Below are 101,453 nucleotides of genomic sequence, written 5' to 3' on the forward strand. Positions count from 1 at the left end.
GTCTGTCCATGGCACGGTGGTACAACAAAGTGGAAGAAGCCGGATTTCACTCATTTAACGTCATAGCCGCTACCTTCCATGAGCATTATGATGAGATCCTGAACTTCTATAACAACCGATCTTCCAATGCCTTGGCAGAGTCCTTCAATGCAAAAGTCAAACTCTTCAGGGCTAACCTCAGAGGGGTTGCTGATAAGAAGTTCTTCTTATTCCGTATTGCAAAACTATATGCATATCCCCACTAAATTTCTACTGAGCCAGAAAAATCCCCTTAGCTTGAGGTAGGAAATTACCTTGCTAAGGGGGAATGGTCGCCTCTGACCGTAAAGTCCGGGCAGTACTGTTCGTGACGCGTTAGGGTCGCTTAGTAGTCAATAGGTTATAAATCGTATCAACCGCACCCTCGATACCCAACGAAGAGCTCCGGATGCAAAGGTCGTAGCCCGAAGGGTCGCCCCATGTCTGCTGGGTGTAATAATTATAATGGTTGGCTCGGAGTTGGTTGATGCGATGGATTTCATGCATGGCCTCTTCCGAAGAAAGATGTTGTTCAGCCGCAATGCGTTGGCAAGCAAAGGCTGCATCGGCCGAAATGAACAAATGGAAAGTCTGCGGGCGGTCTTTCAGAATCACATTCGCGCATCGCCCTACGATGACGCACGGCCCTTCGTCGGCAGCATGGCGGATGACGCGGCTTTGGGCCACAAACAAACGGTCGTCGGGCGAAAGACTCTCGTCGACCGGCATCAAGTTATCCATCCAAATATCTTTCCAGACGCGCTGGAAGGAGGTCAGACGCTGATCGTGTGCCTCCACATAACGGGTTGAGAGACCACTATTTCCCACGGTCAGGTTCACCAGTTCGCGGTCGTAGAACTTCCAACCCAAACGGGCGGCAAGCTTCTCTCCTATCTCGTGCCCACCGCTGCCAAACTCGCGGGCAATCGTCACCACCGTATATCCCGCTTCGTCCGCCTGTTTTACCGGCTGGTGCCGGTCGAGCCACGCACCCAGCCACGCCATGTGCGGCTGAATCTTCCCCACAAAGAATCCCACCAGCAAGGCGGATAGCAACGTTCCCTCGCGCACGCCCCGTATCTCGCCAAAAAGAAAAAGGGAAAACACCAGGCTAATCGCAATCAACGAACAATCGAACCCAATCTTTACCTTCCCGAAAGGTTTTTTCCAGAGCTTGGCCAAGACGAGCATAAGCCCCTCGCCTGCAATCAACATGACTTTAGGTGTGACCTCAAACACAATTCCCACTGCCAAGATAGCCGACCCAACAACGACATACAATATCCGCATCCAATAGGCCTCGGGCACCATCCATTCGGTGAGCCACACCGAGAAATCAATAAAAAAGCCAAACAGGAATCCCATCACCAACTGCATGTACTGCAATTTAGGAAACGACTTACGCAAGATAGCCACCTGAATCAGCACAAAGCAAACGTGCATCGCTATCGTAAATTGTCCTACTGTCGGGCGCAGACCCAGACTCAATACATAAGGCGGACAAGAAATAGGCGTAATGCCCAACTGGGCGTGAATACTCAACGCGATGCCAATCGACATCAAAAACAAACCGGCGATAAGCGTAGCATATCGCTCCATCAACTCTTGCATTTTCATCTTCTATTCCAAATTTCTTACCTGCAAAAATAAGAAAAAAGCAGCCGATTATGGTAGTTTTCCCAATACTTTGCACTATTTTTGTGTGACAAAAAGATTACATCGTATTTAATAGTTAGGAAGTATGTCGGATAGTATTGTAATTATACCTACTTATAACGAGAAAGAAAACATTGAAAACATCATTCGTGCTGTCTTCGGACTGGAAAAGGAGTTCCATATCCTGGTCATCGACGACGGCTCGCCCGATGGGACGGCTACAATCGTTAAGGCCCTGCAGAAAGAATTCCCCGAACGGCTCTTCCTTGTCGAACGAGCGGGTAAACAAGGATTGGGCACGGCCTATATCTGTGGCTTCAAATGGTGCATCGAGCATCAATATGATTATATTTTCGAGATGGATGCCGACTTCAGCCATAACCCCGAAGACCTCCCGCGCCTCTATGCCGCTTGCACGGAACAGGGCGGAGACGTAGCTGTCGGGTCGCGCTATTGCAATGGGGTAAATGTGGTGAACTGGCCGTTAGGACGGGTACTGATGTCCTATTTCGCCTCCGTCTATGTCCGCTTCGTGACCGGCATGGACATCCGCGACACGACGGCCGGCTTCGTCTGCTACCGACGCGAAGTGCTCGAGACTATCGGCATCGACCAAATCCATTTCAAAGGCTATGCATTCCAAATCGAAATGAAGTTCACGGCCTACAAGTGCGGGTTCAAGCTCGTAGAAGTACCCATTATCTTCATCAACCGCGTGCTGGGGACTTCGAAGATGAATTCCTCCATCTTTGGCGAAGCCCTCTTCGGTGTTCTGAAACTGAAATGGTGGAGCCTCTGGCGAAAGTATCCGCAGAAGGGACGGACGTTGAAAAGCTAAGGATTTTCTCCCTCGATACCCTTGGAAGTACTACCAAGGCACCCTTGGTAATGCTTCCAAGGCAGGCTTGGTAATACTACCAAGACACTCTTGGTAACGTTACCAAGACATCCTTGGTAGTACTATCGGGAGGGCGTAGGCAACGTTTCCCCTTTCTCTTCCCCGATGCATTGCTCGATAAGGTAGAGCGGACGACGTTTCACTTCCGTATAAATCTTCCCTACATATTCCCCGATAATGCCGACCGATGTAATCACCACCCCGCCGATAAACCATGTGGAAACCAAAAGGGAAGTCCAGCCCGGTATCGTATCTCCCTTCGCATACGAAATGATACCATAAATAATAGCTACCAACGTCACGAGAATCATCAACAACCCCACCAACACAATGTAGCGCAACGGACGGACCGAAAAGGAGGTAATACCATCGATAGCAAAACTCAGCATCTTCTTGAAAGGATATTTCGATTCGCCCGCCATTCGCTTCTGCCGGTCGTAATAAACCACAGCGGAAGGGAAACCCAACGAGCAGACCATACCCCGCAGGAAAAGGTTTCGCTCCGGGTATTGCATGAGGGCTTGCAACGTGCGACGGCTCATCAGGCGAAAGTCGGCATGGTTGTACACAATCTCGCCCCCCATCTCTTTCATGAGCTTATAGAAGGCCTGTGCCGTATGTTTCTTGAAGAAGGTATCGGTACATCGTTCCTGACGGACACCATACACGATATCGGTACCTTGGCGGTAATAATCAATCATCTGGGGAATGACCTCCACGTCGTCTTGCAAGTCGGCATCGATGCTGATGGCCACGTCGGCATGAGACGCGGCATATTCCAGTCCCGCCCAGAGCGCATGTTGGTGCCCTACGTTATGGGCCAATTTCAATCCGCGTACCGGAAAACCTTCCGAAGCAAAAGAGCAGATAAGCGTCCAAGTTCCGTCGCGACTTCCATCGTCTACATATAATATATGTCCCTCTTGGATACGCCCTTCCTTTTCCAGCCGCTGGAGGAGCGCAGAAAGACGGCGGTTCGTCTCGGGTAAGACCGCCTCTTCATTATAACACGGTACGACAATGAGCAAATGTGTATTCATTTCGTAATGCTTTGCTTATGGGTTTGCCGGAAGCGATACAAATGGACCACGCTATGGTCGTCGCAACTCCTCCGGTTCGAATTATAGATATCTTCCAATGCATAATCAGCGTATTGTTTCAAGAAAGGCTCGCGTTCGTGTTCGCCCATCAGAAGGTAACCCTCTTCAGGCAGGAAGGCTTGGAAAGGCACTATCCGGTCGCCCAGATAGAAGTTCACCGTAAAGGGATGCAACGGATTCCCTTCCGTATTCTCGCTCCGGTAGGAATAAATCCGCCCCTGGGGCACGAGGGTAGCAATCTCGCGAGCCATGGGTTTATCTGATTTGACATTGAGCACGGTAGGTTGATAGAATCCGTCCAATGTCAAATAAATAGACAATACCAACGCAAAGAGGGGTGAAAGCAACTCCCGTTTCTCTTTCACATGCAGGGCGGAATAGTAAATGGTCATCACGGAAAGAGCCAACAAAAGAAGAGGCACTACGCCCAGCGGCACGTATCGCAGCGCTTGGATATAAGCCCATGTCTCTTCCGGATGCCTTCCGCCTATCCATGCTTCTTGCACACCTCCCACACGGATAAAAAGGAAGAGCGCCAATAGAAGCAGGCTCGCCACACTCAGGATATAAACCGAAATCTTCAGTACCCGCGGGTATTGCCTCCGGAGATAAAGGAGGTACTCCGCGATAAAGTAGGCCACGAAGGGATACATCGGTAAAAGGTACACGCTTCGCTTGCTCTTCGGTATGCAATAAAAGACAAAGATGACTACGGCACAGGTAAGTGTATAAAGCCGCGTCTCGTCCATCGTGCGGATAGCCTGGGTGAGTCTCGCCCACAGCCCTTTAAACTGGAGTTCAGGCTTCTTATATTTCAAGAAAAAGAGGGAAACAACTAAAAAGAGCGTATAAGGCACAAAGCCAGCCACAAGCGTAACCAAGTTATAATAGGCCGGGTTCTCGTGCGAACCATACGTCATCTTGCCCATGAAACGAAGCACATTCTCTTCCACCACCAATGAGAGGAAACGTTCGCCTCCTTGCTGATAGGCCGCTATATACCAAAGCATCGGAAGGATACAAGCCGCCAACGCCACGCAAGCATACTTCCCTACGAGCGGAAGGAAACGATATCCCTTCATCCAACAAAAGAGGAAAGCCGCCCCACATGGCAGGACAATCCCGACAGGTCCTTTGGTCAATGCTGCGCCGCTCAAGCACAAGATGGCCAACCAGGGTACACCTCGCAACCTGCGTTCATACCATATATATAATAAGTATAGTGCCAATACCATGAAAGCCGCCAGCACCATGTCTACCCGGCAATTGACTCCCGCCCGATGCACCTCGAAGTTCGTGAGCGTCACCAGCGAAGCCACCATCGCTACCTCTGCTCCCCGCCTCCGCGCATAAAAGGCATAGCCCGCCAAGAGCATGACCATCAGCATCAAAGCCGACGGAAACCGCGCCGTATATTCCGTCACTTCGCCCACCACGCTCGAAGCCACCGCAATCATCCAATGGAACAAAGGCGGCTTATAAGCAATATCCACTCCATTATTCACCGGCAAAATCCAATTGCCATCCTTTAGCATCGAGAGCGCAACTACCGCCTCACGGGGTTCGCCTTTCGTATGGAACGACGTCTCGCCCATAAATAAAAACAATACCACAAAGCAAATGATTGCCAACCAAATCCCTTGTTTTTTCTTTTCGTCCATTGTCTATTCTTTCTTTTATGCCTATCAAAACTTCCCGACATGCCTATGGAAACTTCCGTTCTTGCCTATCATTTCTATAAATATCGACGATATTTGTACAAGTATCGGCGATATTTGTATATCTTTAGCCTGAAGATACAAAAATATCGACGATGCGCGAAGAATAGGTACCGAGCTCCAGAAGAATTTATCCCTGTCTTTCGGCTTTTTCCTCGGCATCTCCGGAACCTTTCCTGCCGGGTCAATCATGGATGCAAAAGTATAAAAATTAGTTCATACGGCAAACGGGAGGAGGAAACTGGAACAAATTCGTAGATTTATTTCGCCCTGAAAGGTCGAACTATCCGTATTTTTTGCTAATTTTGCCTACCATTTAAAAGAAAAATAAATTGGATGATAGAGCGAATATACATTCTTGAGACGGTAGACCCGGTGATATTCTACGGTGTGAACAACAGTAACATGCAATTGATTAAGACGTTGTTCCCGAAGCTTCGCATCGTCGCGCGTGGCAATGTAATGAAAGTCATCGGAGATGAAGAGGAGTCTGAACTGTTTTTAAAGAAGATTCGTGAAATAGAAAAGTATTGCGAAGAGTATAACACACTATCTGAAGAGGTTATCATCGATATCATTAAAGGCAAAGGCCCGGCGGTGGTAAAGCAGGAGAACCTGATTATCCATGGCATGAATGGCAAGCCCATCACCGCCCGCACCGAAAACCAGCAGAAGTTGGTCAAGGCATTCGACGAGAACGACCTGGTATTTGCCACCGGTCCGGCCGGTTCGGGAAAAACGTTCGTAGCCATTGCCCTTGCGGTAAAAGCGTTGAAGAATAAACAAGTACGGAAAATTATCCTGAGTCGTCCGGCCGTAGAAGCAGGCGAGAAGTTAGGATTCCTCCCGGGCGAGATGAAAGACAAGCTCGACCCTTACTTGCAACCGCTCTACGATGCCTTGCAAGATATGATTCCGGCCGTGAAATTGAAAGAATATATGGAGAATAATGTCATCCAAATAGCCCCTTTGGCCTTCATGCGTGGACGGACATTGAACGACGCGGTGATTATCCTTGACGAAGCGCAGAATACGACTACCCATCAAATCAAAATGTTCCTCACCCGGTTGGGCATGAACGCGAAGATGATCGTAACGGGCGACATGACGCAAATAGACCTTCCCGCTTCGACCATCTCTGGTTTGAAAGAAGCAATGAGCATTTTGAAAGAGGTAGATGGCATCGGACGTGTGGAATTCACCAAGAAAGATATCGTCCGACATAAGTTAGTGCAACGCATTGTGGAAGCATACGATAAGTTTGACCGGAAGCAACGCGCCACAAAGAAAGAATCAAATACTCAAATAAAAGAAGATAAATAAGATTATGAAAGCAGCATTAGTAAAGACAGATTTCCACTTTCCGGGTCAGGAGAGCGTTTATCATGGGAAAGTACGTGATGTGTATTCGATAAAGGATAACTTATTGGTCATGGTGGCTACCGACCGCATCTCGGCATTTGATGTCATTTTGCCGGAAGGTATTCCTTATAAAGGACAAATGTTAAACCAAATTGCCGCTAAATTCCTGGATGCCACGACAGATATCTGCCCGAATTGGAAACTGGCTTCGCCCGACCCGATGGTTACAGTAGGCGTACGATGCGAAGGTTTCCCAGTCGAAATGATTGTACGCGGTTATCTTTGCGGAAGCGCTTGGCGTGCTTATAAGAGTGGGGTACGTGAAATCTGTGGCGTGAAGCTTCCGGAAGGCATGCGCGAAAACGAACGCTTCCCCGAACCGATTATCACGCCTACGACAAAAGCCGAGATTGGCGAGCACGACCAGGATATCTCGAAAGAAGAAATCTTGGCTCGCGGATTAGCTACGCCTGAAGAATATGCCCTGTTAGAGAAATACACAATGGCACTCTTCAAGCGGGGTACGGAAATCGCTGAGAAACGTGGGTTGATTCTCGTAGATACCAAATATGAATTCGGTAAGCACAACGGGCAAATTTATCTGATGGACGAAATCCACACACCCGACTCTTCGCGTTATTTCTACCTCGAAGGTTACGAAGAACGATTTGCCAAAGGAGAACCCCAGAAACAACTCTCGAAAGAGTTTGTACGTGAATGGTTGATGGAAAACGGTTTCCAAGGAAAAGAAGGGCAACAAGTACCTGAAATGACTCCCGAAATCGTAGAAAATATCAGTAACCGCTATATCGAATTGTTCGAACACATCACGGGCGAATCGTTTGTTAAAGCAGATACCTCGCACATTGCCGAACGTATCGAGAAGAATGTAACTGAATACTTGAATACATTATAATTATTCTAATAAGAAGTAACGCATGGGTATAGGTTCAGAAAATGTACTCCCTTACAATCAGGAAGAGCATAAAGGCACACAAGTGAAACGTATGTTCGATGCCATCGCGGGAAAATACGATTTGCTGAACCATACGCTCTCATTTGGCTTCGACAAAGGATGGCGCAGGAAGGGAATTCGTTTCCTGCGCCCTTTTTCTCCGAAACAGCTATTAGACATAGCCACAGGAACGGGAGATTTGGCTTTGCAAATGCAACGTGAACTGGTTCCGGAGCATATCACAGGCGTAGATATATCGGAAGGTATGATGGAAGTAGGAAGAAACAAAGTACGTCAAGCCGGATTATCGGAATACATTACTTTCGAGTACCAGGATTGCATGAATTTAACGTATGAAGATAACCGTTTCGATGCTGTTACTGCAGCTTTTGGTGTACGAAACTTCGAGCATATCGAACAAGGACTGGCCGAGATGTATCGTGTAACGAAACCGGGTGGCCAAGTAATGATATTGGAGTTATCTACACCCGAACGTTTTCCCATGAAACAACTTTATGCGTTATACTCCCGTATCGTCATCCCAACTATCGGACGGTGGATATCTCGGGAAAAGGCTGCTTATAGCTATTTGCCCGCTTCTATACAAGTAGTTCCACAGGGTAAGGTGATGAGAGGATTACTCTCGAAGGTTGGTTATCGAGAGGTACAATCCCAGTCGCTTACCTTTGGAATATGTTCGTTGTACACAGGTATTAAATAAATCAGAGATTAAAGTATAAGTATTATGCAAAAATACGGTTTGATAGGCTATCCGTTAGGGCACTCGTTCTCTCGCAATTATTTCAACCAAAAGTTTGAATCGGAGAATATTGACGCCCAGTATTTGAACTTTGAAATTCCCTCGATCAAGGATTTTAAAGAGGTTTTGAAAGAGAATCCTGAACTGAATGGATTGAACGTCACGATCCCCTACAAAGAACAAGTTATACCCTATTTGGACGACCTTGATGAAGATGCACGACAGATAGGAGCCGTCAATGTTATCAAGTTCACCAAAGGATTATTCGGAAAGACCAAATTAATAGGATATAACTCAGATGTCATTGGTTTCAAGCAATCTATCGAACCGTTGCTTACCGAAACACACCGTAAAGCATTAGTGTTGGGCACAGGTGGAGCTTCTAAAGCGGTTGTATATGGATTGAAGCAATTGGGGATAGAATCCACATTGGTTTCCCGAACAAAGAAAAGTGGATGTTTTACGTATGCAGAACTTACTCCTGAAATCATGGCTGAATATACCGTCATTGTAAATACGACTCCATTAGGTATGTTTCCCCACGTAGACGCTTGTCCGGATATTCCGTATGCCTGCCTTACACCTTTCCATCTCCTTTACGATTTATTATACAACCCAGATACGACACTTTTCATGCGAAAAGGACAAGAGCATGGCGCAATTGTAAAAAATGGATTGGAGATGTTACTCCTTCAAGCTTTTGCTGCTTGGGGTATATGGCAAAACGCATAATCTCACGATAGAATGATAGACTTCATTACGTTGTGCGATTATGTGGGGACTTTCGCTTTTGCCATTAGCGGAATTCGCCTGGCATCAGCCAAAAAGTTCGATTGGTTTGGCGCTTACGTCGTAGGAATTGTGACAGCAGTCGGTGGTGGAACCATTCGCGACATTCTCTTAAATGCTACACCCTTCTGGATGACACAACCCTCTTATATGGTCATATCGGGATTAGCCCTTCTCTTTGTACTGGTATTTCGTAAGTATGTGATACGATTGAACAACACCTTTTTCATCTTTGACGCCGTAGGATTAGGTTTGTTTGCCATCGTAGGTATAGCCAAGTCCATTGAGTTTGGTTTTCCTTTTTGGGTAGCTATCGTTATGGGTACCATTACAGGTGCATTTGGTGGAATGATGCGAGATATTCTTATCAACGAGGAACCTCTCATTTTCCGAAAAGACATCTATGCATTGGCTTGCGTTTTCGGAGGGCTTGTATATTATGGATGCGACCGTATGGGGGTTCCCTTGTCGCTTACACAGTTCATTGCGGCTGTAGCTGTTTTTATGGCTCGTGTCTTGGCGGTTAAATACCATATCAGTCTCCCGGCTTTAAAAGGAGAAGAATAATTACGATTTTCTTTTTTCATTTTGTATATATACCTCTGGGCTGGATGCTATTGACGGGGAGTCAATAACTTTCCAGCCCTCCTTTTTCATCTTAACAAAGAAAACAAACGAAGCTCTTAAAGAGAGGGAAAAGTATCCCGCCGACAGAGAGTTTGCACAAAAAAAGAATCGCCTGGGAAACTCGTTTATTTCCCAAACGATTCTCGTTATAATTCAAACGGTTTCTCGTTTATTTCTTATACTTTTCTCCCAGCTTTTGGAGCATGTCCTTGGTCATAGTATCCAAATCATATTCCGGTTTCCAACCCCATTCTTCACGCGCGCAAGTATCATCGAGCGAATTAGGCCATGATTCCGCAATAGCTTGACGCAACGGGTCTACTTGATATTCCATTTCAAAATTAGGAACATATTTCTTAATATTATGGTAGATGATTTCCGGATCAAAGCTCATCGAAGCAATATTAAAGGAGTTTCGATGGACAAACTTCGAGGAATCTGCTTCCATGATTTCAATAGCTGCGCGGAGAGCATCAGGCATATACATCATATCCATAAATGTGCCTGCCGCAATCGGGCAAATGAACTTCTCGCCCTTAGCTGCTGAATAATAAATATCTACTGCATAATCGGTAGTACCGCCGCCCGGAGGTGTTACATAAGAAATCAAGCCCGGGAAACGAACCGAACGCGTATCAACACCGAAACGGATGAAATAATAATCGCTCAAAAGCTCACCCGATACTTTTGTCACGCCATACATGGTACGAGGATTGCGAATGGTATCTTGCGGAGTCTTGTCTTTCGGCGTGTTATTGCCAAATACACCGATAGAACTGGGGGTAAATACAGCGCAACCCATTTCACGAGCCACTTCCAAAACATTGAACAAGCCACCCATACCAATCTTCCACGCTAACTGAGGCTTCTTCTCTGCCACGGCAGAAAGCAAGGCAGCCAAGTTATAAATCGTATCGATACGGTACCGAGATACGGTTTCTGCTATTTGTTGTTCGTTGGTAATATCTACGATAGCAGAAGGACCTGATTCCAACAATGCGCCTTTCGGCTCTGCCCCCGGAATATATCCTGCCACTACATGGTCTCCGCCATAAATACCTCTCAACTTCATCGTTAACTCCGAACCAATCTGGCCCGTCGAACCAATAATCAATATATTCTTCATTCCTTTATTAGATTTTATGTGAGTTATATTTTCACTTCCGCAAAGGTACAAGAATAAAAAATAGATTTTGCATGATTTTCTTGATTTTTTTCATCCTTATCTCGAAAAAAAATAAGAACTTTGTTTCGCCGAAAAGAAGGGACTAAATGGATTCATCCACCGGTATCTTTTTATCGGTCTATAAAAATTTCATTTTTAAACTAATACAATATGTACGGAAAATTCAAAGATTTCTTGGCGGCTGAATTAGCTAACATCGAAGCCGCAGGTTTGTACAAAAACGAACGGATTATTACTACACCGCAGCGTGCGGACATCAAAGTAGGGGCAGGAGAAGATGTGCTGAACTTCTGCGCGAACAATTATCTGGGGCTGGCTGATAACCAACGTTTAATCGAGGCTGCTAAACAAGCGATGGATACGCACGGCTATGGCATGTCATCTGTTCGTTTCATTTGTGGCACACAAGATTTACACAAACAACTGGAAGCAGCCATTTCTGATTACTTCAAAACAGAAGACACCATTTTATATGCTGCTTGCTTCGATGCGAATGGCGGTTTGTTTGAACCCCTCTTTACAGATGAGGACGCTATTATTTCCGATTCATTGAACCATGCCTCCATCATCGATGGCGTACGCCTTTGCAAAGCGAAACGCTATCGTTATGCCAATGCTGACATGGCCGATTTGGAACGTTGCCTGCAGGAAGCACAAGCCCAACGCCATCGCATCATCGCAACCGATGGTGTATTCTCGATGGATGGGAATGTAGCACCTATGGATAAGATTTGCGAATTGGCTGAGAAGTATGATGCTTTGGTAATGGTAGATGAATCGCATTCTGCCGGTGTAGTGGGCCCGACGGGACATGGTGTGGCAGAACAATTCAATTGCTACGGACGCATTGATGTCTTCACGGGTACATTAGGAAAAGCTTTCGGCGGTGCGATGGGTGGATTCACGACGGGCCGGAAGGAAATTATCGATATGCTCCGTCAGCGTTCGCGTCCTTACTTGTTCTCCAACTCAGTTGCCCCTGCTATCGTAGGTGCCAGCCTGGAAATGTTCAAGATATTGAAAGAGAGCCATGCATTGCATGATAAATTAATGGACAATGTCACTTATTTCCGCGATAAGATGCTGGCTGCCGGGTTCGATATCAAACCGACGCAATCGGCTATTTGTGCGGTTATGCTTTACGATGCCAAACTTTCACAAGATTTCGCAGCTAAAATGCAAGAAGAAGGCATCTACGTCACGGGCTTCTATTATCCAGTAGTTCCCAAAGGACAAGCCCGTATCCGTGTCCAACTCTCGGCAGGTCATGAAAAAGCCCATTTGGACAAAGCCATCGCTGCTTTCATCAAAGTCGGGAAAGAACTGGGTGTATTGAAATAACCAGATACAAAACAAAAAGACACGGGGGCTGCACTATACGGCGCTCCGTGTCTTTATTTTTCTACCTAATCATCAAGGACTCACATTTCTATGCAATATAGCAATTATCATAGCCACTGCATCTTTTGCGATGGACGCAGTTTTCCTGAGAATTTCGTACAATTCGCCATCCGGCATCATTTCCGCGCCTACGGATTCTCCTCCCACTCCCCGCTCCCTTTTGAAACCAACTGGAATATGTCGAAGGACAACATGGACGAATATTTGAAAGAAATTCAAAGAATCAAAGAGAAATATGCCCACCAGTTGGAAATCTATGTCGGATTGGAAATCGATTACCTGGATGAAAGTTATAACGCATCATCGGCCTATTTCCAAGAACTCCCGCTGGATTATCGCATTTCGTCGATTCACTTCCTTCCGCTTCTTTATCCGTTGGCCGAGGCCAATATGATGTGTATCGACGGCTCTTTCCATGAATTCTCTGAGAAAGTCCGTTTATATTATGGGCAGGATATCCGCCGTTTGGTGAAGCATTATTTCCAATCTTCGTGTAAAATGGTGGAACGAGGCGGATTTGATATTGTCGGCCACATGGACAAAGTCTACATGAACGCCCAACATTACCCCGGATTCGACTTGAATGCTCCTTGGTATCAAAAGGCTTTCCTCGAATTTTTGGATTTGATTCAGGAAAAGAACCTCCTGATTGAAATCAACACCAAAAACTTCCGCAAGAAAAAAGAACTCTATCCTCACGTCGATTTTCTTTCTTTCTTAGTTGAACGGCATATCCCGGTTTTGGTAAATTCGGATTGCCATTATCCGGACTTGGTCAACGACGGACGCGCAGAGGCTTTCCAATTGCTGCGCGAGAAGGGGTTCCGCTCGACGTATGAATTAGTAAAAGGGAAATGGGAGGAAATCCCGCTTTAACGCCTGTTTCCTCCCTATTTTTCTGCTACATGTGTTCTACGTTGTATTTCTTGGCCAGCCCGCCTTCCGATGTTTCTTTGTAGAGGCTGGGCAAGTCATTACCGGTTTGCTGCATCACCTCTACGACTTGGTCGAAGCTGACACGGTGTCTTCCGTCGGAGAAGTTGGAGAAGGTATTCGCATCCAAGGCGCGCGCGGCGGCAAAGGCATTACGTTCGATGCAAGGAATTTGGACAAGTCCGCACACGGGGTCGCACGTCAGCCCCAAGTGGTGCTCCAATCCCATCTCGGCTGCATATTCGACTTGCGCTGCCGTCCCGCCGAACAGTTGGCTGGCTGCAGCAGCGGCCATCGCACAGGCCACGCCGACCTCGCCTTGGCAACCCACTTCCGCGCCCGAGACAGAGGCATTGGTACGCACCACGTTCCCGAACAATCCCGCCGTAGCCAACGCCCGCAGGATACGTGAGTCGCGAAACTCGCGTGTCTCCTTCAGGTGGTAAAGGACTGCCGGCATCACGCCGCATGAACCGCACGTCGGCGCCGTTACGATTTTCCCTCCGCACGCATTCTCTTCTGATACGGCCAGCGCGTAAGCATATACCATGCCGCGGCTCTTGATGCTGCTGCCATATCCACGCGCCCGGATCATATAATCGGATGCCTTCCGCCGGATACCCAATCCGCCGGGCAGGATGCCTTCCGACTCCAATCCGCGGCGCACGGCCTCTTGCATCACCTCCCAGACCTCGGCCAGGTAGTCCCAAATCTCTTTGCCTTCACATTGTTCCACATATTCCCAATAGGAATAGCCGGTGTCTTCGCACCACTTCAGGATATCGCGGATGTAGTGCATTTTATACACTTCGTTGGTGGTCTGTTCGTTGTACGTCTCGTTGGCCAGCGTACCGCCGCCGATGCTATAAATCGTCCACGAATCCAGCTTTTTCCCTTCCGTATCGAAGGCTTCGAACAGCATCCCGTTCGGGTGGAAAGGAAGGAAAACCTTCGGCTCCCAATGGATGGTGGTCGGCGCGACAGGACGGAGCACATTCAAAATCGCCTCGTCCGTCATGTGTCCTTTGCCCGTTGCCGCCAAACTGCCATAAAGCGTCACTTCAAAAGAGGCGGCCTCCGGATGTTTCTCTAAAAACATCTGCGCCGCGCGCATCGGCCCCATCGTATGACTGCTCGACGGACCATGTCCGATTCTGTAAATCTGTTTTATCGATTCCATTTTCTTTCTTTATGTTATAAATAGGTATAACCGTTCACGTTTTTATCTCTAAATGCCATTGCCGAGGCTTACCCGCTTGCGGGAAATCCTTTTGACGCGCCTCAATGACCTCACCCGCTTGCGGGTATCCCTTTTGACGCGCCTCAATGACCTCACCCGCTTGCGGGTATCCCTTTTGACGCACCTCAAAGACCTCACCCGCTTGCGGGAAATCCTTTTGACACGCCTCAAAGACCTCGCCCGCTTGCGGGAAACCCTTTTGACGCGCTTCAAAGACCTCGCCCGCTTGCGGGAAATCCTTTTGACGCGCCTCAAAGACCTCGCCCGCTTGCGGGAAACCCTTTTGACACGCTTCAAAGACCTCGCCCGCTTGCGGGTAAACTAAAAAACATACCCTCGTTGGGAAAGAAGGGCCTCCGTATCGTTCCAAAGCGACTTCATCTGCGGATGCGCCAAATATTTGGGAGCCAAATGGCGCTGGCGGGAGGAGGCGAACATCTGTCCGGTCGTTCCGTCGGGCAAATCGTCGACAAGGAGATGCACGGCCGTGGCCGCACCCTGTTTCGGTGTCCGGATAAAGGGACGGAAAAGGATATCGGTCAGCGGGTCGAACCACATGTGCATCGTGATGATGCCTGTCGAAACGATGCCCGGGTCGGCCGCATTCACGAGAATGCCCCGCTCGCGCACCCGGCTGGCCAACTCGCGGACGAACAGCCAGAGCGCCAACTTCGTATGGCTATAAATCGGGATGCGCCAGAAGGAACCCCGCCTGCCGCGCGTGAAGAACTCGGGCGTGATGCGGCCGATGGCATACGTGCACGAGACCATGCAAACCACGCGCGACCCCTTGCCCATGAGCGGGAGCAACCGGCGCGTGAGCAGGTAAGGCGCGACGTAATTGACCGCCACCGTGCGCTCCAGCCCATCTTCCGTCTGTTCGAAATGGGTACACATCGTGCCGGCATTGTTCATCAGCAACGCGATGGGCACGTTTTCTTGCAAAAGGGAAGCCGCAACGGCCTCCACGGATTTCATCCGCGAAAGGTCCACCTCGCGCACAGAAATCTCGCTACATTCCGTCTCGCGCACGGCCTGCTCCTTACGTTTCTCACCCGCCGCGGCATCGAGGCAGAGCATGACGACCTCATAACCCGCCAACGCAACCGCCTTGGTGATTTCAAACCCCATGCCGCCGTCGGCACCCGTGATGACCGCACGCCCTTTCATGACTGGGCCTCCTTTTCCAATCGTTCGATTTCCTTTTCCAACGAACGGGGCAACGGGCGACGGAGACGTTTATGGCACGCCATGTCGAGGGTATACATCCGGGCGATGCAATAGTTGCTATGCCCACAATCGCACCGGCAGGTCTCCGATTCGCGCATCCGGTTGACGAAGTCCGGCGTGTTGAGCAGGGCGCGTCCCATCTGTACGAAGGGGAAACCCAGGTTCAACACCTCGTCAATCTTCTCCCGCGAGACCAATCCACCCACATACACCAAGGGAATATCCTTCACCTCGTCGCGGAAACGCAAGGCATCCTCCAAGAAATAGGCCTCCTTGAACGGCACAGTCGGAATCATGTATTTCCCCGCCATGCGCACGCCCCATTTGAGCCACCAACAATCCATATAATGCGTCATCGTCTTGATAGGCATCTCGCCCCGCATGACGTACATCGGCGCCTTGCTCACAAACCCACCACTCAAGACCAACGCATGGGCGCCGTCTTCCTTCAGACGCTTTGCCACTTCGAGGCACTCGTCGATTTCCATACCGCCTTTGAATCCATCGCGCATGTTCATTTTCACAAGGACTGCCATATCATTCCCAGCCGCCTTCATGACTTCGTCCATGCACATGTCCATGAAGCGCATCCGGTTCTCCAACGAGCCGCCAAACTCATCCTTGCGGTGATTCGTGTAGGGCGAAAGGAATTGGCTAATCAAATAACCATGCCCCGCGTGGATTTCGACCGCATCAAAACCCGCCTCGCGCGCCAAACGGACAGATTTCCCGTAAGCTTTCGCCATTTCAGGCAACTCCTCGCGGCGCAAACCACGGACGAACGTAGGCGAGTAAAGATTGAAACCCGACGACGCGCCGACGGGCGTCTCTCCACATATCGCTTTATGTGACATATTCCCACAATGTCCCAATTGGATGCTCGCTGCCGCTCCCTCCTTATGGATGGCATTCGTGATAGTTAGCAAACCGGGGACAATCTCTGGCCGCATCCAAAGCTGGCGGTCGAAAGAAAGGCCGCTACGCGTCACAGCCGCATAGGCTATCGTAGTCATACCGACGCCCCCTGCGGCGACCGATTGATGATAATCCAAAAGTTGCTGTGAGGGCATATTCCCTGGACACATGCTCTCGAACGCCGCCGAGCGTATCGTCCGGTTGCGTATCGTAAGCGGACCAATCGTCCCGGGTGTAAATAGACAAGAATTCATATCAAAATATATAAGGTATTAAACATTTTCGTTTTCCTACGGCTTCCCGCCCGAACTCCTCTCGATATTTCCGACGAATGGCATAAGCTCGTGGCGCCAAATTGGCAAAAGTCCACCACACGAATACCCAAGCGGCAGGTGAGGCGGTCAAAAGGGCAAACCCTGTCCATTCAACCAGTTCCCCGAAGTAATTCCCCGACGTCACCCAACGATACATGCCTTTCTGCGGAAGATAATGCCGCGTATCGCCCGGCTTACGCAAATGACGGATTACATAATCGGAATGCCAATTGATACCCATTCCTACAAAGAAAAGCACCAACCCGACCCAATATGCCGGACGGTAGATGAACGCCTCATCATAAAAACCATCTGGAGCAAGATAAAACAACCATTCGCCCTGAATATAGCCATTCAGCAAATTAAATACAACTCCCATCAAGAGAATCGCCACCGGCATCCGGCTCTTTCCCTTCAGCAAGAGCGGAAAGACGAACGAACGTTGGAAATAATGCAACTCGAAAAGCAGAAAAAAAAGGAAAGGAAGCCCCTTCGCCCCTGTCCCACTCTGCCACCAAAGCGCCCACATCACAAAAAAAACGGGTGCTTCCATGCACACCCAGCCTATCTTGTTCGGTACCGATACGCCCCATTGCCTCGTACGGAACATGCCATATCCCGCCTTGATGAAGAAAAGCGCGACAAACACCACCAGCCCCAAGGCAGAAAAAGCGATTAATATCCAATTAAAAAATTCCAAACTCATACTTCTTCTTTAATAAGATTTCACACGAACAAAAGTAGGCAAAATATCCGCCGACTGATATGCCTGCAGGCTTCTATTAATATTATTTTAGATTTCGAGGAAATTCATACCTATAACTGCCCGGATTTACCGTTATATTCGGGCGGATTCAAGCTTGTGTTTCCCGGCATTTACGCCTATGTTTTTTTAAAAGCAAGTACAAATTCTATGCCGACGGATTGTTTTATTTACAAAATGCTATTACCTTTGCGAAGAGAAAACAAGAACAAACTTAAAAACAATAATAAAATGCACAATTGGTTTGAATGCAAAGTATCGTATGAGAAGATGATGGAAAATGGGATGCAAAAGAAAGTAACAGAACCATACCTCGTAGATGCCCTTTCCTTTACGGAGGCGGAAACGCGCATCATCGAGGAAATCCGTCCCTTCATCACAGGCGAATTCACGATTACAGATATCAAACGGGCCCGGATTTCGGAACTTTTCTTCAACGAAAACGGGGATCGCTATTATAAAATAAAGGTATATTTCATTACACTCGACGAGAAGAGCGGCGCGGAGAAGAAGACGGCCGCCATGATGCTCGCCCAAGCTTCCACACTGAAAGAGGCCATCAACGTGCTCGAAGAGGGCATGAAGGGAACGCTCTCGGATTATACCATCGCCTCCGTAGCGGAAACGATGCTGATGGATGTCTTCCCGTTTGATGCCGACCGCGTCCCTGCTGAACCGAAATCGGACGAAGAACGGATGGCCGAACTGAAGGCGAACGCATAAAGAAAAAAGACAAAGATGAACATAGCGCAACATATTCAGGAACTGAAAGCCTCGCTCCCCCAAGGAGTGACGCTCGTGGCCGTCTCGAAGTTTCATCCCGTAGAGGCGCTTCAAGAAGCATACGACGCAGGGCAACGCATCTTTGGCGAAAGCCGGGCACAAGAGCTGGTAGCCAAAGCGAAGGTGATGCCTGCCGATGTAGAATGGCATTTCATTGGTCCGCTCCAAAGCAATAAGGTGAAAGACATCGCTCCGTTCATCCACCTTATCCATAGTATCGATTCGCTCAAACTCTTGCAAGAGGTAGAAAAACAAGCGGCGAAGCAGGGACGTATCCTGCGTGTCTTGCTGGAGATTCACGTGGCAGAAGAGGAGACAAAGCATGGATTCTCTCCTGAAGAGTGCCGCGCGTTGGTGTCTCATTTGCCCGACCTGCCCCATGTCCGCATCTGTGGCCTCATGGGGATGGCGACATTGACCGACGACGAGGCGCAAATCGCGCGCGAATTCCATACCCTCCATGTGCTCTTCGAAGAACTGAAATCGACTGCCTTCCAGGGCATGGAGGATTTCACGGTGCTCTCAATGGGCATGAGCCATGATTACAAGCTTGCCATTCGCGAAGGGAGCAACATGATTCGGGTAGGAACTTACATCTTTGGTGAACGAGAATATTAAACGATTAAAAACACACAAATATGGCAAATCTAAAGACCCAATACGCGGGATTGACACTCCAATCCCCGATTATCGTCAGTAGTTCGGGGCTTACGATGCACCCCGAGCGTAACAAAGAGTTCGAAAAGGCTGGAGCGGGTGCCATTGTCCTCAAATCTTTGTTCGAAGAGCAAATCGAGATGCAGGGCGATACCATGCTCCAAGAGTCAGGTTATCCGGAAGCTGCCGATTACATCCGTGGCTATGTGAAAGCGAATCAGGTAGAGAACTACCTCAACCTCATTCGCCAAACCAAAGCGCTTTGCACGGTCCCCATCATCGCCAGCATCAACTGCTATCGCGCAGATACCTGGATTGAATTTGCAAAGCACCTCGAAGAGGCCGGTGCCGATGCGTTGGAACTGAACGTATTCGAACTGGATACAGACATCCATAGCAAGGGGGGCGAGATGCAGAAACTGTATGTCAATATCCTGAAGCAAGTCAAGAAGGAAATCTCCATCCCGGTGACGGTCAAGCTCGGCAAATATACCTCGAACTTGCCGGCCCTCGTGAACCAGCTTCATGCCAATGGGGCAGACGGCGTGGTGCTCTTCAACCGTTTCTATCGTCCGGATATTGATATCAACACCCTCCAGATCGTGTCGGGAAACGTGTTCAGCAATCATGGCGACTTGAGCGATACGCTTCGCTGGACGGCCATCGTCTCCGGGAAGCTCCCGAACGTCTCCATCTCGGCGTCGACCGGCGTGCATGATTGGGAAGATGTCATCAAATGCCTCTTGGCGGGTGCGTCGGCCGTACAGATGTGCAGTGCGCTCTATACGCATGGAGCGGAGCTTATCTCGCAAATACTCACCTGTATAGACGAATGGATGCATCAGGAGAACTTCAACGCGATCTCCGACTTCATCGGACGGTTGAACTATGCCAACATCCCGAACCCCACACTCTACGAACGTTCGCAGTTCATGAAATACTTCTCGAATAGGGATTGACATCTCCCTACGCTTGGAGGACTTAGATACCCTACCGTTGGTCGTCGCAATACCCAACGGTAGGGTATTTTTATGACCAACCGTAGGGTACTTCCATAACCTACGAGTAGGGTATGGTCATTAGTCACTGTGACTATTACCCATTAGTCACTGTGACTATTGATGACATACCTAATATAGATGCTTACCGGAAGGTAATATAGGTGTCGCCATCCCTCCAAGCAATTCATTACCCTTCCCCGCGTTACCCCTTCCCCATACCCTGCAGTGGCGGCCCGCTACCCCCTGCCTTGAGCCGTTCCCGCCCCCTACCGTGGGGCATTTCGTCTGTCTTTTTAGCTTTTTTGTCGATAATCTCTTTCAGGAATGGAAAAGGTTATGTATTATTGCGACCAAAAATTAAATAGGCATATGATGAAGATAAAACAGATACTCTCGTCCCTTCTCTTCGTGTGGCTGGCCGTGTCTTGCGCAGAAGAGACCCCCTATATCGACATGGACCAAACGGAACAGGCAGAAGTGACCCTCGGCTCGACGGAATCGTCGTCGGAAACCTTCACCTTCTCGACCAACCAAACCTGGAGCGCGAGCGACGATGCAGACTGGCTTACCGTCTCTCCTACTTCGGGAGGCGAAGGGAACAATACCCTGACCCTAACGGCCGAGAAAGAGAACCGAACGGGTAAGGCGCGCACGGCTACCCTTACCCTGACGACAGCCACGCTCGAACAGGAGATACAAATCACCCAAGAGGCCGGACGGTATATCCAACTGGAAGAGGACACCATCCGGGTAAGTAGAGAGGGGGGCGACATCCAAGTATACTTCACCACGGAAATGATTGAGGATGAATATGCTATTTACCGAACGGGGCGTTGGCTCACGCAAGAGGGGCAATCGACCCGCAGCACCTATACGGCTTATGTGCCGCTAACGGTACTTCCCAACACAGGAGAACAGAGCCGCATGGCGTATCTCATCTTTACCGCTGCAGGCGAAGGGGCAGATGGAGACCCGTTTGCAACGGCCGTCATCGTGCAAGAGGGATTGCTCTCCAGTTACGAATCGACGGACTATTCAGCCGATAAGACCGTACGCGTCTTGCAGGAAGCGACACGCGGTACAGGCATTCCGATTGTCCTCATGGGCGATGGCTTTATAGATACAGAGATTGCCGACGGGACATACGATGAGGTGATGGACCAAGCCTACGCGAACCTCTTCTCGGAAGAGCCCATTAGTTCGCTCCGCGATTACTTTGACGTCTATGCCGTAACGGCCGTTTCGCGAAACAGCGGTGTCGGGACATGGTACGATACGGTGTTCAGTACCTGGCTGGAAGGAGGCGGAAGCTCGCTGATTGAAGGCGACAATGAGGCCGTGAGAGAATATGTACAATGTGTGGAAGGCATTGATATAGACAACACGCTGGCCGTAGTCATCCCGAATACGACAGATTATGCCGGCACGACCTATTTCGGATATGGCACAATAGACAACATGACGGAATTTGCCATCGCTTATTGCCCTATTATCAACGGTATCAGCAGCGAACTCTTCCGCACGGTCCTTTGCCACGAAGCGATTGGACATGGGTTCGGGAAGTTGAACGACGAATATGCGTATGAAGGCACTATGCCCAGCAATGAAATAGAAGAGGCTCAAACCATGCAGACAATAGGATGGTACCAGAACGTGGACTTCACAGACGATACGAATACCGTGCTTTGGTCTGCCTTTCTCTCCGACTCGCGTTATGCCAACGAAGATGTAGGCATCTACGAAGGAGCCTGTACCTATTCCCACGGCGCTTACCGCCCTTCGGATGAGAGTATCATGAACAGCAATATCCTTGGATTCAACGCCCCTTCACGCCAAGCCCTTTACAATAAAGTAATGAAGTTGGGCGAAGGAAGAGAGGCTACATACGAAGAGTTCGTCTCCTTCGACAGTCCGGAGACACAGACAACAACCCGCGCTACCACGATATCAGCAGACTTCCGTCCGTTCCACGCGCCTCAGTTCGTGAACCGTCCGCTCAAACCCTAAACAAAGAAAGAAGTCAGGCAGGTTTTCGCCCGACGATAAGTACCTTTTCCCCGTCGCGGAGGGTAGTGGCAAAGAGATACAGGTCGCCGCCCTCCGCGATTTTTGTCCGCTTGCGTAACTCCTCGACCGAGAGCGGGAAGTTTCGGACCGCGATATGGGCACGGGGTATTTCACGATGCAATGTTTTCCCTATTTTAGACGAAAAAGGAACGACCTGCTCAACTTGGAAAGTACGGCCAGGGAAATCCTTCACCCGTTCCCCTGAAGTATAAAGATGGCTACTGACATGCAACTTTTCCACCCCCAGCCGCACGGCCACCATCTTGAACGCTCCGGCCTTGAGCAAAGCCGCATTAGGTTCATATAGATAAGTTCCTACCGCAGGAGCCAACCGCAGGGCCGCATTCCGTTCATCGGCTTGCGTAAAAGAAAAAAGCTCCTCCCCATTCGTCGAGAAATGCACGCAATGAAGGACAGGTTCCGCCTCTCCTTCCCGCCGCACGTCGAACAAGAGCTCTTTGCATTCGTTTCGAACTGCTACCACATGAATCGCCACCGTCCCAGGAAGCAAGGTCCGCGTCTGACTGATATCGGCCATGGGCGAAAGCTTTGCCAAGACACGCGGCGCCTTCTGCCATAACGCAGGGAGCAAGGCAGGCAAATCCGGCTCGCAATCACTTAACGCATAAACCCTCCGATTCCCGGAACCACGACGCGCCGGGTCTATATAGCACACATCTACTTCCGGAAGCTGGGCGAGGCATTGTGTGGCATCGGCATTCATTACCGTTATATTTCTGGCTCCCAACATGTGGAAGTTATGTCGCGCCGCCTCGCAATAGGCAGGGAAACGCTCCACATAAACCACCTGCTGCACTTTACGAGAGAAGAAGTAACTGTCGATGCCCAATCCTCCCGTCAGGTCGCATAGACGATCGTCTGCCGATACCAAACGTTGCTTATAGCGAGCTGTCTGCTCCGAGGAACATTGCTCGGCTGCAATCTTGGCGGGAAACCATAGCGCATCGTTCGCGTACCACGACGGAAGTTTGTCGCGTATCTGCCTCCGCGCCTCGATTTGCTCCACCAAGAAAGGGATGTCCAAATCCGGATGACGGTGCGCCCCCAGCAGGAGTTTCGCCACGTCGTCCGATTGATGTTCCTTTACATAAGCTCGTTCTTTCTCTCCCCAATGCATTCCCTTCAGCCTTTACTGGAAGAAATAACGTATCACGTCGTTCCCATTTGCGTAAAGCAACAAAGCAAGCAACAGAGCCATGCCCGCCATTTGTGCATATTCAAGGAACTTGTCGCTGGGCTTGCGGCGCGTCACCACTTCATACAGCAGGAACATGATGTGTCCACCATCCAAGGCTGGAATCGGAATGATATTCATGAAAGCCAAGATAACCGAAAGCCAAGCCGTACGCTCCCAGAAAAGCTCCCAATCCCATACCGAAGGGAAAAGGCTGCCAATCGCTCCAAAACCGCCCAAACTGCTCGCCCCCTCTTTCGTGAAGACGTACTTCATGTCGTTTACATAGCCTTTCAGCGTGTTGACACCTTTCGCAATACCGGCCGGGAACGATTCAAAAAAACCATACGTACGCGTCACCGTCTGATACATATCGTAAGGATTCACCAAGAGAATACCAATTTTCCCCAACGAATCGACCTGCATCGCCAACGTATCATGCACACCAGCACGTGAAATCCCCAAACGAATCTCCTGTCCACGGAATTTATGGAAAGCTATCTGCGCATCCACGGCAGTCGGTGTCGCCTCGTCGTTTACCGAAAGGATGCTATCGCCTGGCTGAAGACCGGCCCGTACAGCTGGCGCATCGGCTATCGGCAGCTCTTTCACTATCATCGGGTAGCGCATGCTGGCAAATCCTTTCTTGTCTCGCAAAAGGCGTTGCATCATATCTTCGGGTATCGGAATTACCACCTGCTCGTCTCCTCGGAGCACTGTCACAGTCTGCGCTTCTACAACGCTCCGGAGGCAATCTTCCCCAAAGCGTTCCAACGTAGTCGTATCCGCCTTCAAGAGGATGTCGCCGTCTTGGAAACCAATCTCGTGGAACGTCTCGCTGTAGTCCATACCCATTTTCATGTTCTTCAACGGCAAATAGGTATCGCCCCAATGGAAAAGAATCATTGAATAGATAAATAACGCCAACAGAAAATTAAACAGCACGCCGCCCACCATAATCAACAGCCGCTGCCCCGCCGGTTTCGAACGGAACTCATACGGCTTCGGGGGTTGCGCCATCGCCTCCCGGTCCATGCTTTCGTCTATCATGCCGGAAATTTTGCAATAACCGCCCAACGGCAGCCAACCCACGCCGTATTCCGTCTCGCTGTTCTTCGGTTTATAACGGAAAAGGGCAAACCACGGGTCAAAGAAAAGGTAAAACTTCTCCACACGCACTTTAAAGATGCGGGCGAAGATGAAATGGCCGAACTCATGTATAATCACCAATATGGAAAGGCTCAACAAGAGTTGGACCGCTTTAATCAAAAATGTTTCCATCTCAATTTGTTATCTGTTATTTTTAAAATAATTCCGCTGCCACGCGACGCGCCTCGGCATCGGTCTGTACATAATCTTCATACGAGGGTTGCGCCAGGAAGGTCGCCTTGGCCATCGTCCGTTCGATGACGTCGCTCATCTGGAGGAAGCCGATGCGGTCTTGCAAGAAAGCCGCCACTACCACCTCGTTCGCCGCGTTCAGGATGCAAGGCATGTTGCCTCCGCGACGCACCGCCTCAAACGCGAACGCCAAATTCCGGAAGCGCGTCGTGTCCGGCTCTTCGAAAGTCAGCGTAGCGTACTGCCGGAAATCCAAACGCGGTGCCGGACTCTTCATCCGCTGCGGATACGAGAAGGCATAAGCGATGGGCAGTTTCATGTCCGGAATGCCCAACTGCGCGATGACGGCACCATCCTCGAATTGCACCATCGAATGAATCACCGACTGCGGATGCACCACAATCTGAATCTGTTCCGGCGCGACGCCAAAGAGCCATTTGGCCTCTATCATCTCGAAACCCTTGTTCATCATCGAGGCGGAATCTATCGTAATCTTCGCACCCATGTGCCAGTTCGGATGCTTCAGGGCCTGCGCCTTCGTCACGTGCGCCAGTTCGTCGAGCGTCTTATGCAGGAAAGGGCCGCCCGATGCCGTGAGCAGCAACTTCTCCACCGCGTTCCCGTCCGCCCCGTTCAGGCATTGGAAAATGGCCGAATGCTCCGAATCAACCGGCAAAATCGGAACGCGGTGCTGCATCGCCAGCGACATAATCAGCTCGCCCGCCACCACCAGCGTCTCCTTGTTGGCCAGTGCGATGGCTTTCCCCGCCTTGATGGCGGCCATGGTCGGGCGAAGCCCCGCGTAACCCACCATTGCCGTCAGCACCATGTCGATAGGTGCCGCTTGGACCACCTGCGCAATCGCCTCCTCGCCAGCCCAGACTTTGATGGGCAAATCCTCCAGCGCCTCTTTCAGCTCCGGATATTTCCGTTCGTTGGCAATCACCACCACTTCAGGCATGAAACGCCGTGCCTGGTTTATCAATAAATCCACCTGGTTATTGGCCGTCAGCGCATACACCTCGAAGAGGTCGGGATGTTCTCCCACCACTTCCAACGCCTGCGTCCCTATCGAACCCGTGGAACCCAATATAGCCAATTGTCTTTTCATTTTTCTTACTCATTAATCCTCATGAAGCTGCTCCGACAGCCGGGGAACATGGAAAATTTTTTTCAGACTTCCCCTCGGCGTGGCGAACGTAGAAAATTTTTTTCCGACTTCCCCACGACGTGGCGAACGTAGAAAATCTTTTTCCGACTTCCCCACGGCGTGGCGGGCTTAGAAAAATTTTTTCCACGTTCCCAGCTCCCTTCTTCGCGCTTCATTTTTTAAAAAACAATAAAATCTTCCGGATTCACCGGTTTGCCGTTATACCATAATTCGAAATGGAGATGCGGCCCCGTCGAGAGCTTCCCCGTGTTGCCCGCCAAGGCTATCGCCTCGCCCGCCACCACCTGGTCTCCCGGTTTCTTTAACAACAACTCGTTGTGTTTGTAAACCGATACAAATCCGTTCTTATGTTGTATTTGAATAACATTCCCTTGGTTGGAATCGAAACCGGCATAAATCACGGTTCCGTCTAACGTCGCCACGACACTCTCTTTCGGCGCCGCAGCTACATCAATCCCAAAATGCTGTATATTCGCCTGAAAACGGGAAGATACCATCCCGTTCACCGGTTTATAAAAGAAAAGCCCCTCCACCGGGAGCGGATTTGGGTTGAGGACAGTCAGATTGTATTTCTCCTCCTCTTCAAAATCCTTCACGAAAGCCTGTTCCGCCTCGCTTCGGGGAATTTCGAAATCAGCATCCACACGCGCCAGCGAATCAATCTGCCGGATAGAATCCAGCCGAACTTCACCTGAAATGATTTCGGTGACATTCCGCAAATACAAATCCTGAATCTGTATCATCCGCTCTAACGAATCGGCGCGCATGGCGTTTTGCATAATCGACTTACGCACTTCTACGTCCAAATACCCAGGGAGATAATTGCGGATAGGCGTCATAATAATCACGAAAGCCGTAAAGGCGACCAGCGAGAAAGCAAAAACGGCCAGCATCAAGAAAACCGAAAGTTGCGACAAACGGACCGCCCATACCTCTTCAAGCGTGTTCTCGTTGATGAACGAAAGTTTGTATTTGAAACGTATCCGTTTCCAAAAGGATAACTTCGAATGGTTTCTTTTCGGCTTTTTCCACTTCATATCCGCACGCTTATAAATCCAATAGGCCTTCCGGAAGAGACATGTGCAATTCTTTTCGTGTCATATCGACATCTACCACAAAGGCATCGACGGCGGGTACCAATAGCTCCCGGCCGGCGTGGTCGACTTGAAGCAGCACATTCTCGGTCGAATCGTCTACATCCGTAATCTCGCCCAACGCTCCTGCAACTTTATCGATAACCCGGAAACCCATCAGCCCTTCCCAACTCATCCCCTCCTGCCAAACTTCTCCATCGAGTTTCGCCAAAGGATAATAAACTGGCCGGTTAACAAACGCACGAGCTGCGGCTTCCGAATCGACACCTTCCAATTTGAGAAGCATCGTCGTATCCGTTTTATACCGGAAATCTTCTACGAAAAAGGGAACCAAGATGCCCTCCATATCGCATACGATATAGCACGCTTCGTCCGCTTCCTCGAACACGTCCCGGTCTACTACGAAGGTAATCTCTCCTTTAATACCATGTAGTTTGGCAAAATGACCTATCCTTATGACCTCTTCTTGCCGAATCATACTGCTTCTTTCCTTACATTATATTATAATTATATGCGTGTAATACGAGCTCCGATTTGGTTCAAACGCTTGTCGATGTTTTGATAACCCCGGTCGATTTGGTCAATGTTATGAATCGTGCTGGTACCTTCCGCACTCATTGCTGCTATCAGGAGGGCAATACCCGCACGGATATCTGGAGACACCATATTCGAAGCTCGCAAATTGAAACGATGCCCCAATCCTATGACCGTCGCGCGGTGTGGGTCGCAAAGGATAATCTGCGCACCCATATCAATGAGCTTATCTACAAAGAAAAGGCGACTCTCAAACATTTTCTGATGAATTAGTACACTTCCGACTGCTTGCGTCGCCACGACAAGAAAGACACTCAGCAAATCGGGCGTCAAACCCGGCCAAGGCGCATCGGCAATCGTCATAATCGACCCGTCAATGAAGGTTTCTATCTCATACGATTCGTGTGTCGGGATATAAATATCGTCGCCCCGTTGCTCGACCGTAATACCCAACCGACGGAACGACTCCGGAATAATACCTAACATATTGTAGGCCGTTTCCTTAATCAAAAGCTCGGAAGCCGTCATCGCCGCCATGCCGATAAAGCTCCCCACCTCAATCATATCCGGGAGAATCGTATGCTCTGTCCCATGCAAAGCGGAAACGCCTTCGATGGTCAAGAGGTTCGACCCGACACCTGTGATGTGCGCCCCCATTCGGTTGAGCATCTTCGAGAGTTGCTGGAGATAAGGCTCGCACGCGGCATTGTAAATAGTCGTAGTTCCTTCCGCCAAGACGGAAGCCATCAGGATATTGGCCGTTCCCGTAATCGAGGCTTCATCCAAAAGCATATAAGTTCCCTTCAGCTTCTGAGCCTGCACTTCATAGACTTGTCGCGTCGCGTCATACGAGAAAGAGGCTCCCAACTTCTGAATCCCCACGAAGTGCGTATCCAACCGCCGGCGTCCGATTTTATCCCCGCCCGGTTTCGGAAGCAAAGCCTTTCCGAAGCGAGCTACCAAAGGACCGACAATCATGACCGAACCTCGAAGCGAAGTGCTCCGGCGAAGGAAATCTTCCGTCTGCAAATAATCCAAATTCACCTCGTCGGCTTGGAAGGAATAGGTATTCACGCCCAAACGTTCCACTTTTACCTGCATGTCGCGCAAAAGCTGGATAAGATTATTTACATCCAAAATATCGGGAATGTTGTGGATAACCACCTTTTCGGGCGTCAACAAAACGGCACAGATAACCTCCAACGCTTCGTTCTTGGCGCCCTGCGGCGTAATCTCGCCCGACAACCGGTGTCCTCCTTCTATGACAAACGAACTCATCTGTTTTTCTTCGAGTTATTATTGCGCTTATTACTATTGTTATTATTTAGACGCGCCAAGAGTTCGCGGCTCTCGGCCAACTTATATTCGCCTTCGTGCAAGACGATTTGCCCATGGGAAAACTCAGCCAAATCTTTAAATATCTTACGGTCGTCTACCGATTCCTTATTCCACGTAAGGAACGACTTCTTCATTTGCGTAGCCAACAGGTGAACTAACTGATTGCGTTCGGGACCTTCTGGATACTCGGTCGCCTTCTGCACCATCTGCTCCAACATCTTTCCATAATGACGATAACGGATGCGCGAATTGTTGTAGGCCATACGAGGCGGACGCGTATAAAGATTTTCTTTCCGTACCACTTCGTAAGGGTAATCAATATCCAACTTAAAGTCGGACATGATAGCCAAATGGTCCCACAAAATATGCTTAAAATCATTCACATCCCGCAAATGAGGAAACATATTTCCCATTACATTAATAATCGTATTCGCACAACGTTTGCGTTCTTCCCTGTCTTCAATGGTCAGGCAATAATCCACCATCCGCTGGATATTCCGGCCATATTCTGGCAATGCCAGTCTCTTTTCTTGCGTGTTATATTTCATTCTTTTTATTTGTTTGGCCGCAAATATACTGAATTTCTAAACAAAAAAACGCGATATGCCCCTTAAAAGAATCAAAACCCCGCGGGCAATGTTCATTTTCCCCCTTTAGAAACTTCGCCAGCTGCCTATCTATTTTTTGTTTTATGCCGAACAATTCTATAAATATCGTCGATATTTACACAAACATCGCCGATATTTGTATATCTTTAGCCTAAAGATATAGAAACGTCGACGATACGTGAAGAATAAGTACCGAAGAAAACAAGTTTTCCCCGGTACCTTTCCACTTTTTCCTCCCTATCAACGGAAAATATACGGGCGACGCTGGTCGAAGAAACGCGAGACTTCGCCAAATATAGCCTGTACCTCTTTTCGGAAAGAAACGACTTCGGGCGTAAAAACACGCAGGGCGTGCGGGATGACGGCAAGGTCGATACGGGCATCCGCCATGATAGGTTCGCCATCCAAGTGCATCCAACCCGGATTCTGCCGGATAATGGAAAGCGTAGTGGCTTTCATCGTTTTGATTTTACTATTCTTATCAATCTGTTTTGTAAATAATTGAATAGCGAGTTGCGGTATATCCTTGGGGAGAAAAGGCGAAAGAATCGTGATATCCATTTGCCCGTCCTGGATATTGGCATGCGGCGCGATATAGGCATTATTACCATATTGCGAAGCATTACCACACGCCACCAGGAAAGCCTTCTCTTGGATAGCCTCGCCATTAACCAACAAATCGTACACCTCTGGCTGGTAACTCAGGTATTCCTCGACCGTATTTTTTATATAAGTCAACGAACCACGCCGCTTCTCGCCCGCAAATTTTTGACTTACAGCCGCATCAAACCCCACTCCGCACGTACAAAAAAAGATATGCTCGTTAGCGCGGCAACAATCGATGGTTAATTCATGCCCACGTCGAATGACTTCAAACGCGCGCTTCACGTCCATCGGGATATGAAGTTCACGAGCCAATCCATTCCCTGAACCTTTGGGAATAATACCCAATACGGCATCGGTATGGACTAAAGCCCGCGCAATTTCATTAACCGTACCATCGCCACCCACGGCAATCACACACTTCGCACCATCCTCTATAGCCTTCGACGCTACTATATTAGCATGACCTGGATACTCCGTAAAGCGGATATTCAAATCATACCCAGCCTCTTTACATAATTGCTCAATCATCTTCGGAATCTTCCGTTTGGAACCGACTCCGGAAATCGGATTGATAATAGCTTGCACTTTCATTTCAACACTTACTTTTTCTGATTCCAGCCGACAAAAATAATGCTTTTAGCAAAACTTTTGTGCTTTTTGATTACACAAAGTAAAAAATATTACTACTTTTGCGGCGGGATTAATGACTAAAGGAGCAGATTAGGGTACTATTAATCTGAAACTTAAAAGTAAATTAAGTAGATAAATCAATTCTCTTCATTAAGAATATGAGACTTTTACAAGAGAAATTAGCAAAGTATGATGCCCCACAACAATACATGAAAGCGGGGATTTATCCGTATTTTCGCACGATAGAAAGTGACCAAGATACGGAAGTCATTATTAATGGTAGAAAAGTTTTGATGTTTGGTTCGAACGCTTATTTAGGCCTTACCAACCATCCTAAAGTGAAAGAAGCAGCCATTAACGCCATTAAAAAGTATGGAACAGGATGCGCCGGCTCTCGTTTCTTGAACGGGACGCTCGATTTGCATATCCAGTTAGAAAAGCGTTTGGCCGATTTCGTAGGCAAAGAAGATGCCATCGTGTATTCAACCGGTTTCCAAGTAAATCTGGGAGTAGTTTCTTGCATTACAGGCCGCGAAGATTATATCCTATGGGACGAACAAGACCATGCTTCCATTATCGAAGGCCATCGCCTCTCTTTCTCTACCAAACTGAAATATAAGCACAACGATATGGAATCGTTGGAAAAGCAACTCCAGAAATGCGAACCCGATAAAATCAAACTGATTGTTATGGATGGGGTATTCAGCATGGAAGGAGACATTGCCAAGCTGCCCGAAATCGTAGCCCTTGCCAAAAAATACAATGCCAGCATTATGGTAGACGAAGCACATGGTCTTGGCGTATTAGGTGACCATGGACGCGGAACATGTAACCATTTTGGAGTAACCGACGATGTAGACCTCATCATGGGTACCTTTAGTAAATCGTTAGCCTCTATCGGTGGTTTCATTGCTTCGGATAAAGATACTATTAATTATTTACGCCATAACTCCCGTTCATACATATTTAGTGCGAGCAATACACCAGCAGCTACCGCAGCAGCAGGAGCTGCACTCGACATTATGTTGAACGAACCTGAACGCATCGAACATTTATGGGAATTAACCCATTACGCATTGGATGGATTCCGCCACATGGGATGCGAAATCGGACATACAGAGACACCGATTATTCCGCTCTTCATCCGAGACAATAACCTGACATTCCTTATTGTAAAGGAATTATTCGATGCAGGTATCTTCGTTAATCCGGTAGTTGCGCCGGCAGTAGCACCCAACGACACATTGATTCGTTTTTCGTTGATGGCAACTCATACGAAAGAGCAACTCGACCGAGCCCTTGATACCATTCAAACCGTGTTCCGGAAACATCAATTGATTCCATAAAAATAAGAAACAAATAAGCGAAGAGTTGATACCCATCAGTTCTTCGCTTTTCCGATTAAAGGTGTAAAAGTGCTTGTTTTTGCGCCTTTTTTGTTCTATTTACCTTTCTCTATTTTTGTATCCCATCTTTTTTAACTACTTTTGCGCGCAAAATCAACTATAATGTGCAATCGTTATGCCGGTAACTGTTTCAAAAACGCGAGATATGTTGGTGGATGTGGCCAGACAACTCTTTGCCCGCAAAGGGTTAGATGAAACCACGATGAACGATATTGCACAAGCTTCTGGAAAAGGAAGACGAACGCTCTATACCTATTTTAAAAGCAAAAATGAGATTTATGCAGCTGTTGTAGAATCTGAATTAGACCGCTTACACAAAATGCTGGTCGATGTAGGAGAAAAAGATTTGCCAGCAGATGAGAAATTAATGACATTTATATATACCCGCCTGGATGCGGTTAAATCGTTAGTTTTTCGAAATGGGACATTACGCGCTACATTCTTCCGTGATATTTGGCGTGTGGAAAAAGTACGAAAAGAATTCGACTTGCGGGAAATTGAAATAATAAAAAACATATTGGATGATGGCGTGAAGAACGGAATCTTTGCCATGCCTGATACCGGCATTACCGCTTTAGTCCTCCATCATGCACTGAAAGGATTGGAAGTTCCTTATATTCGCGGATTAATGGGCGATACCATCAATCAGCGAATTAAACGAAGAGACAATGTAATGAATTTAATATTTAATGGTATTAGAATAAAAAGATAAAGCAAACACGAAAATAAGAGATGTATATAAATGCGACCGGTTATTATATACCCGAAGAGCGGGTAGATAACCAACATTTTTTGGAATTAAACGGTTTAACAAGTGAATGGATTGAACAACGTACAGGTATTCGTACACGTTCGAAAGCTAAACCGGAAGAAAATATCAATACGATGAGCTTAGAAGCGCTCCGAAATGCTTTACCTAAATTACCTTACGATATTACAGAGGTAGATTTAATTATTTCGGCATCGTATTCTCCGTATGATACGGTGGCAACGGCCGCACACAAAGCACAGTTCGAATATCAGATAACGAACGCCAAAGCGTTATATCTTTCGTCGGCATGTTCTTCTTTTTTAAATGCTTTAGAAGTAGCTGAAGGTTATTTTGCTATGGGAAAAGCTTCGAAAGCTTTAATCTTGGCAGCAGATAAAAATTCGGCATACGCCAACGAGACGAACCCCAAAGATGGACACCTATGGGGAGATGCAGCAGCCGCTTTCTTTATATCGAAAGAGAAAATGGCAGAAGGAGAACCTGAAATCATCGATATTTATACGCACGGACTGGGACATCTTCCTAAAGCACCTGAAGCGGTTCATTTGCGCCCGCGTGATGGAGGCATTCAGATGCCAGAAGGACGCGACGTGTTTATGCAAGCTTGTACTTACATGCCAAAAAATGTACTTTACTTGTTAGATAAGAACCATCTTTCGTTAGACGATTTAAGTTATTTCATCGGTCATCAAGCAAATATGCGTATCATGATGAACATCGCGAAACAACTTTCCTTGCCGGAAGACAAATTCTTACATAATATCGAGGAACTGGGAAATACAGGTTCTGTTAGCTCGGCTTTGGTTTTTGCGCAAAACATTGAACGATTCAAAACAGGCGATTTGATTGCAATTACAGTCTTCGGCGGTGGGTATTCTACCGGAGCTTGTTTGATAAAGTATTAATCTTAAAAGAGATAAAAAGATGAAATTATTGGAAGGTAAAGTCGCCCTCATCACAGGTGCGGCACGAGGCATCGGAAAAGCGGTTGCCTTGAAATTTGCTTCGGAAGGAGCTAACATTGCATTCACCGATTTAGTTATTGATGAAAATGGTCTTGCTACTCAACAGGAATTGGAAGCTTTAGGTGTAAAGGCGAAAGGATATGCTTCGAATGCGGCTAACTTTGAAGAAACACATAACGTAGTAGCAGAAATCGTCAAAGATTTCGGACGCATCGACGTGTTGGTCAACAACGCCGGCATCACCAAAGATGGTCTCATGATGCGCATGAGCGAAGGCCAATGGGATGCTGTGTTGAACGTTAATCTGAAATCAGCATTCAATTTCATCCACGCCTGCACTCCTATCATGATGAAACAGCGTGCCGGAAGCATTATCAATATGGCTTCTGTTGTAGGCGTACATGGCAACGCCGGACAATGTAACTATTCTGCGTCGAAAGCAGGTATGATTGGCTTGGCTAAATCCATTGCACAAGAATTGGGTTCACGCGGTATTCGTGCCAATGCGATTGCTCCGGGATTCATCATTACCGATATGACGGCTGCCCTGCCTGAAAACGTCCGCGAGGAATGGTGTAAGAAGATTCCGCTTCGCCGTGGCGGTACACCTGAAGATGTAGCCAACATCGCGTTGTTCTTGGCATCAGACCTTTCTGCTTACGTATCGGGACAAGTTATCCAAGTGGATGGCGGAATGAACATGTAATATCATGGAAGTGCTATATGAGGATAATCACCTCATCGCGGTTAATAAAACGTGTCGCGAAATTGTCCAAGGAGATAAAACAGGAGACGAACCTCTCTCTGAAACGCTCAAGAGATGGCTCAAAGAGAAATATGCCAAACCAGGAAATGTGTTCTTAGGTGTAGCGCATCGTTTGGACCGTCCCGTAAGCGGTGTGGTTCTTTTCGCGAAAACGAGCAAAGCGTTAGCTCGGTTAAATGAAATGTTCCGCAACGGAGGGGTTAAGAAAACGTATTGGGCAATCGTACACGAACGTCCGCCCCGCGAGGAGGATAAACTCACGCACTGGCTCGTCCGAAACGAGGCAAAAAACAAAAGTTTCGCATACGATTCGGAACGTCCAGGCGCTAAAAAAGCTATTTTGCATTATCGCGTAATAGCACGTTCCGATAATTATTATTTGTTGGAAATTGACCTCCAAACCGGACGACATCATCAGATTCGTTGCCAGTTGGCTAAGATAGGATGCCCCATTAAGGGCGATTTGAAATATGGCGCGCGGCGCTCGAATCCGGACGGAGGCATCAGCTTGCATGCCCGTAGCGCAGCGTTCATTCATCCGGTCTCCAAACAGCCGATAGAAATTGTCGCACCTGTTCCGGACGATAATTTGTGGCATGCGCTTTCAGCCCGTATGTAAGGTCATTCTGAAAGAAAATTTGTTGTACATTGTATTAGGTACGGATGGTAAAGATTCTCATCGAATCGCGCATCCGTACCATTTTTATGATGTAAAAGGACAAAATAGAAATTCCCTATGCCAAGAGGTATTGCTTGAAGCAATCGAAATCGTTGGGAAGGGCAATGCTTTGTTTCTCGCCTTGCATAAATGCCTGCAACTTGTCGGGGATAGGAATTTCACGGTCTAAAATGGCGTCGACGGTCTCTTTGAACTTGGCTGGATGTGCCGTCTCGAGGAACACGCCATGTTCCTTATCGGTCAACGAATCGCAGAGCGCCTGATAACCACAGGCTCCGTGCGGGTCGAGTACGTAACCCGTCTCGTCGAACGTGCGACGAATCGTGTCGGCAATCTCTTCATCCGTATAATGCGCTCCGGAAATATGCCGCGTGATTTCAGCATGGTCGTGCTGGTAAAGGTCGAGAATGCGGGCAAAATTACTCGGCGCGCCTACGTCCATTGCATTGGCTATCGTGCGGACCGAAGGACGAGGTTCATACTTTCCGCTCCGTAAGTACTCGAAGAAAACATCATTCCGGTTGTTCGCCGCAATAAAACGTTTAACGGGCAATCCCATTTCTGCTGCAAATAGACCCGCCGTCAGGTTTCCCAGATTGCCGCTCGGAACGCATACAACCCACTCGTCGGCGACACCTCGAGCTGCCATTTGCGCATAGGCATTAAAATAGTAGAAGGACTGCGGGAGGAAACGCGCCACGTTGATGGAATTGGCCGACGTGAGGCGGAGCTTGGCATTTAAGGTTTCGTCGAGAAAGGCCGCCTTCACGAGCGCCTGGCAATCGTCGAACGTGCCGTCTACTTCGAGCGCCGTAATGTTTTGTCCTAAGGTCGCAAACTGGCATTCTTGAATGGGACTCACCTTCCCTTTTGGATAAAGCACATGCACTTGGATGCCCTCCACACCCAGAAAACCATTTGCTACAGCGCTGCCCGTATCGCCCGATGTGGCTACAAGCACATGCACGGGTTCTGCACTATCACGTAGGAAATGACGCAGCAACCGCGCCATGAAACGTGCTCCTACGTCTTTGAACGCCAGCGTCGGACCATGGAACAGTTCGAGGCTGTAGCGATTCCTGTCGACAGGCACTACGGGTGTCTCGAACGAAAGGGTATCGCGCACGATATTTTCCAAGGTTTCCTTTTCGATGTCCTCTCCAAAGAACGCATCCGCTACGATACAAGCAATATCGGCAAACGGCATTCCCGGCATCTGGCGAATGACATCCGCCTCGATGCGACGGATATGTTCCGGCATATACAATCCCTTGTCGCCCGCTAATCCTTTGATGACGGCTTCGCGGAGGGAAGCCAGCGGAACTTGTTTATTCGTACTGTAATATTTCATCGCAGTAATTCTTTTATAAATTGATTCTTTTCTAAAAGCGGATAACGCCCGGCACGGACGGAAATTTCGTCGAAACGGGTTACCGCATCCGGCTCCATGCCTGGCTTATATATCAAGAAGGGGACTGGCTCGGCCGTATGCGTCCGAATCGCACAGGGCGTCGGATGGTCGGGTAGCACGGCTATCGCCACGGGTTCGTTCCACGTGCGGAGCGCCTCGACGACAGGCCCCACGATGCGGCTGTCGAGGTTCTCGATGGTGCGGACTTTCAGTTGGACATCTCCTTCGTGCCCTGCTTCATCGCTCGCCTCGACGTGCAAATAGACGAAATCGTCCGTTCGTAACGCCTCCAGCGCGGCAGCGGCTTTCCCTTCGTAGTTTGTGTCGTACAATCCGGTCGCACCCTCCACTTCGATGACTTTCAATCCCGCATAAACGCCGATGCCGCGAATGAGGTCGACAGCGGAAATCACCGAACCTCGCCCAATGCCATACAGCTCGTGCAGGGTTTGCATCGCCGGACGCTCGCCAGGCGACCAGGGCCAGATGCTATTGGCCATGTCTTTTCCTTCCCGCGCCCGTTTTTGGTTGACGGGATGCGCCGGCAGGATTTCCTGCGAACGAAGTATCAACTCATTCAGGAAGGCGGCTGTCTCTTCGGCTTCCGGCCGCTCGGCGCGCACCAGATAAGGCGCGAAGGGCTGGAGGGGAATGTCGTGCGGCGGCGTGCAAAGCAGATGCTTGTCTCCCCGCTTCAGCACCAACAGATGGCGATACGACACACCGGGATAGAACTTCACCCGGTCGGAACCGAGCCGTTCGTCGAGATACGCCATCAGTTCCTCGGCCTCGCCCGTCGTGATATGCCCCGCCGAATGGTTCTTCAGCAAATCCCCTTCCACGCAGACGAGGTTGCAACGCATCGCGATTTCGCCCGGCTGCAAATCTACGTTCATGCTCGCCGCCTCCAAGACGCCGCGCCCCTCGTAGACGGTCGGCAAGTCGTAGCCCAGGACGGACATGTTCGCCACCTCGCTTCCCGGATGAAATCCATCGGCTACGGTCTTCAGCCGCCCGGTGACGCCTGCCGCCGCCAGCCGGTCCATGTGGGGCGTGCGGGCGTATTGCAACGGCGTTTGGCCTCCCAGTTCGGCAATCGGCTCGTCCGCCATGCCATCTCCCAAAATGATTAAAGTCTTCATGATACTTTTCCTTTTATATAAAACAATGTTCAAATCTTTCTGCAAACGTGCCCACGACGTGGGGAAGAAATCAGAGCACTCTGCAAACGTGCCCACGACGTGGGGAAGAAATCAGAGCACTCTGCAAACGTGCCCACGACGTGGGGAAGAAATCGGAGCACTCTGCAAACGTGCCCACGACGTGGGGAAGAAATCGGAGCACTCTGCAAACGTGCCCACGACGTGGGGAAGAAATCGGAGCGCTCTGCAAGCATTCCTACCGGATATTCGCAATCGAAATGATGTCGGCAAAGACACCTGCTGCCGTCACATCGGCTCCTGCGCCGTATCCCTGGATAATCATGGGATATTCGTGGTAGCGTTCCGTCGATATCATGATGATATTGTTGCTGCCCTCCAGCTCGTAGAAGGGATGGTGGCTCGTGACCTCTTCCAACCCGACTTCGCACTTCCCGTTCTCCATGCGCGCCACGAAGCGCAACCGTTTGCCCTCGGCATCCAGCTGTTTGCGACGTGCTTCAAACGCGGCATCCATCTGCGGAATATCCCGCCAGAAATCCTCCAGCGAACCCTGGAAATAGGTATCGGGGACGAACAGGTTCTTCTCCACGTCGGTTTGTTCTACCCGATAGCCTGCTTCGCGCGTCAAGATAACCAGCTTACGCACGACGTCCTTGCCGCTCAGGTCAATGCGCGGGTCGGGCTCAGCGTATCCTGCCTCCATCGCCATCCGAATCGCTTGGCTGAAAGGCACCTCCGCGCTGATGGTATTGAAGATATAATTGAGCGTGCCCGAAAGGACAGCTTCGAGCTTGAGGATATGGTCTCCGCTATTGATGAGGTCGTTCATCGTATTGATAATCGGCAGCCCCGCGCCTACATTCGTCTCGAAAAGGAACTTGATGTCGCGATGGCGGGCCGTCTCTTTCAGTTGGATATAATTCTCGTAAGAAGAAGAAGCCGCCTCTTTGTTGGCCGCCACGACGGAGACGTTCCCGTTGAGCAACCGGCTATACAGCGCGGCGATATCGGGACTGGCCGTACAATCCACGAAGACGGAGTTGAAGATATTCATCGTCAGGATGGCGTCGCACAACGACTGGGGTGTGCTATCCTCCCCTTTCGTCATCAACTCTTCCCGATAGTTATCCAAGCAGATGCCATCGCGGTTGAAAATCGCCTTCTTCGAATTGGCAATGCCGACGATATTCAGCTTCAATCCATTCTGCTCGATGAGGTTGGGCTGCTGCAACCGAATCTGCTCCAAGAGATTCCCTCCTACCGTACCGATACCTACGACAAAAAGGTTCAGTACTTTGTATTCGGAAAGGAAAAACGAATCGTGGATGGAGTTCAACGCCTTGCGCAGGTATTTCAGCTTGATGACGAAGGAGATGTTCGTCTCGGAAGCTCCTTGCGCACAAGCTATCACGCTGATACCCGCACGCCCCAACGTACCGAAGAGCTTGCCTGCGATACCCGGCGTACGCTTCATGTGCTCGCCCACGATAGCCACGGTAGCCAAATCCTTCTCGGCTACGGTATCGTTCATATCGCCCTGCGCGCGTTCGGCTGCAAACTCCTCGTCGAGCACCTTCACGGCTAAGTCTGCATCCGCGTTCTTTACGGCGAAAGTGGTATTATTCTCGGAGCTGGCTTGCGATACCATGAAGACGCTGATGCCATTCTTCGCCAACGTCTTGAAGATACGGTAATTCACCCCAATGACACCCACCATACCCAAACCTTGCACGGTAATGAGGCACGTATCGTTGATGGAAGAGATACCCTTGATAAGCCCCTTCCCTACCGTTGCCTTCTCTTTGGCACGCGAAATGTAAGTACCTCGCGCACTGGGGTTGAACGTATTGCGAATGCGTATCGGAATGTTTTTATGGTAAACGGGATAAATCGTAGGCGGATAGATAACTTTCGCTCCGAAATTACAAAGCTCCATCGCCTCGGTAAAGCTCAGTCGGTCGATGACGTAAGCGGAATTAATCACGCGCGGGTCAGCCGTCATGAAGCCATCCACGTCTGTCCATATCTCGAGGATGGAAGCATCGAGCGCAGTCGCCAAGATAGATGCCGTATAATCCGAGCCACCACGCCCCAGGTTCGTTACCTCCCCATTGTCGCGGCTTGTCGAAATAAAGCCCGGTACCAACGAGACTTTGGGAAGCGGGTTGAACGTCTCGCGAATCAATCGGTTCGTTTGTTCGAAATCCACCACGTGTTTGTTGAACTGCTTCACCGTCTTGATGAATTTGCGCGAATCAAAAAGCTGCGCATCCCGAATCACATGCGAAACGATAAGCGACGAAAGACGTTCGCCATAGCTGACGATAGCGTCTGACGTCTTACATGACAAGTCGTTGATTAAGAATACCCCCCGAAGGATATTCCCCAACTCGTCGAGGAGGTTCATCGCCCGAATCTGTACGCTCCGACGTACTTCCGCATCGGGAATCACCCCTTCGATGACATCCAAATGACGCGAGACGATACCCGAAAATTCCTTCTCGTACGATACATCCCCTTGCGCCGCCAAGGCTGATGTCTGTAACAATTTGTCCGTAATGCCACCCAACGCTGAAACAACCACCACGACAGGCTCTTCCACCGCTTCTACTATCTTCTTTACACTTAAAATACTATCGATTGTGCCGACGGATGTCCCGCCAAACTTTAAAACTTTCATCTGTTTGATTTTCTATCTGTAGGTTATCTAACTAATATATATGTATCACGAAGCAGACACAACGCCCGTCTGCCAATGGAACAAAACGTTTGCACTTCCCCCCAAAAGGGGCATCAACGCCCAAGTGTAATATATGTTCAACGTTTGCATGGTCTTTCTTTTCTTTACATTCGTTTTCGGATGCAATATTACAAGATATTTTTAGAAAAAGCAAACTTTATTTTACGAAGATGCCTCTTTTCGCGCAAAAAGTGCCTATTTCAGAAGAAAAAATAGTTATAATCGCGCGGGATTCTCGTTAGAATCGCATCCGATTCTCGTTATATTTTGCCATAGGACAAAAATTTGCCGTCCGAAAATCCATACCTTTGCCCCGATAATCGAAAAACATAACACTTAATTCATCAAAAACACAGTTTTATCATGGGAAAAATTTCAGCAGCCGCATTTGCGGATACCAAGCCCCACTACGAGATTCTGGACGGATTGCGTGGCGTGGCAGCACTTTTAGTCGTGTTCTATCACATCTTCGAAGGACTTTCGTTTGCGGCAGGAGGAACACTTATTACCACTATCAACCACGGCTATTTGGCGGTGGATTTCTTCTTCATCCTCTCAGGGTTTGTCATTGGATATGCCTACGATGACCGTTTGGGCAAGACGATGACACTTGGGAATTTCTTCAAACGACGCCTTATCCGTTTGCATCCGATGATAGTGATGGGCGCGTTGCTGGGCGTTGTCTTCTACGTCTTGCAAGGATGCGTGAAGTGGGACGGCACGCACGTGTCGACTTCCTTGATTATGCTCGCTTTGCTCTGCGCGATGTTTTTCATTCCGGCTACGCCGGGTGCCAGTTACGACATTCGCGGCAATGGCGAGATGTTCTCTTTGAACGGTCCCAGTTGGTCACTCTTCTTCGAATACATTGGGAACCTATTGTATGCGATTTTCATCCATCGCCTTTCAAACAAGGCACTGACGGTATGGGTTTTCCTGTTGGGCATCGCTTTGGCATGGTTTGCTTTGTTCGATGTCGCAGGATATGGGATGATAGGTGTGGGATGGACGCTCGACGGCGTGAACTTCTTGGGCGGTTCGCTTCGGATGCTCTTCCCCTTCTCGCTTGGCATCCTGCTTTCGCGAAACTTCAAACCTATTCAGGTGAGAGGCGCGTTTTGGATTTGCTCGTTGGTTTTATTGGTGCTCTTTTGCGTACCCTACATCGAGAGCGAGGGTATGATTAGCCTGAACGGTTTGTTTGAAACGGTGTGCATCCTCTTTATCTTCCCTGTATTGGTTTGGATTGGCGCATCAGGAAAAACAACAGACAAGCGCTCGACGCAGATATGCAAGTTTTCGGGTGATATTTCTTTCCCGCTCTATGCCGTACATTACCCCGTCATGTACCTGTTCTATGCTTGGTTGATTGAGCACAAGTACTATACGTTTGGCGAAATCTGGCCGATGGCTATCGTGGTATATTTCGGAAGCATCCTTTTGGCATACCTCTGTTTGAAAGGATATGACGAACCTGTAAGGCGATGGCTCACGCGGAAATTTTTACCAAAGAAGAAGTAAAATACAGCTTTTGTCATACAAAATCGCTATATTTGTCATGAATTATAAAAAACAAGCGTATGAAAAACAACAACCCATGGATTGCTTGGAGCATGGCTTTCGCTTTGATGTGCGGCACTTTGTCGGCACAAGAAGCTGATTTTGACTTGTCATCCCAACGGTCGGAAGCTCAAAACGTGTTGCCTGTACCAGGCAAGAAACTAAATCACGAGGGGATTATTGTAAATCCCACACCGCATCAAATGACGCTCGACAAGAGCCACCGCGTGGATATTTCAAGCGGCATCTCTTTACAAGACAAACAAAAGAAGTTCGCCCAGGATTTCGGCTTTACCACTCTTTCAGACAAAGGGGTGAAGCTCTCTATCGATTTTGGCACGAAGTTGGCCAAGAAGCAAGGCGTCAAAGAGGTGTCAGGTGCCTATGCATTTACGATAGATGAAAAGGGCATCCGTATCGTAGGGTACGACGAACGAGGAGCTTACTATGGTATCCAAACGTTGCGCCAACTGATAGAAAGCCCTGCCTTCAAGGACGGGAAGTTGCCATACGTTACCATCAACGATTATCCGGACTTGCCTTTCCGTGGCGTTGTCGAAGGATTTTATGGTACGCCTTGGAGCCATGAAGTGCGCATGTCGCTTATCGACTTTTATGGCAAATTCAAGATGAACACCTACCTGTATGGCCCGAAAGACGACCCTTACCATAGCAGTCCGAATTGGCGGTTGCCTTATCCGGAAGAGGAGGCGAAAAAGATTCGGGAATTGGTGTCACGTTGTCACGCGTCACGGGTGGATTTCGTATGGGCTATCCATCCAGGAAAAGATATTAAATGGAACGAAGAGGATTACCAGAACCTCGTGCATAAGTTCAACCTGATGTACGACTTGGGGGTTCGTTCGTTTGCTGTCTTTTTTGATGATATTTCAGGAGAAGGCACCAACCCTGAACGGCAAGTCGAGCTCCTCAACCGCCTGACGAAAGATTTCGTGCACAAGAAGGGAGATATTGCCTCGCTCACGGTTTGCCCTACGGATTATTCCAAACTTTGGGCGAACCCTACGCCTCAAGGTAGCTTGGCTATCTATGGCAATACGCTCGACAAATCGGTACAGGTGTTTTGGACGGGCGATGTCGTCTGCAGCGATTTAACGCGCGAGACGATGGAATGGCTCAACACGCGCATCCAACGCCCAGGGTATTATTGGTGGAACTTCCCTGTAACGGATTACGCACGGCATATCCTCATGCAAGGCCCGTCGTATGGTTTGGATACGACTTTGACGGCAAATGATTTGTGTGGTATCGTCTCCAACCCCATGGAGCATGGCGAGGCGTCGAAGCTCGCGCTGTATGGCGTAGCGGATTATGCGTGGAACGTCGCCTCTTATAATGCATTGGATAATTGGGAACGGGGCTTGGCTGAACTCATGCCTAACACCACCGAGGCATACCGCACGTTTGCTATCCATTCAGCGGATACGGAAACGGGTTACCGGCGCGACGAATCGTGGGAAACGACTACCTTCCGCCTGAAGGATTATACCGACGAAAAGGCAGACGCGCTTTTGGCTGAGTTTAAACGGGTGGCTGCTACCCCGCAGGCTATCGAGCAGGGATGCGAGAATAAGCTCCTTGTGCAGGAACTTCGTCCGTGGCTCGACGAGTTTGAAAAACTGGGGGTGCGTGGCGAACGGGCTATCGAACTGATGAAGCTCTATCGCACAGGTACCGACGAGGCTGCCTTTTGGGATAAATATACACAGAACCTGATGAGTGCCGACGCGCGCAAAGCCTACGAGGCGCACAAAATCGGCACCATGAAGCTCCAACCCTTCTACGAACGCGCCATGGATGATATGGCAGATGCCTTCTTGGAGAAGCTCTTGGGCAAGAAGCCGATGCTTTATAAGGGGATTGGCTCGTTTGCCAACTCCAGCTCTACGCTGACGAAGCTCATGTTCGACAACGATTCGACGACACACTACACCTCGGGGTTTGCCCAAAAGGAGGGCGATTGGATTGGTATCGATATGGGTAGCGTGCAGCCTGTGCGCGAAGTTTCTATCTTGCAAGGACGAAACTCGGTGGATGATGTGGATTACTTTGACCATGCGTGCCTCGAAGCCTCGGCAGATGGACGCACTTGGACAACGCTCCTCCCTGAATTGACGCGCCAATACGTCATCCATTGGAGCAGCGAAACGCCTGTCGACGCGCGCTACGTGCGTCTCCTTCGCCTCGATTCGGAGAAGAAGAATTATGCTGCCGTGCGTTCGTTCGACGTGAACCCACTCCACGAGTCGTCGTTGGGCGCACCTTGGGATATGCGGTATGCCTTCGACAAGCGTATCGATACCTCGTTTGCGCTCGATGGTACCCGCTCGTGGCTATCCCCGAAGGTACACGAGGCTATACGTTCCTGATGAACCAACCGACGGGAAAACTCATCCTGCGCGTGCTGAAAGCCGATGGTAGCGTGCTACAAGAAATTCCGCTCGATGCGCCTTACCGGCATATCGAAGTGGATGATGAAGCCTCCTCGCTCAGCCTCGAAGGAAAAGGTGAGTTCTTTGAGATTTTAACGATTCAAAAATGATTGTATTTTCAGATGAGGAGGAATGGCACACAGGATGACACCAGATGAGAGCGATTTTCACAGATTTTTCAGGGTGTAGCTTCGCTACAAAATATAAAAACTGTGGTTATCTTGTTAAATCGGCGTTGTTTGTGTGCTAAAAAAATACAAACTAAACAAACAACAACTTATGATTTGTTTCCCGAATGCAAAAATAAACTTAGGATTGCACATTACGCGCAAGCGGGAAGACGGATACCACGACATCGAGACGGTATTCTACCCTATCCCCCTTTGCGACGCGTTGGAAATAACCGAAGCCAGCGAGACGACGTTTCGCCAAACAGGCATAGCCATCGACGCACCGGCAGAGAAGAACCTCGTGATGTGCGCACTAGCCAAGTTGAAAGAACACCATCCCCTGCCTCCGCTCCACATCGAACTCCGCAAAGTAATACCCTTTGGCGCAGGATTGGGAGGAGGCTCGTCTGACGCCGCGCACATGCTCAAGCTCGTAAACGACTTTTGCCATTTGCAGCTTTCAGACGAGGAGTTGGAACGCATCGCCTCGTCGATAGGAGCCGATTGCGCTTTTTTCATTCGCAACGCGCCTGTGTTTGCTACAGGCATTGGCAACGTGTTCGCGCCTTTGAAGCTATCCCTCGCAGGATGGCATTTGGTATTGGTAAAGCCCGACGTATCAGTACCGACAGGGGAAGCCTATGCGCAAGTCTCGCCTCATGCACCTGCCGTTTCGCTTCCTGAGATAATCGCCCGCCCAGTGGAAACCTGGAAAGAAGCCATGACAAACGACTTCGAAGCGAGCGTATTGGCAAAGTATCCCCTTATCGGGCAGATAAAAGAAAAGCTCTACGCGCAGGGAGCCGTATACGCATCGATGTCAGGCTCAGGCTCGGCTGTCTACGGATTGTTTCGCGAAGCACCCGCCTTGCAGGATGCCTTCGAAGGCAGCTTCGTATGGCAAGCCCAGCTTCCTTAGTTCATCATGCGCTTGATGATACTGTAGGCATTGACGATACCCAGCTCACCCGCTTTCGAAAGGTCGGCAATGCCTCGGTTCGTATCCCCTTGCGAGAGGCGCGCCAAGCCTCGGTTGAAATAGGCTTCGGCAAACTCAGGGTCACGTTCGATAGCTTCCGTATAATCTTGGATAGCTGCCCGATAATCGCGCAAAGCGCAGCGCAAGTTCGCCCGGTTGAAATAGGCATAGACAAACTCAGGCGCAAGTTGGATGCACTTATCGTAATCGCGCGTGATAAGTTCGTGGTTGTACGCGCGCTCCTTATCTTCCACTTCCTGCAAGGCATTCGTAGCCGACAATGTGACAGGTGACGACGTGACACCCTTTTTCCCAAACGAAAAGGTCATCCCTCCTGCCGAAGGCATATCCAAAATCTCTGCCTTACGGTTCGAATCCTCATACTGCATTTGCTTGTAGCGCACGACAGCCCGATTGAAATAGGCAATCACAGCGTCAGACTGCAACTCGATGACTTTATCGTAATCCTTAATAGCCGCTGCAAAATCTTGCACAAGCATATAATCGATGGCACGCCCCAGGTAAGCATCTGCATCGTTCGGATTTTGTCCGATACGCGCTGAATAATCGTCAATCGACGCGAAATGAGTAGCCACCTGCCCCTCTGTCAGAGCTGCCTCGTCGTTCGTAATGAGGAGTTTCATCTTCAAGGCTTGCCGACGGTTGAAATCATCAATCAGCTTGCTGTAATAGAGTTGGCTCTTTACCTCGTCAGGTTTCTCGTAATAGGTCAGGATAAACTGAGGTTCCAAATCGACACGCACGTTACGGTCTTGTACCCTGCCACGTACTTCGTTCTGATACTTGCTTTTCCGCTCCTCCTCTTTATCATACACCACGAGGCGATTGAACTTATCGATATTCTTATCCGATTGCTCGCGCGTGTTCTCATCGTTCGACGCCTGGTTCTGCGAAGCATTTCCTTGGGAAGAAGCAGAGGAAGCCAACTGCTTGCCTGAAGCTCTATCCTTCTTGGCTTGCTCCTCTTTGCGGTATGCCGTCCAAATATCCTTGTCGGCTCCTGCTGCATCGCCTAACTTCTTTTTGGCTTCAGCCCGACTATAATAACCAGGGAGGAAATCAGGATATTCATTCAAGACAATGTCGAAATCGTTGATGGCACCCCCATAATCACCCGTCTCATAACGGAGCAACGCCCGATTATAGTACGCCATATAGTTGTCCGGTTCCAACTGCAAGACGACATCGAAATCCTCAATCGCCCGATTGTTATCCCCCACTTGGAAACGAAGCAACCCTCGATTGAAACGCGCAATGAGATTATCCTTATCCAAACCAATCACCTGGTCATAATCCGCCATCGCGCCACGCAAGTTATTCATCTGATAACGTACCAATCCCCGATTGATATAATAGCCATTCTCGCGCGGGTCAAGACGAATAGCCTCATTCAAATCCGCCAATGCCTTCTCGAAATCCTGCTGTTGATAATAGACAATCGCCCGATTCCCATAGGCAGGCGCATAATAAGCATCCAATTCGATAGCTTTATCGTAATCAGCCAACGCCTTTGCCGTATCCCCCTTTTCCAAATACATCGCACCGCGCGTAAGATAATTCATGGAATATTTAGGATAGGCTTTCATGAGGCGTTCGAACATCTTCTCTGCACCATCATAATCTTTCTTTTGGATATACGCCACGGCTTCGTTTACCATCATCGCCCTATCTTCGCGCTTAAACTCCAATCCTCTTTCGTAATCGGCAATTGCGCCATCATAGTCTTCCATGCTCTGCCGGGCAATACCTCGTGCGTAATAAGCCTGCGCAAGAAACGGATTCCGTTCGAGGCAAGCCGTACAATCTAATTCAGCACCTTTATAATCATCCAAATTAATCTTCGCCACCGCCCGAAAGAAATAGGGCTCAGCCAACCAAGGTTTCGAACGAATTACCTGGTTGAAATATTGAATAGAAAGCACATAGTCTTCAAAATATAAGGCATTGCGTCCAATCGCCAACACGCGGTCGGTATTGATTTGCGCCATAAGCGAGAGCGAGCAAAACTGCAACGCCAACCAAAATATCAACTTCTTCATCATTCGTCTGTTGTTCTCGTTAAAGTCTGCGACACTTTATTCGAGCCACAAAAGTAAGAAAATATTTTAGATGTGCGCCGCTTTCGCCCGCTCCTTTTTCTTTCTTAACGAATTGCCTTCAACGCATCGCGCCACATCTCGGCATGCAGCTCTTGCCCTGGCTCAGAGAAATGGATGCCATCTGCCCGTTGCCATACCTTATCCAACCTGTCTGTATCAGGGCCCAAGTAAATATCTTCATACTTGTCTGCCAATTGTTTTTGCGCCTGTCGGATGGTTTCGCTCTTCCCGTTATCTTCGTCCAAGCAATTAGGATGGTAGGAGACTTGGGCTATCACGATAGGCGCGTCGATACCTCGGCTTCGGAATACCTCCCGAATCGTCTCGAAGAGGCGAACATATTCCTCCGTAGAGGTATTCAGGATGTTGTCCGTCTCGCCTTGATGCCACAAGATATAATCTGGCTTGATGCCATCCTGCTTCATTTGCTCGACGGTACGAACCAACTTGCCATATAGCTCGTCACCTTTTGCCCAAGCACCTATACGCACGCCACCTACACCAATAGGAACGAGCGTCACTTGCTTCGCCATGCCTGCCTCTACGAGTTTATCTCCCACACGAGTCCAAACGCTTCCTCCTTCACCTGTAGCACCAATCAAGGGGTCAGAGGCGGGATAAAGCTTTCCTTCGAAATAGTTGTATTGCGTATGACGAGGCTGATAACGTCCTTGCCCATGATTCGCCGAATTGGATTGTCCGAAGGTAAAGAGCACCAAGCTATCGTCGGCTTTTTCCAACGGAAGCGAATCCTGCTCAGCCCAATCGCGCAACATCTCGATAGCCGTAAACAATACGCCTGCCTCGCCTCGAAACGTTCCCGAACCTTGAGGTTCTCCGCCAGGCGTATACCATTCGTAGAAACCCTTATTCACCAAGATGCGTTGCAACATGGGTTGAATCTCAGCATAAGCCTCTTCCACCAAACCATTCGCCACCAACGCTTGAATCATACGTCCGCCAAACCACGTCCAATCGCCTCCGTTCTGATAGCCATACGGATACATACTCACACCTTGAAACGAACCCGCAGGATAGGTAGGATACATCGTCACGCCAATGGTTTGTGCATGCGCTAAGCGTTGGTTCTCAAGCATCTTCTGATTGGCTACCTTTATCTCGTCTGCACTATGCAATCCGGCAAGGATGGCTATCGTCGTACCCCCTTGATAATAAATGCGGTTCTCATCCAATTTGGCTGAGAAAGGAGAACCATTCAAATAGATATGCGGGATATACTTCTCGTGCTCCTCGTCCCACAAATATTTTCGGATATTCGCTTTCAGCTCGTCGCGCACCTTTGTCCATCGAGCCTTCTTATTGGCGTCGTCTATCAATTCCAAATAATTATTGAGCGCAAGCACCATCATCGCATTATCGTAAATATCAATAGCGAGGTGCGTATTCTCGTCTATTTCCACACCCCAAGGATGCTCTGGTTGGACATCGCCCCAATCTGCCGTCGTAGCACCTATCAGCAATCCATATTGCGTGTTATACTTCTCGTTCATCAGGTATTCCAACGCCCATTCCATCCGTTCGAGTACCGTCTTGCCTGCCACCGTCGTTTGCAAATACGCCCGGTTTCCACTTCGCTTTACATATTTATAGATAGCTTGAATAAGGGATGTCTCATGGTCGGTTTCTACCGTATTCTTATGAGCGGCAAAACGTTTCTCTGTTTCCGAGAGGCGATACTTATATCCTCCCACATTATCCAAATCCGCCTTTCGAATATCGATGAATCCATCCACAATATCTCCCGTCTTTCCTTGGAAATGGAAAAAAGTATTGAGGTTTTCGCGAATAGCCTCGTCGGGCATCACCTCCATCGCCAATTCGATAAAGGTATTATAATCGCGAATCCACACTTCGCCATACCCATCACCTGCATTAAAGCCACCCGCTACTACTTCGCGCGCCATCTCTTCGACTTGCGCCATCTTCGCATCGTCTAATATCTGTTTCCGAAGCAAGTGCTCGTCTTCGGCCATCACCCATAAAGGCATGAACGTCAATACGCCCAAGCCCAACCATTTACCCATTTTGTTCATTTCTTTCGTTGTTTTTTGATTATATGTGAAGCAAAGGTAATTCGAAATCTCCAACCCACGCATACACTTTCCTCCGAATGGCTTGGACTTTCTTATGGTTTTAAGGCAACATTATCAATTTCTCCAAATCTGCAATAAAATCAACAGCTTGAGGATATAATTCCTTTACTTTTTCTTCATCCATTCTAATAAAATCATCATAATCTCCCGTTTGTCGATAATCATACAGAATAGAAAAGAAACGGGCTTTCTCTCTCGACACCAATCCCTTCAACACAAACTCTTTTCCAAATGCTTGTCGAACACCTGCATGTGTTTTTAGTTGAACGCCTGCTTGGAGCAATAAAGCTGCTACCATATAGTAACAAGCATAATACATCCGATTTGTAGCCGTATTCCAAAAACCATTATTAATATGAACTGGAACTTCGGCTAATGTAGCCTTTGCATTTTGAACGCGTAAAGCAACCAAATCTATTCTTTCTCCTTCCGTCATAACACAATCCCCTCGCGCATTACGTTTTCATAAAAAGGAGTAGGATGCTTTTCCCATTGCGCTTTGCTAAAGATATGCGGACTAATTATCACGCCCGTATCAAATTCTATATCGTACAACGGGTAAGCTATCGCCTGCTCTTCTTTCAACGAAATGGCATCCTTGTCCAACAATATCAACAAATCGATATCGCTATCCGGACGTGCTTCTCCCCGCGCTTCGCTACCATAAAGAATAGCGTATGCATTAGGGGCTACACGATGTAGTGTTTCCCGTATCCGATTGATTATATCCGTACGCCTCATTGCCCAAATCCGTTTTCCTGTATGACTACAAAGATATAATAGAAAAAAGAGAAATGCAATAAGAGTCGTTCGAATTTTTGGAAAGAACCACAAAAAGATGCGGAATAATAAGCACTATTAAGCTTATCACCCCGCACCAAAACATCTTTCAAAAGTCAAACTTTAGCCAAATTGGTTACAAATCTTGTTATTATCCATAATATAATTTATTTTTCCTTATCCCCTTATCCAAACTTAAAACAAACCGGAAAAACTTTGCAAGACAGTTATATTTTTTCTAAATATCGTCGATGTTTACACAAATATCGTCGATATTTGTATATCTTTAGGCTAAAGATACAGAAACATCGTCGATACGCGAAAGAAAGATAACGGGAAAAGGAAGTTTATCTATAGGGCATTTTGCTTTTTGTTCCCTATTTTTTCGTACTTTTGCAGCTAAAAGAAACAAAAAACAGAATTAATCGTTCAAAAAGTACATCGAAAGGAAATGGAAGAGAACAAAGAGAAAATGTCCGGATTGCCTGAGAATGCATATCGGGAATTGAAGGAAGGAGAAGAGTATCGCCCTATCATGCAGGCGGATAAGAAGTATCGGGAGGTAACGCCCTGGTCGGTTTGTTGGGGATTAGTCATGGCCGTCATCTTCAGTGCTGCAGCGGCTTATTTGGGATTGAAAGTCGGACAAGTGTTTGAAGCAGCTATCCCGATTGCGATTATCGCCGTAGGGCTTTCGAGCGGTTTCAAACGTCGGAACGCCTTGGGCGAGAATGTGATTATCCAATCCATAGGAGCCAGTAGCGGCGTGATTGTGGCAGGTGCCATCTTCACGCTTCCTGCGCTTTACATCCTGCAAGACAAGTATCCAGAGATTACGGTGAACTTCCTCGAAGTATTCCTCAGTTCGCTCCTCGGAGGCGTGTTGGGCATTTTGCTCTTGATACCTTTCCGCAAGTATTTCGTCTCAGACATGCACGGGAAATACCCCTTCCCCGAAGCAACCGCTACCACGCAAGTGCTCGTCTCGGGCGAAAAAGGTGGAAGCCAAGCGAAACCCTTGATATTCGCAGGCTTGATTGGCGGATTATACGACTTCATCATCGCTACGTTCGGCTGGTGGAGCGAAACGATTAGTACCACTATCGTAGGTGCAGGCGAAGCCTTAGCCGAGAAAGCCAAATTAGTCATGAAGGTAAACACGGGTGCTGCCGTGTTAGGATTGGGTTACATCGTCGGATTGAAGTATTCAGCCATCATTTGCGCAGGTTCGTTTTTGGTTTGGTTAGTCATCATCCCGTTGATGTCTGCCTTCTTTGGAGACGAAGTATTGAAATTTGGAAATGATGCCATCACCGCCACTGTAGGAAGCATGAGCGCGGAAGAGATATTCACCTCCTATGCCCGCCATATCGGTATCGGCGGTATTGCCACGGCAGGTGTGATTGGCATCGTGAAGTCGTGGAGCATTATCCGAGGCGCGGTCGGGTTGGCAGCCAAAGAATTGAAGGGCAAAAGCACAGGAGCGAACGTCGAAGTAAAACGTACCCAACGGGACTTGTCGATGAAAGTCATTGCCATCGGTGTCATCGTGACGTTAATCATCTCGTTACTTTTCTTCCAATTCGGATTGCTGGATAATTGGTTTTACGCCATCATAGGGTTGCTGTTGGTAGGCATCATCGCATTCTTGTTTACCACCGTAGCAGCCAACGCCATCGCCATCGTAGGGACGAACCCCGTATCAGGCATGACACTCATGACGCTTATCCTTGCCTCCATCATCCTCGTGGCTTGCGGTTTGAACGGTCCTGCGGGAATGGTATCTTCTTTGATTATTGGAGGTGTCGTCTGTACAGCACTTTCCATGGCCGGAGGCTTTATCACCGACTTGAAGATTGGCTATTGGCTTGGCAGTACGCCTGTGAAACAGGAATCGTGGAAGTTCCTCGGCACGCTTGTATCAGCAGCGACCGTAGGCGGCGTCATCTTGATATTGAACCAAACGTATGGATTCACAAGCGGGCAATTGGCAGCTCCGCAAGCCAACGCGATGGCAGCCGTGATTGAACCCTTAATGAGCGGTTCGGGTGCACCTTGGATTCTTTATTTGATAGGAGCTATCATCGCCATTGCGCTCAACTTTGCCGGGATTCCTGCCTTGGCGTTTGCCTTGGGTATGTTCATTCCGATTGAATTGAATACCCCGCTGCTTATCGGAGGTGCCATCAATTGGTACGTCAGTACGCGAAGCCAAGACAAGGAACTGAATACGGCTCGTGTGGAACGAGGTACCTTGCTCTCGTCGGGATTCATTGCCGGAGGCGCATTAATGGGCGTAGTGAGTGCCGCACTTCGTTTTGCCGGAGTAGATATGTTTAATGCCGAATGGGCAAGCGGGCAAATGGCAGAAGTGCTGGGCATTGTGATGTACGTGCTGCTCATCGGATACCTCATCTATAGTTCCTTGCAAGCCAAGAAATCCTAACCCATGAACAGTTATATCATCCTGCTCATCATCGTACTCTATTTCGGCGTCTTGCTGGGTGTAGCTTGGCTCACAGGGCGCGGGAATACGGGCAACGAGGCCTTTTTCTTGGGGAACAGGCAATCCCCGTGGTATATCGTTTCCATTGGGATGATTGGGACATCGCTCTCGGGCGTCACGTTCGTGTCTGTCCCCGGCATGGTGCGGAGCATGGATATGACTTACATGCAAACCGTATTGGGTTTCTTTGTGGGATATGTACTCATTGCGCATGTCCTGCTTCCTTTATATTATAGGCTGCAACTCACCTCCATTTATACCTATTTGGAGAAACGCATCGGAAGGAATAGCTACAAGACAGGTGCTTCGTTCTTTCTACTCTCGAAGATTATCGGGGCGGCGGCACGTCTCTATTTAGTGGTCTTGATATTGCAACATTATGTGTTCGATACGTGGAACATTCCCTTTTGGGTGACAGTTGTGTTGAGTATCTTCCTTGTTTGGCTTTATACGTTTCGAAGCGGGGTGAAGACCATCATTTGGACAGATACCTTGCAAGCCCTTTGTCTCGTGGCGATGCTGCTCGTCATTATCTGGCAAGTCAAAGATAAGTTGGGGGTAGATACCGCCGGCATGGTGCAAGTCTTGACAGAGAGCCCTCATTTCCGCCTCTTCGAATTTTCAGATTGGCATAGTACCCAGCACTTCGTCAAGCAATTCTTTAGCGGGATATTTATTACCATCGTCATGACAGGATTAGACCAGGATATGATGCAGAAAAACCTCTCGTGCCGGAACCTTCGCGAAGCTCAGAAGAACATGTACACCTATGGCTTTGCTTTCACTCCTGTGAACTTTCTCTTCCTCTCGCTCGGCGTACTTTTGCTGGCGATGGCAGAGCAGGAACATATCGCGCTTCCCGCTTTGAGCGACGACATCCTACCGATGTTTTGTACCTCCGGTATCTTGGGTAACAGTATGCTGATATTCTTTACCATCGGCATCATTGCAGCGGCATTTAGCAGTGCCGACTCTGCTCTGACGGCTCTTACCACCTCTTTTTGCGTCGATATTTTAGGGATAGAAAAAGCTCATGCGGGAGAAGCCAAACGGACACGCCTCTGGGTACATTTCCTTATCTCCGTCCTCTTCGCCCTCATCATCATCATCATCAAAGAGGTAAACAACCGGAGTGTGATTGATGCCATCTATATGATTGCCTCTTACACGTATGGCCCGCTTTTAGGACTTTTTGCATTCGGACTTTTTACCCGAAAGCATCCAAAAGACAAATATGTTCCGTATATTTGCATCGCCTCTCCTGCCATTTGCTTTTTGGCAAGCTACGTAGCAGAGCATCACGCGGGATATGTCTTCGGATACGAGCTGTTGATGCTCAACGGAGCTATCACATTCGCAGGGCTTTGGCTATTATCAACTCATAATAACATCCAAAAGATTCACACAACATGAACATTAAAAGCGCAGAATTTATCATCAGCAATACAGATGTACGAAAATGCCCCGAAGGGACACGTCCGGAATATGCCTTTATCGGGCGAAGCAATGTGGGGAAATCGTCCCTCATCAACATGCTTACGGGGCGGAAAGGATTGGCCATGACCTCTTCAAAACCGGGCAAGACGCTTCTTATCAACCATTTCCTCATTAACGACGAATGGTTTCTCGTGGATTTGCCCGGATACGGCTTCGCCCAGCGCGGAAAAGAACAACGCGAGCAACTTCGCACGTTAATAGAAAATTACACCTTCTACCGCGAGCAACTCACCTGCCTCTTCGTCTTGGTGGACTGCCGCCACGAACCGCAGAAGATAGATTTGGAATTCATGGAATGGCTGGGCGAGAACGGCATCCCTTTTGCTATCATCTTCACCAAGATAGACAAGATAAGCCGCGGGCGGCTAAACGAGCACGTCAAAATATATAAAGAACGGCTCCTCGAAACCTGGGAAGAGCTCCCGCCTATCTTCTACTCTTCGTCGGAAACGAAAGAGGGGCGCGAGGAAATTTTAGGCTATATCGACGAAATCAACCATAGTCTGGAGGAATGACCAGCTTGCGGGGAGCCTGCAAGGCGTTCCCCATACGGAAATACAACGATTATTTGTCGCATTTATAACTATACTTATTGGAAATGATAAGCAAGAACAAAATCAAATATATCCATGCATTGGAAGCTAAAAAACGGAGGCAAGAAGCCGGCGTATTTATAGCAGAAGGAAATAAGTTGGTGGCAGACATGCTGCCGTTTTACCGATGCCAGTTCCTGGCGGCCAAGCCCTGCTGGATGGCTACGCAAGGCGACATTCCGGCCGAAGAACTTATCGTAGCCGACGAAGAGGATATCCGCCGGGCAAGCCTCCTAAAGAACCCACAAGACGTGCTGGCGGTGTTCTATCTCCCGACATGGAACCTGGAAGAGGTGCATCCCGACCGGGAATTGGTGTTGGTGCTCGACGGCATCCAAGACCCTGGCAACCTGGGGACGATTATCCGCCTGGCCGATTGGTTTGGCATCGAACATATCGTCTGCAGCCCCGATACGGCGGATGCCTTTAATCCGAAAGTAGTACAAGCGACCATGGGTGCCTTGGCGCACGTGAAAGTATTTTATACCGAGCTGGAGCCCTACCTGAAACAGGAGAAAGCGCAAGGCATCCCCTTATATGGTACTTTCCTCGATGGAGAGAACCTGTATGACAAAAAATTGACCCAAAACGGATTGTTAGTTATGGGAAATGAAGGGAATGGAGTCCGTCCGCAAATAAAAGCCTTGCTCGACGAACGTCTTTACATCCCGCCCTTTCCGCCCGGACGGGAAACGGCCGAATCACTCAACGTGGCCATCGCGACGGCCATTGTATGTGCCGAGTTCCGACGCCGCGAAGGGGTGAAGCGTGAGATGTAACACCCGAACCGATTCGCCACCCAAAAGTTCCCAGGCTGGTAATAAATGCCCCAGACGCTCGCCAAGCGCCGGATACGAATCAAACGATTCCCCTTTTATCTGTGCCCAAACATGTTCCCACAAAAAGGAAAGCCCTACGGGAAGCACGAGTAAAAAACCATTATAAAAAGAGGTACAAGCCCTCTCCTCGTCCAAGGGGAAAGTACCAAGGTAATTCCCTTCGGCATCCAATTCGACATACGAAAGCCGACGGAACGAACCATTGAAAAGATAATGCGAAGCCAAACGAGCCATTTCCAATTACACTTATTTGCGCGCAAAAATACAAAAAGCCTATTTTATCTCGAAAAAAAATCGTTCCTTTGCGGAAGTAAATAAAAAGAAGGATGAATATTAACCGAAGAGATTTCATTAAATCAGGAGGAATGCTTGTGTTAGGTAGCTTGATAGCCCCCTCGTTTTTGGAAAGTTGTGCCTCGCCCGAAGCGAAAAAAGCCGCAGGAGTGGCCTTTGGCATGAACCATTTCAAAGTAAGCCAAGAAGATTTGGAAAAAGTACTCGCCGCAGCCCTCGAAGCAGGCGGAGACTATGCAGATTTGTTTTTTGAACATACGCTAAACAGCAGTTTGCAATTGCAAGACGGAGCCGTAAACAATACCCAATCCAATATCGATTTCGGAATGGGCGTACGTGTTCTTTCGGGAGACCAGACTGGGTATGCATACGTAGAAAACATCACGCTCGACGAGATGCTACGTGCGGCACGTACTGCGGCACGCATAGCCGACGGCAAGAGCCAAGCTCATCAGGCTGCAGCCCTTTCGGAAACAGCTATTCCCGCCCGGTATTACGACGTGCAAGCTCCGTGGGAAACTTTTACAGTCAAGGATAAAATCCCTTACCTTCAGAAATTGAACGAACGCATTTTCGCGCTCGACGAACGCGTGCATAAAGTACGGGCGTTCCTTTCCGATTCCACTTCACATATCTTCTTCTGCAATAGCGAAGGACAGATGTATTATGATTATCGCCCGATGTGTTCGTTGGCAGCTATTTGCATCATGGAAAAGGATGGACGAGTAGAAAATGCTTATGCCTCGCGTTCCTATCGGATGGGCACGGATTTCTTGAACGATACACTCATCGAAACGTTGGCAAAGGAGGCAGTCGAAAAAACCTCTATCCTCTTCCAGGCTGTCAAGCCCAAGGGAGGAGAAATGCCAGTAGTCATGGGAGCAGGTGGATCGGGTATTTTGCTCCACGAAGCCATCGGACATGCGTTCGAAGCCGATTTCAACCGGAAAAAGACCTCTATCTTCTCGGAATTATTGCATAAAAAGGTATGTGATGAGCATATCAACGTGGTAGACGACGGTACGATTTCATGCAACCGAGGTTCCGTGAATATCGATGATGAAGGAACCCTTGGACAAAAGACCTACATCGTACGCGAAGGAATCCTCAACAGTTACCTCCACGACCGTATCAGTGCCAAATATTATGGTATTTCTTCGACAGGAAACGGGCGACGAGAGAATTTCCGCCAAGTGCCTATCCCTCGTATGCGTGCTACATATATGGAAGCTGGTAACGTATCAGAAGAAGAGATTATCGCTTCGGTAAAGAAAGGCATCTACGCAAGTGCTTTTACCAACGGACAAGTACAAATCGGAGCCGGAGATTTCACCTTCTTCGTTTCGCATGGTTATTTGATTGAAAATGGAAAATTGACGCAACCCATCAAAGATATCAACATCATCGGAAATGGACCGAAGGCATTAGCTGATATCACGATGGTGGGAAACAATTACCAAATGGACAACGGTACGTGGACATGTGGAAAAGATGGACAATCTTGCCCTGTGACGTGCGGCATGCCCTCTGCCCTCGTAAGCAAACTGACCGTCGGCGGCGAAAATTAAGCATAAATAAACAAATGACAATTCGAAAAAAGCATGATTACAAACGATAATAAAAATCTGGTTCAATGGGCGATGGATTATGCCCTGAAAAATGGATGCCAGGCATCGAAAGTAAGCCTCTACAATGGTTCGACCACCTCGTTCGAAATTCGTGATCGGAAGATAGACCGTTTGCATCAGGCATCGGAAAATTCGCTGGTCGTCCAGCTTTACGTGGACGGACGGTTTGGTTCGTTCTCGACCAATCGGTTGGATAAAAGCGAACTGGAGAAATTCATTCGGGATAACATCGACGCGACCCGTTATTTGGCGGAAGACAAGGCGCGTACTCTTCCTGATACCTCGCGTTATTATCAAGGAGGTCTTCCCGATCTGCAATTAATCGACCCGGATTTCGACTCCATCCAGCCCGACGTAAAGAAAGATCTCGCGCTTCAGGCATGTGAAGAAATCATGGGGAAAGACGATCGCATCATTTCCGTTTCTACCGCATATGGCGACGAGAAGGATTTCAAATATATGGTTACCAGCAATGGATTCGAAGGCGAAACGTCGGCTTCTTCGTTCAGCTTGGCTGCCAGTGTGAGTATAAAAGGCGAAGGAGAAGCGCGCCCCGAATCCTACTGGTACGATTCGTCGCTCTATTTCTCCGATTTGCAAAAGACGGGCATCGGCACGAAAGCCTTGGAACGCGTGTTGCGAAAGTTGGGACAAAAGAAAATCCAGTCCGGACGTTATGAGATGGTGGTCGACAATATGAACGCGGCCCGGCTGCTCTCGCCAATGATGGATGCCATCGATGGCGCTTCCATCCAGCAGAAAAGCTCGTTCCTGATAGATAAATTGGGGCAACAGGTCGCGGGAAAGAAATTTACGCTCCGCGACGAACCCCATCTCCGCAAGACGGCGGGCGCCCGCTATTTTGATAACGAAGGCGTGGCGACAAGCCCGCTGACGATTTTCAACGCTGGCGTATTGGAAACCTACTTTATCGACACGTATCGCGCGAACAAAATGAATGTGGCGCCCACGATATCTTCTCCCTCGGTTCTCACCATGGAAATGGGCGATAAAAATGTGGACGGGCTCATCGCGGACATCGCGCGAGGTATTCTCGTCACCGGGTTTAATGGCGGAAACAGTAACAGTACTTCCGGCGATTTTTCCTATGGTATCGAAGGATTCCTCATCGAGAACGGGCAGCTGACGCGTCCCATCTCTGAGATGAATGTCACCGGGAATATGCTCCAGCTTTGGAACCAACTCGTGGAAGTGGGAAACGACCCGCGCCTTACCTCCAGCTGGCGTATACCCAGCCTCCGCTTCGAAGGCATCGATTTCAGCGGATTGTAACAGGATAAAAATCAAAATAAATGACGAAGAACGGGGAACAGGCGACGCTTGTTTCCCGTTTTCCTTTTTATCTTTTCAACTCGTCTTCATGATTCTTACGTTTTTCCCGCTTGTATTTAACAGATGAATCTCCCAACTTTGTGTCCGAAAATAACTAACTAACATAAACGAATTATGATATTAGCATCCTTAAAAGACGCGGGCGCCATTGAAAAAATGCACCCCCTTTTTCCTAAAGCATTTGAATTTCTTCGTCAAACGGATTTCCAAAAGATGGAGGATGGCTGCCACGAAATCGATGGCGATGCCCTTTTCGTCAACATCCAGACTATTTCCGGGAAAGGTTCGCAAGATGCGATTATAGAAACACATCAAAAATATATCGATATCCAAGTTCCGCTCGTGGGAATTGAACAAATTGGATGGAAGCCGACGGCTGATTTAATGGAAATGGCCAAGCCCTATGATGAGGCGAACGACATCACCTTTTTCGTCGATCGGCCTACTTCTATCGCTCGTATCTATCCGGGCCAATTTGCTATTTTCTTCCCCGAAGATGGCCACGCGCCGGGAATAGGTGAAGGCTTTATCCGCAAAGTAATTGTAAAGGTAAAACGATGAAAACGTACATGTTCCGAATGGCGACAGCACAAGATGCTGCTGCCATTCTTTCCATTTATGCGCCTTATATCCGCCAGACACCGATTACGTTTGAATATGAAGTTCCCACGTTGGAAGAATTTACAGAGCGTGTGCGGTGTATTTTGCGGAATTATCCGTATATCGTCTGCGAACAAGCGGGAGAAATCATAGGATATGGCTACGCTTCGGCTTACCACGAACGGGCTGCTTATCAATGGGATGCAGACCTATCCATTTATTTCGCGCCAGAGGCGACGGGACACGGACTGGGCCGGCAGATGCTTTGCAAGCTGGTCGAAATCCTGCGGCTGCAGGGCGTTAGGAATGTGTATAGCTGCGTCACATTTCCTAACCCGCCCAGCGAACAGATGCACGAGGCGCTCGGCTTCCGTACCGTCGGCCGTTTCCATCAGGCGGGATTTAAATGCGGCTCCTGGCATGATGTGACTTGGTTTGAGAAACAAATTGCTCCTTGCGACGGACATCCGGAACCCTTCCGCTCTATTCAAAGCATCCCGACTGTGCAAATAATGGAGATTTTAACCCGCTAACCTTCCGTTTTCCATCGGTATAATTCCCGGAAATTGTCGGGTCGGTGCAGACGTCGATATTCCGTCGGCGAAGTTTTTTCCCATTTTTTAAATCGCTCAGTCAGGACGGATTGCCACTTCATTCCGCATTTCTGGGCGATTTCCGTCACGGTCAAATCCGTGCAGGCCAACCATTCTTTAGCTTGCGCCAGACGATATGCTACCAAAAAATCGCTGGCAAGCTGTCCGGTAAGCAAATGGATACAAGGAGAAAGTTCCTTGGCATCCACATTCAATTCCTTGGCAAAATCTTGTACGCAAATGCAATCGGTAGATTGCATCAGTTCCGCAATCGATTCCATTAGGATGGAACCTACTTTAGGTACGCTTTTATCCACGGGAATCCAATACATACCTCCGTCTGCACGTATCTGTAGTTTGGATTGAAGCACGGATACGTAAATCATTTCCACTGTAATAGGTTTCAAATAAATCATATTTCTTTCTTTTTTAGCTATGCGAAAATAGGGATTTCATTTTTCCTATCCAAATAAATGAGGCTAAAATTTACAAAATAATGGCTTTTTATAAAAGTTAGGCGGTAATGTAGAAAAAAATTTTCCATGATATCCGTCCGCACGGTATGATGGAAAATATTTTTCTATTATAATATACCGCATGAGAGAACGGAAAAAAATTTTCCATCATACCACATTATATAGGATGATGGAAAAACTTTTTCTATATTGCTACACCGTATGAGATGAAGAAAAGAATCTCTTATCGTAAAGGGAAGCGGGAGGAAAAGAAGAAAATACCCGTCTGCACTATCCCGCGCAAAGCCAAATAGGACAGAAAAGCAATCCATAAGGCGTGGTTCCCGAGAAGGGGATGAAGCGTAAAATAGACCAGGAAAAAGCTGGCCGAAGCAATCCACATCGACCGGAGCATTTCGCGCGAGAGCGTCGCCCCGACAAAAATTCCGTCCCATAGAAATGCAGCGACGCCAGCTACAGGAATCGCCACCGCCCAGCCGAAATAAGCGCGAGATGCGACGAGCACCGACGGCTCATTCGTCAGCAACGCCAAAAACGATTCGCCTCCCAACGCATACACGAGGGTGAAGGCAATCGCGAGACCTGCCCCCCACGTAAACAAAACCCGCACGAGGCGACGAAGTCCGTTGCCGTTTTGCGCCCCGACGTAACGACCCGTCAGCGCTTCGGCCGCATAGGCGAAACCGTCCATGACGTAGGAAAAAAGCGTAAAGAGTTGCATCAACAACGTGTTGACAGCCAGCACCACTTCCCCTTCGCGCGCCCCTTGCGAAGTAAAAAAGACCGTGACCGCTACGAGGCAAAGCGTGCGAAGGAAGATATCGCGGTTCAGCTTAAAAAAGGCCTGCATGGCTCCGGCCTCGCATACGACAGCCCAGCAAATACGCGGCCAAAGCCGCCCGTAATAAACCATCCACAGGAGGAGCGCCAGAAGGAAACCGGCGTATTGCGCGATTAGCGTACCCAGCGCGACGCCTGCCACACCCATTTTCCCTATGAATACGAACGCGAGACTCGCGACGATATTTACAACATTCTGCACCAGCGCAATATACATCGGAAAGCGGGAATTCTGCATTCCCACAAACCAGCCTGAAAAGCTATAAAGTCCTAACACGGCTGGCGCACCCCAAACGCAAATGGAAAAATAAAGGGAAGCTAAGCGGCGCACCTCGTCGGTCGTATCGACCCACTGAAAAGCTACCGAAAGAATTGGCACCTGCAACGCCACGAGGCACAGTCCCAGCGCGACGCCGATACCCAGCGAACGGACGAACACGAGCGATACTTCGTCGAGATTCCGCCGGCCGAAAGCCTGCGCTGCCAAACCGCTCGTCCCCATCCGCAGAAATCCGAATACCCAATAAATCATGCTGAAAAGCATCCCCCCGACGGCAATGGCCCCGATATAAGAGGCAGCCCCCAAATGTCCCACAATGGCTACATCCACAAGTCCGAGAAGCGGAACGGTGATGTTCGAGATTATCGAAGGGATAGCGAGGCGAAGAATCCGGCGGTTCATCCCACTTCCTCGCATTCACGCTGGTAAATAAACGACAACGCTGCCCCGATAGCCGTGCGGTATTCCGCATATTCGGGGATAATAAAACGCTTGCGGAACATCCCTTCGAGCACAGGAAAGGTCTCCGCGCATTGCGGCATTTGTGTCAGATTACCAATCAAGACGAAATCATCAATATCAGAGTTAAGCGAAGAAAGAACTGCTGCCTGACCGATGCATTGAAGCACCATGTGAACCAGACCAGCCGCTACATCCTCGGGAGTCGCGTTGGCCTCCGCCTTGCCAAAAATAGACGCCGTCGCGCTGAGCGGCAAACCGGGAAGAGCCCGATTACAAATATCTTGAATTTTGAGGTCGATCGAGTCTAACGAACCCCGCAAGGCCATATCAATAATTTGTTTGAAGTCCTGCGTCTTGAGCAAAAGGCGCGAAAGACCGAGAATCGTCCCCCCGCCAATACCAATCCCGCCGATATGACGAACATCTTGCCCCTCAACTCGCACGAACGAAGTCCCCGTGCCCATGCTTACGACAATCAATTTCTCCAGCCGAGTTTTATATTGCGCACCGAGCCCATTCGCCAGAAACTCGTCGACACGTGCCGTAGGAAGCCCATACAAAGGCTGTGTGATATAAGCACTCCCCACGCCCGTGAGCAATATTTTATCCACGCTTTCGAGCGGAATATGATTATCATATAAATACTTGCCTAATGCGCCAAAGAGGGAAGCCACTGGGTCTGTCGCACGCACGAAAAGCGGATTACAAATCTCTTTACCTGCAATCCCTACTACTTTCGTCGTGCTTCCCCCTACATCGATACCAATTACTACTCCCATATTTATTCCTTATTAAATATAATGTATTATACTGTTTTTTGAGCGGGGCAAAGGTACATCCTTTTCCCCTTTCTGAAAAATAAATTCAACTTTTTCCATCCAAAGTATTGCATATTCAAAAATAATGCCTACCTTTGCACCGCAATTCAGGAAGAGAGCTTCCTCCCTAAGAAAGTACGAGACGCCTCTTTAGCTCAGTTGGCCAGAGCACGTGATTTGTAATCTCGGGGTCGTTGGTTCGAATCCGACAAGAGGCTCAAAATACAAAAGGGCAGTTACCAGAGTGGCCAAATGGGGCTGACTGTAACTCAGCTGGCTTACGCCTTCGGTGGTTCGAATCCATCACTGCCCACATACCCTCTTTATTTAAATTTTTACAAGTATCAAAGACTTCTTTCCAAATTATAACGGAAGAGGTCTTTTTTTATACGATTAATCGTATGATTTATGCCTATACTTTCCAAGAAAAATAACTATATTTGGAGACAGATTCGGTAATAAAGTAAAATGAAAAGATTCATCCTATATATATGTATCGTTTTTATCGCCCTTCCTTTCTCCTTGGATGCACAACGGGTAGGGTTGGTATTAAGCGGAGGAGGCGCGAAAGGAGCCGCCCATATCGGTGTCATCAAAGCATTGGAAGAGAATAACATTCCCATTGATTATGTGACCGGAACATCAATGGGAGCTATCATCGGAAGTCTCTATGCCATGGGATATTCGCCCGACGAGATGCTCCGCCTCATCCTCTCGAAAGAATTTTTCTATTGGCAAACTGGGTTGGTAGAAGATGATTACACATACTATTTTCATAAACCCGATCCGACCCCTGAAATGGCACATTTCTCGATAGACTTTTCCGATTCGCTTCAGGTAAAAACTCGCTTTCTGCCCGAAAGTCTTATCAATCCGATTCAGATGAACCAAGCCTTTATGGCACTTTATGCGCAAGCCACGGCCAAGGCAGGATGGAACTTCAACAACCTTTTCGTGCCTTTCCGATGTGTAGGTTCTGATATATACAATAAAAAAGCCATTATATTCAAAGATGGTGACTTGGGCGATGCAGTACGTGCTTCCATGACATTTCCTTTCTTCTTCAAACCCATTTGGAAAAATAAGGTGCCGCTCTTTGATGGAGGCATTTATGATAATTTCCCTGTTCGTCCGATGGAAGACGCCTTTCATCCGGATTTTATCTTTGGCTCGGCAGTATCGGGAAACGCGAAGAAACCATCAGAGAACCCGTACAATCAACTGGAAACGATGATTATGCAAAAGACCGAATATGAAATTCCGGAAGAAAAAGGTATGCTCGTGCAATTTGAGTTTACCGATGTCTCTCTGCTCGATTTCCAAAAGGCACAAGAGATTATGGAAACAGGATACCGGCGTACCCTTTCGATGATAGATTCCATCAAACGTCGCGTCAAACGAGAAGTACCCCTTACCGAGGTCAATGCCCGGCGCAAAGCTTATAAAGAGAGTTTGCCTCCCTTGGTATTCAAAAACATCTATATCACAGGTGTATCCGACGCACAAAAGAAATACATCGAATCCCAAATCCATCGCGACATAAATAAAGAATTCTCGATGGAAGAGTTCAAGCGCATTTACTTTAAGATATTGACCTATTCAAAAATACAAGAAATCATGCCTCGTGCCATTTATAACCGGCTCAATAAAACGTTCGACCTCTATCTGGACATCAAAATAACCGACGAAGTGAATATTGGGTTGGGTGGAAACATCTCCTCGCATCAGGCAAACCAGCTTTACTTAGGCTTAGGTTATCGTTATTTGGGACGATTTGCGGCTGATATGAACGCCGATTTCCAAGTCGGAAATTCCTTTAGTGGCGTACTGCTCAACGGACGGATGTATCTCCAGACACGCATTCCCACTTATGTTAATTGGCAAGGAGCCTTCTCGTATAAACGTTATTCAGAAAGCCAATCCCTCTTTTACGAAGATGTTATGCCTGCTTTCATTAAACAAAAGGAGTTATATACGAAGGTTAAACTGGGTTTCCCCTTCCTGAACCGAGCTAAAGCCGAGATAGGTTTCGCCTACGGACAATTAAATGACTACTATTTTCAGAATTCAGACATGTCGTTTCAAAACGCGAACTACGAACACACACGCTATAACCTCTTCGCCGGTTCACTGAACATTGAACAGAACTCATTGGCCACTAAGATATACCCTATTAGCGGGACCAAACGTTTACTGAATGCTCAATATATCACCGGTACCGAACACTATTTAGGAGACGAGCAAACCCTTTCCGCTTTGCCCCGTGTGCGCCATAGTTGGCTCCAGATGAAGGGACATTGGGAACAATACCACGAACTAAACACCTTCTTCAATTGGGGGTACATGGGTGAAATCGTCGTGTCGAGCAAGAACTTGATGGGAAACTATACCGCGTCCATCCTCCAAGCGCCTGCTTTTACGCCTACGCCCCATAGCAATATTGTCTTCAATGAAGCATTCCGGGCGAACCAATATGCCGCATTTGGCCTCTCTCCTATTTTTAAGTTCGGCAAGCTGGTACACTTTCGCATGGACATGTACGGATTCGCCCCACTTTATGAAATCAAGAAAGAGACGCGACTCGTCGAGGGACATCTTTTGCACCTTCCTTATTATGGGAAGTTTCTTCGCTCGTTTCAATACATGGGCGAGGCAGCTATAGTCGTACACCTTCCCTTCGCAAGTATTAGCCTCTACGCCAACGGATACAGTTATCCGAAGAAAAACTTCAACATAGGGTTAAATATCGGATACCTCCTGTTCAACCCCAAAATGTTGGATTGATAAATGGTGAAAGTTCGCTAAATATAGCAATCATACGCGCAAAAAGTCGTTCCTTTGCAAAACTATACTATCAATAAACGAAAATATCTTATATGCGTACACCTACGTTACAATATTTATACCTACAAAAGCCCGTGTCGATGATTATCGTCATTTGCATCATCTCGGTGCTTCCCTGGTTAGGATTGCATGAATTAGATATGCCGGCTCAATCGGAATGTGCTCTCACGGCCAACACCATGCTCCAGACGGGCGAATGGATACTCCCTCAGATATCAGGCGGGGAAATAAGCTACGACCACCCGATGCTGCACTGGCTTATCGTTCTCTTCTCGTATGGACAAGGGTACGTCTCGAAGCTGACATTGCAATTGCCTGGGGCGTTAGCGTTTATCGTCATGATGGCTACTTCGCTCATCTTTTTCGGACGGCGCACGAAGTTCCACGAGGCTTTCATATCCACGCTCTTCCTCATCACCTGTTCGGGGATGCAGAACCTGTCGGCGGCCAGTTCGGGGGATTTACTTTTCGCCACCTTCCTCTTTGTCGCGCTCACGCAATTGTACCGATGGGAAGAGAACTACGAACTGAAGGGCATCCCAGTCGAAATCTCCTTGCTCCTCAGTGCCGCAATTCTAACAAAAGGACTAATGGGCGTGATTCTTCCGCTCATCGCGTTTACTGCCTATTTGTTCGTCGTACGCAAGCATCCGGCAGGAGTCATCCTGAAGGCGATGTTCTATCTCTTCGTATCCTCCCTCTTCCTCCCGGCTTTATGGTATGTGAGCATCTGGAAGCAAGGGGGGACGGACCTGTTGTTAGATGTGATGCGGACCGAATTCAGTTACTTCTGGGGCACAGGAGCGGACGTGCACAACGTCCTGTACGTCTTTCCTGCGTTGGCCATCGGGTTCCTGCCTTGGATTGTGTTCTTCTTTTTCTCGCTATTCGGCATAAAGTGGGAAAAGCACACGGTCTGCTGCACGGGCGTGAAGCTCTTCAGCCTCGTCTCGATGGTCGTGCTTTTGGCATCGTATGCCGTGATGCCGGTCAAGCGGGCCAGCTTCCTCTTGCCCATCTATCCTTTCATTACGATATTCTTAGCGCAATATGCCCTATACATTACCGAATACAGGACCTGGTGCACGCGCCTGTTCGCCATCTTCCTGACCGTGGCCGTCGTATGTGGCCTGTTGCTGGCCCTATTCCCGTCGGGGTGGAGCCCGTTTCATGCCTTTACCCTCAACCTGCGGACTGGCTTGCTGCTCGGCTTCACCTTCGCCATGCTGGGGACGGTCTATTACCAACTATTCAAACGAATCAATATCAAGATACTCTACGCGACCATCGCCCTGGCCTTCTCCGTCAACTTGTTAGTGAATGCGGCAGAAATAATTTAGCACAGGGCGTGGCGCAAGATTGTTTTACCCTATATTATAGATACAACATTGGCACGAAAAAGAAAACCGTTACCTATCTTGGAAAAGGTAACTATCACAGATGTAGCCGCCGAGGGCAAAGCCTTGGCGCGTGTGAACGACTTGGTGGTGTTTGTTCCTTATGTCGCTCCGGGAGATGTCGTAGACATCCAACTGCTCCGTAAGCGGCACAACTACGCAGAGGGGAAAGCCATCGCCTTCCATACCTATGCAGCCGAGCGCGCGGTCCCGTTTTGCGAGCACTTCGGCGTCTGTGGCGGGTGCAAGTGGCAGCATCTCCCTTACGAGGCGCAGCTACGGTACAAGCAGAAGCAGGTGGTCGATAACCTCACGCGCATCGGGAAGGTCGATTTGGGCGAGGTGCTCCCCATTATCGGTTCGGCTCGCACGCAGTTTTACCGCAACAAGTTAGAGTTCACCTTCTCGAACAAGAAATGGCTTACCGAGGAGCAGGTACAAAGCGGGGAAACGTTTGATGAAATGAACGGTCTCGGCTTCCACATCCCCGGTATGTTCGACAAGGTACTCGACATACACAAGTGTTGGCTACAAGACGATATCTCGAACCGCATCCGTCTGGCCATCAAGGACTATTGTTTGCAACACGAGGGCTATCCCTTCTTCGATTTGCGCAATCAGGAAGGATTCATGCGCACGCTGATGATACGCACCGCCTCGACGGGCGACCTGATGCTGGTAGTGGTCTTCTTTCACGAAGACCGCGAGCGGCGGGAGGCATTGTTGGACTACATCGCCCAGCAGTTTCCGGAAATTACCTCCTTGCTATACGTCATCAACGGGAAATGTAACGACACGATTACCGACCAGGAGGTGCATGTCTATCGCGGCAACGACCACATCATCGAAGAGATGGAGGGGTTGCGCTTCAAGGTAGGAGCCAAGTCGTTCTACCAGACCAACTCGCACCAGGCTTACGAGCTGTACAAGGTGGCGCGGTCGTTTGCGGGCCTTACCGGCGAGGAGCTTGTATACGACCTCTATACCGGTACCGGGACGATTGCGAACTTCGTCTCCCGCCAGGCGCGCGAGGTGATTGGCATTGAGTATGTCCCCGAGGCTATCGAAGACGCAAAGGTCAACTCGGCCCTCAACTGCATCACGAACACCCGCTTCTTTGCCGGCGATATGAAGGATATCCTGACCGACGACTTTGTCCACACGCACGGCCGACCTGACGTCATCATCACCGACCCGCCTCGCGCAGGCATGCACGAGGATGTGATCAAGACCATCCTCGCCGCCAGTCCAAAGCGCATCGTCTACGTGAGCTGCAACCCCGCCACGCAAGCGCGAGACCTCAACCTCCTCGATGCCGCCTACGCGGTACGGAAGGTACAGCCGGTCGATATGTTTCCCCACACGCACCACGTGGAGAACGTCGTCCTGCTCGAAAAACGGCCCGCGCCCAGTGAATGATGCCTTCACTGATCAGTGAAGGGTGCTTTCACTGTATCAGTGAACGATGCTTTCACTGATCAGTTAACGATGCTTTCACTGATCAGTTAACGATGCCTGTACTGATCAGTTAACGGTGCTTTAACTGGTCAGTTAACGACGCATTAACTGATACCCCCATTTCCTATACATTATATAATATAACACGCACACACATGAAACGACCCGCCCTATTGGCCTTGCTGGCCTTGTTTGCCCTACTTGCCTGCCAAGAGAAGAAAGAAGAAGCAGCGAAAGAGGAGCCCTTTGTGCGCGACCTGCCCGAGATCGTGTCGTGCGACACACTCGTGGCCGCCACGCTGTATAGCTCCACCTCTTATTTCCAATACAAAATGCAACCGATGGGTTACGAGTATGAGCTCGCGAAAGACTTTGCCGAAGCGCATGGGTTGGAGCTACGCATCCTCACGGCACATACGACCGAACAGCTCGATTCGCTCCTCATGAGCGGGCAGGCCGACCTCATCGCCTACCCCACGTTCATCAGCAACGAAAGCAAACGCCGACTCCTCTTTTGCGGGCACGAGCAGCAGACAAGCCAGGTCATTGTGCAGCGCGCCAATCCGGGCGATACGGTACTGACCGACGTGACCGAACTGATAGGAAAGACGGTATACGTCCAGCGCGGCTCCAAATACGACGAACGCCTCCAACACCTGAACGAAGAGCTGGGCGGGGGCATCGTGATAGCATACGCAGACGAGGACTCGCTCTCGAACGAAGACCTCATTGAGCGGGTGTCGACGGGCGAGATACGCTATACCGTGAGCGATGATAACATCGCCCGCTTGAACCGCACCTACTATTGGAACCTCGACACCCGGCTCAAGATTAGCTTCCGGCAACGGTCGGCCTGGGCCGTGCGGCCTACCTCTCCGCTCCTGGCCAAGGCCATCGATACGTGGGCCAGCGACACGAAACGGCGCACCTCCTTTACCGCCATTACCAAACGCTACTTCGAACTAAGCAAAGTGCAAGAGGACACGACAGTCCCGACGGTGAAAAACGGACACATCTCGCCCTACGACGCGCTCTTCCGGAAATATGCACCCCTCTTGGGATGGGACTGGCAACTGCTCGCTTCCATTGCCTATCAAGAGTCGAAGTTCGACCCGCATGTGGTCTCGTGGGCCGGAGCCGAAGGACTCATGGGAATCATGCCCAACACGGCACGGCAACTCGGCGTGACGCCCCACGAACTGAAGGACCCCGCGGTCGGGATACGTACCGGTGTCGATTGCTTGCGCCGCTTCCGACAAGGCTTTAGCGAGATAACCGACCCGAACGAGAAAATCAAGTTCACCCTTGCAGCCTATAATGCCGGTATCGGACATGTATACGACGCGCAACGCCTCGCCCGCAAATATGGGAAAGACCCGACGCGCTGGGACGGGCACGTGGCGGAATACATCCGCCTCAAGAACGATCCCGAATACTACAACGACCCCGTATGCAAACACGGGTATCTGCGCGGACAGGAGACCTACCAGTACGTCCAAGAAATCATCTACCGATACCACTATTATTTAAAGCAAACGCACTAAATAGCGCAAAATTTGTGTACCTTTGCCTCTCCAAGAAATAAAGTAACAATTCGAATAAAACAGAAGACAATGACACAGGTTGGAACAAAAAAGACCGTAATTAAGAAATTAGTGAAGAACCGAACGGCTGAATTCTATATGAACAACTTGCCGGACGATGAACGCAATCATTTCCAATACAAACTGAATCAAATCCTAAGCGGAGACAAATCGGACGAAACACTCAGCTTCGTCGACGAGGTCTATAACCGCCTGGCATCATTCAATCCCACAGACGAGCAGAAGACACTCATCGCCGCTGCCCGCAAATACAAGAAGGGAACTGGCAAGGCAAAGAAAGACTCGCCAGAGCATACTGTCTGGGGCGCATGGCGTGAACTGGTCAGTGCTATCGAAAAGCACGCAGGACACCTCTCGCCCGAAACCATCGAGAAACTGAAGGAAAAGACGGCCGAACTGAATACCCTCATCGACCAAAAGATAGGCGAACAAATCGCCCAGGAAATCCAAAAGTTAGAACAGGAGAAAGAGGAGGCCGACCGGCGCATCCAGGCATTACGGGAAAAGTTAAATCAATAAGTTAAGGAGATAAGACACATGTTCAGTAAAGAAACCTATAAAGCACGCCGGGCGCAGTTGAAGCAAGCGGTCGGCTCGGGGCTACTCCTCTTCTTGGGGAATGAAGAATCGGGCATGAACTATGCCGACAACACGTACCACTTCCGGCAAGATTCCACCTTCCTCTACTTCTTTGGACTGCCATACGCGGGTTTGGCGGCCGTCATCGACATAGACAACAACCGGGAGATTATATTCGGAGACGAACTGACCATCGATGCTATCGTATGGATGGGCACGCAACCGACCCTGAAAGAAAAGAGCGAAGCCACAGGACTGCATGAAGTACGTCCCTTCCGCGAAATCGAATCCTACCTGAAGCAGGCACAACAGAAGGGACAGGCCATCCACTACCTCCCGACCTATCGCACCGAACATCAGTTGAAACTCTTCGCCTGGTTGGGTGTCGTGCCGGGAAACGAGAAACCATCCGTGCCGTTTATCATGGGCGTGGTCAATCAACGCATCTACAAGAGCGCAGAAGAGATTGCTGAAATTGAAAAGGCGTGCAATGTCACCGCAGACATGCACCTGGCCGCCATGCGGACAGTCCGCCCCGGCATCTATGAAAGCGAAGTGGCAGCAGTCGTGGCCGAAACAGCTTTCAAGCATAATTACGAACTCTCCTTCCCGACGATTGCGACCATTAACGGGCAAACGCTCCATAACCACGACCATAGCCACTTGATCAAAAGTGGTGATATGCTTCTGCTGGATGCAGGTGCAGAGACCGAAATGGGCTATGCAGGTGATATGTCCTCCACGATTCCGGCTGATAAGAAATTCACGCAACGCCAGAAAGATGTATACGATATTCAAGTAGCAGCCCACGAAACAGCGGTGGCGGCATTGCGACCGGGCATCAAGTTCGTAGACGTCTATGAGAAAGCCTGCACGGTCATTATGCAAGGCATGAAAGACTTAGGCTTTGCGAAAGGCGACCCAGCAGAGGCTGTGAAGGCCGGTGCGCACGCCATGTTCATGCCATGCGGATTAGGGCACATGATGGGATTAGACGTGCACGACATGGAAAACCTCGGAGAGGAATACGTAGGCTATAACGGGCAGCCGAAGAGTAAGCAGTTCGGACGGAAATCGTTGCGATTGGGCCGCGAGCTGGAACCAGGCTTCGTCTTGACGATCGAACCGGGCGTGTATTTCATCCCGGAACTTATCGACCTCTGGCGAAGCGAAGGCAAGTTCCTCGAATTCTTGGATTACGACAAGCTCGATACGTATAAGGACTTCAGCGGCATCCGCAACGAGGAAGACTATCTCATCACTGAAGAGGGCGCTCGTCGCCTCGGCAAGCGCATCCCGCTCCATACGGACGAAGTAGAAAACGAACATTGTTGAGCATGCATAAGAAGCAGTTGAAACCCATCATGCTGGTCGGCACCTGTTCCGACGCGGGAAAGAGCATCATCAACGCGGCGTTTTGCCGGATATTCAAGCAGGATGGGTTTTCGCCTGCTCCTTTCAAAGCCCAGAACATGTCGCTCAACTCCTACTCTACCCCTGAAGGAGGCGAAATGGGAAGGGCACAAGTCGTCCAAGCCGAGGCCTGTGGCATCGCACCTCACACGGACATGAACCCCATCCTCTTAAAACCTACCACCGACATTGGCTCGCAAGTGATTCTTCACGGGCATGCAGTCGGTACCTTTTCCGCCCAAGCCTATTTCCGGGATGCTTTACAGAAAGAGACGCTCTTCCGGGAAGCGCAAGTCGCTTACGACCGGTTGGCTGCGCGCTTCAATCCCATCGTCCTCGAAGGTGCGGGTAGCATTTCCGAACTCAACCTGCGCGAGCGAGACATCACCAACATGCGCATGGCGATTTATGCCGGAGCCGATACCTATTTGGTGGCCGATATCGACCGGGGTGGCGTTTTCGGATCGGTTTATGGTACCATTGCCCTCTTGACACCGGAAGAACAGGCACGCATGAAGGGTATTATCATCAACAAGTTTCGGGGAGACATCACACTGTTCGACGAAGGGAAACGCATGCTGGAGGAACTCACGGGGCTTCCCGTGGTCGGTATCGTCCCTTATTTCCGGGACATTTATATCGAAGAGGAGGATTCCGTCGTCTTGGACCGCAAACGGCGCACGCGCCAAGAAGGGAAAATCAATGTCGCCATCGTCTTATTGCCTCGCATGTCGAACTTCACCGATTTCGACGTCTTGGAACACGACGCGCGTTTCAATCCCTATTACACGAACCGCCCAGAGGAGATTGAAAAGGCAGACATCATCGTGTTGCCTGGCTCGAAAAACACGTTGGCAGATTTGCAAACGATCTGGGTGAATGGCGCAGCCGACGCCGTCGTTCGGGCTCATCACGCCGGCAAAAAGGTGATTGGCATTTGCGGAGGATATCAGATGATGGGCATACGGATAGACGACCCGGAACATACGGAAGGAAACCTTTCCTCTATCGCGGGATTAGGGCTTTTGCCCCAAACGACCGTCTTGCACACCGAAAAAATCACTCGCCAAAACCGATTCACCTTCCTGCCCAAGCAGACAGCTTCCCGCACAGCATTTCCCGACAAAGGGTATGAAATCCACACCGGAGACACACAAACCTTGCCCGATGCGCAGGAAAGTCCCGTCGCCCAGTTGGAAGACGGACGGAAGGATGGTTACCTGCTTCACGCTTCCTGTTGGGGAACGTATTTGCACGGTATCTTAGACAACCCGGATGTACTGGATTATTTGGCGGAAGGATTGGTGGCGTCGCAGGCAGAAAAGCCTTTCGACTATGCCGCTTACAAAGAGGAACAATACGACCGGCTCGCGGCATGGGTGCGGGCGCATGTCGACTTCGATTACATTTACCGCACGGCTACCGAAGGCGATTGAGGGCCGCCACTTCGTCGAGTTTCACGCTGACCGTCGCGCCCAACTGCTCGATATACAGCACCACATACTTCTTGCGAATATGGCGCACCTTTCCGGACACATGCTTCAAGGCTCCGCACAGGATTTCCGCTTCGTCGCCCTCCAACAAAGGATGGTTCATCGCTTCGACCAGGAATTGCCGGATGGCGTCCATCTCGCGCTCTTGTACCACCGCCGGTTTTCCATCATAATACACAATTCGTACGACGCCCGTCAGGCGCAACAAATCATATAACTTATAAGTCTCACACTGGACGAACACATAGGAAGGGAACAACGGCAAATCCACCAGCTTTACCCGGTCGGACCAGACGCGCGGCGCACGATGAAGCGGCAACCAACAGGTCACTCCCGCCAGCCGGATTCGCTCCTCAACCTGCTTCTCGGCACGCGGCGCCGTATACAGCACGTACCAAATCTTCTCTTTCTTCTTTTCTAACTTGCTCATTGCGCTTAATTTTTTCCTGTCGCAAAGATACAACTTTTTCCTTTCGATGCAACCGAGGCCGCTCAATTTGCCGCCCGAACTTCCAGGCGACATGTTGTACCAGTACAATCTCCTGCCTGAATTTCCAGGCAACACTCCGTATCGGTACAATCTCCCGCTCGAAATTTCAGGCAACCTCGCTGCCGGGTACAATCTCCCGCCTGAAATCCAGGCAACCTCGCTGCCGGGTACAATCTCCCGCCTGAATTTCCAGGCAACCTCGCTGCCGAGTATAATCTTCCGCCTGAAATCCAGGCAACCTCGCTGCCGAGTATAATCTTCCGCCTGAAATCCAGGCAGCACTTCGTACCCCGAAAATAACCTGTCTGGAACTCCAGGCAGCACTTCGTACCCGGAAAAAAACTGCCCGGAACTCCAGGCGACACTTCGTACCCGGAAAAAAACCTACCCGGAACTCCGGGCGGCATTTCATACCCGGAAAACGACCTGCCCGGAACTTCAGGCGGCACTTTGTACCGGTAGGCTCAGATAAGCCCGAAATGTTTCAATCCATAAGCGATGCCTTCATCGTCGACCGACGTCGTCACGAAATCCGCAGCGGCCTTCACCTCGTCGGACGCATTACCCATGGCCACGCCAATGCCAACATAGCGGAGCATCTCGATGTCGTTGCCCCCGTCTCCAAAAGCGATGGCCTCTTTCGGGTCGATGCCATAATGCACCAAGAGATGCTGAATGCCCACCGCCTTGTTACTTCCTTCCGGGACAACGTCGGCAAACAGCGGATGCCAACGTGTCGCCACGCAATGCGGCATGTGTGCCATGATGCGCGGCTCCTCCTCGGCCGTGAAGAAAGCGATAAGCTGATAAACCCGTTTGTCGGCTATGCCCTCAATGGGACCGATGGGCGGGTTGAGGATATGGAGCTGGCGATAGACCTCGTCGACGACCTCGTTCCGAAAGTTCGTGAGGATAATATCGTCCATGACGCAAGAACAGGGAAACGGATGCTCCCGTTGATAGTCCAATAGCTGGCGGATATCTTCCGGGGGAATCTGGCGGCGATACACCACTTCGCCCTCGCCCGAGACGCAATAGCCTCCGTTTAACGCCACGTAGCCATCGACCTCCAGGTCGCCCAAATTGTTAATCCACAACACATGCCTTCCGCTGGCTATAAACACCTTCACACCTTGCGCACGCAATTGGCGAATAGCCCGGACCGTCTCTTCGGAGACCACATGCGTCTGGAAACTCACCAGTGTGCCGTCTATATCAAAGAATGCTGCTTTTACCATACATTTTATTGAATTGATTCGACCAAGCCCGGTTGGCGGTTTTCCGAGCCCTTCACACGCATCAAGTTATCTCCTAATTCTTTCCGCTTCTCGTCGGCGATACGCATGAGTTTGGCAGCCCGCTCCGGATATTGATGAAGGACATTATAGCGCTCTCCCGGGTCGCGGCGGAGGTCATACAGCTCGCTCGCCTTCAGGTCCACGTTCTCCAACTGCCCCGGCTTGCCGTCGTTTCCAGGCGCATACGCCCCATAGGTGACATACTTGTGCGGAAATACCAGCTTGAACTCTCCATCCGTCACCGCCTCCAAGTCGTTTTTGTGATAATAATAGACAAACGATTCGCGGGGATTTGCGCTCTCCTCGCCTTCAATCAAAGGAAGGATGCTGACGCCGTCGATTTTCCGTGCAGGAAGCGGCGCGCCCGTTATCTCGGCCAACGTCGGGAACAGGTCGATATTGGAAGCCAACCGATTGCAAATAGTGCCCGGCTTCGTATGCCCTTTCCAGTAGACGATGCAAGGGACGCGGTTGCCGCCATCAAAGGTCGTCGCTTTCGCCTCACGGAGTCCGCCTGCCGAACCGGCATGATTCCCGTAGTTCGCCCACGGGCCGTTGTCTGACGTAATGACCAGCAACGTATGCTCTTCCAAGCCTAATTCGCAAACCGTTTTCCACACTTCCCCAATGCTCCAATCGATTTCCATCATCACGTCGCCAAACAAACCCTGCTCACTCTTCCCTTTATATTTATCCGACACAGCCAACGGAACGTGCGGCATGCTATGTGCCAGATAAAGGAAGAAAGGCTCGTCGCGATGTTTGCGGATGAAGGCGATAGAGCGCTCCGTATAATCGGTGGTGAAGCGGCTCTGGTCTGTGTTATAACCCACTATCTCATTTCCGTCGTAAGTCGGCAAATCGGGAAAGTTGAACACTTCGCCTTGCTGCGGATGGTTGGGCCACATGTCGTTGGAATAAGGCAAACCATAGTATTCGTCGAAACCATTTTGCAAAGGCAGGAACTGCCGCTGGCTGCCGAGGTGCCATTTACCGAAGATAGCTGTCGCATAGCATTGTTGCTTCAAGAGTTCGCCCATCGTCATCTCGTCCGGATGAATCCCATAATTCGAGTCCGGACCCGGCGCCCCTGCGAATCCAATCCGATTCGGATAGCAGCCTGTCAACAATCCGGCACGCGAAGCACCGCTGATAGGCTGCACGGCGAGGAAATGCGTGAAGCGCACACCCTCGGAAGCCAACCGGTCGATGTGCGGCGTAGTATAACCATACGCTCCGTTACAAGAGAAATCACCATATCCCACGTCGTCCAGATTCACCAAAATGACGTTTGTGTAGTCGGCAGCGATAACTATGTTCACACAAGACGACGCCGCCAACAGGCCTGACAATAACTGTGCTTTTACCATGGTTCTGCCGAGAAATCTTGAGGATAAGAGAATTTGTTTTCAATACGAGCAGCTTTCAGGCGAACCCACGAGGTCAGTTCCCGCGTACCTTCCGTCAATTCGATGACACGTCCACCGTTTCCCCACGGAACGTCGCAATAGACCGTCTTGCCTCCCGTATATCGTCCGTAAGCGAGAAGGATGTCTTTCCAGCGGACCGCATAATCGTTCACATGGTCGTGCCCCACGAATACCCCGAACACGTCGCCCATCTCTTTCATCGAAGTGAAAAGACCAGAATTTATTTTCGGCGCACAAGCAGGTTCCTTGCGGACGCCTATCAGAAGCGCGCTCTCGTCGCGAGCAGCTTCGTTGTATTCGGGCAAAGGAATGTGGAAGAAGGCAAGCGCGGGAAGCGGTTTTCCTCCGTTCTGCTCCGTGAATTTCGTAGCACATTCCCTATACCAATTGATTTGGTCCTGTTTTATCCAGTCATACCCCTTCACCTCCTTCATGGGCGAATAGGAAAGGCTATCAAAATGATAAAGCAGGAAGGCGTCTTTTGTGTCGGCCGCATTGCGGATAGGAAGGACGAAATTCGTCACGCCCGACAATCCCTCGACAGTTCCAGTCAAGTTGCCCGGCATATCCTTTATCAAGTCAAATATCTCCTGTCGGCTCAAATCTTGCTCGTCATCATGGTTTCCGAAAGTAAGAGTGAACGGAATCTTCCGGGAAATAACAGGTTCGAATGCGCGTTCATAACAACGAGCAGCCGGTTTGCCAAAAGCCACGTCTCCCGTATAAATCACTAAATCCGGTTTTTCAGCATCGAGTATTTCGCTCATTCGTTCGGCCGCCACTTCCGAAGCCGTCTCTTTTTCGGGTACCCAATGTACGTCGGTGAATTGCACAATCTTGAATTTTCCGTCAGCATTGAATTTCAATGTACGGGCATGGGCTTTATAGGCAGTGCTCTCCAAGTAAGGAATAGCCGTTGGCTCCACCGACGCTGCCTGTACTTTCGAAGCGCCCCACATCGACGCTGGTAACAAAAGCGCGGATGTCTGTAGAAATTCTTTTCGGTTCATGTTTTCCTGCGTATGAATACGTATTAAAATGAAGAAAGAGCGAAGCGACGCCTCGCGCGCCTCACTCTTTCGTAATACTATTGTCTAATTAAAAAATTTGTACCATTGCTTATTTAGCCGCCTGCTCCAACTGCAATGTCTTCGTCGGCTGGTCGCATACTTCTGTCGGACCGAAATACTGAATCGGACCCGGATAAACGTAGCAAGTATTCTCAGCCCATTCGTCGCGGTGAGAAGCAAATTCCTTGAAAGGAGCACCATCCAACTTCACCAATGCCTTCTGGATAACGGGTTTCATTTCGCCATGACGACGTTCCATATTCATCATCATCGTGACAGGAATACCACCAGCAATCCATTGATCAGCCGGAGCTGTCGTATTGCGAACAGATGACATATAACCCGTCTTACCTGCAGCAATCAAACAAGAAGCTGTATAACCCAACGAGTAGCAGTAGTCCGCATCGTAGTTCGACGGAGCAGCACAACGTCCTTCGTATCCAAAGAAGTGATGTTGAGCAGCGAATTTACCCACATATTTACCCTCTGCCTTCCATTCAGCCAACTTCTTACCTACCATTTCAGACAGCAACTTTTCAGTTTCGATTAACGATACCTGTACGTTTCCGTGCGGGTCGCGGTCTAATGACAACTGGCGAGCTACACCTTCTGGTAACGAAGCATATAATTCAGAGTTTTCTTTTGTCAACTTGCTGATGATATACGCACGCTGTTCGCTACGCTTAATCATCTTAAATTCAGCGTCATGTTTAGCCAAGAAATCGTTCAATTCGGCGATCAAACGCTTCATAGCCGGAACGAACTCAATCAAACCTTCCGGAATCAATACTGTACCGAAGTTATGGCCTGCCGCTGCACGCTTAGCCACAATACCGGCGATATAAGTAACGATATCGTCCAACGACATATCCTTAGCTTCTACCTCTTCCGAGATGATACAGATGTTTGGCTGGGTCTGTAAAGCACATTCCAAAGCGATGTGTGAAGCGGAGCGTCCCATCAACTTGATAAAATGCCAATATTTCTGAGCCGAATTACAGTCGCGTTCGATGTTACCAATCACTTCCGAGTAAACTTTGCAAGCGGTATCGAAACCGAACGAAGTTTCAATCTGTTCGTTCTTCAAGTCGCCGTCGATGGTCTTCGGGCAACCAATTACTTGTACACCAGCACCTGTAGCCTTATAGTATTCAGCCAATACGCACGCATTCGTATTCGAATCGTCGCCACCGATAATAACCAGTGCCTTAATATCCAGTTCTTTCAAGATTTCCAAACCTTTGTCGAATTGTTCTTTCGTCTCCAGCTTTGTACGACCTGAACCAATCATGTCAAAACCACCCGTGTTGCGGTATTCGTCGATGATATCGGAAGTCAATTCCATATATTTATGATCTACCAAACCACCAGGACCTAAGATGAAACCATAGAGGCGAGATGCCGGATTGTGTGCCTTAATACCATCAAACAAACCTGCAATCACATTGTGTCCGCCAGGAGCTTGTCCACCCGAAAGGATAACGCCTACATTCATAGCCGGGAACGTCTTAACTTCATTCGATTTCTCGAACGTAATCACCGGCATACCATACGTATTCGGGAACAATTTCTTGATTTCTTCTTGGTCTGCAACAGACTGTGTATATTCTCCATCTACGGCTTTCACCGCACCTTTCAATGCAGCAGGTACCTTTGGTTGGTAAGCTGCTCTTGCCATTTGTAATGCACTCTTTACCATTTTCTTTTTCGGTTTTAAAAGTTTGCTTTTAATTCTGGGCAAAGATAGTACATTTTAATGAAGTACAAAAGAAGGAAGAGGGGAATTTCTACGTTCCTCTTCCTATTTTGTGCCCACGACTCTTTAATTACCCAAGATTCCTAATTCGTAAAGGCAGGCTTGAACTTCGCGTTCGCTCCCGACATGTTTCCCTTCATCGTCAGACAATTTGACACACTCGCGCCACGGCTGATTCACATTCATGCGACAGCGGGAAAGCTTCATCACAATATTCGAAGGTTTGTATCCAGTATCGTTCGTGAGGTTCGTCCCGATGCCAAACGAGCAACGAATCTTCCCTTTGCAATGCTTTTGTATACGGAGAGCTTTATTAAAATCCAACGCATTACTAAATATGATGGTTTTCGTCGTAGGGTCGATTCCTAAATCAAGATAACGCGCTACAAGTTGATCAATAAACTCGAACTCGTCCCCTGAATCGCACCGCACGCCATCAAATAATTTAGCTTGCTTCCGACTGAAATTCGACAAAAACGATTCAGACGTGTAGGTATCGGACAAAGCCGTCCCCAAATCGCCATCATACACATTCACCCAATTCTCCAACGCCATATAATTGGCATGTTTATACCCAAACTGCGCGCCATGAAACATAAACCATTCATGTGGGTGCGTCCCCATCATCTTCATATTATACTTCATTCCGAAATGGCAATTCGACGTCCCCGAACAATAATGCGCATTTTCATTCAGATAATTAATCACGCCATCTTGCACTGCGAACGAGAAACGCCGGCGCGTCCCAAATTCAGAAAAAGGAAGCTGGTGCCGGTTGGAAAGCTCAACCTTCTCAAACAGACGGGCCAATACGTTGTCGCGCTCCGCCACATGTCCCAGCAAACGGTTACCCAACTCGGTAATGACCGCTAAAAGCGGAACTTCGTAAAGCGTCGCCTTATACAAGTAATCTTCTACTTCGACATGCAACTCGTGCTGCTCGTCCAAATAAATCTGAATCCGCTCTGGTTCAAAGCGAAATGACTGGAGCCATTCCCAATAAACACGCGGAACGAAACGGCAATGCGAAGCCATGTACTCTAACTCCTCCTTCGTCAGGCATACTTTCGCCATATTCTGTACCTCTTCCCGCAGGGCTTCAATAAATTCACTCGTATAGCGCGTTTCGTCCCTGTCTTTAAACACGAAGGTGCCGCTGGCATACGGAAACAGTTTCACATACGCATACGAGGTCGTGAACTTATATAAATCAGTATCTAAAATTGAACTTATAATCATATCTTCCTAAAATTATTACTCGGACGCAAATATACCCTATTTTATCCTGACATGCAAATTTCCTACGTTTTAGTCCTCGTCTCCGTGCTCATTTTCTCACCACGCTCTCCAGCGAGCTACACTTCTTGTAGTAACAGAAGAAGTTCGTAGGGAACGTCTCTTTGCCACAAAGCATTGTAACTGCATAAAGCCATGCTTCGTCTTCCAACAAATCCTTGCGATAACGATTACAAGCCGAAGAAAAGCTACAATCCATTTTTTCTTCGCGCGCTACTAATAATATCTACTTTTCTTTGTGCAATTTTCACATCCAAAACCAGTTTTTCCCTGTGCAAATAGAAGTTAAAAATAACGCTTTTAACTATCTCCCGAGTTGATATTCTTATATTTAACCACGAAGCACTTTTCTTGTATCGGACAAAGTGTCAAAATGTCTCTATTTCATAAATTATTGTATAATAATATAAATTCAATCATCGAACGAATCATTTCATTGTTTTTACGCCGCATTCCGTTAGATTCCATCGTTCCTCAAATCGAAACAAATAATCATCTTTTCTTCGTTCTTTTTTCTTGTTTTGATCAAAGACCCAATGTCTCTCTTTGTTCTTTTGGTTTGACCCCAAAGAACCAAAAAGTCAAGGCTTACACTTCAGCGGCTACAAATTCGCGGCGCAGTGCGGAAATCTCGGAAACTCGCTTCGCTCAAACAGCCGAGATTTCTTTTCGCTCTGCTTGAAATTTGCTTTACGCCGCTTCCGTTAGGCCGGAGCTATTGGAAATAGATAATAGAAAATGATAAAAATGTATTGTTAATTATTCATTTTTAATTAGTAATTAGACTGGCCTCTGTCTGGTGAACGTAAAGCGAACGACCGGAACGAAGCGGAGTTGAGCATTGCTGTTTGAGTGAAGCGAGTTTGCGATGTGAATAGCGAAGTGCAGGGAGAGAGTAGCGAAGCAGACGAAGCCTTGATTTTTTGGTTCTTTTTCATCAAGGAAAAAGAACGAAGAACGAAGAACGAATTGATTCCTTTGAACCAGAAAAAAAGAAAAAGACCGAAAAATAAGTATTCCTTTTACATAGAATCAAAGGACGGCGCAAACGATGAATACGACGGCGTAGATGACGGAATTCATCACTTTGAATAAAAAGAGGCACGCGTGTGAATGGTCGGAACTGATTCGGAACAGATTTGGTCAAGTGGGAAGAAATAGGTACCTTTGCCCATCTAAAGATAAACAAATGAAAATAAAACTTTTTTTCATCTATCTCTTGGCTTGCGCCACTACGCTTTGCGCGCAAGAAACGTGGAACAGCCCGCTGGATTTTCCGCTCTTCTTGGCGGGGAATTGCGGGGAATTGCGCCCGAACCACTTCCACGGCGGGATCGACATGAAGACGCAAGGCGTGGAGGGCAAAGCGGTACATGCGCCCAAGGCGGGATTCGTCTCACGCGTTTCCGTCAGCGCATGGGGCTATGGTAATGCGCTTTACCTAACACACGCGGATGGGACGACGACAGTCTACGGCCATCTCCAGCGATTTGCCCCACGCATCGCCCGCATCGTCCGCGAAGCGCAACAAGCGCGCGAATCTTTCGCTCTTGATTTAACGTTTACTTCCGACAGTCTTTCATTCGAAGCGGGCGAACTCATCGCTTATAGTGGGAACACAGGCAGTTCGGGCGGTCCGCACGTCCACTTCGAAATACGTGATACAGAGACAGAAGAGCTCATTGACCCTTTACCTTATTATAAACACCTCATTCCAGATACGCGCGCACCGAAGCTACTCTCCCTTATGGCGATACCCGTTGAAGGAGAAGGTGTCGTCAATGGGAAAAGTACGAAGCAGACGTGGAACGTATCAAACGACGCGCAAGGCCGTCCCGCACTTCATGCACGCATCCAAGCTTGGGGACGAATCGGGTTGGCTATCCGGGCCAATGATTACATGGACGGCACGAGTAACATTTACGGCGTCAAAGAAATCCTCCTCGAAAACGAAAAGGGCGAAAAGTTATTTCATAGTTATATAGATCGGTTCAGCTTCGACGAAAACCGATATATCAACGCCTGGACAGACTACGAAACCTATACGCATCAACGGCAGTTTTATGCCAAATGTTTCATCGAACCAGGAAACCGCCTCCACTTCCTGAAAGGAAAGAACCGAGGTTATTTGGATATCTATGAAGAACATCCTTATATGCTGACACTTACATTACGAGATGCTTACGGAAATCAAACCCAAATGTACCTTTGCATCGAAGGTAAAAAACAAGACATCCCGCCTCTTTCGACCGAAGGTACCGAACTCTTCCATTGGAATTCGCTTAACCTTTTTGGAGCACGAGGTATCCGATTACGTATTCCACGGGGTAATCTTTACCATGATATTCATTTCCGGTATGCCTTCCGCGAAGAGGAAGGACGCATCGCCCCTATACATATATTACATAACAAGCCGGTGCCGCTCCACCAACAAGGTTACCTTTCACTCCGGCTGCAACAAGATTCGCTCGAAAACAAGGCACAATATGGCATCGTGATATGGAAAGGTACACGTCGTTCGTGGATAGGAGGCCGTTACCGAAACGGATGGATAGACGGACGTATTCGCGAATTAGGTACATATACGCTGGCTATCGATTCAGTAGCTCCACGCATCACACCGCTCCGCTCCTCCGAATGGATACAAAGAAAAAGGTTCAATTTCCGCCTTACAGACAATCTAAGCGGTGTAAAAAGCTATAAAGGCACCATAGACGGACGTTTCGTTCTGTTCGAAATGGACAAACATTCTACCATTTCGTGTCGCATTGAGAAAGAAAACATCACACGCGGAAAACATGAATTAAAAATCATAGCTACAGATGCTTGCGGAAACATATCCACTTACAAGCATTCATTTATTTGGTAATAATTAGTAATAACCGAAAACTTTTTTCCGAAAACACGCCATTTTCCAAAAATAATTCGTACATTTACGCACAAATAAACAAAAACATTGTACAGACATGGAAAACAATGAATTACTTGAACAAGTAAGAAGTAAGGCACAAGGCTGGCTTACTGAGAGTTATGAAGCCGAGACAAGAGCGGCCGTACAAGCATTATTAGACAAAGAAGACCCGACCGAACTGATTGAGTCCTTCTACAAGGATTTGGAATTTGGTACAGGTGGATTGCGTGGCATCATGGGTGTAGGTTCAAACCGCATGAATATCTACACCGTAGGCGCAGCAACGCAAGGTTTGTCTAACTATCTTAAGAAAGAATTCACCGACGTAACACAAATCAAGGTGGTTATCGGACACGATTGCCGTAACAATAGCCGAAAATTCGCAGAAATATCTGCAGACATATTCTCAGCTAACGGCATTAAGGTATATATCTTTGAAAGCCTCCGTCCAACACCTGAAATGTCGTACGCCATCCGTAAATTGGGTTGCCAAAGCGGTATCATCCTGACAGCATCTCATAATCCGAAAGAATATAACGGATACAAAGCTTATTGGAACGACGGCGCGCAGATGATTACGCCGCACGACAAGAACACTATTGCCGAAGTAAATAAAATACGGTCAGCGGCCGACATCAACTTCCAAGGCAATCCTGATCTCATCGAAACTATCGGAGAAGATATCGACAAAGCATTCGTGAGTGACTTAAAGACGATATCACTCTCGCCTGAGTCCATCCAGCGCCACCACGACATGAAGATTGTTTATACGCCGATTCATGGTACAGGCGTACGCTTAGTCCCGATGGCTTTGAAGGAATTCGGATTTACAGACATCATCCATGTGCCAGAACAGGATGTAGTAAGCGGAGACTTCCCGACGGTTGTTTCACCCAATCCGGAAGAACCTGCTGCCTTAGCAATGGCAGTTGCCAAGGCCAAAGAGACCGATGCTGAATTGGTATTGGCTTCTGACCCGGATGCCGACCGCATGGGAACAGCCGTAAAGAACAACGAAGGCGAATGGGTATTGCTCAATGGAAATCAAACCGCATTGATTTTTGTGTACTACCTCATCACACGTTGGAAAGAATTAGGTAAAATCCAAGGCAAAGAATACATCGTAAAGACGATTGTCACCACGGAAACCATCCGCACGATTGCCGAACGTAACGCCGTAGGATTCTACGATGTCTATACAGGTTTTAAATGGATTGCAGCCATTATGAAACAAAATGAAGGCAAATTGAACTTCATTGGCGGAGGTGAGGAAAGTTACGGTTTCTTATGTGAAGATTTCGTACGCGACAAGGATGCGGTTTCTGCTTGCGCTATGTTTGCTGAGATTGCCGCTTGGGCAAAAGATAATGGCATGACGATTTACCAACTCTTGCAGAAGATATACGTAGAATATGGTTTCTCGAAAGAAAAAGGTATTTCGGTTGTCAAAAAGGGTAAGAGTGGTGCCGAAGAAATTGAAGCCATGATGAAACATTTCCGCGAGAACCCATTGGCAGAAATTGCAGGTTCGAAAGTAGTTCTTTTCAATGATTTCTCTACATTGAAGAGCAAAGATTATGTAACGAACGAGACTTTGACACTCGATATGCCGACTACTTCCAACGTACTTCAATACTTCACGGAAGATGGAACGAAGATTTCCATCCGCCCGTCGGGTACAGAACCAAAAATCAAGTTCTATGTGGAAGTACATTCCAAAGTAAATAGCGTAGAAGAACTCGGAGCTGCAGACAAAGCCGCGCTTGAGAAAATTGAAGCTATTAAGGCATCGTTAGGTATCTAAGCTATTAATTATAAGCAAAATTCATGAAAACCGGCAAGGAAGATATCCTTTTCTTGCCGGTTCTTTTCTACTGCAAGGTAAGCAAAGGATGCTTTTAACCTTGGAAAAAAGAAGAATCAATGCCTCAAACCATACTACATATTAAAAACATGGTATGCCCGCGTTGCATCATGGCGGTGCGCGACGTTTTGCATCGGTATGAAATTCCCTTTTCATCGGTGTCGTTGGGCGAAGCCACCATTGAGAAAATATTAAATGAAAACGAACGGGAAAATATCCATAAGGCTCTGGATGCAATAGGGTTCGAACTGATAGAAGATAAACGCGACTTAACGGTGGAGAATATTAAGCAGGCGATACTCCGTCTGGTCCGACAAAAAAATAACGACATACGTACCAACCTTTCGGATTATTTGGAAGCGCAATGCAGGCAGGATTATAGTGCGTTAAGCAAACTCTTCTCGGAGGTGTGTGGTACGACCATCGAGAAGTATTTCATTGCCCAAAAGATAGAACGCGTTAAAGAACTGTTGGCCGACAATGAACTCACACTCGGAGAAATAGCCGATTTCATGAATTATTCCAGCACAGCTTACCTTAGTGCCCAATTCAAGCAAGTGGTGGGCATGACACCAAGCCAATTCAAACAACGCGCCCAAGACATGCGCAAACCCATCGACCAAATTCTATAAATTCTTTCCTTAATTCCATAACACGCCTTGTCCCGGAGCAGCGTATCTTTGCATCATCTAAAAAAGCAAAGAAGATGAAAGAAAACATCACGAAACAGGTTTTTCCTGTTCTGAATATGAGTTGTGCCGCTTGTGCAACCCGTGTCGATAAAACGCTGAACAAACAAAACGGCGTCTGCCAGGCAAGCGTCAATTATGCTGCGGCGACAGCGACCGTCGAATACGACCCGACGCTTTGTTCGCCCGACTCGCTGAAAGCTGCTTTGCAAGCTGAAGGGTATGATTTGATTGTCGACCTCGGAAAAGACACGCCCCAGCAAGTGGAAGCGGCGCACAATGCCAAGCTTCGCCAACTGAAACGGCGTACAGCAGGCGCTATCCTATTGGCTATTCCGGTAATGATTGTGAGTATGTGCTTGATGGACAATCCCTATGCGAGATATGTCACATGGATTCTATCTACACCTGTCCTCTTTTGGTTCGGGCGCAGCTTCTTCGTTAACGCATGGAAACAGCTCAAGCATCGCTCGGCCAATATGGATACGCTGGTAGCGAACAGCACGGGTATCGCTTATCTGTTCAGCCTTTTCAACCTCTTCTTTCCCGATTTCTGGCTAAGCCGCGGTATCGAACCGCACGTTTATTTCGAGGCGGCAAGTACGATTATTGCCTTCATCTTGCTAGGAAGATTATTGGAAGAGAGAGCAAAAGGACAGACATCTAGCGCGATTCAGCGGCTCATGGGCTTGCAACCCAAACAAGTGACGCGCCTGACTCCGGAAGGAGAACAGGAAATCGTCGCCATGGAAGCGATACAGATAGGCGATACATTGTTGGTGCATCCGGGCGAACGCATTGCCGTAGACGGCACCGTATCGGAAGGTAGTTCGTTTGTGGATGAGAGTATGTTAAGCGGCGAACCGATTCCAGTCCACAAGCAGGCAGGTGCGCAAGTCTTTGCCGGCACTATCAACCAGAAAGGAAGCTTCCGTTTCCAAGCCGAAAAGGTCGGGAGCGAAACCAAACTCGCCCACATCATCCGACTCGTACAAGAAGCGCAAGGAAGCAAAGCACCTGTACAGCAGTTGGTCAATAAGATTGCGGCCGTGTTCGTGCCTGTCATTATGGGGATTGCGTTGATTGCTTTCCTCGGTTGGCTACTCTTCGACCCGACAGAAGGCTTTACACATGGTTTGCTGGCGGCTGTCACTGTATTGATTATCGCCTGCCCTTGCGCGCTCGGATTAGCCACGCCGACAGCCATCATGGTAGGTATCGGGAAAGGAGCTGAGCAAGGAATCTTGATAAAAGACGCCGAGAGTTTGGAGATAGCCTGTAAAGTAGATGCAATCGTATTAGACAAAACGGGTACGATAACCGAAGGGAAGCCGGTCGTGACGGATGTCTGCTGGGAACAGGAACCGCAAGCGGCTATTGTCTCCGCATTGGAGCAGCGTTCCGAGCATCCGTTGGCGGAAGCAATCGTCGCCCGTTTCCCGACTTCCCTGCTCGAAGTAGAATCATTCGAAAGCTGCACAGGACAAGGAATCCGGGGCCGTATCGAGGGAAAAGAATACTGGATAGGTAAACGAGCTTGGCTTGCCTCTTTGTCCATCTCCATCAGCGAAAAACTAGAAAAGGAGGCTGCGCGTTTGGAAGCGGAGGCGAAGACAGTTGTTTGGCTCGCTGATGTCAAGCAGGCGCTGGGACTTATCGCTATTGCCGATTGCATTAAAGATACATCGCGCACGGCCATCGAGGAATTAACCCAAATGGGCATCACAACCTACATGCTCACAGGAGACAATGAACCGACTGCACGCGCCATCGCCCAAAAGGCCGGCATCAAAGCCTTTCGCGCGAATCTCCTCCCAGATGAAAAGGCCGCGTTCATCCGAGAATTACAAGCGAAAGGAAAGCGCGTGGCCATGGTCGGCGACGGCATTAACGACAGCGCCGCCCTCGCACAGGCCGACCTCAGCATCGCCATGGGATCCGGAAGCGACATTGCCATGGACGTGGCCAAGATGACAATCATTTCCTCCAACTTAACCAAGATTCCGTTGGCCATCCGGCTTTCCGAACTGACGGTTCGCACCATCCGGCAGAACCTCTTTTGGGCCTTTATCTACAACATGATAGGCGTACCCATCGCGGCAGGCGTACTCTATCCGGTAAATGGGTTCCTCTTAAACCCGATGATTGCGGGCGCAGCGATGGCCATGAGCAGCGTAAGTGTCGTCACGAATAGCCTCCGGCTGAGAAAGAAACAGATAACGCAATTTCATAAATCCAACATAAATAATAAACAGATGAAAAAGACGTACAAAGTAGAAGGCATGATGTGTAACCATTGCCGCATGCGAGTAGAGAAAGCCTTGAATGGCATAGAAGGTGTGCAAGCAGTCGTTTCGCTTAATCCGCCCATAGCCACGATTGAATTTACGGGCGAAGAAAAGCCGCTTGCCGAACTCCAAGCCGTATTGTCGGAAGATGGATACATCCTCTCGGAGAATTGACCGTGTAAATCGGAATTGAAAAGCGGAAAATGGGAGGCTGAAAAACAATTTTTCAACTTTCCATTTTTCATTTTCAATTTAATTCTTACCTTTGGCACTTCGATAACATAAAAATGAATGACATGAATACAAAGAAACTATGCAAAGTGCTTTTGATGGCAGCCTGTGCATGCTGCCTCACAGGGTGTGGAGACGATAACGATGCGATTTCTTTAGTCAATACACAAGGAAACGAGCTTATTACGAATAATGGTACCTATTTCAAGCTTTCGCCTTTTAGCAGTGGCGACACCTTTTATATTTCTGGAGGCGACGGAGCTTATTCCATCTCGAACTCGAACGAGGCGGTGGTCCGCTTCTCGTACGACGGACAAACCATCACGTTCTACCCCGTCGGACCAGGTTCCAGCCAAGTCACAATTCAAGACCATTCGGGTAATTTATATACACTGACAGTCGAAGTGGCTTATCCCGAAGAGCGTTTTATGGTGAATAGCCAAACCGTCTCTATCATCGGAGGTGGTTTGACGCAAAATGAGACCACGACGCTCCAAATCCGTGCCGCTGAAGAACTGCCCGTCCAGCTTGGGGGAGAATATCATTTTGTCTACATGGCTGCAGACAGCACAAACGGCGAATTAAACATGTACAAATCGCCCAACGACTTCCCGACAACAGGCGTTTTCCAAAAACAAGAGAAATATAAGGAGGACGGCACACGCTATGAGCAACTCAATGTCACGCTTGCTTCAGGCGAAACGGTAATTTACGCGTTCAGCAAGTATATTTCCAATACGGATACCCTCTATACGCTCCAACAAGACGTAACCGACAAGTACAAAACGGAATATCCGGCTTTGGAGGAAGCCTCTATCTCGCAAGAATTACAGGCAATCGACGTAAAATAACCCGTTTGATTCCGGAGCATATTCCTTCTCTCTCTTCATTTTTTGCATTTCGAAATCGCATGGCAAAAAAGAAACTTTTTTCTTTTGCCGTGCGATTTCGCGATGCAAAAGAATTCAATGATATTTTTGCCGCGCGATTTCGCGGCGCAAAAGAATCCGGCGATATTTTTGCCGCGCGATTCCGCGGCGCAAAAGAATCCGGCGATATTTTTGCCACGCAATTTCGCGACGCAAAAGAATCCAGCGATATTTTTGCCGTGCGATTTCGCGACGCAAAAGAATCAAGCGATATTTTTGCCGCGCGATTTCGCGACGCAAAAGAATCTGATGATATTTTTGCCGCGCGATTTCGCGGCGCAAAAAAAACAGACTTAAAATGGAAAATCATTGTTGTTCATTGTCGGGATGGGAATAGGTTCGGAAGCCGACGAAGAAACTGCAGGAAGTGCCTCCTTGCCTACGCGCACCTCCTGCACCGGAATATCGTCTTCGATATTCATAAACTTAGCAAATTCGCTCTTGAAGCGGAGGCGAACATCGCCCGTCGCACCGTTACGATGCTTGGCAATGATGATTTCGGCTAGCCCGACCAGAGAATTACCCCGCTCATCTTCCGTAATTTTGTAATATTCCGGACGATGGATGAAACAAACCATATCGGCATCCTGCTCGATCGCGCCCGACTCGCGAAGGTCGGCCAACTGCGGACGCTTTCCCTCTGCGCCTTGACGGTTCTCCACGCCACGGTTCAACTGGGAAAGGGCGATAATCGGGATATTCAATTCCTTTGCCAATCCTTTGAGCGAACGAGAAATCATGCTGACCTCCTGCTCGCGGCTTCCGAAGTTCATCCCGCTGGCGTTCATCAGCTGCAAGTAGTCGATGATAATGCACTTGATGCCATGCTCGCGCACCAGACGACGCGCTTTGGTACGAAGTTCGAAGACCGAAAGACTGGGCGTGTCGTCGATGTAAATCGGGGCATCGTAGAGTTCTCGAATCTTGAAATCGAGCTGCTCCCACTCGTACTTCTCCAATCGCCCGCTCTTGATTTTCTCGCCCGGAATCTCGCACACATTCACAATCAGACGGTTCACCAACTGGACATTACTCATTTCCAACGAAAATAATGCCACGGGTATATTGAAATTGACCGCCATATTCTTCGCCATAGAAAGCACAAACGCCGTCTTTCCCATGGCGGGGCGGGCTGCGATAATCACCAAATCGGAGTTCTGCCATCCAGAGGTAATCTTATCCAGTCCCTCGAAGCCGGTACGCAGACCGCTGAGTCCCTCTTTCTGATTCGCGGCCTTTTCCAACATCGCGAGGGCGTCCTTGATAACGGGGTTGATTTGAGTAGCGTCCTTCTTCACGTTCCGCTGGGAGATTTCGAACAGCTTGCCTTCCGCTTCCTGCATGAGGTCGTCCACGTCAGTCGTCTCGTCGAACGCCTTCCCCTGTATCTGAGAGCAGAAAGTAATCAGTTCTCGCGCCAGGTATTTTTGGGCAATGATGCGGGCGTGATACTCGATATGCGCGCTACTGGCCACCTTCGATGTCAGTTGCGCAATATAGTATGCGCCGCCGACTTGCTCCAAATCGCCCCGCTTGCGGAGTTGTTCCGTCACGGTCATCATATCGATGGGATGCTGCTGGACGGCTAAATCCACAATCGCGGAATAGATAAGCTCGTGCGCCTTCTCATAGAAACACTCCGGCTTTAATATCTCGCTAACAATCGAGTAAGCATCCTTCTCGAGCATCAACGCGCCCAAGACGGCCTCCTCCAATTCGCGTGCTTGCGGCTGCATCCGCCCCATCTCGGGCACCACCACAGTCTTCGGTTTCGACGCACGCCGTACTCCCGTATTTCGAGTTCCCTCTGCCATCTTTCTTTTATTCTTTAAATGTATAAATCTTATTCAGTATAAAATTAAGCACCGTATAGAACGCCATCGCAATCAGCTGGTTGTAATAGGTATCGATGGGCAGCACCGCCTCCAGCACAAACAGGAGTGCCAGCTGGAGCAGATAGCACACCGCGAAGACTACCCCGAAGCGAACCGCGCTCTTACGCCATCCTGCATGGCTCTGAAACGTCCATTGCTTGTTCCAAATGAAGCTGTTCAAAACACCGGCTGCATACCCGACTACGTTCGACATCACCGCCGAGCAACCTCCTATTTTCAGCATCACCCAGATGACTGCAGCCGTAATCAGCGTATTGCCCGCGCCTACAATCCCATACTTAATCGCCTGTTTCCAGATTTTCATGCCGTTCTAAAACCTCTTCTATTTCCGCTTGGGTGAATTTCTCGACGTTCGTAATCGTGTAGACAGTCGATAGGAAATCGCCATATTCGTTGCAGTCTATGATAATCTTCGTCAGTATCTGCTGGATATTGGAGCGGATGGGCATCAGCAACAACAGCTCGACGTAGTCCACGCTGATGTGCAGCTCTTCAATCTCGCAGTCTACTTTGGGAAAGTAGTACCCGAACTCCCGTTCGATGATGTTCCGCTGGTATTCCTCAAAGGGTTTCCGTCCTTTCGACACCATCAGCACATAGAAGCGCAACTTCTCGCCCTTGCCGCCCAGTCCTGTGGCAATATAAATCTGTTTTTCCTCGGAGAGTTCAGACTCCAGCGCAATCTGGATGTCCATCAGGGCCAGGTAGGCCCAGTCGAGCGTGGCAGGGTCTGAGTCGTTCTCCACGTATTGTTTCAAGCATTTAAATGCCTTGGGATTGCGGGAATTGGCCAGCTGTAGGAGCAACTGCCTGCGTTCCTCGATGCTGAGCGGCAGGAAGGTGTCGGCTGTCCCACAGAGTTCGGCATACCACTGTTCGCACTCTTCGTCGCTTGCGCGATTGTTTTCGTCGCGCGTCCGCCGCATACGTTTGGAAGCCCGGAAGTATTCCATTTGGACCTCGACCGGTACGCTGCGCTCCAGCACGTGGATACGCCCTTTCACCTTCTCGAACGAATTTTGAAAGTTACTTAAGTCGTAGTTTGGCTTGTCCATATCTTGTTCCTCCTTCTTTAGCATGGGTTATTCTTCTTCTTTCAGGTAGGCCGTTTCTACTTTTTGCAGACGTGCGCGCAACCGGCCGGCCTCGCTTTTCCGGATACGCAATGTCATTTCGCAATCCATCTCGAAGCGCTGCGAGAGGATGACGGGGTTCTCTTCCTTCACAATCCGCATGATACGGTCCAGGAAAGGATACTCGAAGGCGACGGTGATGTCTTCGTCTACGGTCCGCGTCTCGATGGTGGCGGCAGCTATGGCCTCGGCTGCGGCCGTGCGGTAGGCTACAATCAGTCCGCTGGTCCCTAACTCAATCCCGCCGAAATAGCGGACTACTATCACCAGGATATCCGTCAGCTCGTTCGAGTTTATCTGTCCGAGGATGGGCTTACCTGCGGTCGAGGAGGGCTCCCCGTCGTCGTTGGCGCGGAAGGTCTTGTGGTCTGCCCCAAGCATATAGGCCCAGCAGACGTGCCGCGCGTCGTAGTATTCCTTCCTGTACCGGGCGAGTTGCGCTTTTACCTCGTCGACCGTCCGCACGGGGATGGCATACGAGATGAAGCGGCTCCGCTTCTCGGTGTAATATCCCTCGGCCAGGGCGGTGATTGTCTTATAGGTATCGTCCATCTTTCCTCGCTGTATTTCTTCTTGTTCGTAACTCTGTTTTCATCCTTTCATGCCTAACTCTTCGCGCAAGAACGGCGCCGTGCACCCGATGTTCTTCTTGGCCAGGGCCTCGGGCGTACCTGTGAAGAGGACCTCGCCCCCTCGCCGGCCTCCTTCCGGACCCATGTCTATCAGGTAGTCGGCACACTTGATAACGTCCAGGTTATGCTCGATGACGATCACCGTGTTGCCTTTGTCTACCAACTGGTTCAGTACGCCGAGCAGCACTCGAATATCTTCGAAGTGCAACCCCGTGGTCGGCTCGTCGAGCACATACAGGGTTTTGCCTGTGTCTCGCTTGGCAAGCTCGGTGGCGAGCTTTACCCGCTGGCTCTCCCCACCCGATAGGGTAGTCGAGGGTTGTCCTAAGCGGATATACCCCAGTCCTACGTCTTGCAGGACCTTGATCTTGCTCAGAATCGCCGGCACGTTCTCGAAGAACTCTACTGCCATATTAATGGTCATGTCCAGCACGTCGGCAATGGATTTCCCCTTATAGCGTACTTCAAGCGTCTCCCGATTATAGCGTTTGCCGTGGCACTCCTCGCAGGGGACGAGCACATCCGGCAGGAAGTTCATTTCTATGTTCTTGTATCCGTTTCCTTTGCAGGTCTCGCACCGTCCGCCCGATACGTTGAACGAGAAGCGCCCTGGCTTGTATCCGCGGATTTTCGATTCGGGCAACTCGACGAAGAGGTTGCGGATATCGGTAAATACACCTGTATAGGTCGCGGGGTTGCTGCGTGGCGTGCGTCCGATGGGCGACTGGTCCACGCTGACTATCTTATCGATGTGTTCGATGCCCTCGATGGCGCGGTAGGGCAAAGGCTCTTCCATAGACCGGTAGAAACGCTGGCTCAGGATGGGCTGCAAGGTACGGTTTATCAACGTAGACTTGCCACTGCCGGATACGCCTGTCACGCAAATGAACGTCCCCAATGGGAAGGAGACGTCTACGTCCTTGAGGTTGTTGCCCGACGCTCCGCGCAGGACGAGCGTCTGCCCGTTCCCCTGCCGCCGTGTCTTCGGGATGGCTATCTCGGTCGCCCCGTTGAGGAAGTCCGACGTCAGGGTGTGGGTCTGGAGCATCTCCGCGGGTGTACCTTCGAAAACGACCTCGCCCCCTAAGCGCCCGGCGCGCGGGCCCATGTCGACGATATAGTCTGCGTTCAGCATCATATCCTTGTCGTGCTCCACCACGATGACCGAGTTTCCGATATCGCGCAGGTGTTTGAGCGAGTTTATCAGTCGCATATTGTCACGTTGATGCAGCCCGATGCTGGGCTCGTCGAGGATGTAGAGCACATTCACCAGCTCAGTACCGATTTGCGTCGCAAGCCGTATGCGCTGGCTCTCCCCGCCGGAGAGGCTCCCCGACGGGCGGTTGAGCGAGAGGTAATCCAGGCCTACGTCCAAGAGGAAGTTCAGCCGCGCGCGGATTTCCTTAAGGATTTCGGTGGCTATCCGCCGTTGTTTGTCACCGAGCTTCGCTTCCAAGCCGTCGAGCCACTCCTTTAGCTCCGAGATGTCCATACTGGCCAGCTCGGCGATGTTCTTCCCGCAGATGCGGTAGCACAGGGCTTCGCGGTTGAGCCGCAAGCCGTGGCATTCGGGACAGACATCCATCTTCACGAACTGCCCCGCCCATTTTTGCGCGGCGGCCGTGGCCTCTTCTTCCTGCTGCATGCGGATGTATTTCGCCACGCCGTCGTAGGTGAGGTATTGTACATACCCGGTGACGTCCGCCTCCAGCCGGAGCCGTTCCTCCGTCCCGTTCATGATTTCGTCTATAAGCTCCTCTGGAAGTTCGCTTATCGGCATACGGATGGAGTAGCCCCGCTTCGTGCAGAGCGACTCGATCAGGCAGAATATCAAACTTTTCTTATATTTCCCCAGCGGCAGGATGCCTCCCTGGTAGATACTGAGCGAGGGGTCGGGGACGATTTTGTCCATGTCCAGCCGGTTCACCATGCCCAGCCCCTTGCATTTGGGGCAGGCTCCGTATGGGGAGTTAAAGGAGAAGTTATGCGGCGCGGGTTCGCTGTACGAGAGACCGGTCAGGGGGTCCATCAGGCGTTTACTAAAGTGCCGTATCCCCTCGTTCTCGGCGTCGAGCACCATAACCATGCCTTCGCCCAGGCGCATAGCGAGCTTCAGGCTCTCGGTCAGCCGCCGCTGGTCGCTCTCCGACACGCGCATTTTGTCTATCACCGCCTCGATGCTGTGTATCTTGTAGCGGTCCAGCTTCATGCCATACCGTATCTCTTGCAGGGTTCCGTCTACGCGCACGTTCAGGTACCCGCGTTTCCGGAGCGATTCAAATAGCTCTTTGTAATGTCCTTTGCGCTTCTGTACGACGGGCGCGAGGATGTAGATTTTCCGCCCGCTGTACTTTTCGAGTATCAGCGAGACGACCTGCTCTTCGGTGTACTTTACCATCCGTTCTCCGCTTTCGTAGGAGAAGGCTTCGCCCGCCCGGGCATAGAGTACGCGGAGGAAGTCGTAGATTTCGGTCGTAGTCCCTACCGTAGAGCGGGGGCTTCGATTCGTGGTCTTCTGCTCGATGGAGATGACTGGGCTCAGACCCGTGATTTTATCTACGTCCGGCCGCTCGATGCCCCCCAAGAAGTTGCGCGCGTACGACGAAAAGGTCTCTATATAACGCCGCTGCCCCTCGGCAAATAGCGTGTCGAACGCCAGCGACGATTTGCCGCTACCGCTCATTCCCGTGATAACCGTCAGCGCGTTACGGGGAATCTCTACGTCTATATTCTTCAAATTATGTACCCGCGCGCCCCAGACGGATATCGTGCCGGTCTCCAATGCTTCCTTATCCATAGCCATACTACTATACCTGTCCGTTGTTTTCAGCCCGTAAAGATACAACTTTTTGTCCAAATAGAAAAATCGAACAGACCCTAAGAGGCCGGAAAGCGCGAAGTTTTTGATTTCCTCGCGCCTGCCTCTCTTTCCGCCGCCGGCCCCTGCTCTATTATTATACTAATGTAAGGGTGAAGGGAGCTGTGAGGGTAATCGGTTCCTTGCGCGTGCCGGTCGGACTGTAATAAGTCTCGATGGTAAGCGTGTATGTGTCCTCGGTCAGGTCGTTGGGGACGGTGAAGATGACCAGGTTGGGCGTGTTGGTAGAAATCACTTCTGCGTAAGTGGTGGTCTCCATCGAACTGGTGAGCCCGACGCGCCAGTCGGCCGCGCCATCTTCTCCCAAGGCCATGATGCCCGGCCCCTTCACGATGTAATCGCCCCCGCGCGTGGCAGTAGAGTTTTCTGCCCCCGTAGCCCCGTCGCGCCCGCTCTGGATGGCCTGCTCCGTAGTCGAGCCGTCGGGCAAGATTCCCTTGGCCTTCATGTACGACTGCTTGGTGCCATACTTCACCCCGTCCTCTACGATGCCTGCCAGCTCAAAGCTCAGGTTCGTGAGCGAGCTCTTGAGTTCAGACGAGGGCGTAAAGATAAACTTCACGTTTTTAATCATCGTCTGGGGGTCGAAGTCCGCCATATTTTCTACACCTTCACTGCCGAATGAAATCCGGAGCTTCCCTATCTTGCCGATCGTAACCGAGATTCCGCTCAGGATAGACGGTATGAGCTTTTCGCTTGCCACCTCCATGACGTGCTTGAATTCCGCCTTCGAAATCGTAGTATCTACCGTAGCCTCTCGCGCCGTCTCGTCCTCATCTTTCACCCCGCGATAGGCAGGAGCCGCGTACCACAGCATGCTTTTCTTCTCCAGGTCGGCTGGGTTTTGCCGCTTAACCAAGTTGTAATTTAAATTCATAAGCTAACCTATTTTTTATTATACAATCGGGTTTTTGTAAGTAAACAAGCGGTTGTTTGGAAATGTTCGCGCAAACAAGACTTTTTTTTCGATGATACGAAAAATATTACCCGCGCAGGCACAAAAAATTGTCCGCGCGGGTAGCAATTATTACCCGCGCGGGTAGTGATTGCTACCCGCGCGGATAGTCGGCGCTACCCGCGCGGGCAATTTCAGCTACCCGCGCGGGCAGTTTTGACTACCCCATCGGGCACCTAAAATTACCCTATTATATATAGGTATAGATTCGATTGTGTAGTCCCACCTCACAGGCTCCAATAATCCAACTGCTGGATATGGTGGCGGTAGATACCCTTGATATCTCCCAAGACAGCCTGCCCATGGGCGAGGGAGCGGAAGTAGGTCTCGTCGAGCGCGCGATACTCGTCGTGCGCGACGGCCACCACGATGGCGTCATACGGCCCCGCCGGTTCTTTGAGCAGGGGCAGGCCGTAAGTCCGCTCCACCTCGGCGGGTGATGCCTTCGGGTCTACCACGTCGACCACCGCGCCAAAGTCTTCAAACTCGTGAATCATATCGACTACCTTCGAATTCCGGATGTCCGAGACGTTCTCCTTGAAGGTGATGCCCATCACGAGCACGCGGGCGCGGAGGATGTTCTTCCCAAGCAGGAGGACGCGCTTGACGATCTTCTTGGCGATATACCGCCCCATGGAGTCGTTCACGAAGCGGCCGGAGTTAATCATCTTCGGGTGGTATTGCAGCTCCTTCGCCTTGTGGACCAGATAGTACGGGTCGACGCCGATGCAATGACCGCCAACCAGCCCCGGCGAGAAGCGCAGGAAGTTCCACTTCGTCCCGGCTGCTTCCAGCACGTCGTAGGTATTGATGCCCATGCGGTCGAAGATAATGGAGAGCTCGTTCATAAGGGCGATGTTCACGTCCCGCTGAGTGTTCTCGATGATCTTGGCGGCCTCGGCGACGCGGATCGAGGGGGCCAGGTGAAGCCCGGCATCGACCACGAGCGCGTACACATCGCGGATGTCGCGCGCCGCCGCCTCGTCGCACCCGGATACAATCTTGACCGTGTTGCGGAGCGTATGCACGCGGTCTCCCGGATTAATGCGTTCGGGCGAGTACCCATACTTGAAGTCGACGCCCGCCTTGAGGCCCGAAAGTTGCTCGAGCAAGGGGACGCAGTCCTCCTCCGTACAGCCGGGGTAGACGGTAGACTCATAGACTACCACATCTCCCCGACTGAGTACGCTCCCGACCGTGCGCGTCGCGGCGAGCAGGGGCGATAGGTCCGGCTCGTTGTGCGCGTTGATGGGGGTCGGGACGGCGATGATGTAAAACGACGCCTCCCGTAATGCCTCGACCGACGAAGTAAAGCGCAGGTCCGTCCCCACGAAGGCCTCCGCCGGCAGCTCCCCGTTTGGATCTACGCCCGCCCGCAGCTGCGCGAGGCGCTCCTCATTAATATCAAAGCCAATTACCGAGAGTGTTTTCGCAAACTCAACGGCAATTGGCAGTCCCACGTAGCCCAGTCCCACCAGGGCCAACGTCTTTCTTTTATTGACTAAATCCGTGTACATGTTCATTTGATTGCTTATTAAAACGACCACGCCTCGGGGTGAACTACCGCCTCCATGGGCTGTTCGACCGCATCGGGCAAGGCCGGGAAGAAATCCATCTGCGTGACCCGCTCGACGCTATCGACCGGAATCATCAAACTGGAGAGGCGCGTATCGTCGTAATCCCGGTTCTCGAACAGGAACCCGACTGCCTCGTAACGACCGTTCCACTGCATACAGAGTACCTTGTAGAAGCGCTTCGGGATGGCGACGCGGTTCTTTCCGAGCCGCTTCAGATCGGGAGAGAGTATCGGGCCCGTAGCCACCAACAACATCCCGCTATCCATAGCCCACAGACGGCACTGCTCCTCCAAGTCCTTCCAGATGCCCCGGTTGAGGCCCGGCTTCTGCGGGGTGATATTGCTCAGGTAGAAGGATTCGCGCATCGCCTTGATGGACCATTTCATGTCGCCCGCCGGAGCTAAGTGCCCCCGATCATAGCCTGTCCGCGTATAGTCGCCGTTCTCGGCAGACGCCCCGCGGACGTCCGGGTCCCTAACAAACTTATTAGAACGCTCCGCCCGCTTGCTTTTGGCCTCCTCCCTGGTCAGCCCGTAGGCCACCCAGTTCGCTACGCGATAATCGGAGTTATAGGATACGGTGTACCCCTCGTGGTGTATGACCTGCTCCGTCACCGGACGCAAGCAGACAGGCAACTCGGCGCCCCGCGGAAAACCCGCCTCCGCTACCGACTCCCCAGGCACCCCGCCCGACGAATCCGCCTGCCGCTTCTCTCCTACCTGAGCGTCCGGAACACGAACCTCCCCCAGAGATTTCACCCCATCCGAGAGAGAAATCCCCCCAAGACGCCCTCCATGCTCCGCCAGATACGCAGATACCGACTGATAGACATACAACACGCCCACCACAACCACTACCACAAAACAAGCTCCATAGAAAAGACTCCGCAACGGAGCCACTACGCGAGACATCCCACCCGCGCCCTTCTTCTTCCTTGCCTTATGGGGTGTACTTTTCAATATACTCTTCTTCTTCCTCGCCATGGCGCAAAATAAAAAGCCTGCACAACCACCTCATTCCTAATGGTTATACAGACCTCACACATCTGATAGTTGATTAAACAAATGTACGTAGGATGAGACTCGAACTCACACGCTGTAACCAGCACTACCCCCTCAAAGTAGCGTGTCTACCAATTCCACCACCTACGCATCTTTACGTAGTGCCCAGAACAGGACTCGAACCTGCACGATCGCAAAACCACTCGCACCTGAAACGAGCGCGTCTACCAATTCCGCCACCTGGGCATGCTTCAGACTTGAAAATCCACGGCCACTTGCCGTTTCTCGAGCGGAAGACGGGACTCGAACCCGCGACCCTAACCTTGGCAAGGTTATGCTCTACCAACTGAGCTACTTCCGCGATTGCGAGTGCAAAGGTAGTACTTTTTTATAAACTGGCAAACTTTTTCTCGTCTTTCTTTCGCTTTTTCTTTAAAATTTATACTTATAGATTGATAAAAAGACAGTTATATTTACACCTAAAATTAGCTCAGTAGAAATTTAGTGGGGATATGCATATAGTTTTGCAATACGGAATAAGAAGAACTTCTTGTCTGCAACCCCTCTGAGGTTTGCTCTGAATAGTTTGATTTTA

General features: G+C 49.4%; 84 protein-coding genes, 5 tRNA genes and 1 pseudogene. 45 read left to right on the forward strand and 45 right to left on the reverse strand.

What is annotated here, in order from left to right; all coding sequences use genetic code 11:
- The coding region (locus B5F77_RS05825) for a transposase (RefSeq protein WP_239445749.1) at positions 1-245 on the forward strand (245 nt) is incomplete at its 5' end.
- Between the two features lie 109 nt (positions 246-354).
- Here B5F77_RS05825 and B5F77_RS05830 read toward each other — a convergent pair.
- A complete protein-coding gene (locus B5F77_RS05830; RefSeq protein WP_087328911.1) occupies positions 355-1,635 on the reverse strand; it encodes a cytidylate kinase family protein in 1,281 nt (426 codons plus the stop codon).
- A gap of 124 nt (positions 1,636-1,759) precedes the next feature.
- On the opposite strand from B5F77_RS05830, the gene B5F77_RS05835 reads away from it, so the two are divergent.
- Positions 1,760-2,512 carry a polyprenol monophosphomannose synthase gene (locus B5F77_RS05835; protein ID WP_087328913.1) on the forward strand — a complete coding sequence of 251 codons (753 nt, stop codon included), beginning with the start codon at positions 1,760-1,762 and terminating at the stop codon, positions 2,510-2,512.
- Between the two features lie 122 nt (positions 2,513-2,634).
- Here the strand turns inward: B5F77_RS05835 and B5F77_RS05840 are convergent, their stop codons facing one another.
- Both B5F77_RS05840 and B5F77_RS05845 read right to left on the reverse strand, forming a co-directional pair.
- Complete coding sequence (locus tag B5F77_RS05840) at positions 2,635-3,612, reverse strand: glycosyltransferase family 2 protein (protein WP_087328915.1); 978 nt, start codon at positions 3,610-3,612, stop codon at positions 2,635-2,637.
- Positions 3,609-5,333 (reverse strand): glycosyltransferase family 39 protein, encoded by a 1,725-nt coding sequence (locus tag B5F77_RS05845; RefSeq protein WP_087328917.1) that lies wholly within the window; start codon positions 5,331-5,333, stop codon positions 3,609-3,611. Before B5F77_RS05845 ends, B5F77_RS05840 begins: the two co-directional genes overlap by 4 nt.
- A gap of 393 nt (positions 5,334-5,726) precedes the next feature.
- Between B5F77_RS05845 and B5F77_RS05855 the strand changes: the two genes are divergently transcribed.
- The 5 genes from B5F77_RS05855 to B5F77_RS05875 are packed head-to-tail and all read left to right on the forward strand — an operon-like array spanning position 5,727 to position 9,823.
- On the forward strand, positions 5,727-6,713 hold the full coding sequence (locus B5F77_RS05855) for a PhoH family protein (RefSeq protein WP_087328921.1): 987 nt from the start codon (positions 5,727-5,729) through the stop codon (positions 6,711-6,713).
- Between the two features lie 4 nt (positions 6,714-6,717).
- Positions 6,718-7,668, forward strand: a complete 951-nt coding sequence (locus B5F77_RS05860; protein ID WP_087328923.1) for a phosphoribosylaminoimidazolesuccinocarboxamide synthase — start codon at positions 6,718-6,720, stop codon at positions 7,666-7,668.
- Positions 7,669-7,690: 22 nt separating this feature from the next.
- Positions 7,691-8,428 (forward strand): bifunctional demethylmenaquinone methyltransferase/2-methoxy-6-polyprenyl-1,4-benzoquinol methylase UbiE, encoded by a 738-nt coding sequence (gene ubiE, locus B5F77_RS05865; RefSeq protein WP_087328925.1) that lies wholly within the window; start codon positions 7,691-7,693, stop codon positions 8,426-8,428.
- 24 nt (positions 8,429-8,452) lie between these two features.
- Entirely contained in the window at positions 8,453-9,199 is a 747-nt protein-coding gene (locus B5F77_RS05870; protein WP_087328927.1) for a shikimate dehydrogenase, read from the forward strand.
- Between the two features lie 12 nt (positions 9,200-9,211).
- Positions 9,212-9,823: a trimeric intracellular cation channel family protein gene (locus tag B5F77_RS05875; protein ID WP_087328929.1), complete on the forward strand. Its 612-nt coding sequence runs from the start codon at positions 9,212-9,214 to the stop codon at positions 9,821-9,823.
- A 229-nt stretch (positions 9,824-10,052) separates the two neighbouring features.
- On the opposite strand, the gene B5F77_RS05880 is transcribed toward B5F77_RS05875, so the two are convergent.
- Positions 10,053-11,009: an NAD-dependent epimerase/dehydratase family protein gene (locus tag B5F77_RS05880; protein ID WP_087328931.1), complete on the reverse strand. Its 957-nt coding sequence runs from the start codon at positions 11,007-11,009 to the stop codon at positions 10,053-10,055.
- A 210-nt stretch (positions 11,010-11,219) separates the two neighbouring features.
- On the opposite strand from B5F77_RS05880, the gene kbl reads away from it, so the two are divergent.
- Both kbl and B5F77_RS05890 read left to right on the forward strand, forming a co-directional pair.
- The gene (gene kbl, locus B5F77_RS05885) at positions 11,220-12,410 is read left to right on the forward strand and encodes a glycine C-acetyltransferase (RefSeq protein ID WP_087328933.1); all 1,191 of its coding nucleotides are present in this window, start codon (positions 11,220-11,222) and stop codon (positions 12,408-12,410) included.
- Between the two features lie 90 nt (positions 12,411-12,500).
- Positions 12,501-13,346 carry a histidinol-phosphatase gene (locus tag B5F77_RS05890; RefSeq protein WP_087328935.1) on the forward strand — a complete coding sequence of 282 codons (846 nt, stop codon included), beginning with the start codon at positions 12,501-12,503 and terminating at the stop codon, positions 13,344-13,346.
- Between the two features lie 25 nt (positions 13,347-13,371).
- On the opposite strand, the gene B5F77_RS05895 is transcribed toward B5F77_RS05890, so the two are convergent.
- A complete protein-coding gene (locus B5F77_RS05895) occupies positions 13,372-14,583 on the reverse strand; it encodes an L-serine ammonia-lyase (RefSeq protein ID WP_087328937.1) in 1,212 nt (403 codons plus the stop codon).
- A 52-nt stretch (positions 14,584-14,635) separates the two neighbouring features.
- Here B5F77_RS05895 and B5F77_RS05900 point away from each other — a divergent pair, with 52 nt between their 5' ends.
- On the forward strand, positions 14,636-14,968 hold the full coding sequence (locus tag B5F77_RS05900) for a hypothetical protein (RefSeq protein ID WP_087328939.1): 333 nt from the start codon (positions 14,636-14,638) through the stop codon (positions 14,966-14,968).
- Here B5F77_RS05900 and B5F77_RS05905 read toward each other — a convergent pair.
- From B5F77_RS05905 to B5F77_RS05915, 3 genes are read right to left on the reverse strand one after another with little or no spacing between them, the layout of a single operon-like run.
- Positions 14,965-15,813: an SDR family NAD(P)-dependent oxidoreductase gene (locus tag B5F77_RS05905; protein WP_087328941.1), complete on the reverse strand. Its 849-nt coding sequence runs from the start codon at positions 15,811-15,813 to the stop codon at positions 14,965-14,967. The two genes, B5F77_RS05900 and B5F77_RS05905, sit on opposite strands and share 4 nt — an antisense overlap.
- Positions 15,810-17,042 (reverse strand): NADH:flavin oxidoreductase, encoded by a 1,233-nt coding sequence (locus tag B5F77_RS05910; protein WP_087328943.1) that lies wholly within the window; start codon positions 17,040-17,042, stop codon positions 15,810-15,812. The genes B5F77_RS05905 and B5F77_RS05910 overlap by 4 nt, the downstream gene beginning before the upstream one ends.
- 1 nt (position 17,043) lies before the next feature.
- Positions 17,044-17,808, reverse strand: coding sequence for a DUF1295 domain-containing protein (locus B5F77_RS05915; protein WP_087328945.1), 765 nt, complete (start codon positions 17,806-17,808; stop codon positions 17,044-17,046).
- 288 nt (positions 17,809-18,096) lie between these two features.
- Between B5F77_RS05915 and B5F77_RS05920 the strand changes: the two genes are divergently transcribed.
- The 4 genes from B5F77_RS05920 to B5F77_RS05935 all read left to right on the forward strand — a co-directional run bounded on the left by B5F77_RS05920 (position 18,097) and on the right by B5F77_RS05935 (position 22,313).
- A complete protein-coding gene (locus B5F77_RS05920) occupies positions 18,097-18,588 on the forward strand; it encodes a DUF4494 domain-containing protein (protein WP_087329065.1) in 492 nt (163 codons plus the stop codon).
- 15 nt (positions 18,589-18,603) lie between these two features.
- Positions 18,604-19,266, forward strand: coding sequence for a YggS family pyridoxal phosphate-dependent enzyme (locus B5F77_RS05925; RefSeq protein WP_087328947.1), 663 nt, complete (start codon positions 18,604-18,606; stop codon positions 19,264-19,266).
- A gap of 20 nt (positions 19,267-19,286) precedes the next feature.
- Positions 19,287-20,264 (forward strand): dihydroorotate dehydrogenase-like protein, encoded by a 978-nt coding sequence (locus B5F77_RS05930; protein ID WP_087328949.1) that lies wholly within the window; start codon positions 19,287-19,289, stop codon positions 20,262-20,264.
- Positions 20,265-20,675: 411 nt separating this feature from the next.
- Entirely contained in the window at positions 20,676-22,313 is a 1,638-nt protein-coding gene (locus B5F77_RS05935; RefSeq protein ID WP_239445750.1) for a M64 family metallopeptidase, read from the forward strand.
- 13 nt (positions 22,314-22,326) lie between these two features.
- On the opposite strand, the gene B5F77_RS05940 is transcribed toward B5F77_RS05935, so the two are convergent.
- The 8 genes from B5F77_RS05940 to B5F77_RS05975 all read right to left on the reverse strand — a co-directional run bounded on the left by B5F77_RS05940 (position 22,327) and on the right by B5F77_RS05975 (position 30,851).
- On the reverse strand, positions 22,327-23,511 hold the full coding sequence (locus B5F77_RS05940; protein WP_087328951.1) for a class I SAM-dependent methyltransferase: 1,185 nt from the start codon (positions 23,509-23,511) through the stop codon (positions 22,327-22,329).
- Positions 23,512-23,523: 12 nt separating this feature from the next.
- On the reverse strand, positions 23,524-24,849 hold the full coding sequence (rseP, locus tag B5F77_RS05945) for an RIP metalloprotease RseP (protein WP_087328953.1): 1,326 nt from the start codon (positions 24,847-24,849) through the stop codon (positions 23,524-23,526).
- A gap of 22 nt (positions 24,850-24,871) precedes the next feature.
- The gene (locus B5F77_RS05950) at positions 24,872-26,020 is read right to left on the reverse strand and encodes a 1-deoxy-D-xylulose-5-phosphate reductoisomerase (protein ID WP_087328955.1); all 1,149 of its coding nucleotides are present in this window, start codon (positions 26,018-26,020) and stop codon (positions 24,872-24,874) included.
- Between the two features lie 218 nt (positions 26,021-26,238).
- Entirely contained in the window at positions 26,239-27,117 is an 879-nt protein-coding gene (locus B5F77_RS05955) for a M23 family metallopeptidase (RefSeq protein ID WP_087328957.1), read from the reverse strand.
- Between the two features lie 10 nt (positions 27,118-27,127).
- Positions 27,128-27,652: a ribosome maturation factor RimM gene (gene rimM, locus B5F77_RS05960; RefSeq protein ID WP_087328959.1), complete on the reverse strand. Its 525-nt coding sequence runs from the start codon at positions 27,650-27,652 to the stop codon at positions 27,128-27,130.
- Positions 27,653-27,681: 29 nt separating this feature from the next.
- Positions 27,682-28,986, reverse strand: coding sequence for a UDP-N-acetylglucosamine 1-carboxyvinyltransferase (gene murA / locus B5F77_RS05965; RefSeq protein WP_087328961.1), 1,305 nt, complete (start codon positions 28,984-28,986; stop codon positions 27,682-27,684).
- A complete protein-coding gene (locus tag B5F77_RS05970; RefSeq protein WP_087328963.1) occupies positions 28,983-29,594 on the reverse strand; it encodes a DUF4290 domain-containing protein in 612 nt (203 codons plus the stop codon). The genes murA and B5F77_RS05970 overlap by 4 nt, the downstream gene beginning before the upstream one ends.
- 300 nt (positions 29,595-29,894) lie before the next feature.
- The gene (locus B5F77_RS05975; RefSeq protein WP_087328965.1) at positions 29,895-30,851 is read right to left on the reverse strand and encodes a diacylglycerol kinase family protein; all 957 of its coding nucleotides are present in this window, start codon (positions 30,849-30,851) and stop codon (positions 29,895-29,897) included.
- A gap of 197 nt (positions 30,852-31,048) precedes the next feature.
- Here B5F77_RS05975 and B5F77_RS05980 point away from each other — a divergent pair, with 197 nt between their 5' ends.
- The 5 genes from B5F77_RS05980 to B5F77_RS06000 all read left to right on the forward strand — a co-directional run bounded on the left by B5F77_RS05980 (position 31,049) and on the right by B5F77_RS06000 (position 35,418).
- Positions 31,049-32,236: a pyridoxal phosphate-dependent aminotransferase family protein gene (locus B5F77_RS05980; protein WP_087328967.1), complete on the forward strand. Its 1,188-nt coding sequence runs from the start codon at positions 31,049-31,051 to the stop codon at positions 32,234-32,236.
- A gap of 175 nt (positions 32,237-32,411) precedes the next feature.
- Positions 32,412-33,008, forward strand: coding sequence for a TetR/AcrR family transcriptional regulator (locus tag B5F77_RS05985; RefSeq protein WP_087328969.1), 597 nt, complete (start codon positions 32,412-32,414; stop codon positions 33,006-33,008).
- A gap of 20 nt (positions 33,009-33,028) precedes the next feature.
- Complete coding sequence (locus tag B5F77_RS05990; RefSeq protein WP_087328971.1) at positions 33,029-33,973, forward strand: ketoacyl-ACP synthase III; 945 nt, start codon at positions 33,029-33,031, stop codon at positions 33,971-33,973.
- Positions 33,974-33,992: 19 nt separating this feature from the next.
- On the forward strand, positions 33,993-34,739 hold the full coding sequence (gene fabG, locus B5F77_RS05995; protein WP_087328973.1) for a 3-oxoacyl-[acyl-carrier-protein] reductase: 747 nt from the start codon (positions 33,993-33,995) through the stop codon (positions 34,737-34,739).
- Between the two features lie 4 nt (positions 34,740-34,743).
- Positions 34,744-35,418: an RluA family pseudouridine synthase gene (locus B5F77_RS06000; protein ID WP_087328975.1), complete on the forward strand. Its 675-nt coding sequence runs from the start codon at positions 34,744-34,746 to the stop codon at positions 35,416-35,418.
- Positions 35,419-35,533: 115 nt separating this feature from the next.
- Here B5F77_RS06000 and thrC read toward each other — a convergent pair whose 3' ends face one another.
- The 3 genes from thrC to thrA form a co-directional block, all read right to left on the reverse strand.
- Complete coding sequence (thrC, locus tag B5F77_RS06005; RefSeq protein WP_087328977.1) at positions 35,534-36,829, reverse strand: threonine synthase; 1,296 nt, start codon at positions 36,827-36,829, stop codon at positions 35,534-35,536.
- A complete protein-coding gene (locus tag B5F77_RS06010; RefSeq protein WP_087329069.1) occupies positions 36,826-38,031 on the reverse strand; it encodes a cofactor-independent phosphoglycerate mutase in 1,206 nt (401 codons plus the stop codon). The genes thrC and B5F77_RS06010 overlap by 4 nt, the downstream gene beginning before the upstream one ends.
- A 256-nt stretch (positions 38,032-38,287) precedes the next feature.
- Positions 38,288-40,732, reverse strand: coding sequence for a bifunctional aspartate kinase/homoserine dehydrogenase I (thrA, locus tag B5F77_RS06015; protein WP_087328979.1), 2,445 nt, complete (start codon positions 40,730-40,732; stop codon positions 38,288-38,290).
- A 423-nt stretch (positions 40,733-41,155) separates the two neighbouring features.
- Here thrA and B5F77_RS06020 point away from each other — a divergent pair, with 423 nt between their 5' ends.
- From B5F77_RS06020 to ispE, 3 genes and pseudogenes are all read left to right on the forward strand, one after another.
- Positions 41,156-42,313 carry an acyltransferase gene (locus tag B5F77_RS06020; protein WP_087328981.1) on the forward strand — a complete coding sequence of 386 codons (1,158 nt, stop codon included), beginning with the start codon at positions 41,156-41,158 and terminating at the stop codon, positions 42,311-42,313.
- Between the two features lie 92 nt (positions 42,314-42,405).
- Positions 42,406-44,915: pseudogene (locus B5F77_RS06025) on the forward strand (beta-N-acetylglucosaminidase domain-containing protein).
- Positions 44,916-45,084: 169 nt separating this feature from the next.
- On the forward strand, positions 45,085-45,894 hold the full coding sequence (gene ispE / locus B5F77_RS06030) for a 4-(cytidine 5'-diphospho)-2-C-methyl-D-erythritol kinase (RefSeq protein ID WP_087328983.1): 810 nt from the start codon (positions 45,085-45,087) through the stop codon (positions 45,892-45,894).
- Here ispE and B5F77_RS06035 read toward each other — a convergent pair.
- From B5F77_RS06035 to B5F77_RS06050, 4 genes are all read right to left on the reverse strand, one after another.
- Positions 45,891-48,017: a tetratricopeptide repeat protein gene (locus tag B5F77_RS06035; RefSeq protein ID WP_204244951.1), complete on the reverse strand. Its 2,127-nt coding sequence runs from the start codon at positions 48,015-48,017 to the stop codon at positions 45,891-45,893. The two genes, ispE and B5F77_RS06035, sit on opposite strands and share 4 nt — an antisense overlap.
- A 101-nt stretch (positions 48,018-48,118) precedes the next feature.
- Complete coding sequence (locus B5F77_RS06040) at positions 48,119-50,128, reverse strand: sialate O-acetylesterase (protein WP_087328984.1); 2,010 nt, start codon at positions 50,126-50,128, stop codon at positions 48,119-48,121.
- A gap of 100 nt (positions 50,129-50,228) precedes the next feature.
- Positions 50,229-50,624, reverse strand: a complete 396-nt coding sequence (locus B5F77_RS06045) for a HEPN domain-containing protein (protein WP_087328986.1) — start codon at positions 50,622-50,624, stop codon at positions 50,229-50,231.
- Positions 50,621-50,929: a nucleotidyltransferase domain-containing protein gene (locus B5F77_RS06050; RefSeq protein WP_087328988.1), complete on the reverse strand. Its 309-nt coding sequence runs from the start codon at positions 50,927-50,929 to the stop codon at positions 50,621-50,623. The genes B5F77_RS06045 and B5F77_RS06050 overlap by 4 nt, the downstream gene beginning before the upstream one ends.
- A gap of 490 nt (positions 50,930-51,419) precedes the next feature.
- Between B5F77_RS06050 and B5F77_RS06055 the strand changes: the two genes are divergently transcribed.
- The 4 genes from B5F77_RS06055 (at position 51,420) to B5F77_RS06070 (ending at position 56,343) form a co-directional block, all read left to right on the forward strand.
- On the forward strand, positions 51,420-53,414 hold the full coding sequence (locus B5F77_RS06055; RefSeq protein WP_087328990.1) for an oligopeptide transporter, OPT family: 1,995 nt from the start codon (positions 51,420-51,422) through the stop codon (positions 53,412-53,414).
- Between the two features lie 3 nt (positions 53,415-53,417).
- Complete coding sequence (locus tag B5F77_RS06060) at positions 53,418-54,887, forward strand: sodium:solute symporter (RefSeq protein ID WP_087328992.1); 1,470 nt, start codon at positions 53,418-53,420, stop codon at positions 54,885-54,887.
- Complete coding sequence (gene yihA, locus B5F77_RS06065; RefSeq protein WP_087328994.1) at positions 54,884-55,486, forward strand: ribosome biogenesis GTP-binding protein YihA/YsxC; 603 nt, start codon at positions 54,884-54,886, stop codon at positions 55,484-55,486. The genes B5F77_RS06060 and yihA overlap by 4 nt, the downstream gene beginning before the upstream one ends.
- Before the next feature lie 83 nt (positions 55,487-55,569).
- Entirely contained in the window at positions 55,570-56,343 is a 774-nt protein-coding gene (locus B5F77_RS06070) for an RNA methyltransferase (RefSeq protein WP_087328996.1), read from the forward strand.
- Here the strand turns inward: B5F77_RS06070 and B5F77_RS15560 are convergent.
- Positions 56,266-56,637 (reverse strand): hypothetical protein, encoded by a 372-nt coding sequence (locus B5F77_RS15560; protein ID WP_140392821.1) that lies wholly within the window; start codon positions 56,635-56,637, stop codon positions 56,266-56,268. The genes B5F77_RS06070 and B5F77_RS15560 overlap by 78 nt on opposite strands.
- A 92-nt stretch (positions 56,638-56,729) precedes the next feature.
- On the opposite strand from B5F77_RS15560, the gene B5F77_RS06075 reads away from it, so the two are divergent.
- The 4 genes from B5F77_RS06075 to B5F77_RS06090 all read left to right on the forward strand — a co-directional run bounded on the left by B5F77_RS06075 (position 56,730) and on the right by B5F77_RS06090 (position 60,811).
- On the forward strand, positions 56,730-58,265 hold the full coding sequence (locus B5F77_RS06075; protein ID WP_087328999.1) for a metallopeptidase TldD-related protein: 1,536 nt from the start codon (positions 56,730-56,732) through the stop codon (positions 58,263-58,265).
- Positions 58,266-58,298: 33 nt separating this feature from the next.
- Positions 58,299-59,618 (forward strand): TldD/PmbA family protein, encoded by a 1,320-nt coding sequence (locus B5F77_RS06080; RefSeq protein ID WP_087329001.1) that lies wholly within the window; start codon positions 58,299-58,301, stop codon positions 59,616-59,618.
- Between the two features lie 174 nt (positions 59,619-59,792).
- Positions 59,793-60,239, forward strand: coding sequence for a YhcH/YjgK/YiaL family protein (locus tag B5F77_RS06085; protein WP_087329003.1), 447 nt, complete (start codon positions 59,793-59,795; stop codon positions 60,237-60,239).
- The gene (locus B5F77_RS06090; RefSeq protein ID WP_204244952.1) at positions 60,236-60,811 is read left to right on the forward strand and encodes a GNAT family N-acetyltransferase; all 576 of its coding nucleotides are present in this window, start codon (positions 60,236-60,238) and stop codon (positions 60,809-60,811) included. The genes B5F77_RS06085 and B5F77_RS06090 overlap by 4 nt, the downstream gene beginning before the upstream one ends.
- On the opposite strand, the gene B5F77_RS06095 is transcribed toward B5F77_RS06090, so the two are convergent.
- The 3 genes from B5F77_RS06095 to coaW all read right to left on the reverse strand — a co-directional run bounded on the left by B5F77_RS06095 (position 60,808) and on the right by coaW (position 63,708).
- Positions 60,808-61,287 (reverse strand): helix-turn-helix domain-containing protein, encoded by a 480-nt coding sequence (locus B5F77_RS06095; RefSeq protein ID WP_087329005.1) that lies wholly within the window; start codon positions 61,285-61,287, stop codon positions 60,808-60,810. The two genes, B5F77_RS06090 and B5F77_RS06095, sit on opposite strands and share 4 nt — an antisense overlap.
- A 283-nt stretch (positions 61,288-61,570) precedes the next feature.
- Positions 61,571-62,869: an MATE family efflux transporter gene (locus tag B5F77_RS06100; RefSeq protein ID WP_162607961.1), complete on the reverse strand. Its 1,299-nt coding sequence runs from the start codon at positions 62,867-62,869 to the stop codon at positions 61,571-61,573.
- Entirely contained in the window at positions 62,866-63,708 is an 843-nt protein-coding gene (gene coaW / locus B5F77_RS06105; protein WP_087329009.1) for a type II pantothenate kinase, read from the reverse strand. Before coaW ends, B5F77_RS06100 begins: the two co-directional genes overlap by 4 nt.
- Before the next feature lie 183 nt (positions 63,709-63,891).
- Between coaW and B5F77_RS06110 the strand changes: the two genes are divergently transcribed.
- From B5F77_RS06110 to B5F77_RS06150, 9 genes are all read left to right on the forward strand, one after another.
- Positions 63,892-63,965 (forward strand) — tRNA-Thr (locus tag B5F77_RS06110).
- Between the two features lie 12 nt (positions 63,966-63,977).
- Positions 63,978-64,060, forward strand: a tRNA-Tyr gene (locus tag B5F77_RS06115).
- Positions 64,061-64,215: 155 nt separating this feature from the next.
- Positions 64,216-66,531 (forward strand): patatin-like phospholipase family protein, encoded by a 2,316-nt coding sequence (locus B5F77_RS06120; RefSeq protein ID WP_087329011.1) that lies wholly within the window; start codon positions 64,216-64,218, stop codon positions 66,529-66,531.
- Positions 66,532-66,671: 140 nt separating this feature from the next.
- Entirely contained in the window at positions 66,672-67,931 is a 1,260-nt protein-coding gene (locus tag B5F77_RS06125; protein ID WP_162607962.1) for a dolichyl-phosphate-mannose--protein mannosyltransferase, read from the forward strand.
- Positions 67,932-67,979: 48 nt separating this feature from the next.
- Positions 67,980-69,407, forward strand: a complete 1,428-nt coding sequence (gene rlmD, locus B5F77_RS06130; RefSeq protein ID WP_087329015.1) for a 23S rRNA (uracil(1939)-C(5))-methyltransferase RlmD — start codon at positions 67,980-67,982, stop codon at positions 69,405-69,407.
- Positions 69,408-69,601: 194 nt separating this feature from the next.
- Complete coding sequence (locus tag B5F77_RS06135) at positions 69,602-70,990, forward strand: transporter substrate-binding domain-containing protein (RefSeq protein WP_087329017.1); 1,389 nt, start codon at positions 69,602-69,604, stop codon at positions 70,988-70,990.
- A gap of 69 nt (positions 70,991-71,059) precedes the next feature.
- A complete protein-coding gene (locus tag B5F77_RS06140; RefSeq protein WP_087329019.1) occupies positions 71,060-71,569 on the forward strand; it encodes a hypothetical protein in 510 nt (169 codons plus the stop codon).
- 18 nt (positions 71,570-71,587) lie between these two features.
- On the forward strand, positions 71,588-72,964 hold the full coding sequence (locus B5F77_RS06145; protein WP_087329021.1) for an aminopeptidase P family protein: 1,377 nt from the start codon (positions 71,588-71,590) through the stop codon (positions 72,962-72,964).
- Between the two features lie 2 nt (positions 72,965-72,966).
- Entirely contained in the window at positions 72,967-74,478 is a 1,512-nt protein-coding gene (locus tag B5F77_RS06150; protein ID WP_087329023.1) for a cobyric acid synthase, read from the forward strand.
- Here B5F77_RS06150 and B5F77_RS06155 read toward each other — a convergent pair.
- From B5F77_RS06155 to B5F77_RS15700, 7 genes are all read right to left on the reverse strand, one after another.
- Positions 74,462-74,965, reverse strand: a complete 504-nt coding sequence (locus B5F77_RS06155) for a UpxY family transcription antiterminator (RefSeq protein WP_087329025.1) — start codon at positions 74,963-74,965, stop codon at positions 74,462-74,464. The two genes, B5F77_RS06150 and B5F77_RS06155, sit on opposite strands and share 17 nt — an antisense overlap.
- A 524-nt stretch (positions 74,966-75,489) precedes the next feature.
- Positions 75,490-76,263, reverse strand: a complete 774-nt coding sequence (locus B5F77_RS06160; protein WP_087329027.1) for a Cof-type HAD-IIB family hydrolase — start codon at positions 76,261-76,263, stop codon at positions 75,490-75,492.
- A 5-nt stretch (positions 76,264-76,268) separates the two neighbouring features.
- Positions 76,269-77,693 (reverse strand): sulfatase, encoded by a 1,425-nt coding sequence (locus tag B5F77_RS06165; RefSeq protein WP_087329029.1) that lies wholly within the window; start codon positions 77,691-77,693, stop codon positions 76,269-76,271.
- Positions 77,687-78,763, reverse strand: coding sequence for a metallophosphoesterase family protein (locus B5F77_RS06170; protein WP_239445751.1), 1,077 nt, complete (start codon positions 78,761-78,763; stop codon positions 77,687-77,689). Before B5F77_RS06170 ends, B5F77_RS06165 begins: the two co-directional genes overlap by 7 nt.
- 109 nt (positions 78,764-78,872) lie before the next feature.
- The gene (locus tag B5F77_RS06175; RefSeq protein WP_087329033.1) at positions 78,873-80,522 is read right to left on the reverse strand and encodes a diphosphate--fructose-6-phosphate 1-phosphotransferase; all 1,650 of its coding nucleotides are present in this window, start codon (positions 80,520-80,522) and stop codon (positions 78,873-78,875) included.
- A 123-nt stretch (positions 80,523-80,645) separates the two neighbouring features.
- A complete protein-coding gene (pncB, locus tag B5F77_RS06180; RefSeq protein ID WP_087329035.1) occupies positions 80,646-81,818 on the reverse strand; it encodes a nicotinate phosphoribosyltransferase in 1,173 nt (390 codons plus the stop codon).
- Between the two features lie 88 nt (positions 81,819-81,906).
- Positions 81,907-82,074: a hypothetical protein gene (locus B5F77_RS15700; protein ID WP_162607963.1), complete on the reverse strand. Its 168-nt coding sequence runs from the start codon at positions 82,072-82,074 to the stop codon at positions 81,907-81,909.
- Positions 82,075-82,745: 671 nt separating this feature from the next.
- On the opposite strand from B5F77_RS15700, the gene B5F77_RS06185 reads away from it, so the two are divergent.
- From B5F77_RS06185 to B5F77_RS06210, 6 genes are all read left to right on the forward strand, one after another.
- Positions 82,746-82,970: a hypothetical protein gene (locus tag B5F77_RS06185; RefSeq protein ID WP_087329037.1), complete on the forward strand. Its 225-nt coding sequence runs from the start codon at positions 82,746-82,748 to the stop codon at positions 82,968-82,970.
- 94 nt (positions 82,971-83,064) lie between these two features.
- Positions 83,065-84,744, forward strand: coding sequence for a M23 family metallopeptidase (locus B5F77_RS06190; protein ID WP_087329039.1), 1,680 nt, complete (start codon positions 83,065-83,067; stop codon positions 84,742-84,744).
- 97 nt (positions 84,745-84,841) lie between these two features.
- Positions 84,842-86,590: a phospho-sugar mutase gene (locus B5F77_RS06195; protein WP_087329041.1), complete on the forward strand. Its 1,749-nt coding sequence runs from the start codon at positions 84,842-84,844 to the stop codon at positions 86,588-86,590.
- A 119-nt stretch (positions 86,591-86,709) separates the two neighbouring features.
- Positions 86,710-87,282: a helix-turn-helix transcriptional regulator gene (locus B5F77_RS06200; protein ID WP_087329043.1), complete on the forward strand. Its 573-nt coding sequence runs from the start codon at positions 86,710-86,712 to the stop codon at positions 87,280-87,282.
- A 74-nt stretch (positions 87,283-87,356) separates the two neighbouring features.
- A complete protein-coding gene (locus tag B5F77_RS06205) occupies positions 87,357-89,801 on the forward strand; it encodes a heavy metal translocating P-type ATPase (RefSeq protein WP_087329045.1) in 2,445 nt (814 codons plus the stop codon).
- Between the two features lie 122 nt (positions 89,802-89,923).
- Entirely contained in the window at positions 89,924-90,709 is a 786-nt protein-coding gene (locus B5F77_RS06210) for a hypothetical protein (RefSeq protein ID WP_140392822.1), read from the forward strand.
- Between the two features lie 371 nt (positions 90,710-91,080).
- Here the strand turns inward: B5F77_RS06210 and dnaB are convergent, their stop codons facing one another.
- From dnaB to B5F77_RS06270, 11 genes are all read right to left on the reverse strand, one after another.
- Positions 91,081-92,601 carry a replicative DNA helicase gene (gene dnaB, locus B5F77_RS06220; RefSeq protein ID WP_239445752.1) on the reverse strand — a complete coding sequence of 507 codons (1,521 nt, stop codon included), beginning with the start codon at positions 92,599-92,601 and terminating at the stop codon, positions 91,081-91,083.
- Positions 92,602-92,608: 7 nt separating this feature from the next.
- Positions 92,609-92,986, reverse strand: coding sequence for a GtrA family protein (locus B5F77_RS06225; protein WP_087329051.1), 378 nt, complete (start codon positions 92,984-92,986; stop codon positions 92,609-92,611).
- The gene (locus B5F77_RS06230) at positions 92,961-93,761 is read right to left on the reverse strand and encodes a hypothetical protein (protein WP_239445753.1); all 801 of its coding nucleotides are present in this window, start codon (positions 93,759-93,761) and stop codon (positions 92,961-92,963) included. The genes B5F77_RS06225 and B5F77_RS06230 overlap by 26 nt, the downstream gene beginning before the upstream one ends.
- A gap of 3 nt (positions 93,762-93,764) precedes the next feature.
- A complete protein-coding gene (locus B5F77_RS06235) occupies positions 93,765-94,367 on the reverse strand; it encodes a YigZ family protein (RefSeq protein ID WP_087329053.1) in 603 nt (200 codons plus the stop codon).
- 39 nt (positions 94,368-94,406) lie between these two features.
- Positions 94,407-97,250, reverse strand: a complete 2,844-nt coding sequence (uvrA, locus tag B5F77_RS06240; RefSeq protein WP_087329055.1) for an excinuclease ABC subunit UvrA — start codon at positions 97,248-97,250, stop codon at positions 94,407-94,409.
- Between the two features lie 151 nt (positions 97,251-97,401).
- Positions 97,402-98,202 carry a DUF4469 domain-containing protein gene (locus B5F77_RS06245; RefSeq protein ID WP_087329057.1) on the reverse strand — a complete coding sequence of 267 codons (801 nt, stop codon included), beginning with the start codon at positions 98,200-98,202 and terminating at the stop codon, positions 97,402-97,404.
- A 305-nt stretch (positions 98,203-98,507) separates the two neighbouring features.
- A complete protein-coding gene (locus B5F77_RS06250; protein WP_087329059.1) occupies positions 98,508-99,797 on the reverse strand; it encodes a nucleotide sugar dehydrogenase in 1,290 nt (429 codons plus the stop codon).
- Between the two features lie 17 nt (positions 99,798-99,814).
- Positions 99,815-100,840, reverse strand: coding sequence for a DNA/RNA non-specific endonuclease (locus B5F77_RS06255; RefSeq protein WP_087329061.1), 1,026 nt, complete (start codon positions 100,838-100,840; stop codon positions 99,815-99,817).
- An 84-nt stretch (positions 100,841-100,924) separates the two neighbouring features.
- Positions 100,925-101,008, reverse strand: a tRNA-Leu gene (locus B5F77_RS06260).
- 12 nt (positions 101,009-101,020) lie between these two features.
- Positions 101,021-101,104 (reverse strand) — tRNA-Leu (locus B5F77_RS06265).
- A gap of 42 nt (positions 101,105-101,146) precedes the next feature.
- A tRNA-Gly gene (locus B5F77_RS06270) sits at positions 101,147-101,219 on the reverse strand.
- Between the last annotated feature and the right edge of the window lie 234 nt (positions 101,220-101,453).

The sequence above is a fragment of the Parabacteroides sp. An277 genome (genome assembly GCF_002159645.1).
Classification (GTDB): domain Bacteria; phylum Bacteroidota; class Bacteroidia; order Bacteroidales; family Tannerellaceae; genus Parabacteroides.

Coding starts and splice junctions, on each gene's coding strand:
- B5F77_RS05830 (WP_087328911.1), bottom strand. CDS start 1,635: ATGAAAATGCAAGAGTTGATGGAGCGATATGCTACGCTTATCGCCGGT.
- B5F77_RS05835 (WP_087328913.1), top strand. CDS start 1,760: ATGTCGGATAGTATTGTAATTATACCTACTTATAACGAGAAAGAAAAC.
- B5F77_RS05840 (WP_087328915.1), bottom strand. CDS start 3,612: ATGAATACACATTTGCTCATTGTCGTACCGTGTTATAATGAAGAGGCG.
- B5F77_RS05845 (WP_087328917.1), bottom strand. CDS start 5,333: ATGGACGAAAAGAAAAAACAAGGGATTTGGTTGGCAATCATTTGCTTT.
- B5F77_RS05855 (WP_087328921.1), top strand. CDS start 5,727: ATGATAGAGCGAATATACATTCTTGAGACGGTAGACCCGGTGATATTC.
- B5F77_RS05860 (WP_087328923.1), top strand. CDS start 6,718: ATGAAAGCAGCATTAGTAAAGACAGATTTCCACTTTCCGGGTCAGGAG.
- ubiE (WP_087328925.1), top strand. CDS start 7,691: ATGGGTATAGGTTCAGAAAATGTACTCCCTTACAATCAGGAAGAGCAT.
- B5F77_RS05870 (WP_087328927.1), top strand. CDS start 8,453: ATGCAAAAATACGGTTTGATAGGCTATCCGTTAGGGCACTCGTTCTCT.
- B5F77_RS05875 (WP_087328929.1), top strand. CDS start 9,212: ATGATAGACTTCATTACGTTGTGCGATTATGTGGGGACTTTCGCTTTT.
- B5F77_RS05880 (WP_087328931.1), bottom strand. CDS start 11,009: ATGAAGAATATATTGATTATTGGTTCGACGGGCCAGATTGGTTCGGAG.
- kbl (WP_087328933.1), top strand. CDS start 11,220: ATGTACGGAAAATTCAAAGATTTCTTGGCGGCTGAATTAGCTAACATC.
- B5F77_RS05890 (WP_087328935.1), top strand. CDS start 12,501: ATGCAATATAGCAATTATCATAGCCACTGCATCTTTTGCGATGGACGC.
- B5F77_RS05895 (WP_087328937.1), bottom strand. CDS start 14,583: ATGGAATCGATAAAACAGATTTACAGAATCGGACATGGTCCGTCGAGC.
- B5F77_RS05900 (WP_087328939.1), top strand. CDS start 14,636: ATGCCATTGCCGAGGCTTACCCGCTTGCGGGAAATCCTTTTGACGCGC.
- B5F77_RS05905 (WP_087328941.1), bottom strand. CDS start 15,813: ATGAAAGGGCGTGCGGTCATCACGGGTGCCGACGGCGGCATGGGGTTT.
- B5F77_RS05910 (WP_087328943.1), bottom strand. CDS start 17,042: ATGAATTCTTGTCTATTTACACCCGGGACGATTGGTCCGCTTACGATA.
- B5F77_RS05915 (WP_087328945.1), bottom strand. CDS start 17,808: ATGAGTTTGGAATTTTTTAATTGGATATTAATCGCTTTTTCTGCCTTG.
- B5F77_RS05920 (WP_087329065.1), top strand. CDS start 18,097: ATGCACAATTGGTTTGAATGCAAAGTATCGTATGAGAAGATGATGGAA.
- B5F77_RS05925 (WP_087328947.1), top strand. CDS start 18,604: ATGAACATAGCGCAACATATTCAGGAACTGAAAGCCTCGCTCCCCCAA.
- B5F77_RS05930 (WP_087328949.1), top strand. CDS start 19,287: ATGGCAAATCTAAAGACCCAATACGCGGGATTGACACTCCAATCCCCG.
- B5F77_RS05935 (WP_239445750.1), top strand. CDS start 20,676: ATGATGAAGATAAAACAGATACTCTCGTCCCTTCTCTTCGTGTGGCTG.
- B5F77_RS05940 (WP_087328951.1), bottom strand. CDS start 23,511: ATGCATTGGGGAGAGAAAGAACGAGCTTATGTAAAGGAACATCAATCG.
- rseP (WP_087328953.1), bottom strand. CDS start 24,849: ATGGAAACATTTTTGATTAAAGCGGTCCAACTCTTGTTGAGCCTTTCC.
- B5F77_RS05950 (WP_087328955.1), bottom strand. CDS start 26,020: ATGAAAAGACAATTGGCTATATTGGGTTCCACGGGTTCGATAGGGACG.
- B5F77_RS05955 (WP_087328957.1), bottom strand. CDS start 27,117: ATGAAGTGGAAAAAGCCGAAAAGAAACCATTCGAAGTTATCCTTTTGG.
- rimM (WP_087328959.1), bottom strand. CDS start 27,652: ATGATTCGGCAAGAAGAGGTCATAAGGATAGGTCATTTTGCCAAACTA.
- murA (WP_087328961.1), bottom strand. CDS start 28,986: ATGAGTTCGTTTGTCATAGAAGGAGGACACCGGTTGTCGGGCGAGATT.
- B5F77_RS05970 (WP_087328963.1), bottom strand. CDS start 29,594: ATGAAATATAACACGCAAGAAAAGAGACTGGCATTGCCAGAATATGGC.
- B5F77_RS05975 (WP_087328965.1), bottom strand. CDS start 30,851: ATGAAAGTGCAAGCTATTATCAATCCGATTTCCGGAGTCGGTTCCAAA.
- B5F77_RS05980 (WP_087328967.1), top strand. CDS start 31,049: ATGAGACTTTTACAAGAGAAATTAGCAAAGTATGATGCCCCACAACAA.
- B5F77_RS05985 (WP_087328969.1), top strand. CDS start 32,412: ATGCCGGTAACTGTTTCAAAAACGCGAGATATGTTGGTGGATGTGGCC.
- B5F77_RS05990 (WP_087328971.1), top strand. CDS start 33,029: ATGTATATAAATGCGACCGGTTATTATATACCCGAAGAGCGGGTAGAT.
- fabG (WP_087328973.1), top strand. CDS start 33,993: ATGAAATTATTGGAAGGTAAAGTCGCCCTCATCACAGGTGCGGCACGA.
- B5F77_RS06000 (WP_087328975.1), top strand. CDS start 34,744: ATGGAAGTGCTATATGAGGATAATCACCTCATCGCGGTTAATAAAACG.
- thrC (WP_087328977.1), bottom strand. CDS start 36,829: ATGAAATATTACAGTACGAATAAACAAGTTCCGCTGGCTTCCCTCCGC.
- B5F77_RS06010 (WP_087329069.1), bottom strand. CDS start 38,031: ATGAAGACTTTAATCATTTTGGGAGATGGCATGGCGGACGAGCCGATT.
- thrA (WP_087328979.1), bottom strand. CDS start 40,732: ATGAAAGTTTTAAAGTTTGGCGGGACATCCGTCGGCACAATCGATAGT.
- B5F77_RS06020 (WP_087328981.1), top strand. CDS start 41,156: ATGGGAAAAATTTCAGCAGCCGCATTTGCGGATACCAAGCCCCACTAC.
- ispE (WP_087328983.1), top strand. CDS start 45,085: ATGATTTGTTTCCCGAATGCAAAAATAAACTTAGGATTGCACATTACG.
- B5F77_RS06035 (WP_204244951.1), bottom strand. CDS start 48,017: ATGATGAAGAAGTTGATATTTTGGTTGGCGTTGCAGTTTTGCTCGCTC.
- B5F77_RS06040 (WP_087328984.1), bottom strand. CDS start 50,128: ATGAACAAAATGGGTAAATGGTTGGGCTTGGGCGTATTGACGTTCATG.
- B5F77_RS06045 (WP_087328986.1), bottom strand. CDS start 50,624: ATGACGGAAGGAGAAAGAATAGATTTGGTTGCTTTACGCGTTCAAAAT.
- B5F77_RS06050 (WP_087328988.1), bottom strand. CDS start 50,929: ATGAGGCGTACGGATATAATCAATCGGATACGGGAAACACTACATCGT.
- B5F77_RS06055 (WP_087328990.1), top strand. CDS start 51,420: ATGGAAGAGAACAAAGAGAAAATGTCCGGATTGCCTGAGAATGCATAT.
- B5F77_RS06060 (WP_087328992.1), top strand. CDS start 53,418: ATGAACAGTTATATCATCCTGCTCATCATCGTACTCTATTTCGGCGTC.
- yihA (WP_087328994.1), top strand. CDS start 54,884: ATGAACATTAAAAGCGCAGAATTTATCATCAGCAATACAGATGTACGA.
- B5F77_RS06070 (WP_087328996.1), top strand. CDS start 55,570: ATGATAAGCAAGAACAAAATCAAATATATCCATGCATTGGAAGCTAAA.
- B5F77_RS15560 (WP_140392821.1), bottom strand. CDS start 56,637: ATGGCTCGTTTGGCTTCGCATTATCTTTTCAATGGTTCGTTCCGTCGG.
- B5F77_RS06075 (WP_087328999.1), top strand. CDS start 56,730: ATGAATATTAACCGAAGAGATTTCATTAAATCAGGAGGAATGCTTGTG.
- B5F77_RS06080 (WP_087329001.1), top strand. CDS start 58,299: ATGATTACAAACGATAATAAAAATCTGGTTCAATGGGCGATGGATTAT.
- B5F77_RS06085 (WP_087329003.1), top strand. CDS start 59,793: ATGATATTAGCATCCTTAAAAGACGCGGGCGCCATTGAAAAAATGCAC.
- B5F77_RS06090 (WP_204244952.1), top strand. CDS start 60,236: ATGAAAACGTACATGTTCCGAATGGCGACAGCACAAGATGCTGCTGCC.
- B5F77_RS06095 (WP_087329005.1), bottom strand. CDS start 61,287: ATGATTTATTTGAAACCTATTACAGTGGAAATGATTTACGTATCCGTG.
- B5F77_RS06100 (WP_162607961.1), bottom strand. CDS start 62,869: ATGAACCGCCGGATTCTTCGCCTCGCTATCCCTTCGATAATCTCGAAC.
- coaW (WP_087329009.1), bottom strand. CDS start 63,708: ATGGGAGTAGTAATTGGTATCGATGTAGGGGGAAGCACGACGAAAGTA.
- B5F77_RS06120 (WP_087329011.1), top strand. CDS start 64,216: ATGAAAAGATTCATCCTATATATATGTATCGTTTTTATCGCCCTTCCT.
- B5F77_RS06125 (WP_162607962.1), top strand. CDS start 66,672: ATGATTATCGTCATTTGCATCATCTCGGTGCTTCCCTGGTTAGGATTG.
- B5F77_RS06135 (WP_087329017.1), top strand. CDS start 69,602: ATGAAACGACCCGCCCTATTGGCCTTGCTGGCCTTGTTTGCCCTACTT.
- B5F77_RS06140 (WP_087329019.1), top strand. CDS start 71,060: ATGACACAGGTTGGAACAAAAAAGACCGTAATTAAGAAATTAGTGAAG.
- B5F77_RS06145 (WP_087329021.1), top strand. CDS start 71,588: ATGTTCAGTAAAGAAACCTATAAAGCACGCCGGGCGCAGTTGAAGCAA.
- B5F77_RS06150 (WP_087329023.1), top strand. CDS start 72,967: ATGCATAAGAAGCAGTTGAAACCCATCATGCTGGTCGGCACCTGTTCC.
- B5F77_RS06155 (WP_087329025.1), bottom strand. CDS start 74,965: ATGAGCAAGTTAGAAAAGAAGAAAGAGAAGATTTGGTACGTGCTGTAT.
- B5F77_RS06160 (WP_087329027.1), bottom strand. CDS start 76,263: ATGGTAAAAGCAGCATTCTTTGATATAGACGGCACACTGGTGAGTTTC.
- B5F77_RS06165 (WP_087329029.1), bottom strand. CDS start 77,693: ATGGTAAAAGCACAGTTATTGTCAGGCCTGTTGGCGGCGTCGTCTTGT.
- B5F77_RS06170 (WP_239445751.1), bottom strand. CDS start 78,763: ATGAACCGAAAAGAATTTCTACAGACATCCGCGCTTTTGTTACCAGCG.
- B5F77_RS06175 (WP_087329033.1), bottom strand. CDS start 80,522: ATGGTAAAGAGTGCATTACAAATGGCAAGAGCAGCTTACCAACCAAAG.
- pncB (WP_087329035.1), bottom strand. CDS start 81,818: ATGATTATAAGTTCAATTTTAGATACTGATTTATATAAGTTCACGACC.
- B5F77_RS15700 (WP_162607963.1), bottom strand. CDS start 82,074: ATGGATTGTAGCTTTTCTTCGGCTTGTAATCGTTATCGCAAGGATTTG.
- B5F77_RS06190 (WP_087329039.1), top strand. CDS start 83,065: ATGAAAATAAAACTTTTTTTCATCTATCTCTTGGCTTGCGCCACTACG.
- B5F77_RS06195 (WP_087329041.1), top strand. CDS start 84,842: ATGGAAAACAATGAATTACTTGAACAAGTAAGAAGTAAGGCACAAGGC.
- B5F77_RS06200 (WP_087329043.1), top strand. CDS start 86,710: ATGCCTCAAACCATACTACATATTAAAAACATGGTATGCCCGCGTTGC.
- B5F77_RS06205 (WP_087329045.1), top strand. CDS start 87,357: ATGAAAGAAAACATCACGAAACAGGTTTTTCCTGTTCTGAATATGAGT.
- B5F77_RS06210 (WP_140392822.1), top strand. CDS start 89,924: ATGAATACAAAGAAACTATGCAAAGTGCTTTTGATGGCAGCCTGTGCA.
- dnaB (WP_239445752.1), bottom strand. CDS start 92,601: ATGGCAGAGGGAACTCGAAATACGGGAGTACGGCGTGCGTCGAAACCG.
- B5F77_RS06225 (WP_087329051.1), bottom strand. CDS start 92,986: ATGAAAATCTGGAAACAGGCGATTAAGTATGGGATTGTAGGCGCGGGC.
- B5F77_RS06230 (WP_239445753.1), bottom strand. CDS start 93,761: ATGCTAAAGAAGGAGGAACAAGATATGGACAAGCCAAACTACGACTTA.
- B5F77_RS06235 (WP_087329053.1), bottom strand. CDS start 94,367: ATGGACGATACCTATAAGACAATCACCGCCCTGGCCGAGGGATATTAC.
- uvrA (WP_087329055.1), bottom strand. CDS start 97,250: ATGGCTATGGATAAGGAAGCATTGGAGACCGGCACGATATCCGTCTGG.
- B5F77_RS06245 (WP_087329057.1), bottom strand. CDS start 98,202: ATGAATTTAAATTACAACTTGGTTAAGCGGCAAAACCCAGCCGACCTG.
- B5F77_RS06250 (WP_087329059.1), bottom strand. CDS start 99,797: ATGTACACGGATTTAGTCAATAAAAGAAAGACGTTGGCCCTGGTGGGA.
- B5F77_RS06255 (WP_087329061.1), bottom strand. CDS start 100,840: ATGGCGAGGAAGAAGAAGAGTATATTGAAAAGTACACCCCATAAGGCA.